Raw genomic sequence first — 115,343 nt, forward strand, 5'->3', positions numbered from 1 at the left:
GATGCAGATTTGGCAGGCATGGCGCTGCATCACTTTGTGTTATTAAAATCTTATCAAGACAATCAGCCTGTACTACGTTTATTAAATCCTACCGTTGAAGAGCAGCATTTTCACAGTAGCCATAGCGTGCTGCAATTGGTCGCTTATAACCGACCCTTTTTAGTCGATACCTTGACCATGTGCATTGAAGGCGAGGGCTTAGAGGTACGTCGAATTCACAATACCATTATCGATGTGGCGCGTGATGACGATGGTAAAGTGATTCAAATTAATGAGGTGCAAGACAGTGACAGTCGCTATTTTTCATTGGTGCATTGTGAGATAGAGCGCACTGATACCGAGACACTTGAAGCACTATCAGCAGTTATTAAGGCCAAGATTGCCACTTTAGATACCGTGGTTGGTGATTGGCAGGCCATGCAAGATAGACTAAATCAAATCCAACAAGATCTAGAGCATGTTAAAGTGCCAGAGGTCTATCACAGCAAGCAAGAAATTAGAGACTTTTTACAATGGATTGCTGCTGATAACTTTATTTTCTTAGGTTTTAGAGAGTATCGTATTGAAGGCGCTGCCCATCAGACAGAAACAGCTGCTGACCCAGACAACGCAAAAAATATCAATCTCATAGCGGTCGGTAATAGTGGTTTAGGACTGTTAAATGATGTCTCAGAAGACACGCCATCTAGAAGTTTTGCCCAATTGCCTGATCGATTAAAAGCGCTGATGACCATGCCACGCGTGGTGTTATTGTCAAAATCTAGTCAGCTGTCACCGATTCATCGTCCGGTATATATGGACTTTTTGGGTATTCATAAATATGATGCTGAAGGTCATTTGGTAGGTGAATATCGCTTTATTGGTCTGCTAACCTCACAAGCCTATCAATTAAGCGTGCAGCAAATTCCGTTATTACGTGAAAAAGCCAATAAGATAATGGAGCGCGCTGATTTTCCTAAAAATGGCTATAACTATCATAAATACATGCACATCATTAATAGCTTGCCGCGTGATGACTTATTCCAGGCCAGTATTGATGAGCTGTATCCCATTGTTTCTGGTATCGCTCAATTAAAAGATAAGACTAGACTGCGTCTGTTTAGCCGAGTCGATCATTACCAGCGTTTTGTTTCGTGCTTGGTATATATCCCGCGTGATAAGTTCAATACCAATACTCGTCTAAAAGTACAGCAAGCCTTGGTCAATGCCTTTAATGGCACCTCTTCAGGATTTACCACTGAGTTTAATGAGTCGTATCATGCCCGCGTACATGTGCATGTGCGTACTGAGCCAGGTCAAGTCAATAGCGTTGACTTAGCGCAATTAGAAGATGAGTTAAATGATCTGATGCAAGACTGGCGTGACCAGTATCAGCAAGTGATGTTAGAGGCGCTTGGCGAACAGCAAGCCAATCTATTATTAAAGCGATATTTGCAAGTGATTCCAGCCGCTTATCAAGAGCGCTTTGATGTGCGTACCGCTGTGGTCGATACCAAGCGCTTAGCTAGCCTGACTGATAGCCAGCCGATGATATGGAAGCTGTATCAATCAACCGGTGATGAAAGCAATCAGTTGCACTTAAAGTTATATGGTCAAAATGAGCCAACCATTTTATCCAAAATCCTGCCAATACTTGAAGATTTTGGTGTTTCTGTTATCTCGGCTCAGACCTATACCTTTGATGTGGCAGATCAGCCATTGTGGTTACAAGAGTATCAATTAACTCAGCGCCATACCAACCCAATCAATTTGTCGGTGGTGCGTGAGCAGTTTGAAGACAGCTTATCTCAAATCTGGGCAGGGCGTGTAGAAAGTGACTCGCTTAATGAGCTGGTATTAACCACGCGTCTTGAAACCTTCGAAGTAGTGATGCTGCGTGCATTGATGCGTTATATACTGCAAGCCAAAGCGCCATTTTCGAGTCAATATATTCAGCAAACCTTGGTCAAAAATAGTGATATTGCGGTAATGATTGCTGACTTGTTTGATGCGCGCATGAACCCAGAGCATGATTCGCAGCAACGCTCACAAAAAACCAAGGCCTGCCAAGATCAGTTAAAAGCAGCGCTAGTGAATGTCGAAAGCTTAGATGAAGATAGGATATTACGCTGGTATTTGGATGTTATTAATGCGCTGTTACGTACCAACTACTATCAACGTGATGATGAGGGTAATCGCAAAGATCGCTTGTCGTTTAAGTTTGCAGCCAGTGAAATTCCAAACTTACCTAAACCTAAGCCTATGTTTGAGATTTTTGTTTACTCACCGCGCGTTGAAGCGATTCACTTACGTGGCGGTAAAGTCGCGCGTGGCGGCTTACGCTGGTCAGATCGTATGGAAGATTTCCGTACCGAAGTGTTGGGTCTGGTAAAAGCACAGATGGTGAAGAACGCGGTTATTGTGCCGGTCGGTTCCAAAGGCGGTTTTATTGTTAAACAAAAAACCCCTGCTGATGGCCGAGAAGCGTTCCAAAAAGAAGGTATTGCCTGCTATCAAACCTTCTTACGCGGTATGCTCGATGTGACCGATAACTTGGTTGATGGTGAAGTAGTACACCCTAATAATACCGTACGTCATGATGAAGATGATCCGTATCTGGTTGTGGCTGCTGATAAGGGTACGGCCAGTTTCTCCGATATCGCCAATGGCGTAGCCGCTGAATATGGCTTCTGGCTTGATGATGCCTTTGCATCAGGTGGCTCAGTCGGTTATGACCACAAAGCCATGGGCATTACTGCTCGCGGTGCTTGGGAATCAGTGAAGCGGCATTTTAGAATGCTTGGCTTAGATATCCAAAATAAAGACGACTTTACCGTAGTTGGTATTGGCGATATGAGCGGTGATGTATTTGGTAATGGTATGCTGTTATCGAAGCATATCAAGCTGCAGGCAGCGTTCAACCATTTGCATATTTTCATTGATCCAAATCCTGATACTCAAGCCTCTTATGCAGAACGTGAGCGTCTGTTTAACCTGCCACGCTCAACTTGGGATGATTATGAAAAGTCATTAATTAGCCAAGGTGGCGGTGTGTTCTCACGCGCGGATAAGTCCATCACGATCACTGATGAGATGAAGCAGGCATTCGATATTGCTGAGGATAGCCTAACCCCAAATGAGCTAATCAGTCGACTACTCACTGCTCCGGTTGATCTTATCTGGAATGGCGGTATCGGTACGTATGTTAAAAGCGGTGATGAGAGCCATGCTGATGTGGGCGATCGTGCCAATGATGCGGTCCGTGTCAATGGTGAAGACATTCGCGCTAAAGTATTTGGCGAAGGCGGTAACCTAGGTTGTACCCAGCAAGGCCGTATTGAATACGCTTTATATGGCGGCCCTGAAAATGAGGGCGGTCATCTATATACCGATGCGATTGATAACTCAGGCGGCGTAAACTGCTCCGACCATGAAGTCAATATCAAGATCTTATTAGGTAAAGTCGTTGAGCAGGGTGATATGACCCTAAAACAGCGTAATGAGCTGTTAAAAAGTATGACCGACGAAGTTGCTGAGTTGGTATTACGTCAAAACTATCTGCAACCGCAAGCGCTTGAATTAAGCCATCTAGACGGTGCAGAGAACTTAACTGACCATAAACGCATTATCGACTACTTAGAAGCAGAAGGCCGCTTAGACAGAGCCATTGAGTTCTTACCTAGCGATGAAGTTATTGAGCAGCGCAGGCAGGCAGGATTGGGTATGACCCGTCCAGAGCTGGCTGTGATACTGGCTTACGGTAAGATGTGGGTGTATGAGCAGTTATTAGAGTCTGATTTGCCTGACGATCCTTATTTCGTCAATGAGCTACGCAAATACTTCCCAGATGCGCTGGTCAGTCAATTCTTTACAGAGATGACCCGTCATCGTCTGCATCGTGAGATTATCAGTACTTATCTGACCAACAGTGTGGTTAATCGCTTGGGCATCGAAGCTATTTTCCGCCTATTTGAAGAGACTAATCAGGACGTTGCTACTTTGATAAGAAGTTATGCGGTTGTTAGAGATTTGTTTGAAGTCAGTGATAATTGGCAGATTCTTGAATCTTTAGACAATCAGGTTGATGCCAATAGTCTGCTGCAGCTTGAAGTCAGAGTGCGTGCTGCGCTTGAGCAAGGTATTGTGTGGCTAGTCAACGCCTTTGGCTCTGATATGCAAGTAGCAGATACCATTGAACGCTTTAAGCAAGGCGTGGCAGAGTTGATAGCACCGCAAGGAATCATCGCCCGTCAATTTAAGGCGCATCTTGAGCAAGAAGTGACTCACTTTACTGAGTTAGGATTGTCAGCTGAACAGGCGCAAAGCTTTGCGATACTGCCTTATGCGATTGATGCCTTGGATACAGAGCTGTTGGCTGAGCAATATGATCGCCCCGTTGCTCAAATAGCGAGCTTATACTTTGAGGTGTATCAAAACCTAAATATTGACTGGTTTATGCATCATGTTGATCTGTTACCGCAGCAAAATCATTGGGACAGACGTGCTCGTTATGCCTTGTTAAATGAGCTGACACGCAGCCTACGTCAGATGATGAATAAGCTGTTATCACAATCTGATGCGGCGGCCAGTTTGAAACAGTGGCAGCAGACACATAAGCAAGCGACACAGTTAATGGCAGATCAAATGTCTGAATTAAAACCAGAGCAAGTAAGCTTATCTGTGCTGTCAGTGATGATTAGTGAGATGAACAAGCTAATTTCTGAATAATTGATTTCAGTTAAAGGATTTATAATGCAACGATTAAAACTTCAAGAAAAGTTTGCCGTTATTTTTACTTTTGGCGTATTGGGTATTCTTGGTGCTAGCTTGGTTTATAACGATAAAGACGTTAGCGATCAGGTTGAAAGCACGGCTAATGCTCTTGTGAGCGAACAGCATTCTAATCAAGTTGACCAAAGTGGTATAACGCCATTGAATCAAGCAAGTGGCAATCAAGTAACTGGCAATGGCAATCCAGTAAGTTCAAACCCATTGACTGATCGTCAAACAGCTGTGGTTAACAGTAGTCAGTAGAACCGCTTAATAGTTTAATTTAAAAAAGCCACGCTATATTTATAGCGTGGCTTTTTCGTTGCTGAGAATTTGTGCTAGTGTTTCAGATTGATTAGATAGTGAAGACAATCGCATACTTTGACTCCTCAATATCATATCGTTAATTTTATTCTTTAAGTGCTTAAACTTTAGCAGAACATCCCGGTCCACTGATTTTACTATAGCCGCCTGAGAGTTTATCCACTCTAATTTGAGTATGGATTCTGTCTTTTAGTGCCTGTACATGCGAGATGATACCGATTAATTTACCTTCTTGTTGTAAGTTAGTCAGGGTGCTAAGTGCCACATCCAGCGAGTCTTCATCCAGCGTACCAAAGCCTTCATCCAAGAACAATGAATCAACTCGAATGTTTTGGCTGGCCATATTTGATAAACCGAGTGCTAAAGCCAGACTAATCAAGAAGCCTTCACCGCCAGACAGGTTTTTGGTACTGCGTATCTGACCGCCTTGATAGTCATCAATCACATTGAGCTCAAGCGGATTTTCTTCATCACGAACCAGCACGTAACGGTCGCTCATTTTTTGTAGCTGTGTGTTGGCGTTACTGACCATAATCTCAAAGGTAAGACCCTGAGCAAACGTGCGGTATCTCTTACCATCACTTGAGCCGATAAGTGAGTGTAGCTCACGCCAGACTTTAAGCTTTTCTTTTTGTTTATCAATCTCATCAAGCTGAGACTGCTGTTGACCTTTACGGTCTTCATTGGCTTTCAGCTGTTGAGTGATAGCGCCAACTTGCTCAATGAGCGTATCGACCAAGCTTTGTTGCTGCTGTAGCTGCTGCTGTAAATCCTCTTTAGAATCCGTAGTCTGAGGATTATCGGTTTTCTGTTTTAGCAGTTGCTCATTCGTTTTTAATGTTGTTTGCGCATAGGTTAGCGCATTATTAATCTGCTGCTGCTTTTGATTAAGGGCATCACGCTCTTCTTTAGGGAGGCGAGCGGCCACAAACGACGCTTCAGAATCAAACTGAAGTGTGCCTAATTGCGAGATGAATGTGTGTTCTTGTTCAGCAAGATTGGTTTCTAATTCAGACAGCTGAGTTTGTATACGCTGAGCATCTGCCTCGACACTGTTTAATCGGTGCTGGCTGTTGCTATAATGCTCACGCAGTTGGCTAAGCTGACTTTTAGCAGTATCTAGCGCTGCGCGTAGTTTATTTTCTTCAATATTTACCTGCTTATCGCCAAACAAGTCACGGCGTTCGGTTTGCATTTGCGTCAGCTGATTAGACTGCTGTTTTATCTCCTCAGATAACGAGTGTAGAGAACTTTGTTCTTTTTCAATTAGGGACTCCGTATTCTCAATTTGAGTCTCTAAGGTTTGCACCTGTGCAGACAGCTTCTGTTGCAAAGAGATTTGCTCTAAGTACCTTTCATTCAGTGTCTTCATTGATTGACGCAACTCACGCAAAGGCTGTAAAGACTCTTGGCATTCTTCATCATCCAAATAACGCTGCTTATCAATACAGTGTATGAGTTGTTTGAGGGCCTGTTCACCGCCTGATATGTTCTGGGGTGAATTGTTATCTACTGGGCTGTCACCTACTGGATTGGGATCTACTGAGCTATCTGTATAGCGTTTGATTAACTGCTGAAGTTGCTCTAATCCCGAGCATAATGAGTCAAACCCTTGTGACATTGCGTTTTTAATCTGATCAATGCGTTGCTGATTCAGCTGTTGCTTGGCTTCAATATCTTTATTATCCATAACAAGCTGTTGATTGTTGTCTGCAATAGACTTTATGTCTTGCTTAATATCAGCTATTTGCTTAGTCAGCTCATCCTGCTGATCTAAGGATACATTAATGTGCTGCTTTTGTTGTTGCAGTGCTTGCTGGGTTTGATAAATAGTGTCAGCTACAGACTTGCAGATTGACAGCAACTCATCTAGTCGCTCATCAGCTGGCGTACTATTAATGAAGGTAATTAATTGATCTAAATCAGTCACCACACTTGCATTAGAAGTATTGTTAGATGCTGTATTAACAGCGCCATTAATCAGCTGTTGTACGCTAGTGGGTGCGCTACCTATTTGAGCGTTTAAGGACTCTGTATGCTCACGTATGTGAGTCAGTGCGCCATGAAGGCGCTGCACTGTTTGGGTTAATTGTGACTGGGTTTGGTTCAGTTTATATTCTGTGGTGTTGAACGAAAGCTTATCAGTATCTAGCTTACTTTTAGCTGTATTGATTTGCGTATCAATCTGATTAAGCGTTTCTTTTAATTGATTCAGCTTGGCATGCTGCTCGCTTGTATCCGACGGCTTGTGCCCAGCATTTGGATGCTCAGTAGAACCACAAAGCGGGCAGGGTTGATTCTGCTCCAATAGCTCAATGTAATCTTCAAGTTTAGCTTCAAGCTCTATAATTTTCTGCTGCTGTTCAATCTGATCCTGTTTGTCTTGTTTATTCCTAGCAAGTGCTTCAAGTTCTTTATTGGTACTAGCAATTACTTTTTTTAGGTTCTCGATATCTGTGGTGAGTTTAGTAGATGCAGACTTTTCAGAATCGATGTTAGTCGCTAATTCTTTGACGGTTTCAAGTTGCTGATGAATACTTGTTAGCTGTGAATTGGTTGCATCAATATGCTGTAGCTGCTCACGGAACTTAGCCAGGGGTTGACCTTGTAGTAAGGCATCTTGCTGTTGTTTTACTTCAGCCAGCTGAGCCAGTTTGCCATCGTATCGCTTTTGATTGGTTTGAAGCTTATCTTGAAGCTGTTTAAGCTGATTCGAGAGCTTAATATTATCTTGTTCTTTGAGTTGCTGCTGCTGATATTGTGCGTAGTTGTCTTTTATCTGTGCTTTGATACTCTGTCCGAGCGCGTCTAAGGTGCTTATATCAACATTAAGCTTTTGATGATGCTCGTTTTTATGTAGGTAGTTATTGATGTCATTGAGCTTTTGCTGCGTATCATTTTTATTAGATATGTATTTCTCTAACTGCTTATTATAGTCAGATAAGCTTTGTTGATGGGTTTGCTGTAAGTCTTGTTGCTGCTTGAGCGTGATCTGTTGCTGACTGATTTTATTATCAAGCTCGCGTGTTTGATCAATGACAGGCAAAGTATCGTTCAAGCTTTTTTCAGCCAGTTTTTCATTCTGCTGTGCTTGGGTTACTTGCTGCTGCTGCTCTGTCAGTTGTTGTTTTAAGGCAGGGATTTGCTGTGATTTATGCGTCTGCTCTTGAGCCAGCTTATGTTTTGATTCACGCAAACTACGCACTTGAGTATAAAGACTCTCAACTTCTAATGCTTTATTGGCATTATTAAGCCGTATAGCATCCTCAGTAAAAGCAGCTTTTGCTTCAATCGCTGATTTTTCATCCGTTTTAAGCTGAGCAATCTGCTGTGTCAGCTGTTCAATCTCATGAATCCATTTTAGTTGCTCATCTAGCTTGGCAACTGTTTTACGCTTATCAACCAATTGAGCGTTGTTGTCTTTAAGCTGCTGATTTAATTCAGTTTCAGTCTCTTTATCTAAAAGCTCTAATCCTTGTAGCTTGGCTTGCAGTGCGTCAAGCTTCGACTCTTCTTCTCGTCGTTTCTCATGCACTTGCTTAGAGATGGTCGCGTAGATATCAGTACCGGTAATTTTCTCTAAAATATCGGCACGTTCACCAGTGTCAGCCTTGAGAAACGCTGCAAAACTACCTTGTGCAAGCAGGATAGAGCGAGTGAACTGGTCAAAATCCATACGGATTAAATCGACAATTCTCGCTTTGGTTAATGTGGCTTTTTCCTCAAGAATGGTACCCGCCTTTTGACCATTATGATCGCTAGCAAGTGCAAGCTCGTGAGTTATCGGACCTAAATTACCATCTGGCTTGCCATAGGCACGGCGCTGTTGCCAGAAGCAACGATAGTGGACATCATTCACATCAATGACGACTTCAGCCGAACACTCGCCTGTTTGACGCGACATGACCTCGTTATAAGACCCAGTCATCTTGCCAAGACGCGGCGTTTCACCATACAAAGCCAAACAAATCGCATCCAAAATAGTGGTCTTTCCAGCCCCAGTGTGCCCGATAATGGCAAAGATACCCTCGTTGACATACGCCTCATCGGTAAAGTCGATGTGCCATTCGCCTCTAAGAGAGTTTAGGTTTTTTAGTCGTAATTCAATCAGTCGCATGGCTTAAGTCTTATTAAATTTATGATGAAATAGATAAAGTCTGAAGCTATTCCCACTTTACTACTTCAATCGGGGCTAAACCGTTCCTTCGAGGCAAGGTTAGTATAATTGATTCAACTAAGGCTATTCGTTATGAATACAGTCAAATTTCAGGGAAGTCATGCCAAGGAGTTTTACATAGTTCAATGCTAGCATCATTAAAATGATAGGCAAGTTCTTTGACCACTAGACGTGCATGATGGAAAAAATTAATAGCTTCTTTCAAATCCACATTATCTGAAAGTGCTTCATGAGTAAGTGTATTACGTATATCTGACATTGTTTCGTAAATCTCTATCCACTTTCGGATATCGGTTCAATATCAAATTTAGACCAAGATTTAATTCTATTACGTACACCCATTCTTTCATACTTGTTTTGTTCACGCTCAATAATCCCAGCAAGTAATTTATCAGAACCTCTTCTCAAAATATCATTGAGCGTAAATTTTTCCTCCATAAACTTGTCATGGTTTTTCTCTAGAATATCGCTATAAAGAAAGAACTCATATGCTTCAAGGAGGCAATAATTATATAATATTATTTGTGTACCAATAATATGTTCTATAGGCATAAAGTCTTTTTCATTTCCAAAAGGTACCCCACCGTTTTCTTTGAATTCGCAGGATTCGGGATTTCCTAATACTAAACCAATAGTTTTGCTCATTTCAATAGATAAAGAATGAATTAATGGGAGTAAGTTTTCATCTAAATCTGGTTTGTTACCTGCTGTAACTAAGCAAGGAGGTGTAGACCATGCTTGCTTATCCCAATTCATCATTTTTCTGCCAGCAATTGCCAAGTCTGAAGTTCTAACCGCTGAAACAGTAAACATATTCATTCGTTCAATAACTTCATTAAATAGCATACCTTTTTCCTTAAGGATGTTTTTGTAGTTCAACGTCTATGATAAGTTATACGCAACTATTTGATAGATATAAGTTTGGCGGGTAGGATAATTCTTGCAGTATCACATAAGAAATCATATATATTTCATAATTTATAACGCCCGTTTATCTTCATGATGAATATCATGGACAATTTGAGCATAGGCCTCGCGCAAGCTTGGACGCTGTGACTCAGCGACATCATTCGCTGCCAAACAGCGCTCAAAGACTTCCATCTCATCTAAGTCTTGCAGCGTTTCGTGCGCCACTTGTGATTTAAGGACTTTATCACGTACTTGGTTATTACGAATCTTGAGTACCTGTAAAGGAGTGTCGGCTACTACGCTATTAATTTGCTCGCGTAAATCGCTAACAATCTCATTGCCAGCATATTCCACTTCAATCCATATGGGCTTATCTGTAGGCAATGCAGTTAATGCATTTAAAATTTCTTGAAGCTCACCAGATATGTGCATCAAGTGTTGAAAACAAGGCACAGTGACAGAAACAACTTGCATTGAGTTATCAGAGTTTTTGTACAAGTTTTTTGTTGGCTGATTATCTTTATCGATATTAATTAAACTATCTTGTACGACATTATCATCGGTGCCATTGTCTTCAGCAATGTCAGAGGGTAGGCTATCGAATAAGTCGGGCGTAAATGGGGGATCGTCTTTGACAGTGTTGCTAACTACAGGCGTGACAGAAGTGCTAAGAGAGCCTTCAACACCTGAAAGTTCACTAGCTTCACTAAAGTCATCTAACTGCTCGCCAAATTGCACCAACAACACCTGCTTGGTCTGTTTTGCTTCACCAAAGCCCATTGCAATGGGTGAACCACTATAACGAATGGTGTCGGAGCCGCCGACTTTCTGCGGGACATGTAAGTGACCCAGTGCCACATAATCGAAACCGTCATCAAAGGTATCAGCAGAGATTTTGCCCAAATTACCGACATATAGGTCACGCACACCGTCATCTTCTGTCGTTGTGCCGCCAGCGGCGAATAAATGACCGGTCGCAATAATAGGAATATGACGCTGAGATTGAGCATTTAGCTCTGCCTGTTTGTCTTTGGCAATATCAGCCACTTGCGCATAGTGCTCACGGATACCTGCCAGTAAATTGGCGTCTTTATCTGCGCCTGATTCGCCCGCTTGCGTATTACGCACATCACGGTCACGTAGGTAGGGCACAGCGGCTATGATGCACTGAGGTTCGCCAGACTTGCTCTTTAATACCAGTACTTCATCAGCAATATCATCACAAGCAGTACCAATCACATGCACATTCAAAAACTTTAAGACATTGGCTGGCGCGTCCAAAAAGGTTGGGGAGTCATGGTTACCAGCGACTATCACAACGTGGTCGCAGTGTAGGCTGGAAATTAAACCCAAAAATTCGTAGTAGAGCGCTTGTGCTCTATTACTCGGCGTCATGGTGTCAAAGATATCACCAGCGACAATAAGTATATCGACTTGATACTGCTCAATGGTTTTGGTCAGCCATGCTAAAAACGCTTCAAATTCTTCGTAGCGTAATTGACCATATAGACGGCGACCCAGATGCCAGTCTGAGGTATGTAAAATGGTTAAGGGCTTGGCAGCGGCAGACAGTTCGGTAGACTTAGACATAGAGGTTATTACAACGCGTAAATAATTAAGAAAATGGCTTAATCAATAAGTGATTTAAAAGTAGCTTATCATTGAATGGGAGTTAATTAATCATACCATAAATGGCAATTTACCAGTCTCGCTTTTGGCTACTGACTCTTTATTAGGGCGCGCCCTAAATTAACGACCTGTGAAGACTTTATAATTCACTATATGTTCAGGCAGAATTTCCCAAGTAACGCCTTGTACTGCCCAATCATCTGGTAGATCTTCTATCGAAAAAATCTTAAGCCAAGTGGCTTCTTTACTTTTTTTGAGTAAGTTTGCATCTTTTTCCTGTGCTTCATACTGCTCGTAATACTCATACTCGGCATCGGTGTGTGAGAGGTGATGATTGTTTAGCACCGCATGCCAGCTATCAAAGTCACTGAGCAGCACTTTATCAGAGGAAATATCTAACTCAATCCTAACAGCTTTACATCCTCTCTGAACATGCCCGCCAGCTCTTAAATCAGGCTTCGCTCTGTGTTTGCCTTCCCAATATCGCCATACCCAAATAGGATACTCAACACCTTGCGGCGGTGAGACCTTGTTTGCCAACTGTTTTGCAATCCATCGATAAGCCTGTTTACGGTCCTTATCTACTTTATCAGGATCGGTTCTTAACGGCTGACCACTTAATAGAATGTCTAGCTCGTCGAGAGTTCTAATAGACCAAAGTTTCATTTTCAGCACTCATAATGGGATTGGTAATAAGTATTTTAGATATATTATTGATAAACAAAAGGTTGGATTTAGGTTTGCTTGGACGCTTAATATGCGCTTGATTATAAAGCGAAAGCACGCTAATAGCGCAGGCTGGTATGCTTTAGTGTATGATAGCAACTTATTAGATGGTTAAGCATCAAAAAAGTATTTGCAAACAAAAGGGTAGCTCGTGTTACAAACAACAAAGCAGTATGTACAATGGCAAGAAAATGGGATTGAGCAACAGGCACGCTGGTTATCTCAAAGTGGTTATGAAGTGCCTAAGCGTATCGTTATTATTGACGATACCACGACAGCCAATGAAGCCTATCGTCTAGCCAATGCGGGCACATCTATGTTATGGCGCGGTGATTTTCATAACGCTAAGCAATTATTGCAAGCCATAAAGCGCCGTATTGATAGAACCCAGCAGCGTCGTTTGAGCAAAGCCGCTAAATCAAATACTGATACGAATAACCAAGAAGAGTTCCCAGAGCTTTTTCATAAAAACCGATTGGCGCAAAGCCAACGCTCTAGAATACTAGGTCGACTGCTACTTCAGTTAGATGCAGGGTATGTTAGTCAATTACGCCGTGCACCTGATGTGAGCGCTGCTTGCACTGCTGCGTTTGGTGAAATGGATGAGCCTTGCGTATTGTCATTCCGTGATTTGCAAGGCGCAATCAGTGCCGCACAGTGGCGTAAAAAAGGCGTGCCGGTTAAAGCTTTGGGCTTATCTATTCATCCGCATTACGGCGTGTTTGCGCCGACGCGTCAGGAATATGTGCAGCTGCTGTTTGATGCACCGCTGCCAATTAATAAAAACGTGGCTTATGACATTGGAACGGGTACAGGGCTGCTGTCTATTGTGCTCGCTAAACGTGGGTTTAACCAAATAATTGCGACGGACTTAAATCCGCGCGCACTTGACTGTGCCAAAGACAATCTAAATCGTTTAGAGTTATCAAACGTCACCTTACAACAAACTGACTTGTTTCCAAATGACGCGCCGCTTGCTGATTTAATTGTCTGCAATCCTCCTTGGTTACCTGCAAAGCCGAGCTCGCCATTAGAGTATGCCGTATATGATGCCAATAGCACCATGCTACGTGGTTTCTTGAATGAGGCAAAACAGCATTTGGCTGAGGGCGGAGAGATTTGGCTGATTATGTCCGATTTAGCTGAGCATTTAAAGTTGCGTACTCGTGAGGAGTTACTTGGCTGGATAGATGAGGCAGGTCTAACCGTCAAATACCGTTTAGACACGGAGCCAACACATGGCAAAAGCCAAGATGCAACAGATCCGCTATTTATAGCACGTAGTTCTGAAATAACGTCGTTGTGGTGTTTGCAGTAATAGGTTTAACTAAGATATCTGTATTTTAAACTGCTTTATTAAGCTATTTCTTTATTAACTATTTAAGGTTCAAGCTACATCGGCTTTTCTTAATTTCTGCATAGTGATTCCATATAACTAGGTTATAGTTTTGGTTACTTAGCCAGTAACCGACGTAACACAACCTAGTTATGGTTGATAGGGAGACAGGATGTCACAATCAGAGCAGTCAGAATCTAATCAAAGTTTAGTTGTGGACAGTATAGATAATAATACTGACTTAAATGAGTATCCAACAGTAAAGTTAATAAAGACTTTTGCCTTGTATGGAGGCTTCGTTGGCGGTCTGATTATGTGGTTTGGTTTTACAGTTATTTCACCGTCGAATATACTAAATATGTTTGTCTTTATCATTCTAAATAGTATTGTAGCCGGTCTTATACCTTCTATCGTTACTGCATTTATCCTTAATAGATTAAGATTAATCTTAAATCAACCGATTAAGTGGTTTTATTTATTATCAGTTGGTGCAATAGTCACCGCTTTGTATGCGCATATTATTTTGAGCGTGCTAAGTATGTTTAGAGGCGGTAGTTTTAATTTATTGATTGATTATAGTCAAGATACGCTACTGCTTATCATGTTGGTATCTATCATAGGCGGCGTTAGTAGTTTAATTTTAGGCAGCTTAGTGTTACCTAAAAAGACCCTTTTAAATTGAATTTAAAAGGGTCTTTTTTTATTCTTAAAACTAAAGCTTTAAACCATGTTCAGTGCATGCGCTTGCTGATCAGTGTCGCTAATATGCTCACCATACCAGGCTAGAGTGTCATGTAGTTTAGCAACTTCACCGACGATTAATAGCGCTGGTGTTGGTAATGGATTGGCCTCATGCTTGGCAACGATATCGCTCAGTGTACCCGTCATGACTTGCTGAGTGGGTAGGCTGGCATGTGACACAATGGCAATCGGCGTATCTTTATCACGTCCTGCAGTCATAAGTCCTGTGGTCAGTCGCTCTAATGAGTGTAGCCCCATATAAAATACAATGGTTTCATTGGGATTGGTTAAGCTATCAAAGCCTTGATTGGGCTCGCCAGACTTTAAAAACCCTGTCACAAAGCGCACAGACTGGGCATGGTCCCTATGGGTAAGCGGAATGCCTGTATAGCAAGCGGCAGCATTAGCTGCGGTAATACCGGGCACGACTTGATAAGGGATATTGGCTGCGCGCATGGCCTGTATCTCTTCACCGCCACGACCAAAGACAAAGGGATCACCGCCTTTTAGTCGCACCACACGTTTGCCAGAGTTAGCAGCGTCAATCATCATTTGATTGATGTTTTGTTGAGCCACGGCATGATTGCTGCGTTTTTTACCGACAAATACTTTATCGGCATCACGGCGACACAAATCCAGCACTTCATCAGACACTAGCGCATCGTAATAAACGATGTCTGCTTGCTGCATTAATCGTAGCGCCTTAAAGGTAAGTAGTTCTGGATCACCAGGGCCTGCACCAACGATATATACTTCGCCCACAGGCTTAGTGCTAGTTTGCTCATCGTCATTGTGCTTGTTTGATAACTGCTGATGAGTTTGCTCTAGCTGTTGCTTTAATGCTTGCTCTGCATCTGAAATACGACCGGCAAACATAAGCTCGCTGACTTTACCTTCAAATGCTTTTTCCCAAAACTGACGACGACCGGTAAGTGTTGGAATCTTTGATTTAACGTCATCACGCATATCACCAGCCAATTTGGCTAGTTTACCGTAACCTTGTGGAATCAAGGTTTCTAAACGGGCACGGGTTAGACGGGCAAGCACGGGCGCCTTACCATTAGACGATATCCCAATCACGATTGGGCTTCTATCGACAATGGCCGGGAAGATAAAGTCACACAGTGGCGGCGTATCGACCACGTTAACTGGGATATTGAGTGCTTGGCAATCTGCATGCACTTGATGGTTTAAGGCTTCGTCATCTGTACCAGCAATGACAATACGCTTGCCAGCCAAATACTTTTTGTCATATGCAGCAGTAATTAGGCTGTGTTTGTCTTCACCGAGTAGCTCACGAATCTCATTGCTAATCTGTGGTGCCACGATGGTAATGTGCGCACCAGCGCGAGACAGCAAATCTGCTTTACGCTGAGCTACTTCACCGCCGCCAACAATTAATATCGGCTGGTCAGTAAATTTAAAAAATAGGGGAAAGGTATTCATAATCGGTATACTATTTATTATAAGTTGCCCTCATTATGGCGTATTAGCCGCCAACAAGCATGGAAGGATTTGATATTACTTAATTCAAGATTGTCATAACAGGTTGATAACTTGAGCGTATTAGATTGTTTATTGCTAACAAATTAGTATTAATAAAAAGAGTCAGTAGTATATCTATTGGTGAGCTGTTACGATATTGATAGCAGCTTTGTAAGATGTTAAATACATTGAATTGAATCTAGCCAAGATCAGATAAGGAGTGCTTTTGCGAAATATAACGACGATAAGCCTGACTTCTAAAGTTAGTACTAAGTCCATCGACAACTGCTTGCCAAGCAAACTATTAAACTGGACATTATTGTGTCTGGTTATACTGATACTTAGTATTAGCTATGCTCAAGCCAAGTCTGATTCTCAACAGTCACTTAATCTTCAGCAACAGGTGACTAATCAATCTAGCAATGAGAGCTTTAATTATTTTGATCTTATGGTTGAGCAAAGCCCACTTGATATCGAGCGATTGAATGAGAGTCAAAAGCAGCTGGCTGAAGCTATCTATCAACGCGCTTATGGCTTATATTCAGATGAGTATCATCAGCAAAGGATTGACCGGGTTCTAGACCTTATGAATGAAGAGCAGGAGCAGTTGGCAAAGTCTAAACAAAATCAGCCAAAGAATGATGAGTTACTGCAATGCCAATCGAAACTTAATCAATTGCAAAATTATAAAGGCTATATCAGGTTATTTGCTTATGGTCATGTGTATGAGTCTGACTTTGAAGATGCTCAGAATACCTTAAATATGCTCAATCATTTTTTTGTTGATGAGATTGCACAGGCGCGGGAAGAGGGCAATGACAATTTTGAAAGTCCTGAGTTACAGCATAAAGTAGAGCAACAAGGTTTAATCGATGCTTATGAAGATTTTTTAAATGACTCTGATTATGAAGAAGCTCGTAATTTGACAAGCTTTAATATGGATTCTATACCTGACTCAGCACCCAATGCCTATCCTTTTATGACAGTGTATTTTGTACTGTCTAATAACTTAATTTGTGAAAGATTGTTTTAAATTTAACACTGCCTGGCTGTTTTCATTCTGCTGAAAGTCTTTATTTATAAGGGGTTGCGCCATGATATATAAAAATTATATAATAGGTATATACAGTTTATATACCTGATTTTAAGCCTTTAAATGATGTGTTTAAAAGCTAATCTAGGCTTAAATTTATTATCGATAGCTTAAAGAGAGTCGTCCTATGGGAAAAGATAAATTATTTACCGCTAAGGTAGAAGAAAACCTGTTAAATTCATTTAAGCATGCCTGCGCCAATCAAGACACCACTGCCTCGCAAGCGGTCAGAGCCTTTATGCGTGAGTATACGCGTAAGCATGGTCAAGCTGACTTATTCGCACCGATGAAGCGTGGCAAACGTTAAGCGATGTTGCCAGTGGCTATTGACTGTGAAAATCTGGATTATCAAAGTAATTAGTAACCGCTTAAATAATAAGTAGCTGAACCACTGATTAGTATTGAATGCTAAACCTAAATACTACATCTTCAATAGCTAAAACTAAGTGAATAAAAAACACCGCTTAATAAAACATTAAGCGGTGTTTTTTTGGTCAATTAAGTGAGGCGATAAAAATGATGTTAGGTGTTTTATTGCCCACTTAAAGCGTCAATTACAGCTGAGTATGTAGACCACACTCACGGTTTTCTTCTACTTTGGTTGGGTCAAAGTAGTCAAACTCGTTTGGTAGATCGTTTTCTTCAAGGTAGGCGTCTAAATCTTTGTCAGTTTTGTAGAATAAAGGCGCAACTTTTAAAACACCATCTTTAGACTGACTTAGTACATCAAGACCTTGGCGGAATTCAGTTTGGTCTTTACGGATGGCATTAAACCAAACGTCAGGCTTTAACTCACTAAGAGCACGCTTAAATGGTTCAAGTTTTACTTGCTCAGTAAACTCAGCGTGTAGTGGGTTGTCTACGCTTGGGATACCATTGAAGGTTGCATCACGATGTGCGCTGGTTTGTTTTGGGATATAAGTCACTACGTTTAGGTTCAAGTCTTTGATTAGCTTGTTCGCAAACTTATAGGTAGCGTCTGTGTTGTAGCCTGAATCTACCCACAATACAGTGATGTCTGGCTTTTGCTTGGCAATTAGGTGCAAGATAGCTGACTCATATGGGCGAAAGTTAGTGGTGATGATTGGGTTTTCTGCTTTCGCTAATGCCCACTCAACGATTTGCTCAGGGGTTTTGCTTTCTAGTTCTTTGTTGGCTTGGTCGATATTGATGTCGATAGTCATAATAAGTCCTTAAAATAAAAAATATAAAGCTATTGTTTGGTTTGACATGTAGCGGGTTAAAACGAATCTTAAACGTTTTTAAGTTGAATGCTGCTGCCTATCTAAACAGCTGTCTATCTAAATATAGGCTATCTAAACATAGGTAGCTGTCTGGCGACACTGCCATCATAAGATGATGCTAATGCGCCAAAAGATACCTTGATATCTTCAGTTAAATCGCCTGCATTGATGACAAAAGTGTCCACACCAGCACGTTGCAAATAGACAATTTGGTCACGGCCGAAATGACCGGCAATACGCAGCTCACCTTTAAAGCCTTTATGGCGTAAATGACGGATTTGACTAAAGGTACGCCCATCAGCAAATTTTGGCTGATAGAACACAATAAGATCTAAAGCGTTCAGCAGGTTATGCTCTTTATCTTCTGTAGCAGCTAATAACGCATCAAGCTGTTCAGTAGAAATCTCAGTATCTGCCCATAGACCAACACGACTGACATGATTTGAAATCAAATCCAATGCTTCAGTCAGAAGGCCTTGTGGTGACAACACATCAGACATAGGCAAGATCACATCTAGACGCTCAGGCTTGTGTAATAACTCACCTAAGTGAATGGTTGTGGTTGCAATACCGTCTGGCAGTTCAGCGGTATACAGTGCCTGCCAGCTGTCTTCAGCGGTAATATCATTCGCTTTAGCATCTAAAATATTGTGGTTACCCATATACCGCCTCCTTAAATGGCTGAATGCCAACACGTTGTACAAAGTCAGCAAATGGTTCAGCGATATCACCCTCAACATGGCGTTGCTGGGTATACACGTCTAAAACTTTTTGCAAGGTTGATGCCACATCTTCTGTTGCAACAGAGCGACCTAAGATTTCACCCAGACGGGTATCTGATTTTGAGCTACCGCCTAAGCTGAACTGGTACCAGTGCTCACCTTTTTTATCAACGCCTAAGATACCAATATCAGCCACATGGTGATGCGCACAAGCGTTCACACAACCTGACATATTCAGTCTAATTTCGCCTAAATCATACAGATAATCTAAATCATCAAAGTGCTTTTCAATTTGCTCAGCGATGTTAAAGGTCGTGGCGTTCGCCAGTGAACATAAGTCAAAGCCTGGGCACACAATCATGTCCGTTAACGTACCAATGTTTGGGCGTGCCAAGTCAATTTCAGTTAACGCTTCCCATAACGCATACAGATCAGTCTGTTTTACATCGGCAAACACTAAGTTCTGTTGGTGCGTACCACGGATTTCACCAAAACTGTATTGATCAGCTAAATCTGCTAGGCGGTCTAATTGCTCATCAGTGACGTCACCAGCAGGGACATATTTGCCATCAACGAGGCCGGCTTTTAATGAGGCGATGACCGCACGGTAACCGGCCACTTTATGCGGTACAGTGTTGCGAGCATACCAATCGGCGAAAGCTTTGTTTTCAAACTGTTTTTTCAGTTGCGATTGGCTTTCTAATTCATCAACTTTTTCGTAATCAAACTCTGGGAAGTAGCTTTTTGCCGTCGCAAAGTTTTCTTCGGTTAGTGTTAAGTCACCGTCTTTGGTATAGGTTTCCCACTCTTTTTCGACCAGCTTTGTGAACTCTCTGGTGCCTAAGCTCTCAACAAGAATCTTAATGCGAGATCTATACTTTGATTTACTGTCACGGCGGCCATGAAGGTTATAAACACGCAAGATAGCGTCTAAATAACTTAATAAGTGCTCACGAGGTAAGAACTCACGAATGGTTTTACCGATAACTGGGATACGGCCTAGACCACCGCCCACGATAACTTCAAAGCCCACTTCGCCTTCGTCATTTTTGACAACATGAAGGCCGATATCGTGCACCTGAGTTGCCGCACGGTCTTCTGCAGTACCAATGACCGCAATTTTGAACTTACGCGGTAAGAAAGCAAACTCAGGGTGAAAGGTTGACCACTGACGAATAATCTCACAATAAGGGCGAGGGTCTTCGACTTCATTGGCATTAATGCCAGCATAGGGGTCAGTTGTGGTGTTACGAATACAGTTACCTGAGGTTTGAATGGCGTGCATCTGTACAGAGGCCAGCTCAGCTAAGATATCAGGCACTTCTTCAAGCTTAGGCCAGTTTAATTGTAGGTTAGTACGGGTAGTGAAGTGACCATAGCCTTTGTCGTATTTGCGCGTAATCTCTGCCAGTTTACGCACTTGGTAGCTTGCCATTAATCCATAAGGCACAGCGATACGTAACATAGGGGCATGGCGCTGGATATATAGGCCATTTTGCAAACGTAGAGGCAAATATTGCTCTTCAGGCAACTCTCCCGCTAGGTAACGGCGAGTCTGATCGCGAAATTGCTCAACTCGCTCATCAACCATGGCTTGGTCCGCATGAGTATATTTATACATAGTAAAGATGCCTTTTTAACAGTAAAGAATCATGTGGCTATACTACATAGGGTTATAGTTTTTTATAAATTCATATCTGACATATCTATATCCAAAGACAGCATAGAAAAGAATAAGCAAAGTTGGTTAGTCTAGTAACATCAATTTTTATAAATAGCCTAAGCAGTAAAATCTGCATAATCATTCAGCATAATCGTATTAAGTTATTTTGAATATTTTTGTCAAATTAGGCTAACTTTTGAGTTAAATCAACATATTGGATAACGTTATGACTTCACAGACATTCGTAAAACGCCTTGGTAAAACCAGCATTGTGCCACCACATGGCAGTGATGAATTAAAGCCTTTATTAGTAGAAGGTGACGCGCTAGAACAGGCTTTACAACACGCCAAAGACTTACCCCAAATTAAGCTTAGCTCACGTGAGCGTGGCGATTTAATTATGCTTGGTATTGGCGGATTTACGCCTCTTAATGGCTTTATGAATCAAGCAGATTGGCAAGGTGTTGTTGATGAAATGACGTTAAAGACAGGCGAGCATAATGGTTTGTTTTGGCCCATTCCAATCACGTTATCTACCAGCAAAGAGCAGGCAGACAGCTTAGCGCCAGGTGATGAGGTTGCGTTAGTCGCCGAAGATGGCGAGATTATGGGTGTTATCACGGTTGAAGAGACTTACACCATTGATAAAGATCATGAGTGCCAGCAAGTATTTACCACCACTGACCCTGCGCATCCAGGTGTCAAACAAGTGCAAGAGCAGGGCGAGGTAAATGTCGCAGGTTCTGTAAAAGTATTCAGCCAAGGTGAGTTCCCAACATTATATCCAGAGATTTATAAAACGCCTGCTGAAACTCGTGAGCTGTTCAAGCAAAAGAACTGGCAAACCGTTGCGGCCTTCCAAACGCGTAACCCAATGCACCGTTCGCATGAGTACTTAGCCAAGATTGCTATTGAGATCTGTGATGGGGTGATGATTCACTCACTACTGGGCGCGTTAAAGCCAGGTGATATCCCTGCAGAAGTACGTCAAGAAGCGATTAAGACGTTGATTGATAATTACTTCAAAAAAGATACCGTTATTCAAGCCGGTTATCCACTAGATATGCGTTATGCAGGCCCACGTGAAGCATTATTACATGCGCTATTCCGCCAAAATTATGGCTGCAGCCACTTAATCGTTGGTCGTGACCATGCAGGTGTTGGCGACTATTATGGTCCATTTGATGCACAGGCTATCTTTGACAGCATTGATAAAGATGCGATGCAAACCAAGCCGCTAAAAATTGATTGGACTTTCTGGTGTAATGCCTGTCAAGCAATGGCGTCTACCAAGACTTGTCCACATGATGCTGAGCACCATGTCAAAGTATCAGGCACTAAACTGCGTAAAGCGTTATCTGAAGACCAGCCGGTACCAGAGAACTTCAGTCGTCCTGAAGTATTACAGATCTTACGTGACTATTATGCTGGTATTGCTAAAGAAGACCGTGCTGAGATTAAACTAACCGGTGCTTCTGCTCAGTAGTTGGTAAATAGAGACGGTACTAAATAGCTGTTTATAACAACAGCTTGTAAACATAAAGGTCGGGCATCATTGCTCGGCCTTTTTTGTTGTTTTTTGAGTCATGTATTAGGTTTAGGTTTCTTATTTTTCGTTGATTTAGGTCTTTATTCAACATTTGAGCAGTTTTTTTGTAAAAAATATGGTGACATAAATACAATTGCTTTATAGTGTTACTTTAAATTTAACAAGCCATAATTTAACAATTGTTGTGTGGTTATAGCTATATAATCAATAAGTTACTGTTAATTTATAGAAGCTGTTATTCAAAATGTTGGTCAAACCATGACTAACGCTATTACAATCACTATTAAAACCAATGGCTATTAAAAGTTGTCTAACCCAATAAAACTGAAAGTGAGTCAAAATGAAAAATATTAGTCTGTTAACTCTGATTGGATTGAGTCTAACGGCCTGTGTCAGTGGCGGTTATTCCGTAGCGGATAGTAGCAATGCCAACATGCCAGCCAGTGTGCAGCCAGTGATGGAATTTCCGGTTGAGTCGGTAATGATTCAAGTGTTAGAAGATTATGAGGCAACCTTTGTCACTGAATATATGGGCGCACCCTTAGAGCTGACTCTTCAATCAAAAAAGCAAGGTCCGCAGTGGTTTGAAAATCATCAAGTGTTAAAGTCTGAGCTTATTACCGATATCAAAATGTATGGAACGCACGTTGAAACCACCAACATGCAAAGTTTCTATAGTTTAAACCCGCTAACTTTTTATGGTGATATTCAATTTGATGGCACCTATTCAACGGTTAAGCAGCTTGCCGCGATACCAAAGTATGCCAAAGTTGGTGACTCGCAAGCCTATATTCAGGAAACGACTTATAAAGACAGCAGTAAGTCGGAAAAAATGAGCAGCACCACAGTAGAATGGCGTTTAACACCAGCTTCTGATCTTACTGCTTGGTTATGTATGGTTAGTGAGTCGCAAGCCAAATCTGCAGAGTATGATCATACCGGTAGTGAGTGTTTTGAGATTACAGCAAGCGGTGAAATATTAAACGCTAAAATAGAAGCCTATTCTGGTGAAGAGGCTTATGGCGAACAGGCAACCATAGAATTGGTGACTCAATAAGGGTTAATTGGCGTTTTTTAAATGAAAACTGGCTGATCTGAGCTTATATATATTCTCAGCGTGCTTCCGTTAGTCGTTGTTCGGTTTATTGTTATTTGTTGATTAAATTCGTAGCCCCTTAAACTCCTTAAGGGGTTTTTTTATTCAAGAAGGGACAGCTTTTAACAATCTTCTACCAGTTCACAACAATAAAAAACGCATTATTGTTTATAATTTTTCGGTTAATCAAAATATGCAGAAGTGGAGTGGGGCATGAAGTGTCATGAGCTATGCTGAAAAAACCGTAGACAAAAACTTGGTAAACTAAGGAAGACAAATAGGAGTTTACCATGACAAAGAAAGCTAAAAGATACAGTGAAGAATTTAAAGCAGAAGCAGTTAAAGCAATAGAGAATAATGGTGGCAATGTTAGTGCTACAGCTAGGCGGTTAGGGCTGCCAATGCAGACACTGGCTAACTGGCAACGAAAAGCCAATCAAGGCATGCTCAAGGGTACTAAGCAATACGATCCAGAGCTTGTTTCAGCCCTTGAAGAAATGAAGCGTTTAAAGCGTGAACTAAAAATAGCACAAGAAGAACGAGAGATACTAAAAAAGGCCACGGCGTACTTTGCGAAACACGGTCAGTAAGGTACGCCTTTATTGACCATCACAAATATGAATTTAGCATTACCAGCATGTGTAAAACCCTTGATATTAAACCATCAAGCTACTATGACTGGACCAAGCGTAATATCAGTGCTCAGCAAATACATCGTAACCGCTGTGAGCTGCTTGTAAAAGCTGCGCATAGTGAGACTAAAGAGCGATATGGTTATCAGCGTCTGCATGCACATTTAAGTGAGCATGGACATGAGATTAGCAAGTACATGGTGCGTAGTATCAAGGAAGAACATGACATCAAATGTAGACGTCATAAACGCTTTAAAGTGACAACGGACTCAGACCATAACAAGCGAGTCTATCCTAATTTTCTTAAACAACAGTTTGGCGTTAACCGTCCTAATTGTGCTTGGGTCAGTGATATAACCTATATTTGGACAGATGAGGGCTGGCTTTATTTAGCAGGCGTCAAAGACTTATATACCAAAGAATTGGTTGGCTACGCTATCGATAAACGCATGAAAGCAGATTTAGTCTGTAGAGCCTTAAATAAAGCAATCAAGGATAAACGACCTAGCCAAGGGCTTATTGTACATTCAGATAGAGGCAGCCAGTATTGCAGCGAAGATTATCGCAAAATGATCAGTAAATACGGTTTTAAAGGATCTATGAGTGCGAAAGGTAACTGTTATGACAATGCGCCAATAGAGAGCTTCTGGGGCGTTTTAAAGAATGAGCTGATATATCATCATAATTACAAAACTCGATTTGAAGCAATCAACAGTATCATAAAATATATCGAGTTAGATTACAATCAAGTCAGGATTCAGCAGAGTTTAGGTATGAGATCGCCAAGACAAGTTTGGATGGATTTCTATCGTCAAGCTGCCTGATCAAAATCTCCCAAGTTTAGGTGTACGGATTTGACGGCAGGGGTCAAACAAGATACAGATTAATATCTCAAATCTTCAGTTTTTAAAACTTAATAACTAAACGCGCATCTTTTTAATAAGACATATCTTATTAGACATCCTTTTAATAAGGCATCACTGTTTGGCTAATGTCTGCATTTAATCAAATAATCTATTAATCAGTGCAGGCTGCTGTGATTTAGTTACCTCGACTATTTAGTTACCTCGATTTTTGCTGCTTTAACTAGGCTTGCTTCATGTTTTTTGATTTGCTGTTTATTCTCCACTTTGGACTGTGGCTATTAATCTCATTACGGGTGCTGTCACGCCATGATTTGACCTCGTCAGCTAGGCTGGCTTGGTTGGTTGTATTGTTTATTGTGCCTTATTTTGGTGTCGTCGTTTATTGGATGTTTGGCGAAGTACATCTGGGATTAAACTTTCAATATCGTCATGAGAAAATCAAACAGCGATTGCAAGACAGCTTTCCACAGGTATTAGGGCAGCAATCAACCTTACAACAAGTCGTTGCCCCTGAATATCAAACAGCCCTGTCCTATGCCTCTTCGGTAACCGGCTTTCAAACCACGCTCGGTAATAAAGCGCAGTTAATGGCTGATGCCAAACATACCCAGCAACAGATGATCGCCGACTTCGACGCGGCAACCGATCACATTCATGTCTTATATTATATTTGGTTAGAAGATGGCATGGGCACCGATGTGGCCAATGCGCTGATACGTGCCGCACAGCGTGGGGTGACATGCCGAGCGATGGTGGATGGACTGGGCTCAAGAAAGCTAATTAAATCAGATCTATGGCAAGCGATGCGCCAGGCAGGGGTTGAAGTCAGTGTGGCCTTGCCGATCGATAATATCATTAAAGTGCTGCTACTGAGCCGTTTGGATTTGCGCAATCACCGTAAAATCACCATTATCGATGGCAAAATAGGCTATGTTGGTAGTCGCAATAGCGCAGACCCTGAGTTTCGAGTAAAGCCTAAGTACGCGCCTTGGGTTGATATTATGCTAAGAGTGCAAGGACCTGTGGTTGCCCAAAATCAAATGCTGTTTGCCAGTGACTGGCTGATGCAAAACCCTGATACCAGACTCGATAGCTTTCCTTTTATCACTACGCAGCAACCAGATGGCTGTGCTGCTCAAGTGTTTGCTGATGGTCCCAGTCAAAGGCAAGGGACAACGCCGCAGTTTTTAAGTACACTAATGAGCCAGGCTAAGCACAGTCTTACCATCTCCACACCTTACTTTGTGCCGGACTTCACCTTGCTCAATATGCTGTGCTCGGTTGCATTACGTGGGGTTGATGTAAAGATAATATTCCCTAAGCACAATGACTCATTCATTGTGGCTGCGACCAGTCACAGCTATTACTGGCAAATGCTTCAAGCAGGTATTAAGATTTATGAATATCGATCAGGTCTGCTACATGCAAAGACCTTCACAGTGGATGGTCAAATCAGTTTGATTGGATCGACCAATTTGGACTTGCGCAGCTTTGATTTGAACTATGAAAACAATATGATCTTTTATGATACTACTCTCACCGAAAAGATTCGCAGACGTCAACAGCAATATATTGATGATTCAGATGAAGTGAGTTTGCATCAAGTAGAGGCTTGGCCCTTTTACTATCGTATTTGGACCAATGTGGTTGCGACCATGGGGCCTTTGTTATAATTGAATATAGATTTAATCTGATATCTCTAACTAATAAACTCTACTCAATCATCTAGTCTAATAAACGGTAGCATAACCACAACCACAATCCAATAACAGGCAATGCATGTCATGAATATTAAACACCCCAGTTCGGTACTAAAGCGACTGACTTTAATAGCAGTGATGCTGGTGTCAGCAGTGACAGTCATGCCAGCACTAGCCAATGCCGCTCAAGCAAATAATGAGACTTGTGATCAGATATCGGAGCTTGCGGGATTGGTGATGATGGCCCGCCAAGAAGGGTTGTCTGCTCAGGAGATGCTGCAAGTATCGAGCCGGGTATTGGAAGGGTATAGCGATGATTATCACCACTTAGTGGGCGTCATGGTCGGTGATGCGTTTCGAGTGCCACGTTATGTCGATGATCACAACAAACAAAGTGAAATAGCCGACTTTAGCCACCAGTATTACCAAAGCTGTCAGCAGGTATTTAGTAAACGCTAATGGTGCTTAATATTAGAATTGGTATTTATGCTGATTTCCTGTAATAGTAATAGCCGCGTTATAGCCTAATCAAAAAACACCACATTGTATTCATATCGTCTGTCAATATTCTTTGACAACACAGTTTTACTGTCTTAATTATCAAGAGAAACCCATCTAAACAGTCATACCTATCTAAGCTATCCTACTTATTAAATTAGCTATAAAAAAGCGCAACCATAGAACCTGTTAATATAGATTATGGCAAGTGGTTATTAAGGAAAACGGCTAACTACTGAGGATAGTAATCGCCTTTAATTGAGGTTGAGCCAGTACAAAAGCTGTTCAAAACAGTTGGGTTGTTACTGTCGATGCTTAACACACCTTCTTTAAATCTGAAAAATAATAATCCATTATCAGTAGACTTATTAGTTTCTGAGGCATTAGATTGCGCCGCAGATTTGTTATTTAGCAAGCTGCTAACCGGTATGGTGTAGATAAGACCGTGTAGAGCATCTTGACCCATTAACGTGGCTGTACCACGATATTCACAGGCTGGCTGCTGACCATTTGAGGCGTTTTTAGCGGTAGATAGACTGCTTAAGCTTAAACTGATTTTTTTACTGGGGGTGACCAAGCCCACTTTATTCACATGCACGTGCACTTGATTGGTATCTGATAGGCGTCGGCTGTAATGACCCGATATGTCTTTTTTAGCTTCAGATTTGGCTTGGTTCTTATGATTTCCATGATTCATGGTGCCTTGATGACCATGTATAGTGCCATGAGCGTGTTCTCCATGAAGCCTAGTGCTTAACTGCGTTGAATGATGCGAGTGGTTTCTCACCTCAGTCTGAGATTGCAGCTGACAGCCCGTCATTACGCTGGGCAATAAAGTAGCGATAAACAAGGATTTAACGGTCAGGGTTTTGATAGATGCGGTCATTGAAGTCATAGCTACTCTTTATTAAGACACTTATTGTTAAGACACAATATTTTTTAAAAAACCAGTGATTGAAAGCGCGTTATCTCGTTGTTATCTGACGATTAATAACCGAAATAAGCCAAACCTATCTAGTTGCTATCATAGCTCATTTTGGTTGATTTTTGTACTGCCTTATCGGTACTAAATCAGTACTAAACAACTAGGTTATTCTTTTTATTCACTAAGATAGCCTTAATCATCATTAAACTTACTAAGCAAGCCCTGTTAGGATGTGCGTTATTCTACCAACAGATATTTAGATTCAATGTTATCCAAATTACAGCAGATATTTATTCATTATCTCGCAATTAGTTAATACCTATTATTTTTTAACTTCATTTAATTACGTTCATTTATTTAAAATTAAGGATTCAATCTATGGCACGCTTATTTTCTATTAGCCAACGCCTAAACAGTCAGTCAGCAAATGCTGACACCACTAAAAGCAGCCGTCTTATCAAACTGGCCTCAGCGGCAACCATGACCACTTTAGCCTTATCACTTGCTGCTTGTGGCAACCAAGGTAATGATACTGAAGGCGCTGCTGGTTCAGATGCTGCCGGCTCTCAAGAGATTGAGCTATTAAATGTCTCTTATGATGTGGCTCGCGACTTCTACAAAGACTACAACCCAATGTTCATTGAACATTACAAATCAGAGCACCCAGGTACTAACATCAGTATCAAGCAGTCGCACGGCGGTTCAAGTAAGCAGGCACTATCAGTGGCCAATGGCTTACAAGCTGACGTTGCTACCATGAACCAAGGCTCTGATATTGAGTTATTAGAAGAAAAAGGCAAAGTTGATGCCAATTGGGAAGAAGCGTTTCCTGATTACTCAGTGCCATTTACCAGTACTATCGTATTTTTAGTGCGTAAAGACAACCCTAAAAATATTCAAGGTTGGGAAGACTTAACTCAACCAGGTCTTGAAATTGTTATGGCCAATCCAAAAGTGACCGGTAATGGTCGTTATGCCTTCTTAGGTGCTTATGGTTATGGTTTACATGCTTTCAATAAAGATGAAGATAAGACCAAAAGCTTCGTTCGCGACTTGCTAAAGAATGTTAAAGTTTACGAAAATGGCGGCCGTGCAGCGACTACTACATTCGTACAACGTAATATCGGTGATGTGTTAATCACCTTTGAAAATGAATCAAACCTGGCAGCCACTAAGTTTGGTAAAGGTCAAGTGGACATCGTATTCCCAGACTATTCTATTAAGTCTGAAAGCCCAGTTGCTGTTGTGAAGTCAGTGACTGACAAAAAAGGCACTACCGAAGCAGCTACTGAGTATCTTAAGTATCTATGGAGCGAGCCTGCGCAGCAGTTAGCAGCTGACCTTTACTTACGTCCAAGCGTACAGTCAGTGCTTGATGCCAATAGTGACAAACTACCGCCAATCGATACATTCCGTCCAAATGATGTGTTTGGTACTTGGGATGAGATCATGGGTACTTTCTTTAGTGAAGGCGGTGTGTTTGATGAGCTGGCTATTAACGAAGCCAACTAATTTCGTCTCCATAAATCACTATCAGTCATGGTTTAAGCATTATCTACGATAAACAAAAGCAGTTAAGTGTATTCACTTAGCTGCTTTTTTATTAACCTAATTTTCTCTCTGTTTTTTCTATTAACTAGCCTTTTGTATAACCAATCATTGTAATCAACAGCAATATATTCCTATTCATCATTATCATAGCGCCAATCATCACTAAATATAGCAGTCAATCGCTGTTAGCATAACCTAGCTAATATTTGCTAGTGAGTAGACGGCTAGATATTCCTTTTATTCACTAAGATAGCCTTAATCATCATTAAACTTAATAAGCAAGCCCTGTTAGCATGAGCAGCATTACCACACCTTAATCACCAGATTAATCTTATAAGAAGCAGTGAGAGTACCATGAAGCAGTCAGCGCCAGTTACCGCACATCCAGAACGCAAACGCTCTTGGTTAACAAGATTGCGTCAGCGTAATGTTTTGCCAGGATTTGGCCTATCGCTCGGTATCACAGTACTTAGCTTATCGTTACTGGTGATTTTACCGTTTGCAATGATGGCATACACCACTACCCAAATGGGTTGGAGTGGCTTTATACAAGCCATCACTCAGCAACAAGTACAAGCCGCTATTATTTTGTCATTAAAGATGTCGTTTTATGCGATGTTGACCAATATGGTGTTTGGCACCTTAGTGGCTTGGGTATTGGTTCGCTACGACTTCAGCGGCAAATCTATTATCAATGCCTTAGTGGATTTACCTTTTGCATTACCAACCGCGGTAACCGGTATCTCGCTGGCAACCTTATATGCGCCTAATGGATTAATCGGTCAGTTCTTTGACAAAATTGGTATTCAAGTAGCGTTCACGCCGATTGGTATTTGGTTGGCGTTAGTCGTGGTGAGCTTCCCGTTCATTGTACGTGCAGTGCAGCCAGTATTAGAAGAGCTGTCTGTTGAGTATGAAGAAGCGGCAGCTGTACTCGGTGCCAATCGATTGACTACCTTCCGTACGGTTATCTTACCTGAGCTTTTTCCTGCATTGTTAATGGGTGCTGGCATGATGTTCGCTCGTGCTACTGGTGAATACGGATCGGTTATCTTTATCGCGGGTAACATTCCGATGCAGTCTGAGATTTTACCGCTGATTATCATCAGTAAGCTTGAGCAGTATGACATTCAAGGTGCTTCGGCTGTGGCGTTATTCATGCTGATGATCTCGTTTGCCATTTTACTGGCCATTAACTTATTGCAGTGGCGTTTATCTCGCCGAGTTGGGGCTAAGTAGTTAGTCATTTTAATTACGGTTTTAAATTACGGTAATAAGTAGTACCTAAGCGGCATATAAGCAGCAGCATCAGAATTTAAAATTTAAAAATTAAGCAAACTAGGACAGTGATATGCAAGTATCTAACAGTTATGACTATCAATCCAATGCCGCTACCCGCGATGCGCCGTGGGTACGTGCCTTATTCATTGGTATTGCCTCACTGTTTATGTTTCTTATGCTGGTCATTCCGCTGTTTGCGGTATTCTACGAGGCATTTAAGGGCGGCTGGGAGCTGTATCTAGCGGCTTTAATTGAACCTGAAGCATTAGCTGCTATTAAGTTAACGTTGATTACTGCGGCTATCGTATTACCGATTAACATTGTAATGGGTGTGGCCATTGCTTGGTTGGTGACGCGTTATCAGTTTAAAGGTAAGCAATTAGTCACTACTTTATTGGACTTGCCGTTCTCAGTATCACCAGTAGTAGCTGGTTTGATGTTCGTGATGCTGTTTGGTCTCAACTCAACCATGGGCGGATGGCTTGAGTCGATGGGTTTCCAGGTGATTTACGCCGTACCTGGTATTGTATTGGCTACCTTGTTTGTGACCTTTCCGTTTATTGCCCGTGAACTGATTCCTTTGATGCAGTCACAAGGTGACAGTGAAGAGCAAGCAGCTTTAACTTTGGGTGCGTCAGGTTGGCAGGTGTTTTGGCATATTACGCTACCAAACATTAAGTGGGCGCTGTTATATGGCATCATCTTAACCAATGCGCGCGCCATGGGTGAGTTTGGCGCAGTAAGTGTGGTATCGGGTCATATCCGTGGCGAGACCAATACCATGCCGCTATTGGTTGAGATTGCTTACAATGAATATAACTTTACTGCGGCTTTTGCTTTATCAAGTTTGCTGGCAGCACTGGCACTGTTAACCTTATTGGTGCAGCAAGTGATGACCAAGCTACAAACACGCAAATATGCTAAGTCTGATCATAGAGAAGCGATTACGGCACCGGCTTTGGTAGTGACTCATACAGACAGCGCTGATCATAACGACGAGCATAGCGACAGCAGTGAAGATGTGAGTAACAGTAAAGCTACTGATAGTGCCAAACAAGCAGAATTGAAAAAAGCAGATATTAAGCCTTAGCGTAATAAAGAGTCCAATAGAGCTAACCTTGCGCCTTATGATTTTGGCAAGTGCAACGACATTAAATAAAATAAGAGTGATAACATGAGCATAGATATTCAAAACGTCCACAAAAGCTTTGGTAACTTTGTTGCGCTAAAAGACATTTCGTTGAGCGTGCCTACTGGTAAATTAACCACGTTACTCGGCCCATCAGGTTGTGGTAAAACCACATTACTGCGTATTATCGCCGGTCTTGAATATGCTGATAGTGGACGCATCTTATTTGATGGTCTAGATGTGACGGATACACCCGTTCAAAAGCGTCATATTGGCTTTATGTTCCAGCATTATGCGCTGTTCCGTCACAAGACCATCAGTGAGAATATTGCATTTGGTCTAAAGCTATTGCCAAAAGACAAACGCCCGTCAAATGAGGCGATTAAAAAGCGCGTGACACACTTACTGGAGTTGGTACAGTTGCCGACATTGGCCAATGCTTATCCGCATCAGTTATCTGGCGGTCAGCGTCAACGTATTGCATTAGCGCGTGCATTAGCGGTAGAACCTAAGCTGTTATTATTAGATGAGCCATTTGGTGCGTTAGATGCTAAGGTACGTAAAGAGCTGCGTACTTGGCTGAAGAACATTCATCATGAGCTAGGTGTGACCAGTATTATGGTTACCCATGACCAAGAAGAAGCTCGTGATGTATCTGATGAGATTGTGGTTATGAATCACGGTTCGGTTGAACAAATTGGTACCCCTGAAGCGTTAATCGCCAGTCCTGCCAATAAGTTTGTGGCTGACTTTTTGGACTTGGTTTAATAGCTAGATAGCTGTCTGTACAGTGATTTCATAATAAGCTTTTTTATATTAAACGATGAATAAATGACAATAAAAAAGAGCGGCAAATTTAATATTTGCCGCTCTTTTTACATCTACTGCTTTCTATAACTGTTTCTAGCTTAATTATTAACTCTTATCAGGCTATCTAAGTAGAATGACGGGCGCAGTGGTATTGGCTAATAGCTTAGTGGTCGTGCTACCCACAAAGAATTGACGCCATTTTGAATGACCATAAGCACCGATAACAAAGAAGCTGATGTCATGTTGGCGACGAAAGGCAGTTAACGCTGCGACCACGTCTTTATGACCGGCAGCCTTGCTTTCAATAATATGGGCGCTGACATTGAGACCGGCATCTTGCATTTGCTGCTGTGCTTTATACAACGCATTTTCATACTGACTGTCTTGATGATCAACCATGACGATATGACCTTGCAATGATTTTGCCATTTCGTTTTCACAGATAAGCTGTACTGCCTTTTTAGCCGTCGGGCTACCATCGAAGGCCAGCATGTATGAATCAGGAGTTTCAAACGCATCTGAGCACACCATGATTGGCCGATCGACAGCGCGTACTACGCTTTCAATCTGGCTACCAATATTGACTCGATCGTTCTGATGATCTTGACCGCGTCTACCTAGGATAATAACGCGGGTATCGTGAACAAAATGTTCAATAGCAGGCAATAGCTTACCACGGCGCAATAAGGTATGAACCTCAGGCACCTGTTGTGCGTTTTCATTGCTGCTGATTACAGCTAGGTTTTTCTCAATATGCTGCTTGGCGTCTTTAACCAAGGCTTCACCGTGTTGATTGGCAATACGTGAGGTTTGCTCGTCTAATTGAGCTAGCTCATTTAATAAGTGTTTACGGCTGTCCATACCAATGGCGCCACTTAAGTCATGGCGGTTTGACTTGGGAACATCAATGACATGCAATAGGGAGATGGGTAGATTTAACTGACTGCCATACCAAGTGGCATAATCGCATACTGACTCGGTGACATTTGACCCGTCAATACAAGCAAGAATGTGAGGGTTGCCCGATGCTGTTTTTCTAATGGCCATAATAGATTCCTATTGGTTGTATCAATATATTTTGTCATCTAAAGTATGGTAGCATACCCACTGTTTTAAACCTATCTTGGCTTGAGCTAAAGGCTGTTTTTGATGGGATTATGATTGACTTTATTGACTCACTTATTAACGTTAACAATCCATTGGTAATGCTATGCTAATTGCTGCTTTGATTTTTATTATCACCCTTGTTTTAGTCATTTGGCAGCCACGTAATCTGGGTATAGGTGTCAGCGCCACATTTGGTGCCATGTTAGCGTTATTGGCTGGCGTGATTCAGCTGAGTGATATTCCTGTTGTATGGGATATTGTATGGAACGCAACCTTTGCCTTTATTGCCATTATCATTATCAGCTTATTGTTAGATCAGGCCGGGTTCTTTGAATGGATTGCACTGCATGTGGCTCGCTTAGGCGGTGGCAACGCTAAGCTGCTATTTGTTCTAATTGTGTTGTTGGGAGCCGTTGTTGCCGCCTTGTTTGCAAATGATGGTGCTGCACTGATTCTAACGCCGATTGTCATTGCGATGCTATTAAAGATGCGGGTGTCTGCAGCGACCACTTTGGCCTTTATTATGGCGGCAGGTTTTATTGCAGATACAGCCAGTTTGCCGTTGGTGGTGTCCAACTTAGTTAACATTGTATCGGCTGATTTTTTTAACATCTCCTTTGATCGTTATGCCCAAGTTATGTTACCGGTGAACCTAGTGTCTGTTATTAGCTCACTGGTGGTACTGTATGTGTTTTATCGCCGTGATATTCCCAATAATTATGATGTGAAAAGCTTACCTACTCCCCATACCGCCATTAAAGATACGATGACCTTTTATATGGGCTGGCTAGTATTGGCTGCATTACTGGCCGGATTCTTTATATTAGAGCCGATGGGTATTCCTATTAGTGCTATTGCAGGGGTTGGTGCGGCAGTGTTGTTATTGACCGCATTGATCAATAAAAAGCTGTCTGTTAATCAAGTGATTAAGGATGCGCCTTGGCAAGTGGTGGTGTTTTCTTTGGGCATGTACTTAGTGGTTTATGGGCTTAAAAATGAGGGTTTAACCTTGTATTTGACCCAAGGCTTAACCTATTTAGCAGAGCAAGGTATTTGGGCTGCGACGATAGGTACAGGCTTTATGTCCGCTGGCTTGTCCTCTGTTATGAATAATATGCCGACTGTGTTGATACAATCATTGGCCATTGCTGACATCGACCAAGCAGGGCTTACTCAGACAGGCAGTCAGCAGGCAGAGTTGATTCAACAAGCCATGGTATATGCCAATGTGATCGGCTCTGATCTTGGTCCAAAAATTACGCCTATTGGCTCATTGGCCACTTTGTTATGGCTACATGTGTTGGCGACAAAAGACGTAGTTATCAGTTGGGGCTATTATTTCAAAGTGGGTGTGATATTGACTGTGCCGGTATTATTAGCCACGCTAACCGCTTTGGCGCTGTGGCTACCTATTGTAAGTTAATAGGTAAGTCGCTTAACAGATTAGTAACCATATAAATTAGTAACTTTATTTATTGCTGTATTTACCTAACAAGCCATCTGTTATTCGTAAAAAAGGATCTTCAACAATGACTCGAATCAAACAATATACTCGCAATCTATTAATCAGCTTGCCTGTTGCAATGACTGCTGTATTTTCTGCCACTGTCGCTAGTGCAGAATATGAAGCCGAGAAATTAGAAACTATCAAAGAGATGTATGAGATAGCAAAAACATCAGAGGTCGGCGGGGCAGAGGTATATGCTAACTATGCCAGCGATAGCTTAATGCAAGCGTTTGAGATGTTTAATGACTCTTTTAACGAAACCGGTCAATTGTGTAATGAAGGTATGGACACCATGTGGCTGTCACAGGATGCAGACTATAGTGTGCCCCTTGAGTTTGACTTAGAGGGCGAGCATATGGTCAAAGTAACCGTCGGCGACTTGGGTGTGGTCAATTACAAAATGGTCTGTAGCGAGCTTGGCTGTGCGATTGATGATGTCTTTACCCAGCAACAAGAAGGCGAGTCACTGACCTCGTTAAAGCGCTATTTGCTTAGAGCGTGTCGCTAGTTGCCTGCATTAAAACGTATTGGTGTATATCATAATACAGTCAGATATTCACGTATAGCCATATAACAGCATTCAATAATATCAGAGTAATTAACAAAATAGCCTAAGCAATTAAAACTAACTACAATTCAAATAATAAGAATCCTCATGACCCCTTTAAAAATACTTTATATTTGCACCCATAATCGCTGTCGCAGTGCTTTATCCGAGGCGATAACCAATCAGAACGGCATTCGTAATAACCAACAGCGTTTGATTGCAAAAAGTGCAGGCAGTGCGCCGGCAGGGCAGGTACACCCTTTAACCCTGAAGTATCTACAGCAGGCAGGATACAGCGTAGAAGGGCTCACCAGCAATTCATGGGAAGATAAGGAGTACCTAGCCGGTTTTGAACCTGATCTTTTAATTACGGTCTGTGATAATGCGGCTGGAGAGAGTTGTCCTGTGTGGTTAGGACAGTTACCTAACTTAACCAAGCTGCACTGGGGACTAAAAGACCCTTCCAAAGATACACAAGATGAGGTTCAAACACAGCAAAACTTTGAACACTGTATAGCTATTATTGAGCAGCGGGTTGAGCAGTTATTGCAAATAGCAGAAATGGATGAGCCAAATCGCCGGCAGGCATTGAAAGATTTAGTAAGTAATAATTAATAAAATAGCCTAAGCAAATAAGTTTATCCACTTTAGTCTTTTATCAACTTTTCAAATTATTAGTAAATACGAAGATATCTTATGACAACCAACAATATTGATCTATCCGACCTACCAAACATCGAACAACTACAGTTTAAAGTACCGTCTATCGAGGACTTTAAAGCGCCACATTCGACGCATGCCCCCAAGTTTGTGTTGTTATACGGGTCATTGCGTGAAGTGTCTTATAGCCGATTATTGGTAGAGGAGTGTGCGCGCATCTTGACTGCTATGGGTGCTGAAGTAAAAATCTTTAATCCAACAGGGCTGCCTTTGCCAGATAGTGAAGATGTGAGCCATCCAAAAGTTGCTGAGTTGCGCGATCTGGTGCAGTGGTGTGAGGGGATGGTCTGGTGCTCACCTGAGCGCCATGGCGCAATGACCGGTATTATGAAGTCGCAGATAGACTGGATACCTTTATCGGTTGGGGCAGTGCGTCCTACGCAGGGTAAGACGCTGGCAGTGATGCAAGTGAATGGCGGTTCACAATCGTTCAATACAGTTAATCAATTACGTATTTTAGGGCGTTGGATGCGTATGCTAACCATTCCTAATCAGTCTTCAGTGCCTAAAGCCTTCTTAGAATTCGAAGATTGGGTAGATGACCAAGGCAATACTGTAAAACGTATGAAGCCATCTGGGTTTTATCTACGTGTCGTTGATGTGCTCGAAGAGCTGGTTCGCTTTACCTTGCTAACCCGTGATAATGCAGAGTATTTGGTCGATAGATATTCAGAGCGGGTTGAGAGTGCTGAGGAGTTGATGAAACGGGTCAATCAAAGAGCGATGTAGAGTAGACCGCATCCGATTATAATTAATATCAATATATAGGTATAATAAATAGCCTAAGCAGTTAAAAGCAATACTCTGCTATCTAATCAGAATAATGATTAATTATAAATATATTGAATATCTAAAAGAAATCTTAGGCAAAATTTATGCCAATATTAACGGATTTTTATTGCTATGACCCTTACTATCACCAAATCTGCAGCCGCTGCGACCGCAATATCAACTACTATCTTAATGAGTGGTTGTTTGTCGGTTGCAACCTTAGGCCAAGCCAATAAGACTCGATATAAAGACACTTATACCACAGTCGATAGTGATATCATCCGTCAAATGGGTGTTTTGAAAGCGTCTCAAGCGCAGTCAAAAGCTGACAGCCTAGTGTTATTGGGTGATACATATGCTTACGTGTTACATAAAGGCTCTGAACAGCTTAAAATGACCGCTAAATTGGATGCCAATTACTTACAATTTGAGAATCCAATTTATGTTAATCGAGCGCTAAATCATGCGGTGCGTAGTTTTTTGCAGTTTAATTATCAAAAGCCCAGTGATAACTATAGCCAGCAAGAGGTTCAAGTTTTAGATCAGTTTTGTCAGCGCAAAGAGGCGGATGATAAGCAGGGTAGTGCGCAGGGTGCTAACCTTACAAAGCACTCCAATCAAGCTTATTTTCACTGCCAGATATATATCGATGGCACTATGTATCAAGCCCCCGAGAAGTTGTCGGCAAGCGTTAATTTAAAACAAGGTCAACCTATTGTGATTCGCCAAGTGGGCACTGAGCAATATAAAAGACGCGATAGCTTATTGGCTCTACCAATGACGGCTGTGGTTGATGTGGTGACGCTGCCTTTTCAAATGATAGGATTGGGTACAACCATGGCCGTGTTACAAGAGCCAACTGATTAACTGAAGGCTTAATAAGCTTTTATCAATAAATCATTGACCACTATAGCGAGAAACGGCTGATTAATGAGCATCAAAACCTCTAAAACTAAAACAATGCTTACCACAGCGCTGGTATGTGCGGCTTTGCAGCTTTCGGGCTGTGTGTCTGCTTTAGATTCAATGCGTACGGCTACTCAAAAAGCGGTTTCTCCAAAAGTCTCGCATAGTGAATCGGATGTGATTCGTCAAATTGGTTATCCCACTCATCAAGGTGCGCGCCAAAAGGGCATGGTGCTGTTAGCCGATCAGCACAGTTACTTAATCTCTACCGGCGATGTTTTGTTAGAACAATTAACCCAGCTCAATCCTGAGAGCTTAAACATACAACACCCGGTTCAAATTCAAGCTTATCCTGATAATACGGTCACTATAAGCTTAAATTTCAGCTATAACGTAGCCGGTCAAAGCCTGAATGCACCACAAAAACAGCTTATCGATAAACTTTGTCATACTGCAACAACGCCCTCTAATGACACATTAAATAATGTATCGGCTATTCACCAGTGTACGCTGCCATTAGAAGGCGGTATGTACCGTCCTGTTCAACCAAATACTAATGCAGCAACCCAATCTACTAGTGCAAACTTTTATCTGCAACAGGGATTACCTGCGCAAATAAACTATCTAAAAGCAAAACGTGCCAAGACTTCAGCTGAAATAGGGGTTATACCTGTTTCTGTCGTGGTTGATACGCTCACCATACCGCTACAGCTGTTGATTATTGGTAAGGCGTTTGATGGACTATAAGCTTATAGGTTTGTTAAACGCTGAGACAATAAAAAAGCCACTATCAAGTGGCTTTTTTTATATTAAATACTTTTATTTAGCTTTGTTTACTGATCAGCTTTTCAATTAATACTTATCACTATTAAAGCATAATCTGGGCGTTAACCGCCGAACCAATAAATTTTCGATTCTTATCAATATACAATCATGACAGGTATGAGTATTATCAATAGGTTAAGCTGTGCCTAACACTGACTCAACCAAGGATACCCAAACTTTAATGCCTATTTCTATCGCATCGTCATTGAAGTCATAAGCTGGGTTATGAAGTGGCTTCGATGGTTCGTTGCCATCAACGCCTAACCAAAAATAAGCGCCTTTTACCTGCTGGCTCATAAATGAAAAGTCTTCTGATGCCATAGAAGGCTCTACGCCTGTTTTCACATTGTCCGCGCCGACGACAGCAGTTGCTGCGTTTTTAATATCTAAATAAGCCTCACTGTTGTTGGTAGTAACTGGATAATGAATGTGATAGTCAATCTCTCCTGTGACACCATATAAAGGTGGTAGAGTAGTAACCATCTGAGCATATCTTGCATAGACTGACGGACATCTATATCAAAGCTGCGTACCGTACCTTTTAATACCGCATGATCTGGAATAACATTAGTTGTATCGCCGCTGTTCATCTGAGTGACACTGATTACACCAGATTGCAGAGGAGATATTCGGCGCGAGATAATTGACTGGATATTGGTTATCAGCGCGGCACCTGCTGCAATAGGATCTGCGCCTTGGTGTGGCATAGCAGCATGCGTGCCTTTACCAGTTAAGGTAATTTCAAAGGTATCAAAAGATGCCATCATAGGGCCATCATTAACAGCAACTTGACCTACGGGTAACCCTGGCCAGTTGTGCAAGCCATAGACAGCATCCATTGGAAATTTATCAAACAAGCCATCTTCTATCATTGCTTTGGCACCACCTAATACTTCTTCAGCTGGCTGAAAAATAAAATGAATAGTGCCATTAAAGTTTTTATTTTCACTAAGATATTTTGCCGTGCCTAATAAGATAGAGGTATGTCCATCGTGCCCACACGCATGCATACAGTTGTCATGTGTTGACTTATATTCAACATCGGTTTGCTCTGCAATCGGTAACGCATCAATATCGGCTCTAATGCCTATGGTTGGCCCCTCACCATTTTTTAATGTACCTACAACGCCGGTAACACCTAAACCTTGATGTACTTCAATGCCAAAGGCGGTTAATTTATCGACTATAAAGGATGAGGTTTTGAATTCTTTAAATCCCAACTCTGGCTCACTGTGTATCTGTTTTCGCCATTGTTTGGTTTCGTTTAATAACTGCGAGCTGATAGACACTGATAGTCTCCGTTAAATACGATATGATCAATAAGTAATAAACAATGGCTTACTTTAAGCAGCCTGCCAGCTAAAATCAAATAATGTGATTTACATTGGTAAAAATATTAGGCAATAAAAAAGGTAAGTCTATTATTCATAAACTTACCTTTTGTTTGTGCTGATTTTAAACGAATTAGTTCAAAATACCGTAAGCAATCAACGCATTGGCAACGCGGTTATAGCCAGCAATGTTGGCACCTGACATATAATCGATGCATTCATCACAGTTAAAGCCATATTCTTCTGCCGCTGCTGCTGCATCATCATGGATGTTTTTCATGATAACTTGCAGTTGTTGATCAACATCTTCAAAGCTACGATACTGACGTACTGAGTTTTGAGACATCTCTAAGCCAGATACCGCAACACCACCAGCATTAGCAGCTTTACCTGGTGCATAGTGCATCTTTTTCTCACGTACAAAGTCAATGGCTTCAGCATCTAGAGGCATATTAGCGCCTTCTACGATGTAGCGGATACCATGCTCAAACATGTTTCTAGCATCGGCTTCAGTCACTTCGTTTTGAGTGGCACATGGGATTGCGATATCACCATCAAACTCCCAAGGTTTTTTACCAGGTAACCATAAGCCACCAAATTCACGATGGTATTCAAATAGTGGGCGACGTGCCGCTTTTTGACGTTTTACCCAATCGATTTTTTCTTGAGTAAAGCCAAGCTCATCATATAAGGTACCTTTAGAGTCAGATAAAGTAATGACTTTTGCCCCTAAAGCCAATGCTTTTTCTGCAGCATGTACCGCAACGTTACCCGCACCTGATACTAGAACGGTTTTACCTTCCATTTTGTCATTGCGTGCATTGAGCATGTTCTGTAAGAAGTAGACCGCGCCATAGCCGGTTGCTTCAGAACGGCATAAGCTACCACCAAAACCAACGCCTTTACCGGTTAATACACCTGTATATTCATGGCTTAGGTTTTTGTACATGGCGAACATGTAGCTAACTTCGCGGCCGCTGACACCGATGTCACCAGCAGGGACGTCCATATCTTGGCCAATATAGTGGTATAGCTCGCGGATGAAAGCGTAACAGAAGCGACGGATTTCGTTGTCAGATTTGCCCTCTGGATTAAAGTCAGAGCCGCCTTTTGCACCGCCCATCGGTAAACCAGTTAATGCATTTTTGAAGATTTGTTCGAAGCCTAGGAACTTAAGAATAGATTCGTTGACAGTTGGATGGAAGCGAATGCCGCCTTTGTAAGGACCTATCGCATTGCTGAATTGGACTCGCCAGCCGCGGTTGATTTGGATATTGCCTTCATCATCTTCCCAATTGATTCGAAAGCTAATGATGCGATCTGGTTCAGTAAGACGTTCAAATACTTTATATTTTGCAAAGTTTGGATCACGATCATAAACAACCTGGATGGTACTTGCGACTTCTTTCACCGCTTGAATAAACTCAGGTTGATGTGGATAGCGTTCTTCAATGATATCGATGACGTTTTGCATACTCATAGGCCCTGTCCTTTTTCAAATCAAGTTGGATTTATGTTACCGCGAGTGAAAAAATTACCGCAAATCAGTAATAAATTCAACATTTTTTTATGTTAGATGCTCATTATATTACTAAAATCTATTTGTTCAGGACCATTTACAAACCATTTTTAATTGGCTCAGGCGTTTAAATCATTAGGCTGTAGCTAATAAAAATAAAGCAAACAGTAATAACGCTTAGTACATTCCCTGGCCATCATCTGAATTCAATCTTAGGAAATACAAGCCAGAGGTGATGGTTACGATACCCATAACCCAAAATGTACTGCTAAATGCAGCCGTGGTTTCAAAATGCAGACGATCACTAAAAATAGCCAATACAGCAGCACCAAAAGCAATGCCAAAGCTCATTGCTAATTGTTGGTTAACCGCCATTAAGCTATTACCACTACTGGTCTGAGTGCCCTTTAAATCACCAATGGTAATGGTGTTCATCGCGCTAAATTGTAGCGAATTACAACAGCCCATCACAAACAATATCGGTGCTATCCAGTACCAGGGCATACTGGCATCAAAATAACCAATACTGATGATTAGTAAGCCTAAAATAGTGGTGTTGGCAACCAGAACTTTACGATAAGAGAAGGTACGAATAATCTTACTCACCCATGGCTTAATAGTCATCGAGCCTGCAGCAATGGGCATTAACAACCAGCCTGCCTGCGATGGGGTATATTCAAAGGCTACCTGTAATAAAATAGGCAGCAAGTAGGGTACGGCACTGATACCCAGTCGCGTAAATAAGTTACCACTGATGCCGACTCGGAAGGTACGTACCGAGAATAAAGACAATGGAAATAACGGTGCTTTAGAGCGTTTGGCGTGTCCGACATAAGCTAGTAATAAGCCAATACCCACTGCAATTAAAACGCTGCCTAGCAGGGTGTCATTAGGGCGTGATACCATCTCTACCGCTAAGGTTAATAACGCTGCAGCGAACGCAAACAACCCAAAGCCTAACCAATCAAATCGGGCAACCAGTTCTTTTAGCTCAGGCACATACTTTAACGCCACTAAAAAACCAATGATACCCATAGGAATATTCATTAAGAAAATCCAGTGCCAGCTGACATACTGCACCAAGTATCCGCCCAATAACGGTCCAATTAAAGGCGCAATTAGTGCTGGGATAACCGCGTAATTCATTACCGTTAATAGCTTATTGCGAGGATAGGACTTAAATAAAATCAAGCGCGCCACAGGGGTCATCATCGCACCGCCAACACCTTGGAATACGCGTGATATAACAAGCATATTCAAGTCAGACGACATGGCACAAAATAATGAGCCTAAAGTAAACACCACAATAGAGGATAAAAACACCTTGCGTGTGCCGTATTTATCGGCTAAGAACCCACTGACCGGAATAAAGATAGCCAAAGTTAAGGCGTAACTAATAACCGCCCATTGCATCTTAAGAGGAGACTCGCCCAAGGCGATTGCCATTTGCGGCAACGCGGTATTGAGAATGGTGCCATCCAAAATTTGCATAAATAACGCAACAGCCATCACATAGGGCAAAAACTTTAGCTGCGTTTCTGTCAGCTTGATGTTTGATTCAGCTGTGCTTGAGCTATTATCTGAGGAGGTAGGTGTTTTAGTCATTACTTATTTCTCATATCTTAAGCAGGGATACGTTCGCCGTGGAATACTTGATAATTGGCAATGATAAGTGAATAAAACGGGCATTCTAACATGAATGCCCTAATCATCTATTTCAAGCTGATTTAATAGACACCGCGGCCATCTTCGGTGTTCAAATGTAGGAAATGAAGCCCGGATAGTATGGTAAAGATGCCTAATACATAATAGGTCGCATGAAACGAGGTGACCGTATCAAAATGTAATCGATCGGTAAAGATAGCCAGGATACTGGCGCCGATTGCAATACCAAAGCTAATGGCCAATTGTTGATTAACTGCCATCAAGCTATTACCGCTACTGGTCAATGAGCCTTTAAGGTCAGCTACAGTAATGGTATTTAACGCACTAAACTGCAATGAGTTACAAGCGCCCATAACCACTAATAAAGGGACAAGCCAAACCCATGACATACTGGCGTCAAACTGCGCTAATACGATAATAAGTAGCCCTACAAAAAAGGTATTTACCAATAACACTTTTTGGTAACTAAACTTACGAATGATAGGACTGACCAAAGGTTTGATGCCTATTGCACCCACCGCAATAGGCGTTAATAGCCAGCCAGCTTGTGAGGGGGTATATTTAAACTCAACTTGTAGGATTAATGGTAACAAATAGGGAATGGCGCTAATACCAATACGGGTAAACAAGTTGCCAATGATACCCACCTTAAAGGTGCGTACTGAAAATAATGAAATAGGGAAAATGGCATGATCACAGCGGCGTGCGTGGTAAATATAACCAGCCAGTAGTATCAGTGAGAATACTATCAAACCAAGACCTGTTGTGCCTTGTCCAGACTTTGATAGCATTTCAACCGCTAGTGTTAACATTGCTGCAGCGACTGCAAATAATATAAAGCCTCGCCAATCAAGCTTGCCAGCATCTTCTTTTAAATCAGGAATGAGGTTAACGGTCAATATCAGACCCAATACGCCCATAGGCACGTTAATTAAAAAGATCCAATGCCAACTGGCGTACTGCACTAAGTAGCCACCGATCAAAGGACCTACCAAAGGGGCGACCAGTGCAGGGATTAATGCGTAGTTCATGACGGTTAATAACTGGCTACGTGGATAAGACTTGACTAACACTAAGCGTGCCACAGGGGTCATCATTGCGCCGCCAACACCCTGAATCAGACGAAATCCAACCAAATAAGTTAAGTTTGGTGCCAATGCACATAGTAGGGAGCCCAGACAGAAGATAACAATGGCAAATAAGAACACTTTTTTGGTGCCATACTTATCCGCTAGGTACCCACTGACTGGTATAAAGATAGCCAAAGTTAGAGCGTAACTGATAATGGCCCATTGCATTTTTAGTGGTGAGGCGTCTAAGGCTTTGGCCATCTCTGGTAAAGCAGTGTTTAGGATGCTGGCGTCTAGGATTTGCATAAATAGTGCAATCGCGAGGACAGTAGGTAGATATTTTAATTGTTTGGCACTAAGTTTTACTTTTGGCGCATCTTGTTCAGCCGCTTCATCTTCTGCGGCAGGGGTTTTAGTATTTGACATGGTTGTATCCCCAACAAGTATCAGTAGGTTAAGTGATGAAATCGTTATATTGAATACAAAACCATACACATACCTATTGCATTAAGCAGGAGTTGTATTAAGCATGAGATGTTAAGTAGTGTGCGTTTAGTTTATATTCAATATGTAGTCATAATAATGAGAATATCTTAACACGCAGACCAAAGCACTTTTTTAGTAAAAGTGTAGGTTTAATGGTGAGTTTGGTAGCTAGCTTTGATGTTTAAGAGACTGATGCTTAAGAGTAGGGTTAGAATAAATAGGGTATTAAATGGTTGATTAAAACAATGACTAAGATAACGATACTGAGTTTTATATCATCATCCTTTAACATGTCATGTATAGTAATGATGCATAAGGTTTATAAGTAAGCTAATACCTTATTACTCTTATTTTATTAATACTAAAAGGAACAGACAGATTATGAGTAACGATATCAATAACAATAACAGTTACACCCCACCAAAAGTTTGGCAGCCAGTAGAAGGTAATGGCGGTAAGTTCGCCAACACCAACAGACCAACTGCAGGTGCCCGCCAACAGCAAACCTTGCCTGTCGGTGATAAGCCACTACAGTTATATTCGCTAAACACGCCAAATGGCATCAAGGTGAATATACTGTTAGAAGAGTTGGCGGAATTAGGCATTGAGCAGGCCGCTTATGATGCTTATAAAATAGACATCATGGAAGGCGATCAATTCGGCTCTGACTTTGTTGATATTAACCCTAACTCAAAGATTCCAGCATTGGTTGATTATAGTGATAAGCAAAATCCAGTGAAGTTATTTGAGTCAGGCGCCATTTTGACCTATCTGGCGCAAAAGTTTGATAAATTCATACCTAAGCCTAGCGACAATTCAAAGGACAGCCAAAAATATGCAGATTATTTAAGCTGGAGTATGTGGCAAATGGCGAGCGCCCCTTATGTAGGTGGCGGCTTTGGTCACTTCTTTAACTATGCCCCATATCCAATGCAATATCCAATTGATAGATTCACTATGGAAACCAAGCGTCAATTGGATGTTTTAGACCAACATTTAGCCGACAATGAATATATGCTTGGCGATGGTAATGACAACTATAGTATTGTCGATATGTTGATTTGGCCATGGTACGGCCGCTTGGCTTTGGATCAGTCGTATGAGCGAGCAGGGGAGTTCTTACAAGTTGATCAGTATAGCAACCTACAACGCTGGGCCAAGCAAATTGCGAAGCGTCCTGCAGTACAACGTGCGGTTGAACTAGAGTTAACACCGCTTAGTTAATGGTTATTCAGAGCTATAATTGAAGAGATAAATAGCGTTAGATTAAGGGTAGGTGGATGTTTTTAAACATATTTTAAAATAATCCACCTATTTAAAAATGTTGTGTTATACTAGCGCCTTGCTGATTGATAACATCGCCCGCAATTGTCGTCTGGAGAAGACACCTATTAAAATTGTTGCCGATGATTTTGTTATTAGCCTTATGAATGACCTATTGTCATGCTTAGCTAATATACTCACGGTAACAACCACCAAAATACGTCGTTAACTTGTACATTGGATGTACTAATTAATGGACGCTTATCTGTGTTGTGCCTAAAACCTAAACCGATCACTCCCGCCATCAGCAATGGCAACCTTTTCGTGACGGTAAAAAATGGACACACATTTATGTCAAATTTAGACAACCTTCTTAACAACGCCCTTACCGATACAGCTGATGCTGAAAACGCACAAGGCGTTATCCAATCTGATGACGATTTAAGCTTTGTAGACCTAGAGTTAGCGCCAGAGTTAATCGACGCGCTTACCGCTAGTGGCTATACCATGCCTACCCCAATTCAAGCGCAAGCTATCCCACCTGCTATGGCCGGTCGTGACTTATTACTGTCTGCCCAAACTGGTAGTGGTAAAACAGCTGCTTTCGTATTACCAATGCTTGACAAAATCATCCGTGATAAAGCAACCAATAAAGTTGTGCACACCGTGATTCTAACGCCAACCCGTGAACTTGCAAACCAAGTAAGCGATAGCGTACGTCAGTATAGCTCAAAAACTCGCAATATCTTTAGCGTACCTTTAGTCGGCGGCGCGCCTTACGGCGGTCAGATTCGTGCACTAAATAAAGGTGTTCAAGTTATCATTGCAACCCCAGGTCGTTTCATCGATCATATGAATTCAGGTCGTATCGACTTGTCAGAATTAGACATTCTAATTCTTGATGAAGCCGATCGCATGCTTGACATGGGCTTTGCTGAAGACATCGAAAAAGTAATGAAAGCGGCGCCAAAAACTCGTCAAACCATTATGTGTTCTGCAACGTGGGATGGTCCTGTCGGCAAGATTGCTGCCAGCTTCACCAACAACCCAGAACGTATCGATATCAAAGCTGAAACCAAGCACATTGACGAAACTGTTTACTATGCAGATGACTTTAATCATAAAAACCGTCTGCTAGATACGCTATTAACTCAAAAAGATGTGAATCAAGCGATTATCTTTGCTGCTACAAAGCGTAGCTGTGAGACATTGGCTAAGAGCCTAAAAGAGCAAGGCCATAAAGCCAGCTTCTTACATGGTGACTTACCACAAGCCAAGCGTAGTCGTATCATTAATGATGTGAAATCTGGCAAAATCACTATCCTAGTTGCAACTGACGTTGCTGCTCGCGGTATTGATGTGAGCGGTATTACTCACGTATTCAACTATGACTTACCACGTCAAACAGAAGATTACGTGCATCGCATCGGTCGTAGTGGTCGTGCCGGCCGTACTGGTATCGCTATTAATATCTGTAGCATCGATGACCGTCCACAACTTGAAGCCATCAACCGTTATTTAAAACGTACCATGTCAGTTGAAGAAATCGAAGGCATGGAGCCTAAGAAAAACACCAAAGACATGAAAGTCGGTAGTGGTGCTGGTCGTGGACGTGGCGGTAATCGTCGTGGCGGCGGTCCAGGTGCAGGCAACCGTCGTGGTGGCAATGGTGGCGGAGGCTATCGTGGCAAATCAGCTGATAACGCTGGTGGTGAAAGACGTGGCAATGGTGCCGGTCGCCCAAGTGGCAAGCCTACCGGCCGTCGCTTTGGTAAACCTGCTGGCTCAAGCGCTGGTGCTGGTAAGCCAGGTGGACAACGCCGCAGTGCAGCTTCTCGTTCAGGCGAAGGCCGTCCAGCCCGTCGCAGCAACAATGGCTAGTTAATTGGTTAACACTGATTAACCGGTTATAAAAAAGACCAACTTTAACGAGTTGGTCTTTTTTTATGCCCAAACGTTATTCATTGCAGCTGCTGTTTAAATGGCAGCTCATTACCCTTATATAAGACGTTAAGACTTAGAGCTTAATACATTACATTGAATATAACGATTAACTTATTGCAGCATCTTTAACACAGGATTTTATTATGAAAATTACTTATTGGTCGGACTATGCATGCCCGTATTGCTACATTGGTGAAGTAAGACTGGATAAAGCCATCGCTCAGTTACAGTCGCAAAATGAACTCACTGACAATGTAGATATAGAGCTCAAAGCATTTCAATTAGATCCTAATGCACCACTAACGGCTACTGGTTCAACCCTTGAACGCTTGGCACAAAAGTATGGTATCAGCGCTGAGCAAGCTCGCCAGCAGATTGCAAATATTTCTCAGACTGCAAGAGAGGAGGGGTTAGACTTCGATTACACCGATACCTTGTTTACCAATACCATGGATGCACACAGACTGACTAAATACGTGCAACAAAACCAACCTGAATTTGCCGACAGCTTTAAAAAGGCGGTATATAAAGCTTATTTTATCGATAAGAAAGAGTTGGCCAATCGTCAGGTATTAGCCTCAATTGCCAGTGATATTGGTTTAAACGTTGATGTGAATGCACTGCTTGATAGTGATGAGTATAAAGAAGAGGTAGCTGTTGACCAGCAACAGGCAATGCAATTAGGGGTGCGCGGTGTACCTTATTTTGTAATTAATGATAAATATGCGATTCCAGGCGCGATGGCACAAGCTGATTTTGAGAATGCATTAAGACAGATTTATCAAGAATCGTTAGATAGTTAATTGGTAATTAATACATACACTAATTTCACAATAATTATTCATTATGGAAAGCTATGATACCTCTATTCAAAAACAAAAGTAACAAACAGCCCTCATGGTTTGACAGTGGTAATGCTTATATTCAAAATAGACTTCTAGAAACCAGACCTCACTATTTGACTGCACCTGCTGCAATTGAAGTTTGCAATATAGCAGCAGAATTCAATTTTTATATTAAACACTATGAAGCAGGCATCCTACATGAAATAAATGGGAAAAAGTGCTATGAGCCTCGTGATGGTTGGGTTAACAGTTATGCTGACATTGGTAAAGTTGAATCATTTGAAGATGCGAAAAGAAACAATCAAATTGCTTTTAACTTGATAAAAGAGGATATTGCTAATGGGCATACTGCTTTTAGTGTAAAGTTAAATGAGTTCTAGGGACTAAGAGGGTGAACTTGATTTGCAGTATTTAATAACTGATGATAAATATGCGACTCTTAGTATCCTGTCGCAAGCAGATTTTTAAAATGCGCTAAGACAGATTTATCAAGAGTCTTTAGATAGTGACCTTGAGAGTAATGCTACTAGTTGTGATATTAATGGTGAATAGACAGCTTGCTTAAGAAAATTTAAGATAAAAAAAGACCAGCTCTTATGAACTGGTCTTTCTTACTTATTAAAACTGCTTTGGTGTTGGAGTTGAGCCTCTAACTGTGTCCGATTTGGTAATTGATTAATAACGCTTTCAACGGTTCCTTTTTGTAAAACTAATTCTCGGAAAGTATTTCCATTATCCTCACTATAGAATAATCTCTCAGACTCTCCACTATAAGCTAAACTTAGTTGCACCCCGCCATATCCATCAAATCCCGTATAAGCCATACCAATTTCTGCTGTTTCAATATCACAAACATTAGGAATCTCGCCATAACTTAGTTTTTTGATATCTACTGGAATTGACCCTAATTCATCAGACGTTTTTCCGGCAGGGTAGTATGGCTTAAGAAATGACTTTTTCAGGTGGGAGAAAATAACATCTAGCGTATAGTTATAGGTTAACTTTTTAGGTAAAACCTCATCACCGATGATAAACATCATAGTGCCATAGTAAAATTGATAACTGTCCGAATCACCTTTACAAAGCACTTCCCACATGATACCAAACTTTTTCTCATCATCAATTACCAACATTTTTCACCTCAATACTTTAACTGGGTTTATAACAGCAGTTGATCAATGATGTAACTGCGTCTAAGTGAATATCATTAAACCATCTAAGCAGTCCACTTAGATTGCCTATCAATAACTATAAAAATTAGTTTAATCACGACTAAGCCATATAGCAGTAGGTACAGACCAAACCAAAGAATATAGTGACAATTTTTAGCAATAAAAACAGTTGAGTAACTGATATTGAGGAAGGGCGCGGTTTCCATCAAGCCTAGTAGCAGTGATGATAATATGAGCCAACAAAGAAAAAGGGTGTACTGAACACCCTCCCATGAAGACTTGATAAGAGCGGTAACACAAAATGTAATCAATAACATAAAGCTGCTAATGATTATAAAAATAGAATCAGAGCCACCAGTGCCTTGCAGATGTGATATTTGATACAAATCACCTTCTACTATATAAGATGAAATAGCTAATCCGCCACCAGAATCAATAGTGAAGCTGGTTATAAATAACAGCAACGCTAATAGAACCAACCCCAATCTTAATAGCATAAAATAGATGACTCGAGATGAGATGAAACGAAAGGCGGCTACTTATGGTTTAACACTGCGGATAACCGACGCCGACCTCAACCATCTCAATACGTGAGCCATCAACGTTACCATCTTGAGGATTGTAAGCATGCACAGCAAGTCCGCCCATAGCGGTCTCTTTGTACTTGTCCATCATGTCTTCGCCTGTGGCTTTCATGGTCGCGATTGCTTTATCTAGTGACACATGATGTTCGCCATCACCGCGCGCAGCAAGTCGTGCTGCGTTAATGGCTTTGACCGCTGCCATAGCGTTACGCTCAATACAAGGCACTTGCACTAGCCCGCCGATTGGGTCACAGGTTAAACCTAAGTTATGCTCAATGCCAATTTCAGCAGCATTGGTCGACTGCTCAGGTGTTAATCCTAATATTTCTGCAAGACCTGATGCAGCCATAGCGCATGCAGAGCCGACCTCACCCTGACAACCCACTTCAGCACCCGAGATAGAAGCGTTTTCTTTGATAATCGTACCGATAGCGGCTGCTGCTAATAAGAACTTACGAGCACCCTCCTGGCTATAACCTGGTATAAAATCACGATAATAATGCATCACTGCAGGGATAATACCAGCGGCACCATTGGTAGGGGCTGTTACCACACGACCGCCATTGGCATTTTCTTCATTAACCGCTAGCGCATATAAATCAACCCAGTCCATCGCCATCAGTTTATCTGAATCATTGCGAATGTCTTTTTGTTCTTCAAGTAGCTCTTGATGTAGCTTTTTAGCACGGCGTCGTACCTTTAATCCACCTGGCAGGATGCCTTCACCGTTACAGCCATTGCGTACACACTCTTGCATGACATTCCACACCGCATCTAAGTGCTGATTGATGGTTGCTTCATCGCGAATCGCTAGTTCATTGGCCATCATCACTTCGCTGATGCTTAAGTTATTTGCTTCACATTGCTCTAATAACTGGCGACCGGTTCTAAATGGGTAGGGAACACGGCTATCGCTAGTAATAGCAACACTGTCTGCTGAAGTGTCTGATTCTAATTTTTTACCCACGCTGTCAGCAGATGATTCTGATGCTGAATTATCAGCGGTTTTCGCGTATTCATCTTCAGTAGCAACAAAGCCGCCACCGATTGAGTAGTATATACGGCTGATTTTTTCACCGTCTTGCGTAAAGGCGGTAAAGCTTAGTCCATTGGGGTGATGGGGTAGGTTGTTTTGAGGATGCCAGACGATATCGGTATCGTAGTCAAAACGTATCGGATAACTGTGATTCAGATCTAAAATCTTGTTGTCTAGAACAGGGGATAAATACTCTGAAACTTTGGTTGTGTCAATTTTGTCCGCTTTAAATCCGAGCAAACCTAAAATACAAGCCGTATCTGTTGCGTGGCCTTTACCGGTTGATGCCAAAGAGCCAAACAGGCCTACTTGGATGCGTGTAATTTCTTCAAGGGCATATTGTTTAGTTACTTCATCCAAGAACATACCAGCGGCAACCATAGGCCCCATTGTATGTGAGCTTGATGGACCAATTCCGATTTTAAACATGTCGAATAAGCTGATCATTGTCGTTATATACCTTACTTTATTTTTATTATGAATTTATCTATACAAATATAGTGACCAATTATAACTAAATGTTTGTCATAATAATAAGGATTTTAAGTAACACTTGTTTTTAATTTTTTGATTACTGCATTTTAGCGGGTAAAACACATCTATTCGCAAATCAATTAGAGATTATGTGCATTAAAATACATACATCAAAGTTTGTGTACAAGCATAAAAACTAACGATTCGTATTGTCATAGCCTTTCAATACCAAACTGGAATAAGCTAATGCTTTTTTGGAATGACGATTTTACTTGAAACAAACAGCCGCAATCCCATCAATGAGCATTAGTTATTGATGAACTGTTGTTTATTTTTATAATAAGACCCTTTTTTTAAATCATATCTAACTTAGAGGAAAACTCATGGCCTTTCATGCGTTCAGAAATGTTACGACCATCGCTGCTACAGCTATCCTGTTAGCTGCTTGTAATCAATCACCTTCAGAGGGTTCAGAATCTGCAAGTAGCACAGACAGTGCGGCATCTGAGTCTGACCTACTAACCCGTATCAATAACGGCGGCACCATCAATGTAGGTACGGAAGGCACATACCCTCCTTATACCTATCACGATGAGCAAGATAAGTTAACTGGCTATGATGTCGAAGTGACACGTGCTGTGGCCGATAAGTTAGGCGTTACTGTTGAATTTAAAGAAACACAGTGGGATGCCATGCTTGCCGGCCTAGATGCAGGGCGTTTTGATATGGTTGCTAACCAAGTGTCATTAACGACGCCTGAGCGTAGAGCGAAGTATGATGTTGCTGAGCCTTACAACTGGTCAGGTGCTGCAGTACTTGCGCCAAAGTCTGACAGTCGTTATAACTCTTGGGAATCATTAAAAGGTCTTAAGTCTGCACAGTCATTAAGCAGTAACTACGGTGAAATGGCTCAAAAATATGAAGCAGAAGTGGTGCCTGTTGATGGTATGGCTCAAGCGATTGAACTGGTTAAGCAAGGCCGTGCAGATGTAACCCTAAACGACCATTTGGCTATCCTAGATTATTTAAATAAATTCCCAAACAGTGATTTAGAAGTGAAGCTAGTTGCACCTTCTGAAGAAAAACGTGGCGCTGGTTTGGTACTTATCAAAGGTAATGATGAAGTACTGGCTAAGATTAATGAAGCCATGAATGAGCTACACGAAGATGGTACCTTAGTTGAGCTAAGTGAGCAGTTCTTCGGTGCGGACATTACCAAACGATGATGTCATCCTTATTAGATATGATTAGAAATCTGCTTTCGATTCTGCCTTTTATGTCAGAGGCGAGAGCAGATATTGTCATTCAGTCGTTTTGGCCGATGCTTAAAGCAGGGTTGATGTATTCAATCCCGTTAGCATTGGCATCCTTTGCGATAGGTATGATGATAGCGCTCGTTGTGGCGCTGATTCGTATCGTGCCACGTACTGGTATTATTCATAAGATATTTTACCGTTTAGCACGGGCTTATGTGTCTGCCATACGTGGTACGCCTATGCTGGTACAGCTGTTTATTATTTTTTATGGCCTGCCAAGTATCGGGGTCAAGCTTGATCCTTTCCCAGCTGCCATCATTGCTTTCTCATTAAATATCGGTGCTTATGCATCTGAGACAGTACGTGCTTCTATTTTGTCTATTCCTAAGGGTCAGTGGGAAGCAGGGTCGACCGTTGGTCTAAGCTACTTGCAGACGTTTCGCCATGTGATTTTGCCACAAGCACTGCGTGTATCGGTACCGCCGTTATCAAATACCTTTATCAGCTTAGTTAAAGACACCTCGTTAGCGTCTCTTATCTTGGTAACTGAGATGTTTAAGCAAGCACAGATAATTACTGCTCGTAACTACGAGTTTATGCTGGTTTATACTGAGGCAGCGCTTATCTATTGGGTCATTTGTTTGATATTAAGCACGTTGCAAGGCCGACTAGAAACCCGATTGGATCGTTATGTTGCTAAATAGAGAAGTATTAATCAATCGCTCTGTGATTAATTATAACTAACGATTGCAAGTACTCGCAGGACACAGGATATCTGAATGATAAAAATAACCAACATCCATAAAGCCTTTGGTGACAATGAGGTACTTAAGGGTATTGATCTTGAGATTGAAAAGGGCAGTGTGGTTGTCATACTTGGCCCATCAGGGTCGGGTAAAACGACCTTCTTACGTTGCTTGAATGCATTAGAAGTGCCTGAGCAAGGTGAGATTGAGTTTACTGACGGTAGCCTAAAAGTAAACTTCGGTGATAAGCCGTCTAAACAAAAAATGCGTGCCCTACAAAAGAAATCTGGCATGGTATTTCAGTCTTACAACTTGTTTCCGCATAAGACCGCAGTAGAGAACCTAATGTTGGGTCCTGTTATAGCGCAAGGCAAAAACAAAGCGGCTGCTCGTGAAAAGGCATTACAATTACTTGATAAAGTAGGTCTGTCTGATAAAGTCGATTTGTATCCATTTCAGTTATCAGGCGGTCAACAGCAGCGTGTTGGTATTGCCCGTGCGCTTACCATTGAGCCAGACTTATTGTTGTTTGATGAGCCGACATCAGCACTTGATCCAGAACTGGTTAATGAAGTTTTAAAAACTATGCAGCAACTCGCGTCTGAAGGTTGGACCATGGTTGTGGTTACTCACGAGATTAATTTTGCGAGAAACGTAGCAGATGTGGTGATGTTAATGGAGGAAGGTCATGTGGTCGAAGTAGGACCGCCAGAGCAGTTATTTGAGCACTCTGAGCATCCTCGTACGCAAGCATTTTTGCAACGCATTAAGAGCTGATTGCTTTTCTTAAGTTTGAAATGTGAAAGGGAGAGTAACGATATGTCGTTACTCTCCCTTTTATGCGTTTAACTAGTACAAGATTTACTAAACTTGCATCAAAAAATTTGCCAGTAAACGTTTAGAACCTTCAGTGGCAAATGACTCTGGGTGAAACTGTACACCTTGAATGGGATAATCTTTGTGGCGCACACCCATAATCTCATCTCCGGCTTTAGCACGGTCCTCTAGGCTTAGCTCAGCATGGTCTTCGTTCTCAACCACAGCAGTGACGGTTAAGCACTCAGGCAGAGTATCAGACTTCACCATGAGCGAGTGATAACGCATGATTTCGATATCTTGCGGTAACCCTTGATAGACGCCTTGCTCATCGTGACGAATGGGTGAGGTCTTGCCATGCATCGGCACGCCAGCGCGAACCACATCACCACCAAACACATGGGCGATACCTTGCATGCCCAAGCATACACCCAATAAAGGAGTAGTCGGACCAAGCTCACGAATCACATCACTACATACCCCAAAATAAGCAGGATCATCAGGTGAGCCCGGGCCCGGTGAAATGATAATACGGTCGTAATTGGCTTGCTTAATATCGTCTAGGGTAATTTCATTATTACGCTTTACGGTCACGCTATTATGCGTCTCACCGTCATTGAGTGTCGTTTGTAGTATTTCGCCCACGTATTGATATAAGTTAAAGGTGAATGAGTCGTAGTTGTCTATGATTAGTACGTTCATTTTCGTTTTCCACAAAATATTTTGATTAATTTTTAAAAGATTTTCTCAACTGTACTTCAGATTCTGTCATTTTATATCTCTTACCTTTTGAATGAACTTTAATTACACTCAAATCTAAGTTCAACTCACAATCCTTGTCATTGTGAAAAATGAAATTATCTCCACTCTCCATATAAGATTCGCTAAATATAGGTTGATTATCTATAACTTTACCTGATTTAAATAATACATTGTTCGCTCTCTCATAGCTTTTAGATTTATTAAAAAGTGATTTTATATATGCCTCATTTACTTCATGGTTAAAATAAACTGTACTAAAGCAATTAATAAACTGTAATATATTTAGTTGTTCGATATCTTTTAAGTTACTTATGGGAACTACTTTTTGCTGTCGATGTCCAATCTTGTATATACCCTCATCATATAAAATCAAAGTAATTCGACTGTTCAAAGGTATGAATATTTGTAATCCTACAAAGCCATAACCTGTATTTGATGGAAGATGATTACGCTCTTCTAAAAACTGATTATAGCGAACCACTGGATAATCAGACGTAATAAAGGGTTTAGGGGTTTCATTAATTAATAATTTATAGCTTAAGTCTTTTATATCACCTGCTATTCTAGAAACATTGTTTATATTCATCTTAAGTATATCTTCTGATGACATTAACGTTAACTGTTCTACCAAATCACCATTTTCAATTTCATCAGATGAAAACTTCATTAATTCATTATTAATCTGTTGAATTTGCTTTAATCTAGTAGGTGTACGCATATCCGTTAAAACCGCAAATTCTAACAAGTCAAAATGCTCCTGACTATTACATCTAGGTAGAGAGTTATTAACTAGTATCCCACTTATCAACCTTGATAATCTACCTTCGATACCAGCTAGGTTGTCTTCTATCACACCATCTCTTCCATAAAAGAAATTTTTAGAAGCTTGAGTTTTAAGTTTAGCTTTAGGTATAAAACATTCATTCTCTAAATTGAATAAACCAATCTGTTTTCTATTATTCTCAAAGGAGAAGTTTCTTAAATAAAATTTAGGTACGTAATGCTGATTTTTCTTATCTGTATTCATAATATCTGTCCAGTTTACAGTGGCTATCATACGTAGTCAGCAATACAAGTGATACTTACTTTTCCCGAGGGACGAGGGGCGACTGAGCTATTAAAGAGCGCCTACCTCTGACCCGCATATTTCTCCCTCTCTAACAATCCAGATGCTAAGGCTATTATTTTTGTATTGATTAACCCAAAGTTTATTCGTTGATAAAGCTGTCTAGTACTACCTTCATGGCGGATAGTTTGCGCTGAATCTCTAAATATTCATCTTCAGGGTTTGAGTCATAGACATTGCCGCCACAAGTCTGTGCGTAGGCGGATTCGCCATTGATAAATAGGCTGCGAATGGGAATGGCAAAAATGCAGTCGCCATTGAAGTTAAATGAGCCCAATGCACCGCCGTATGCACCGCGACCATCTGGCTCAAGCTCATTGATAATTTTAATCGCTTCAATCTTAGGCGCACCTGATAACGTGCCAGCAGGGAAGTTACTGGCCAAAGCACTGAACATATCTTCGTTTGGATGCAATATACCGACAATTTCAGAAGAAATATGCTGCACATGCGAATAGCGCTTGATATCCATTAAGCTACGCACTTTCACTGTACCAAAACGGGCGACACGGCCGATATCATTACGATGTAAATCAACCAACATATTGTGTTCTGCAATCTCTTTAGCATCGTTTAATAATGCGCGGGCTAACTGACGATCTTCGGTCTCATCTTTACCACGTTTTGCGGTACCTGCCAGCGGATATGTCTCCATCTCGCCTTGACGCAAGCGGAATAATAACTCAGGTGAGGCGCCAATAATGCGCTGTTCACCAAACTTCATATAGTACATGTGCGGTGATGGGTTCACTTGACGCAGTTTTTCATAAATAGGCATGTGGTCGCCGGTGATTTTGTAATTGGATTTAAAACCAACCTCACATTGGAAAATGCGCCCAGAGATAATATCGTCTTTCACACGCATGACAGTCTTGGCATGCTCCTCACGGCTCATACCATCGCCTAAAAACTCAACATTGGGCGCTTTATACTCAGGTGTCGCTGCTTGTAGCAAAGATTTGACCAGTTCAATGCGGTTTTGTTGTTGCTCAGTGGGGTAGTAGAAATAGAAGATTTCGCCAGTCATTTTATCTAAGGTCAGACCATCTAAATATACACCAAACTTGAAGGCCTCAAAATAATCGCTGGCTTTGGCATTTAAACTGGGTTCAAAAAAGTTGATACTGTCATAACCAAGGTAGCCGACCAATCCACCGGTTTGATCACGGGCAATCACATGTTGTGGTGTGATTTTTCTTAATAGTTGATAAGGGTTATCGGTATTATAGTCGTTAATTTCGCCACTCACGTTATTTGTAACACGAAGCGTGTAGCGATCGGGTGCGGATACAGTCATCGCTGGCGCAAAGCCGATAGCGTGATGGCGTGACATATGACCTTCAGCGCCAAGAGATTCTAATAAATAGCAGGTCTCAAACTCCGCTTCGATACGCTTAAACAATTCGAAAAAATCGATATCTTGAGTCAGTTTAATACGAATTGGTTTACTGGGGATATCAATCAAATCAGGCACTGCTGTCTGATTGTTGTTTAAGGTGTTATTGATTGACGTATTGTTTTGAGAATCATTATTTGATTGGTTGCTGTCTGTACTCATAAGCTTAGATCCGAGTCTGATAAGTTTAAATTTTGATAAATGTTTTATTGGTGTATTTTTAAATATATTGGCTGTGGCTTATTAAGACTCACGCTGAGTGGTCAGTAGAGCACTGATGGCAGTGATATTTTGTTGCTGCTGCATGGCTTTAGCGCCTCTCGACACCGTGGCAATACCAACTCCGAGCTCTTGTGATATCGCTCTTTGTGTGGTGCCTTGATCGAGTAAATCAAAAATGCGGATACGATTGGCGATATCTTGACGCTCTTTATCCGTCAGTAGGGCTCCCAGCACAGCATCAATTTGCTTCGGGTCGCTCAGCTGTGCCAAATGAGTCATTAAGTTATAATAGGTTTGATCGGTGTGATTCATATCTGGCTCATGCTATCAAAGTGTTAAGTGGTTCAAAGTTGAACAAGGTGTGTATAATTTCTTGTTTCAGTATTCTAGTACAATAGAACGAGTATGTAAACCTTTCAGCTGAGACTTTTTATAAACTGCGATTGTTGAACAAAATGTAATTTAGCACTAATGATTTAAGAGAGGTTAATTACAATCAAGCGAGGGAAGAAAAGTTAAATAATATAGAGAAGATAGTGAGCAAATAAAAAGGAGCTTAATCGATAAGCTCCTTTTTATTTGCTTTTAATGACGTGTATTTCAATACATTTTAGTGGTTGTGTCCACTGTCACTGTATTAAGGTTAGAAATGACCAAATGGCGTGAGTGCATCTTGTTTATTTAAAAAGACATCATGCTCAGGTTGAGGCTCCTCAGGGGCTGCGTCGTCGACAATCTCAGGCAGCTTAGTCTTTTTACTGTCATCTTTTAGCACATAAGCCCAAGCCTGTTTGCGACCAGACGCATCATACTCCCAATACACACCTTGAACTTCAGGCTCGAAACCAGGTAATGAATTCACGCCTTCTTCTAAGGCCAAGAAATAGTCAAGGACAGCGCCGCCCCAAATTTCGCCAGGTACGATACAAAACACCCCTGGCGGATAAGGTAGGGCGCCTTCCATAGCGATACGACCTTCAATATGAGATAAAGGTACCAATTCAATATCGTTACGAACAAAGGCATTGTGCGCATCAAAGGCACGCATTGCAAACTTAGGTCGGTGCTCACGCTTGAACATTTGCTGCTGCAATAAGTTTAGTTTATATTTGGCATAAAAGTCATGCAGCTTTTGGCACAGCTCATTAATACCCAATTTGCGATACTGAGGATACGAGCGCGCCAATGATGGTAATACCTCGCTAACAGGGCTATTCGATTTAATATGAGCTTCAAAGCGCACAATACGCGCTACCAAATGCTGGAACTTAGCTAAGGTCTCAGCAGGTGTTAATAAGAACAAGATTGAGTTTAAATCTGCCTTTTCAGGTATCACCGAGCTTTCACGCAAATAGTGAGCGAGAAGCGGGGCAGGCACACCGGTTTCTTCATACTCTCCTGTGTCCATATTGATACCAGGCGTGGTCAATAATAGCTTACACGGATCGATAAAGTATTGCTTATCAGCATACTCTGTAAAGTCGTGCCAGCGTTCGCCCGCTTTAAACTCAAAGAAGCGAATATCATTGGCAATTTGCTCCGTATCGTAATCTTGCCAAGGCTTACCATCAATGGTTGGCGGTACAAAAGGTTTGATTAAGGTACAGGTATCAAGCAGCATCTTACGCGCTTCAATGCCGCCAACCACGCATTCATGCCACATGCGTTGACCTGCTTTGCCCTTGTGCATCTGAGCGTTGACATCCAATGACGCAAATAGAGGGTAGAAAGGACTAGTTGATACATGCATCATAAATGCATTGTTAAAGCGCTTGTGGTTCACATAACGCGATTGACCACTAATGTGATTGTCTTTTTTATGGATTTGTGACGCTTGTGAGAAACCAGACTGCTGTTTATGTACAGATTGGGTAACAATAATACCTGGATCATCTGGTGTTAAATCTAACAGCAGCGGTGAACAATCACGCATCATAGGGATAAATTGCTCATAACCGACCCAAGCGCTGTCAAACAAAATATAATCACATAAATGACCAATCTTATCGATTACTTGGCGGGCGTTATAAATGGTACCGTCATACGTACCTAGCTGAATAACAGCGAGGCGGAAAGGTCGCTTTTCATCGGCGCGCTCTGGGGCAACCTCACGGATACGCTCACGAATCTCATCTTCATTAAAGCAATGAGCTGCAATACCGCCAATTAAGCCATAAGCGTTGCGGTCAGTCTCTAAATACACTGCCGTTCCGCCGCTCATAGATAGAGCGCCTTGATAGACTGACTTATGGTTATTGCGATCAAATAATACTAAGTCGTTATGGGCAACCAGCGCACCAATAGCTATCTTGTTCGATGATGATGTGCCATTTAAAACAAAATACGTTTTGTCAGCATTAAACACTTTGGCCGCATGCGCTTGCGCCTGATAAGCTGGTCCTTCGTGTATTAATAAATCACCTAGGCCAACATCAGCGTTACACGAATCTGAGCGGAATAAGTTCTCACCAAAGTACATAAAGAAGCGACGCCCTGATGGATGGCGACGGAAAAACTGCCCGCCTTGGTGACCTGGGCAATCAAATGCGGCATTACCATAATCGGTATATTCACGCAGTGCTTGGAAGAAAGGAGGGTCTAAGGTGTCGATATAATGTGCAGCAGCGGCATTGACTAGCTGGCCGTTATAGTGTTTTTGATCATCGGCAAGCTCAAGCACCCCATACACATGAGGTAACCATTCGTCAGGCACACTGTCACCGTATTTAATGGCCACAAAAATGGGAATCGAAAATCCCAAATCTTCAATCTCAGCATGAGCGAAAGGCAGGTCAGCCATCGTAACCACAATGGCTGCGATATTGGTAAAGTCAGTTGCGTTGATATCTGAGAACCGGTAATTGCAGTTTAGTGCATATTCAATACCTTCACTGACGGCTACCTTCATAATTTGTTCTTTAGTGGTGTTCATAGATATTCAATCCAAGTTGTTCAAAGTATTAATAAAGTACACTAATTATTCAAAGTTTTTTTTTGTTCTCAGTTGAGTTTTTAGGTGCTTATGAGTCTTTAGGTGCTTTAGTTATCGAGTATTCCACGCTTGTTATATGACGCATCATAGCATTCGCGTGCTGCTGTATGATGCCATAGCCTGGCCATTTAGTAAAAACAAATGTTGATTATTTAATAAACCATATTTTGAGTAAAATAAATATCAGTTTAATGGTCTAAAAAGTTGGCTGCAGCAAGGGTTTAGCGTCTTTATACTGACGCATTTTTATTGTTGATGTAGAACTAACATAATCTAATAGAATTCTGACCTAACAGTAATATGGCGTATTGCTTTATCAAGCTGCAAGTTTAATCCGTCAATTACTGTTAGCCTAGTTTTGCTATAATCTAACTATTTTTTAGTCCATAGCTTGCCTGCAGGTTAAGCCTATCATGCTGGAGTCAGCAGATGTTAAATGAGTCATCCTTTACAGGCATTGAAAGCCTACCACTTGCATTTGGTGTCATTATGGCCATCATTGGCCTGGTATTTTATACCCAAGGATTACCAGGGAAATTTTGGCGGCGTTTTTATGCGGTACTGCCCGGCATTGTACTGTGCTGTTTTGTGCCAGCGATTTTAAACAGTTTGGGCGTATTTGCTGATGGCATAGGCTCACAAATATACGGGTTTACCGCCACTTATTTATTACCTGCCAGCTTACTGTTAATGACCCTATCAATGGATGTACCCAAAATATTGGGTTTGGGATGGAAGGCAGTGGCCATGTTCTTTGCTGCCAGTGTTGCGATTGTCATCAGTGGCCCAATAAGTTTGGGTATCGCTAAATGGGTATCGCCAGGCATGTTTGTCGATGACACCTTATGGCGTGGATTTTCTGCAGTGGCGGGTAGCTGGATTGGCGGAGCAGCCAACCAAGCAGCGATGAAAGAGTTGTTTGGCGTCAGCGATGATTTATTTGGCATGATGATTTTGGTAGATACGACCAACGCCTCACTATGGCTACTAGCCATACTACTGATGGCCAAACACAGCGCAAAAATTGATAAATGGCTAAAAGCAGATAACAATAGCATCGAAAAAGTAGTGGCTGCGGTTGAAAACTATGAGCGTGATAATGCGCGACCAGGTAGCCTTAATGATTTGATGGTTATGTTTGGTTTATGCTTTGCGATGGTCGGTGTGGCGCACTTTGTGGGCGGGCAAATAGCCAATTATTTCGCTCCTTATAGCTGGGCCGTTCAATATAGCTTTGCCAGCTCGTTTTTTTGGATGGTGGTGATTATCACCTTAATTGGCGTAGGCTTTTCTTTTACCAAAATACGCCGTTTGGACCATATCGGTGCCTCTAAAATTGGTACGGTGTTTATCTTTGTATTGATTGCTGCCATCGGGATGCAAATTAATCTAAATGGTTTGGTATCACAGTGGCGCTTATTGTTGATTGGCTTATTATGGATGTCGATCCATGTGGCAATTATCTTTATGGTCGCGCGGTTGATACGGGCACCATTTTTCTTCCTAGCGGTAGGATCTAACGCCAATACCGGCGGCGCATCGTCAGCCCCAATTGTGGCTACCGCCTTTCATCCGTCATTGGCACCGGTCGGTGTGTTTTTAGGTATTCTAGGTTATGCCGTTGGTACAGTTGGCGGTTATGTTAGCACCCAACTTATGCGCTTAGTAGTGGGTGGGTAAGCATTAAATAAGTCAGCTCAAATAGCGTTTAAACAAAAGGATGTGTCTCTTATGTTCGGTATCATCAAAGATTGGCGTGAACAGTGGATTGTTGACCATAGCCCCTATACGGATGAACAGTGGCGACGCATCGCGGCCAAAATAGACATCCTTGATCGACTTAACGACCAAGAGCTAACCAGACTGATTCATTTAGCGATATTGTTTTTGCATGATAAGTCTATCAATGGGGTACAGGGCTTTGAAGTGACTGATGCTATGAAGCAGTCGATTGCATTACAAGCCTGCCTGCCCATTTTAAATCTAGGATTAGACTGGTATAAAGGCTGGAGTTCGGTATTAATTTATCCAAGCAGTTATATCAGTGAGACCACAGCCACAGATGAGGTTGGCGTGGTCCATACTGGTTATCAACACCGCAGCGGTGAAGCGTGGCTGCATGGGCCGGTTATTTTATCTTGGGATGATGTCAAAGATGCGGGGAGGCGTGATGGCCATAATGTGGTGATTCATGAGTTTGTACATAAGCTAGACATGTTAAATGGGCGTGCTAATGGCTTTCCTCCGATACAGTCGGCTGTTGATCGTGAGCGATGGACGAAGATAATGGAGCAAGGCTTTGCTGAATTTCAATATAGTGCCAAGGCGGGTATTGATGATTATGGCGCAACCAGTCCTGCTGAATTTTTTGCGGTATTAAGCGAAGTGTTTTTTGAAAGGCCTCAGGATTTAATTGATGCGTATCCTGATATCTATCAGCTGATGGTTGAGTTTTTTCAGCAACAGCCATTGTCCTAATGGTCACATCTGCTGATATAGCTTGTATGATTTAGCTAGTGGGATTTAACTAGTTACAGTTACAACAGTCACTCTCGATAAGCTCGGCTACTCTCGATAAGGCCGGCCATTATAAAGCACGGTATCGGCAATTTTCTGCGCATAGCTTTCAACACTGACACTCAAGCCCGATTGCATTGAGCTTTGTTTATCCTTATTTTTCGCTGTTAAACCAGACGCTTGTGGCGTCTCAAAACTATCCCATTGCTTATAAATTGGATCAAGCCCGTATTCACATACTTGCGGCATCTCTACCCAGTAAGCATCAGGATGGTGCTCGGTGAGATAGTGCTGCAAAAAGCGGCGGGTATGCTTAGCAATTTTAGTGCCCGTATCATGCTCATCAAAGGCCAGCTTATATTGCTCTTCATCCTCTAAGGTCTGCTCAGTAAATTCAACCGACACATCATGCCATTGATTATAAATCATAGCGTGTAGCGACAAGCCTCGCTGTGTTAACGCATCTATTACCAACAACGTCTGATCAATGCTTTCTGGCTGCCCAGATGTGACCACAATCACCGGATGCCCTTGTGAGGCCATATAATCTATAGTCAGTACAGACTCATTCAAAGGCGACATAATTCCGCCTTCAATCTCTAACAGCACCAGTTCATGTTGCAGCTGCAATTGCTTGGTAGCAACGGCCAATCTTCTTGGATGGATACTGACATCTTGCAAATTTGACGCTAAATATGGAGAAGCAGGGAAGGGGAACACAAAAGGGCAGCTTTCAGATACCTTATCGACCAGTTGCAATGGCATTTGCATCATTCTTCGGTGTACTCTGATATCAGTTGCCACATCTTCATCACAGCCGGTTTGCACCAGCTTTTGAGTAATGACATTAACCCCATGCTCGAACAGCATTTTACCAAGATAGCCTGTTGCATAGGTTTTACCAATATGGGGACCGGCGCCAGTAATAAAAAATACGCTCATATTTTATTCTGCTTTATATAATATATTAGTGATTAGCTTTGGAGTTCAAACAGCCTATCTAGAAATTTATTTTTATTAACTGAGCCATCTTTATTAAGACAGGATTTGTCCACGAAAAGATAATGTGTCCAATTTGGATCTGGCGATAAGCGGTTAAGCTCGCTGACAATTTCGACTTCATTCATATTAGTAAAGTCTTTATTAATCAGTGCGTTGGCAAGTTCTATTATTAGCTCATTTCTTATATATTCTTCTGAATTTAAGTAAGCAAAGACTTTGTCAAAAAATTTATCATAATTAATAGACCCATTATCGTTTAAATAGTCGTCACTCCAAAATATATACTCGCTCCATTTTGGGTCTGGTAATAAAGTATCTAACTCATTACATATTGCAACTTCTCTAACTTCAGACGCCTTTCCACTTAATAATTCGTCAAGCAATTTAACAGCCTTTGGGTTGACCATACTATTATAACTCATGGTTTATTCCTGTGTTTTTATAGTCAATTCTTAGCTCTATAAGGTTAAACTGTATCTTAATATCTTACCTGCAAAGTTATAAATATCTATTAAGACTAATGCTATCAGTTCTGATGCTAACTAACTGTGAATACTTTAGGATAAGCCGTTACCATACAAACCATTTCTTTATAAACAATTTAATTAACCAAGTTACTCACTAGCTCAATAAAAAGCGAACCCCAGCATTGGCATGTATATGAGCTGTATCAAATACAGGTATGTGGCTATCATTACTATTAATCAATAAACCTATTTCGGTGCATCCTAGAATAACTCCCTGAGCTCCTTGCTCCGATAAACTTCTTATGACTTGTATAAAGGCTGTTTTAGACTTTGCATTAATAACGCCTTGGCAAAGCTCATCGTAAATAATGCTATGTACAACATTCTGCTGTGTATCATCTGGCACGATGACATCAATACCGGCTTCTATAAAACGGCTTTTATAAAAGTGAGTGGCATTATCTGACGCATCACCCATAGTGAATTTGGTACCTAACAGCGCTATTTTGTTCAATCCTTTGGCTTGTATAGCACTAACAGTAGCGTCAGCGATGTGAATCAAAGGTAGACCACTGGCTTTAATGACATTGTCTGCTAACTTATGCATCGTATTAGTGGCAATTAATAAACCTTCAGCGCCTGCAAGTTTTAAGCGCTTAGCACTGTCTTCCATAACTTGTGCCATTGCCTCCCAATCACCTTGAGCTTGTAATGCCTCTATATGAGCAAAATCCAGGCTATGCATTAAAATATCTGCTGAATGTTGACCACCTAAAGATTCGCGAACACCTTCATTAATAAGCTTGTAGTAAGTTAACGTACTCTCCCAGCTCATACCACCGATGATAGCCAGTGTTCTTTGTTGCTTCATAATAACCCTTATTGGTAATTTTTATTTTTTAGGACTGCACTATAGCTTAAGTAAACAGCTTACATAACTAGCCAGCGAATACGCATTCTTTTGCTCAGATTCACATTGTTCAGCATCAACGTTAAGCTGTGAATTAAAACTAGGCAAATTAACCCAATGCGTATCAGGGTACTCACGTTTTAGATACTTTTGTAGATAATCCTTAGTACTATCAGTAATCTGCGCATCAGGCTCATAGTCTGAGACTAAACGCTTTTCAGGTTGCCATTCATTATAAATAATCGCATGCAGCGGTAATTGTCGCTGCTTTAGTGCCTCTATACTTAACAAGGTGTGATTAATACTTCCCAAGCGTCCTGATGTGACCAAGATAACCGGATAACCTTGGCTGGCGACATAATCTATGGTTAGTAATGAATCATTGAGAGGAACCATAAGCCCGCCAGCACCTTCAAGTAACACGATTTCATATTGGGCTGATAAACGCTTAGTGGCTTGAGTAATCACATCTGAATCAATCTTCACACCTTCTATCAGTGATGACAAATGCGGTGATGCGGGCTTGCTAAACACATATGGGCAGGTGAGGCCTTGCTTATCGACTGTTTGTATTGGTATACCCATCATATCTCGATGACAATTAATATCCTCACTAATACCTTCACAACCGGTTTGAACCAGTTTTTGAGTCATTACTGTGCTTTCATTTGACTGGCTATGTTGTAACAATGTTCGAGCTAAGGCGCCGGTCGCATAGGTCTTGCCAATATCGGTATCGATGCCGCTGATAAAATACACACTCATTTTAAATAATCCGTTAATACCTGTTTTAAGCGATCACATAGCAGCAAAAGCTCCTCATCGGTCATGATGATTGGCGGCATGATATATACCAGCTTCCCAAAAGGTCTAATCCAAACCTTGTGTTTTAACAGTAACTCTTGAAAGCGCGGCATATCAACCGCTTGCTGAAGTTCAATAACGCCAATAGCACCTATCACACGCACATCAACGACTGACTTAAGCTCTGATAATGGCTGTAAATACTGCTGTAATTGTGACTCAATATGGCGCGCACGTTTGGGATAATCACCGTCAATAATTAACTCAACTGAGGCCAAAGCGACAGAACAGGCTAGGGGGTTACCCATAAAAGTTGGGCCATGCATCAGCGCCGCATAGTCACTATTGGCAATACTCTCAGCCACATAGCGTTGACATAAAGTCGCTGCGAAAGTCATATAACCACCGGTTATTGCTTTGCCAACGGTCATAATATCAGGTGATGTTTGCGCGTGTTCACAAGCAAACATTTTCCCAGTGCGTCCAAAGCCTGTGGCTATCTCATCAGCAATGAGTAATATGTCATATTGATCACACAGCTTTCGTAGTAGCGTTAAATACTCAGGATTGTAAATACGCATCCCGCCAGCACCTTGAACCACAGGTTCTATTATAAAAGCGGCCATATGATACTGATTTTGTTCAAAAAATTGGGTTAATTGCTGCTTAATATCAGTGCTTAACGGCGTATTAAAGCCATTTTTAGGCTTGTCAGTGAACAATTGTACTGGTAATTGCTTGCCATAGATACTGTGCATGCCAGTGACCGGATCACAGATACTCATCGCATGCCAGGTATCACCATAATAACCAGAACGAGTGGTTGCAATTTGATTGCGCTGAGGCTTATTTTGGGATAATTGATACTGTAAGGCCATTTTTAGAGCAACTTCAACCGCAATACTGCCGCTGTCTGCATAAAATATCGCATCTAAGCCATTAGGGACGATTGACAGTAGTTTTTTGCCCAAATCGATGGCAGGTTGATGGGTTAAGCCGCCAAACATGACATGTGCCATATTAGACAGCTGATTGGTGATAGCTGCATTTAGTTTGGGATGGTTGTAGCCGTGAGTGGCTGCCCACCAAGATGACATGCCATCGATGAGAGCATCGCCAGAGGCAGTATATAAATAGACGCCATCAGCTTTGTCGATCACTAAGTTAGGATATGCTGGCGGTAAAGTTGCATATGGATGCCATAAATGGTTTTGATCAAAGTTATCGAAGCTATTGTAGTTAATGTCGTTATCTGGGTTCATATTATTATTTAATAGGTTGTTTGAGTTTTAGTTTGAATGATTCATTGACTGACTGACTGTTTAAGTTGTTAGGCTGCAAAATATTTTTGTCGTTTAATTTTAACTAGCAATGAAAGCCAACATCATGATGACAGTCATTATAAACTAAGCGCTCATTAATAAAGTCAGTTTATCATTGTGATTCAATAGTAATAGGTTTTGTCGTTAAATATAAGCTTAATCAATTTAGCCAAAACCGGTTGGTTCGTTTTCGCATAATGTATATTATGTTAAATAAGGTCTAATATATAACTCTTAAGCAAATTGATTTGTAGTAACTGCACGTATTCCTATCCCCTATGGATATTAGCGATATATCTCGCTAGTGATTTATAAAGAGCATTAAAATATAATTTAAATGCTGCCCAATGTTATGATCGAGTTAGCACCCATAACCATAGTAAGTAGCGATGAATTTTATGGTGTTATGAGGATAATGCCGCACACATGGGTATAATATCAGTACATTTAATAGCGACCTGCCTAAAAAAGTCAGCCACTATAACAATCAAACAATGCAGAATAAACATTGAATTTATCTACCAAAACAAGAACCGCCCACCTTATCATTGCTTTAGGCGTATTTGGTTTGCTGTATTCTTTAACCAATAGCTACGCAGATGCGTTATGGCAGCAGCAGCCAAAAAAAGTGATTAATTTAGCCCTATCTATAGATAGCCATATACCGTTTATCAGCGCTATGATTGTCCCATATAGCTGGTCGATTCTATTATTTTGCACGGGCTTTTTTTTAGTCAACACACAACATCAGCTGTCTATGCTAACTCGTAGGCTTGTGTTATCTACCCTATTTGCCTGTTTTGTATTCTACCTCTTTCCTGCGCGCTTCTCATTTAATCGTCCTGAAACAATAGGCTGGCTAGGTTATGGGTATGATTTTTTAGCAATCACTGATAAGCCCTATAATCAATTTCCCTCGTTGCATGTGGCTTATGCACTACTGATTGGCGGCAGTTTGTACCCTATCGTTAAACGAACAACCACAAAAATTCTGCTACTGCTTATTTGCGGGCTGATTATCATATCTACTGTGTTTACCTATCAGCATCATCTGCTAGATGTATTGGGCGGTTTTGTTTTAGCGGCTCTGGTCTGGCAATTGGCAGGCAGGATGCGAAGCCATCTCGTTTTGAAATATATAACGGTTGCCATTAGTGGCTTTTTGATCATAGCGATTACTGCATACTTGTTAGCATATGACTCGTCTAACTTTTGGATAAATTTGGCGCTTATTGTTGCTGTCTATTGGCTTATAAGTTTTCTAACCTTAGCATGGGCGTATCAATATCCGAGTATATCTCGCAATAGACTATGGTTTACCAAAACATTATCGGGGCAACATCGTTTTTGGGTTTGGCTGGCATTTTCTCCGCTAATCTCAACCTACTATTTAATGTGGCGACTGCGCTTTTTATTATCAAAGTCTGCCACATCATCTCTAAACCAAATTCCTTTATATTGGATAACCCATACTAAGTCAGAGTCATTTAAACCAACCAAGTTATCTCAGACATATACAGTAGCGACAGCTAGGTTGCCATGCTCAGTGACAATTGAACCGAATAAACCAGTGAAAACACTAATTGTGATAGATTTAGCTGCTGAGATATCAAGTCATTATGGTTATTTAGAAAAAGACCAATTAGAGCAAGACCAAACATCGCACACTTATATCTACTTCCCTATACTGGATTTGCAGCCCCTATCAGATATTGCACTCACAGAATTTATATCATTATTTGAGAAAATAGATGCTTGTATTGAGCAAAACATCAATAACAACACCCCTACTATCATACATTTTCATTGCGTGATGGGTATGTCGCGCAGTGTTGCAATACAAATCTTATATCTACTATATTGTGGTCAGCTTACTGTCGATAACTATAAACAATGGTTGGATGAGTACTATCCAAATGCACATGTTAATGAGACTTATTTGTCATACGATTTAATACAAAAAATTAGCAACTACTCTTCGAACCATTCAACGATGAATTAAATAAGACGGGTATTTAAAACCATCTTCTAGCAGTTATTGCTCTCATGTTCTGGACTCCTGCTCACTTATTTATTGCAGCTATACTGACGATCAATGCTGGCTTACTAGTGGTCCTATCTGTACTATTTAATAATAAGTTTGCTTCCCAAAAGCTATTTATCCAGCTTTTGACGCATGGCCCAATTTAAAACAGGACTGGGCAGTTTATTCAAAGCATGTGTTAAAAAGCGCATTTTTTTAGGAAATATAGCCAATTCATCATTGCTACTAATAGCCTGCATAATATGAGCGACAGCGTCATGCTCTTCCATAATAAACGGCTTGTGACTGGCATCGCCGTAATTTAAATCACGTAATGTTTGTGTATTTACATACCCCATTGCCATACAATTAACCTGTATACCAAATGGCGCTAGAGCTAAGCGATATGCTGATGCTGTCGCTATCATTGCGCGTTTACACTTAGCATATAAGCTGGCATAAGGGTAATTCACCACACCTGCCATCGATGACAGACAAATCAAAGCTGGCTGAATAACCTGTTGGCTACAGTCATTTTTTGCAGGCTCGGTCGTACTTTTTGCCATCAACTGCCGACTTGCCCAATCAAATACGGCATGAAATGCTTGCAGATTAATAGCAAGCATCCTTGCACTATCAACCTTATCTAATTGATGAACTCGCTCATTGAGATACCAGCCTGCACAGTAAATAAGCCGAGTAAATGCCAAATCTTCAAGCTGAGATAACAGCGCGATACGACTACCAATATCGGTAATATCACATTGATAAATATGCAAATCTGGATGGGCGGTGCGTAATGCCTCAATTTTCTCTAAATTACTACCAACCACCACCACTTGCCAGCCTAACTTTTGATGCTCTTTTGCCAATGCGAGTCCGACGCCACTGGTGCCCCCTATAATAACTATTATGGGCTTGGTTTTTGATTGCAAAAGGCTTAAGTTAAGAGACATAGTCATATGGTTTTGATCTTTATATCTAAAGGTTTAATATCCAAGGATTAGCAATCGCTATTCAAATAATCTAATGTACGCTGATAGCCATAGTCCCACTGTGTCTGCATTTGCTGTTTGAAGATATCAAAAGGAGCATGGACTAAATCAAGATTAAACTGTTTAAGGTTAATTTTTTTAGCCACATGCTGACCTGCCAAGACGCTGCCATTATCTGCAAATGGTAGCCAGTGAATCTGGTTGGTCAAAGATTTATTAACTTGTTGATATTCATTGACAGATTGCAGCCTCTCGTTTGCATCAAAACCAAAAATCCGTTTAATCGCTGGCACGGCAAGATAGGAGTCATACGGTTGCTTAGTTTCTGCAAACACGGTATGCCCCAATTGACAAGCCAGTTCTATCGGGGTTAAATCAATGACACCGCCCAAACACCATCCAACATTGTCAACATGTATCGGCGTTAGATAATACATGTCCGCCATTGAAGCACGTACTGCTTGGGCAATTTGCCAACCGCTATTCTGATTGCCGTTATTACTATTGTCTCCTCTACCACCTACTACTTTAATGGTAGGCTTTAGACGCTCTGGCGTATAATGATATGTTGGACATTCAAGCGTGGAGAGGTTTATTGATTTATTACAGACAAGCTTTTTAGGTGCGAATAAAACCTCTTGCAGCTTAGCAGACGTGTTGTTATTTATATCAGACGATGGATACAAACGACTGGCAATAATAGCAATGTCAGGTGCGCTTGATGATTTTATTAATTGTGATGACTGATATTTAGGTTTTAATGCCAGTAAATCATCTAACCAATACCTTTCATTAGCAATCTCAAACATGGCTAATTGTTGCAGTTCAATCAGTAACGCCTGATAGCTACTTATTAGATTATGCTTATTCTTTAATGATTTTGACGATTTGGAAGATGCACGCCAACGTTTTATGGCATGGTATGCATACTTAGACAGCCCTTGTCCTGATAAAGCTTTTCTCAATAAGCTCCCTTTAAGCGCTCTTGCTTGAAAAGCACTCACGGCATCATATACTTCACGTCTTTGTATGAGCGCATGTAAGTCTTTTGGGTCTGGCGCAATATCAACCAGTAAAGAGGCAAAGCTGCCCCCGCAGGTCGCCAAAATGACATCAGGCGCTATACCCTTGTCATGCAGGCAAGCATAGCTCCCTAAGTAATAGCCAAAACGAGACCCTCCGCCCGAGAATACTTGTACTCGGTCGTAGGGTTGCTCGTTTGGCTTGTCATTGAGCTCTGTCATAAAATTAAATGACCGCTTAATTTGACGATACTTTTTTAGCTAATGAGACGGTGAAAATACCAAAGCGGTCTATACGCATGGCGACTTTTTCGAAGCCTGCTTGGTTCACCAATTGATCCATCTCCGCTTGTGAGCGACAACGCATGACCCAATCAGACCCTCGGTGATTATTTAAGGTTTTACTTATAAACTCCTGCTCTGGATGCCAAGGCTGATTGGTATAAAGAAAATAACCGCCCTCATTTAGACTATCATAGATGCCGTTAATAGCGGTTTGCACAAGTTCGTTATCAGAGAACAGCTCAAAAACCCCTGATGCAATAGCAATATCAAAGCCGTTGGCTGGTTGTTCGGTTGCTTTTTTGTTGCTGGTATAACTGCTTGCATCAAAGGCATCTTTTTGTACCACAGTCACACGACTATCAAACTCAAACTGTGCTGCTTTTTGTTCCATGACGGTGACATTGTGGGTATCATAATCTCGAAGTTCTACTTGCAGATTATTAAACTCACTAAGCAAGTCAAACACGTAATAACCATTACCACTGGCGATATCAAATAGATTGATTAGTGAGTTATTTTTTGACTGCTCTTGTGAATCAGTTGCATTTTGAATGTCGTTTATCGCGATTCGTGCCAGCTCTAACAAATGCTCACGGCGAATACGAATACCCTGCCAGCCAATATTATTGAGATAAAATTTATCAATGGCTTTGCCCACAGCGTTAGCGCCCTTTGGCTCATTGGCATACACTTTATCGAGGGAACTACCAGAGTCAAAGCCATGTTCAAGACCTGTGGCGACTGCATCACTGATATGACCAAACTTTTGCATTACCAAGCGTGTTAAAGCAAAGCTTGGATTAAAGGGTTTGATGGCAAGGCGGTCTACCCTATCTCTACTGGCGCTGTCTTTATGAGCTTCGGTTAAGTCAACTTTAGCCACAGGCTTGGCAAATAACTCATCAGAGAATGCGAGACAGTCATCAATAATATCGGCTTTATTTGTTTCATGGAATATTGCATGAAAGCTGTCAGGATATAGTTGCCAGCGTTTTATAGGTGAGCATAGACGCTCATAAAACTGACGCTCCGCTTGCTTATCAACCACATAATCCTTGCCTGCACACAACACAAACGTTGGTACAGTAATAGCATCAGCATCATCAAGCAAACGCTGACCTGTGGCATGTGTATCAATCAATAAATCACTCGAAATAGACCCAGAGATAAGCGGATCATCATTGTATGCTTGCTGCGCTTCTTTATCATGGGTGAGCACTTGCGCTTTGACATAACTTGATACACGGCTCATAAAACCGAGTTTTCGGGCGACTTTAAGCGCAGGTATTGCAAATGGAATATACAAGCGTATGCTAATTGCTGGCGTGCCAAGTATCATCCCTCGAATGGTCGGCGCATAGTCATGCACCCAAGCTGCGGCTAATACCGCACCGATACTGCTAGCGACAATCAATGTATCTTCGATGGGTATGCCCGTTTTGCCAATAACCATACGCACGAAATCATCCAAATCACGCTCAAGTTGAGTAACGCTCTCTGCATGGTCTTTGATACCTCCTGAACGACCATTACCTCGCGCATCCCAAGCGAATACTTGGTAACCTGCCTCGGCATAACGAGTACCTAGCTCATCTAGACGTCCGGAATGTTCATGACCACGATGCAATAAGATAACTTGCCGCTCAGCTTGCAGGCTTTGTTCTGATGTTTTCTTATCAATATTTGCAGTGTCATTTAATGGCTGTGCTAACCAATAACGATAATAAATTGCTGTGCCGTCATAGGCGTTATAGGCGCCCTGCCCTATCGTGATGTCTTTATTTGAATAACCGTCTTGTGATGGGTCATTTTCCAATGAATGGGTATCTAGCATAAGTGACGTGTCCTTACTGGCATTAATAGGATTATTTATAAGTGTGATGGCTGTGAAATTTTTATTCTCAAGAGGAGCATTTAAATTTTTTATAGTTAACGAATCAATAGTGTTATGTTCTGACAGCTCTGACTTTAGACAGGGAGCAGGATGCATGGCAATAAATCCAGCCTTTGCCATTGCCCCTATTCTATTCAAGCAGGTCTTTAACAGTAACAGTTGGCTTATCATTAATAGCGACCCAGTATACCGATAGACAGGCACACCTAGCCCTGACAACAAGCCAATAACACCTAATAATAAGGCTCTATCACTCTTACCTAAAGGCCCATGATTGGTACGTGTACCTATCGAACAGATTGAAATGAGAGTGCAATGAGTCAGACGAGGATAATTGAGATGAGTTTACATGTGGTCGCAAGCTATTGATTAATAAACTATCAGAGATAATATCGCCTGATTCGTTTAACACAGCGCCAAGTTTCGATGCTTGCCCATGCTCTCTTGCCATCATCCCGTCTATGGCATTAAACGCCATACGAATAAATAATGACAGTGGCAATATAAACCATTTATTTGTGTCGTTTTGAGCATGAGCGATGACGTAGGCCGTGCCTGCACTTAGGATAATTGCACTGACGGTCACTTGATTTGCCGTGACGCCCTTTTTAACCAAATTATCGCTAATAGGTCGCAAGGTGTTTTGAAATTGTGTTTTAAGTTGATAAACAGACATGAGAGGTTAACTTTGACAGATAAGAAAATGATAAATAGATTGTTATTTATCTAAACACAGTTTGTCATTAGCGTCTACTTATTTAGAATGGATTTGTTAATTTTGCATAAGTGATCAAAACGCCCGTTTTTTCATGATCATAAACCACTACGCTATTATTCAACGCCCATTATTCCCATTTACTCATCCATAGGTCTGTAAAAAACACTAAACCCTATCTTTTGTTTAAAGCGCTTCCTGCGTAAACAACTCCGTTAATAACCCTGGTTATTCTTCAAACCCTTTAATGATCACTCTAATCTCAAAACTTAAGCAAGCCTTAAGTTTGCTTTGATTAAATAACCTTATCAACTGGCTAACAGCCATTACTTACTGCCTTCAATAAGTCAGTAAATTTAGAATAAGGAACAATTAATCATGAATCATTATAGCGAATCGAATAACCCTCACACCTCATATTCAGCGCCAATCCAAGACAAACACACTATTAAAGTATGGGACATCTGTGTCCGCTTTACCCATTGGGTCATTGCTGCTGGCATTTTGGCAAACCTTGCCTTTACCGATGATGGCAGCGAGCTTCACGAATACGTGGGCTATGTCGTTGTGGGATTGGTAGTACTGCGTCTTATTTGGGGTTTTATCGGCACTCGCTATGCTAGATTTAGTAACTTCTTCCCGACCCCTGCCCGATTAAAATCACACCTGAAAGCCTTAAGCCATCACCAAATACCGCAAAACAATGTCAATAATGTCGGCCATAATCCGCTGGCTGCATTAATGATGTTTGCTTTATGGGCCGTCATCATTGGTCTGGGTATAACCGGCTACGCCATGGAAGCGCACATTATTGCTGACGAAGATACGCTTGAGGACATTCATGAGGTATTTGCCAGCAGCTTATATTTACTCGTGCCTTTGCATGTGCTGTCTGCAATTTTAATGAGCCGTTTGCAAAAACAAAACTTAATTAAATCAATGATTACCGGCAATAAACAAGTGGTTGTTAGTGACTTAAACACCAAATAAATCAAAGCTAATTATCTAAATTTTTGCCCCTTAAGAATGCTTTAAGGTTCACAACGTATGCTTATCTTAGTTAAGTAAAACTAAAAGTATTAAATATATCAAAACTATTAAAAACTTATGAGAAAAGAATTATGAGTAAAATTACCAGTCAATCCGTCACCAAGCCTATTATATTTAGCATTGGTATTGCCTCATTAGTATTTTTTGGCGGTGCTGTCGGCCTCACTTTGCAATCAGCAGAAACAGCATTAGAGCAAAACGCATCTGCTCAAACAACCCTCGCCAATCTAACATCTAATGATATGGCTTTAGGCCTGGATGCAGATCAATCAACAGATCAATCAATTGCTGCAATGGCTGATCTTAGCAGCCAGCGTTTGATTGCGATTAGCTCAGAACAAGCGCTGACTATAGCAAAACCTCAACATACTGATGCCTCATTAATAGGCACCCCCGAACTGGTCAACTATAACGGCAATGCTGCCTACGAAGTTAAATGGACAGACGGCGTCACCTATGTCGATGCGGCTCTAGGCACCATCATCAACCCTGTCAATCAAACTGTCTTGGTCAGTGGCTCTCAATATGAGGAAGGCTACGAAAATGGCTATGAGGAAGATGACGACGAGTATGATGATGACGATGATGAAGATGAACATCATGAAAGCTATGAGCGTCATGAACATAGCGAACGTTTGATGGTCGCCAATTATGAGAAACACGATGACGATGAGGACGAATACGATGACTAACCCAACTCAACTTTCTAAAACGACTGCTGCACAACCTTCTAGCGCAAACAAAACCAAGACTAAAGCTAAGAAAAAGCCAGAATCTTTTATGCTATTGAAAAGCAGCATCATGATTTTCTCAATTGCAGGCACAATGGGCGGTTGGCTGATATTTGTTAATCAAGAGTCACCTTCGCAGCCGATGGCAACTGAATCGACTGTTACTGAGTTGTCGACTATACCTGAAGTTACCCTTGTAGATATTAACGAGCTGCGACAAGTCAACCAAGCCATGCCCCAACCTAGCGCACAAAGAGCCGTCGTTACCCGAACCAGCTCTTCTCAGTAGCTGTTTATGAAAAGAAAATAGAAGAAAAGAAGACAAGCAATGCAACACTCAAACAATGACATCCAAACGGAAACTTATGACATTCACTCAATAAGTTTTTTCGCAATGGGCTGTCACAATCAAGTTCACCTTGAGCTTAGCCGGATTAAGTCACTTGTGAGTGCTGAGGTTATGCATGAGCATTTGGCGCAGTTAGAACAGCGAATCTTATCAAAACTTGCACACTGGGAAGGTATTTTCAGCCGTTTTGATGGGCATAGCGAGCTGATGCAGCTTAATAAGCGATCAGGAGAATGGGTGGCAGTGAGTCAAGCATTGTATGAGGTAATACAGCAAGCGTTTGTTTTTTATCAGCAAACTCAAGGTCTGGTCACGCCGACAGTTTTACAGTCTATGCAGCAGATAGGTTATCAATCTTCGTTTGAAACGTTAAAAAAATGCGAATTGAATTTTAGTTGCAATAGATCAGACGAGCTAAATCACCAACAAAACTTAATATGCTCATCTGCCGATAATACCACACCTAATCGTTCCAAAAACAGTCAAACGCCGACTAGGCCGCTGCCGCTAGAACGACAAATTCGCTTAAGACACAAAGTATCTACCGATGATGGTTATCCTACAATCTATGAAGTGTATTTGGCGGACGGTGTTGGTATTGATTTAAATGGCTACGTGAAAGGTTGGGCGGCGAACAAATTAGCAAAGCAAATCAGTACTGATAATAGACGGCCTCTACCCTGCCTGGTTAATTTAGGCGGTGATATTGCGGTAGGTACTGTTGATAATGGTACTGTTGATGATATTGATAAAGTGAATTGGACGGTGGCTATCGCTTCGCCAAATCTGACTGATTCAGCTAAGCCAAACAGTGAGTTATCAAGATTAAAAGATGATGTCGCTATTTTTGACATCTCAACCGGTGGTGTGGCGACGTCAGGACAGGACTATCGGCGCTGGTGGCATAAAGGCAAACCTCAGCATCATATTATCAACCCTTATGATAACCAGTCTGCTGTCAGTGACGTGTTAACCGTAACCGTTATTGCAGAAGATGCCTTGATTGCTGAAGTATGCGCTAAATACTGCCTAATAATGGGTCAACACAGCGCTTTAGAGTGGCTGCAAGATAATGATATCGCCGGTTTAATCATAAATACCCAACACCAGGTAATGACCTCGCCCGCCATGAACAACTATTTATAGCTTATTGCCATGTTTATAGTTAAGTCGAATTTACAGTTAATTATCAAAGTGCACTCAAAAGTTAGTGCTAAAGGTTTTATATATGTCACACACTGATTTAACCATGACTCAGGACACGCCTATTTTTATTAGATTACTCAAGTTAGCTGGGTGTGTTTTTATTATCGTATTGGGTATCAGCTTAGGTATTGCGTTATTAATGGGCTTTAAAGCTCAAATGTTGGACTCTATCACCACAATGATGACGATGACAGACAAGCATTATTGGTATTTATCGCGAGCAAGCGGGGTTATTGGCTACGCATTGTTTTGGCTATCGGTATTATTTGGTCTGCTATTAAGTACTCGTTTAGGCAAACAAATTAAATTTTCTCGAGTATTCGCTTTGCATAAATTTCTTAGCTTAACTGCCATTGGGTTTACCTTATTTCATGCAGGGATTTTGCTGTTAGACCGTTTTTTGAATATTGAATTATGGCAATTACTGACTCCCTTTGGTTTTAGCAGCAACCGTATTGGCACGGCTATGGGGCAGATTGGTTTTTATTTATTACTCATATGTGCCATTAGTTTTTATATTAAGCAATATATTGGGCAGAGTGCGTGGCGCTGGATTCACTTTTCTACTTTCTTAGCCTATATGTGTGTCAGTATTCACTTATTTATGGTCGGCTCAGATACAAGAGCACTGCCTCTCATGATATTCTATGCGGTCACTCAATCTATCGTGTTTATATTAATTAGCTATCGTCTGATTCTGATGAATTTCAACAAAGCTTAAATCGTTCTAACCTTGTGTACCTTATCCATAAGAATGTGTCATGAGAATGTTGAACACTGTTTAGATAACAGGTCGAAAAGGTCTATAATGATCCATATTGTAGCGAGTCATTTATTTTAGCGAGTCCTTGTTTATGCCACGTATATTATTAGTTGAAGATGATAACGCTATTGCTGAAGGCATCGTGCTTGCGCTTAAAAGCCATGGCATGGTTGTCGATTGGTTTACCGATGCCGTCCAGGGTGAATATGCCTTACAAGAGAATATGTTTGATGCGGTGCTGCTCGACTTAACCCTACCGAAGGGCGATGGTATCGATGTGTTAAAGAGCTGGCGGGCAAAAGGCTTTGACACGCCTGTACTCATTATTACCGCAAGAGATGCGATTGCCAATCGGGTTGCAGGCTTAAATTCTGGTGCCGATGATTATTTGGTTAAGCCCTTTGCTATTGAAGAGGTGGTCGCTCGCCTACAAGCTTTGATTAGAAGAAGCCAAGGGCGCAGTAAAAACATATTAAGCTATGGTAATGTGACCTATGAACCGAATTCTCAACAGGTCACTTATTTGGGGCAATTATTAGAGCTGACCAGCAAAGAGACCATTATATTGGAACACATGCTGACCCATCCCAATCAGATTCACAGCCGTGCTAGCTTAGAAGATAAAATATATGGTTGGCAACAAGACATTGATAGCAATGCGATAGAGGTTCATATCCATCATTTACGCAAAAAGCTAGGCGATGACTTAATCCTCACCAAGCGTGGTGTGGGCTATTATTTAAACCCCAAACGTCAGTAAAGCCCATCAGTATATCTAGAATCTTCAATCACCAACTCCCCTATTCCTATGATGTCTAAACCACTATGAAAAGTATTCAAAAAAGACTATTAACGTATTTACTGATTGGTCTACCGACGTTATGGATAATGACATCAAGCGTGACAACGTGGAAGCTTTGGCATGAAATAGATGAGATGAATGATACACAAATCATCCAGATGGCACGCTATTTGATAGAAACGGCAAGAGATGATGATCTAGAGGGCGACTATGAGCTTAAACGCTATGAGCTAAAACAATCTGAACTTGAGCAAACAGAATTAAGCAATGAAAATAACGCGGATGAAATCTTTAAAGCGTCTGAAAGTCATCATGATGACGATGAGCACGAATACGATAAGCACGAAGAAGAAGATAAAGATGAGCACGAAGACGATGATGATGACGAGTATGAAGAAGAGGATCATCATGATTCAGCGTTTGCAAAGATATACACCCTAAACAGCAAGCCGTTACCCATTGAAATTGAAGGTAATCTTGGCGATGCTAAAGAAGAATACTTAGGATTTGCGATTTGGGATAAGACAGGTCGTCTGCTGATGGCGGATCATAACGGCCAGTCGTTTGATTTTTTGCCGGATCAACATGGCTTTTTGGAAGATCATCAAAGTACCTATCAGCGCTTAAACCCTTTTAGCAAACGTTGGCGACTGTTTTATGTGCATGATGAATATGCCAATGACAATGCAGGCAGGGTCATTGCGGTAGGCCAAAATCTCGAATCACGCCGCGAGACCATTACAAATGCGATAACCGTACAGCTACTGCCAATGTTTTTTGGGCTGTTTGCGTTTATCGGTTTGGTTGTTTGGGCGGTGCGTCAAGGCTTTGCGCCATTAACCCAAATCAGTAGTGAGCTGAGTCAACGTGATTTATCCGACAACACCCCTATTAAAGCGGATGTACCCAAAGAGGTACAAGCTTTAGTCAATTCATTAAACGCCTTGTTCGTCAAAGTGTCGCAAGCTTTAGAGCGTGAACAACGCTTTACGGCGGACGCCTCGCATGAGCTACGCAGTCCATTGACAGCATTAAAGCTGCAAGCGGACTTACTCAAGCAGCAATTATTGCATTATTCAGATGGGTCAGATGCGTCAAATGAAACCCAGCTTTATGACCATGCTCAAAAAATTAGCGACGGCATTGATCGTGCCAATCACTTGGTTGATCAACTGCTTATTTTGGCAAAGCTTGCGCCGCAGCAGCAACTGCCAGAAGATCAGCTTGAACTTGCCGATTGGATTGCATTAACCGATGATGTGCTTAGTGAGGTTAATCGTCAAGCACGTGAAAAATACATTCAACTAAAACGGTCAGTGACTGTTGAAGCAGAACAAGTCTTACCGCTTCATATTAACCTAACCTTAATGAAAATATTACTACGCAACGTGCTAGACAATGCCATTCGCTATTCGCCTGAAAATAGCACGGTTGAGATTGTATTAGCTGCCGACAGTATTGTTGTTAAAGATAACGGCAAAGGCGTTAATCAAGAGCATCTAAACCGACTCAGTGAGCGCTTTTATCGTCCTGCGGGTCAAAAGCAAAAAGGTAGCGGGCTTGGGCTGTCTATCGTGCATCAAATAGCGCAATTGCATCAGTTGAACGTTAATTTTGCCAACCGCCCTGCCCCTGACTCAGGATTAATTGTCACTATCAGCAAGTCATCTTCTTAAGCTTTTTTTCAACCATCTTCCTAATCGTCTTATAGTCTCAGTTTGTATTCTGTAAAGGTCTATTAAGTGCTATTAATAGACCTTTATGCGTCTGATTTATTTGCATTTTTTCTTAAATTAATTTTCTTAAGGTTGGCATAAGGTTAGCCCTCTATACTCTGCTATACCGTAAGAATAATTAATATAGCCAACCAACTTTAAAGCCTTGCCGTATTAGTTGCCATGCTAAATACACTTAACCTGCTCGCTAAAGTTAACTGGCTATTATTAGGAGACACAGAAGATGCAATCGAATATGGATACAACAAGCCATTATGATGCTTTAGACACCACTTATCATATTAAAGCGATCAACCCCTCTTTTGCCTCTGATAATAATAAGACAAAAGCTATACCATCAGATTTATACATTACTGCCAGCACAGCCCAGTATTTTGCGCATCAACATGACGCATCGCAAACGTTCATCAAACAAGTGTATGAAACAGTACACAACGCTAAATTAAACTACTTTATGCCGTTATTATTTGCAGGCACCAACACTAACCTAATGTCAAAAACAGCTGCGCACATAGCGCCAAAAGTGGCTATAGGCTTAAAGCCTTTATATACAGAAAAGGTGTTTTTGGAGCAATACTTAGCATCGCCTATTGAAACGGTTATCAGTGAGTTGGTCGGTTACGATGTACAGCGCACGCGTATTTGTGAGATTGGTAACTTAGCGTCACAAAGTGCGGGTAATGCTCGGTTGATGATTGCATTTTTGGTGTTTTATCTATCAACACCGACCCAAAATGGGACTATGCAAACGACTAAAGCAGATTGGGCTGTCTGTACCGGCACAACTGCGGTTCAACATATCTTAAACCACATAGGGATTCGTAGTCATGTGATTGCTAAAGCAACGAGTGACGCTTTGGCTGACCCCAATCAGGTCTCGGCATGGGGACGTTATTATCAACATAATCCGCTGGTGCTTGCCATTAATGTGGCCGATGCAAGAACGGTGTGCTCTCCTTATTTTGAGTACACAGAATACAACAAACGCAATTTAGCGCCAGCCTCACAACTAATTCAAGCCTCTCAAACCATTCAAATAAACCAAGCCTCGCAGCCAGCAATTATAAAAATGCGAAGCACACATGCTGCGCACAGAGAGTCTTTGCCTATCACCCATTCAGCCTAAACTCGGTCAGCCCAAATTCAGGCAGCCTAACTATAGGGGTGGGTGTTAGCCGCTAGATTTATCACATATTAACTGTAAGAGACTCCAATGACACCAATCTATAACGCCATTAGTCAGCATGCGATGCAGACACCAAACCAGATAGCCATTACTGAAATATCTCAAGCGATGGCTAACGATGGTTCTGATCATCAGATCAATCAGCAAGGCCTCAATAAGCAAAGTACTAAGCAGCAAGTCATCGAGCAATGCATTAAGCAGTTAACTTATGCCGAGCTACAAACACATCTTACTAATCTAAGCGACCTTCTTCATCCGTATCAAGGTCGTCGTGTGGCTATTTATGCGGTCAATAACATAGATTGGGTGCTGCTTGATTTGGCATTTAGTCATGTTGGCGCGGTGGTCATTCCTATTCCGCTGTTTTTTAGTGCGTCGCAAATTGAGCATTTGTTGCAAGATGCTCAAATTGAGCTTATCTATATTGGTATCGGCTTATCACTGCCGCAGCTATCGGACTCTGAGGCAATAACCAAAACAACAACTCCTGGTATTGAGACCATTACCAGCCAACATAATGGGTTAACTGAGACACCTGTAATAAATGGCACCTTTTATCAAACTAAATATTCGGTCAATACAGCATCAAATCAAACTTCTGATGCCTCAACTGATACCTTAAAAGACAGGCCTTTTTGCAAGGTAACTTATACCTCAGGTAGTACAGGCATGCCCAAAGGGGTTTGCTTAGGCGATGAGACATTAATGCGTATTGTTACCTCGTTATCAGACGCCTTATCAGATACATTAACCGACACTACCCAAGACGTTATCCAATCAAAAGTAGGCCAATCTAAGGCAGGCCACTTGAGTGTGCTGCCTTTTGCCACTTTATTAGAAAACGTGGCAGGCATGTATGTCAGCTTATATATGGGCCGCACTTTGGTTATCGGTGATGTGAGTCAGTTTGGCTTACTGTCTAATCAAGCCTTTGATGCTGATAAGTTGCTACACACTCTACAAATGCACCGTATCGCCAGCGTTATTTTACTGCCGCAAATGTTGAAAGCCATTTGTGAATGTGACAGCACATATGATTTATCAGCGCTCAAATTTATGGCAGTTGGCGGCGGCAAGGTCTCTCCAACCTTGTTGAAAGAGGCAACAGCATTGGGTTTGCCTGTCTATGAGGGTTATGGGCTATCAGAGTGTGGCTCTGTCGTCAGTCTCAATACACCCAAAGCACATCGAGCAGGCAGCGTGGGAAAACCCATGCCGCATGCGGCTGTCAGCATTGCGCCTACTGGCGAGGTTATGGTAGCCGGAAATGCCATGCACGGTTACTTAAATCAGGACAGCAGTGTATCGAAAACTGATTTAAACCAACCGCTAATAGCAACAGGTGATATCGGACACTTAGATGAGGATGGCTACCTATATATTACAGGACGCCGCAAAAACGTACTGATTAGCAGCTTTGGTCGCAACATATCTCCAGAATGGGTAGAGGCGCAACTGTTGACCCAACCCATCATTTATCAAGCGGCAGTGCTCGGTGATGGCGAGCCTGCTTTATCTGCCGTCATTGTGGTTAATCTTGAATGGGCATCTATAGGCCAAGCTGGTGTTAATCAAGCAAGTACAGATCGAGCAAATACAGAACTAGAACAGTTGATTGCTGAGGCTATCGAGCATGTCAATCAAACACTGCCAGATTATGCTCAAGTAAAGCATTGGCATATTACCGATGATGCCTTTAGCGTTGATAACGGACTACTGACGGATAATGGCAAATTGCGTCGATTACATATCCTACAGACCTACGCAGCAACGCTTGGAATAAGACACTTGGCATAAGACGCTTGGGTTAAACCGTTAACTGTTCGCTTTTAATAATATTGTTTTTATTTACTTATTTTATTCATCTAGTAGAGGGTATTAAATCTTATGCAAACCAACATCGCATCCCCTATTCAAGATTGTGTGGCTCAAGACAAATCAGACGTATTAGCCGCTTTAGAAAATCAAGGCTGGATACTAATACGTGGCCATGATTATACTGTGGAGCACTTTAGTGCCTTGATGACCAGCCTATGCCAAACGCTGACCTATGATCCTGCACGCGAAAACATCAACAAAGAAACTCAAAAAGTAGATGCTGGCACGCACCCTGTCGGACTGCATATTGAAAATGGCAATACCCCACTGCCGCCTGATGTGGTTGCTTTTTTTAGTGAGCTAAGTGCCAGTAAAGGCTCGCAAACCACGCTGTGTGATGGGCATGCTGTCTATCAAGCACTGCCTGAAACATTAAAACAGTTATTTTCCAATCCGATCAGTATCAGTCGCTATTTACCAAAAACCATTTGGCAAAATTATGTAGCGACCGCAATGGGTAAACCAGATATCGCAAATCAGCTTACTTTTGATGACTTAAAAAACTTCATCGCCCAAACCAATAGTGAGTCGTTAACACACGACGCTGAACCTCAAGCTGACGGCGGCATCCGTTATACCTTACAAGTGCCTGCTATACGCCAAGATAATTTAAGCCATCTGCCCGCTTTTGCTAATACGCTACTAGGTCCCTCTTTTAATTACGAAAAGCCAGAGTTTACATTGGCAAATGCAGACAAAGTAGATGCGGAATTAATGCAGCAACTAACCCAAATTTGTGAAGCGCATACGCAAGAAATTGCATGGCAAGATGGTGATGTGCTGGTGTTAGACAATAAGCGAGTCATGCATGGTCGTCGTGAAATTAAAGTACCTCTTAATGAGCGTAAGCTGTATATTGGTATGGGACTGGGTGTGAATAAATAAAAATGAATGAAGACCTATAACACGAATAACATTATAAAAATTTATAAATAAGAGATTAACATGACAACACCCAACCCAAAAGCCAACGCCTACACCGTACTTATTGGAGCAACTGGCGGTATCGGTCAAGAGATAGCCAAGCAATTATGCGCAAATAATCGTCCTGTGGTTCTGGTAGGCCGTAATACCCAAAAACTAACGCAGCTGCATCATGAGCTAGCACAAAACTACCCTAACCTTTCGATACAGGCTTGTGCTTGTGACTTAAGTATTCCTTCTTCGCAAGATGAATTGATCGAAAACTTAAAGCAGCTTATTCAGCCAGCGACTAATGATAGTGTTAACTATATTGATGCGGTCATTTTCAATGCAGGCATTAATGACTTTGCTTTGCTGACAGATCAAAGCGATGACCTGCTTGAGCAAATGATGCTGGTGAATGTCGCTTATCCAATGCAACTGATTAAGCGCTTGTTACCTGTATTAATTGCGCAAAACAAACCGAGTCAAATCATTAACATTGGCTCAACCTTTGGCAGTATCGGCTATCCTGGCTTTAGTGCTTATAGTGCCAGTAAATTTGCTTTACGCGGTGCGACTCAAGCTTTGCAGCGAGAATATAGCGATACTACAGTTCGCTTTCGCTACTTTGCGCCCAGAGCCACTAAAACCACGATGAATAATGATGCTGTGGTCGCAATGAACAATGAGTTGAAAGTGAATATGGACTCACCGGAACTGGTTGCTAAGGCATTGGTTGAGTTTTTAAGCAACAAACAAGTTAATCAGCACCTTGGCTTTCCAGAACGGTTTTTTGCTTGGCTAAACCGTGTGTTCCCAAGTATTGTCGGAAATGCAATTATTAAGGATTTACCGACTATTAAGCGTTATGCTCAGAAGTAGATATAAGTTTTGGGCCTAATAGCTATTTCAATATGAATATTACATGTAGGACCGTTAGTATGATATTTTTAGACAAGAAATCTATAAATACCAAAAGAAACAAAAAATAGTATGAAATACTGACAGGTCCTTAAAAGGAGTTAATCATGCCAACCGCAGACTTCCAAATTAATTTTCTGAGAAATATACAGTGGCTGTTAGAATCTAGCGCTTATACCTCAACGTACAAGTTTGCCTTATTAGTTGCAATATCTAATCTATCCATTGAATCAGGCATTAATAATGACAGCACCTGCTCTATCTCTTACTATCAACTTGCTGAACAATTCATACAACTATACTGGTCTCAAGCACTGCCATTCTCAGACTTAGATAGCAACTCCACCTTAAGACAAAGTAATACGCCGGGACAAATTAAAGTCATTACCAGCATTCTAAACTTGCAAGCTGAAGCGAAAACAACTAGCTTGAATAACGCTCGCACTTTTAATATAAAAAAATGGCAATCTACACTTAAAGAAATTGCTCGTACTATTAAAAATAATCCTGCTAAATATCTGCAAAGTGCTGAAAATAAAATAAACCGAGAGTTCTTGTACGTATATGACAGTAAAGCACAAGAAATAACCTTAAAACCAGGGGTTGCCTACTGTTTTGCAAGATTTAGTAAAATCATTCAAAAGCTATGCCAACAGTATTGGGCAGATTTTGTCCGGAAAAACCGTCACAACCAAGCCTATTTCAGTGATGATTTAGATTTACAACAATTTTTATTCAATCAACCGAGACAAAACCTAAGCGTCTTAGTGCCTTTGTTAAAAGACATCCAAGATGGAGAGTGTTTTTATTGTGGTGGTCATTTAAAAGGGACGCCCGAAGTTGATCATTTTATTCCATGGTCAAAATACCAAATAGATACCACACATAACTTTGTGCTTGCTGATCACAAGTGCAATAACAGTAAACGTGACTATTTGGCGGAAGAAAGATTTTATGAACAATGGTTAATTAGAAACCAGGATTATGGAAAACTGATAGAGGATGAAACATCCACTATGGGTTTTATTAGCAATCAAACTCGATCAGAAACTATTAGTCAATGGGCTTATCAGGTTGCAGTTGAGCATAACGATCTAGTCTGGATACCAAACTCTACTACTAGACTACGGTATATCAATCCATCTCTTCTGCCTCGTCTAGGGGTCTAAGAAAAATGCCCAACCTGGCAAGGTCGGGGTTATGGAGGGCAGTTTAATTAATATCAAACCGATAACGCTGCTTGTCATATTTAGCAGCATAGCCAACAGCCGTTGTAGAATACTTTTTGCCCGAGCTATCGACGTAGCTAATCTCTAGCGAGTCTTCAGTATCCTGATATTGGATGGTATAGATATAGGACTGTTCGGGTTCAAGCTTGCCAATGACATCGTGACTGCCTGCATTTAGATAATGCACAGTAATATCAAAGACTGTATCTGATTTATGGTTACTAATCTTAAAGGTGCCTTCAGGTTGCTGCTGGGATGAGCAAGACATTAGCCATAGACTAGCAGCCACTAATAGAGCCACTTTATTGAATTGAGCAAATCCGACGACTCTCATAGTGACTATCTTAAAACCAACCTTCTTCTAACTGATCTTCGGTGTTACTTAAGTCAAACCCTGTGACCAGATCATAAAACGTCCCGGGATCTTCAATACCGTCTAATAGCTCGCGTTTATGCAATGCCACAAACATCGCTAATGAATAAGCGGGACAATGAATATTCTTTTTTGGGTTAAACGATACGTCTGTAAAGGCTTGGTATTGAAGTACTTCCTCGTGCAGCTGTGGGTGCTGCTTTAGCGCATTGACATACAGCCAATCATAAAATACCGTCAGCGGCTCAAGACCCCATAGCATGCCAAAATAATCATAACCGGTAATATCACCAGAGCTGATTAAACGCTCATCTTTTTTGGCTTGTCTTGGTGCAGCGTCTAGCAAATCAATAAAGGGACCGCCTTTTTCAAATACTTTGCTGGCTTGATAGGCGTTTTCGACACTGTACTGCCTGCCCTGCTCTATCCCTTCACTGTTGTTATTCGCATCTCTGTCAGATTCAAAACCATGGGTCAGCTTTAGAGTGTTAGGATTAAGGTGAAAACTTAGCTTATTACCGGATTTACTGGTTAAATCCAGCACTTTTTTAAAGCCGTATTTCTTTTTGATGACTTGATGCAGATCATTGATGGTTTTTTTCTTCTGGCGGGTCGCAAATCCCACATGGCGCTCGATTCTAACCATATCGGTTTTGACAAGATTGTCACTGCCGACTCTAGGCATAAAGACAGGTTTGTATTCGATAGGTGTGGGCGTTTGAGATAAAGGGTGTTGCATAGTGTTAGGCCTTAAATAGTGCTGAGTCTTAAATATACTTTAAAGTTTGATATTTTATTTAGCAGGTTAAATGAATAGATGTCAGTTTAACGCACTATCTGGCTTTGGTGTTATAAAAGCATGGATTTATGGGTTAAAAGGTTTGATTTGAACCAAGTAGCATTCATTTCGCCAACCATTTGGCTAGCCATGTCGCTAAAACCACCAAACATAAAAAAACAGCAACCCATCTGATTTAAGATAGATTGCTGCTTTATTTAAAAGACCTTAGTCTATTATTGGTTTAAGATTTAGAAGAAACCCATTGCCTTGGTGCTGTAAGACACCAACATGTTTTTGGTTTGCTGATAGTGATCAAGCATCATCAGATGGTTTTCACGGCCGATGCCTGATTTCTTATAGCCACCGAATGCAGCGTGTGATGGATAGATGTGATAACAGTTGGTCCAAACTCGACCGGCTTGGATACCACGGCCAAAGCGGTATGCTTTGTGCACATTACGGGTCCAGATACCTGCGCCTAAGCCATACAAAGTGTCATTGGCCAAACGCATCGCTTCTTCATCATCTTTAAAGGTAGTCACTGCCAATACTGGGCCAAAGATTTCCTCTTGGAATACCCGCATATCGTTGGTGCCTTCAAAGATGGTTGGCTGTACATAATAACCATTGGCTAACACACCGTCATAATTGGCTTTTTCACCGCCAACTAGGACTTTAGCCCCTTCTTTTTTACCAATATCTAGATAGCTGACAATTTTATCCAGCTGCTCGTTACTGGCTTGAGCACCTACCATGGTATCTGTATCTAGTGGGTTGCCAACTTTAATGGCTTTAACCCGCTCGATACAGCGCTTGATAAACTCTTCATAAATGCTTTCATGCACTAATGCACGCGATGGACAGGTACATACCTCGCCTTGGTTTAAGGCGAACATTACCAGACCTTCAACCGCTTTATCCAAAAAGTCATCATCTTCATCCATCACATCAGCGAAGAAAATGTTCGGGCTTTTACCGCCCAGCTCTAGGGTAACTGGGATAATGTTTTCACTGGCGTATTCCATAATCAGACGACCGGTTGTGGTCTCACCAGTAAAGGCTACTTTATTAATACGAGGGTTTGAAGCCAGTGGTTTACCTGCTTCTACACCAAAACCATTAACAATATTTAGCACACCTTTTGGTAGCAAGTCTGCCAAACCAATGGTATCGATTAGATACATAATAGAGGCAGGCGTTTGCTCTGCTGGCTTGAGTACAATACAGTTACCCGTGGCTAATGCAGGGGCAATTTTCCAAATGGCCATTAGAATTGGGAAGTTCCAAGGGATAATCTGACCGACGACACCAAGAGGTTCGTGGAAGTGATAGGCTACGGTATCGTCATCAATTTGACTGATGCCGCCTTCTTGTGCACGGATGGCGCTGGCGAAGTAACGCAGTTGATCAATGGCTAATGGAATGTCTGCTGCTAAGGTTTCTCTAACTGGCTTACCGTTTTCATAGCATTCGGCAACCGCAATTTTCTCAAGGTTTTGCTCCATTTTATCGGCAATCTTGAGTAACAGATTGGCGCGCTCAGTGACACTGGTTTTACCCCAGGCATCTTTAGCCGCATGCGCAGCATCTAGCGCTTTTTCAATATCTGCTTCTTTAGAACGGGCAACTTTACAAATTACCTTGCCGTCAATAGGACTGGTGTCTTCAAAATACTCACCATCAATGGGGGCAACCCACTCACCGCCGATAAAGTTATCATATTTCTCACGGAACTGAACCAAGCTATTATCGGTATTTGGGGTCTGGTACAACATACAACACTCCTTGTTATTACTATTATCATTATGATGATTGCTATTAAGCCGCCGCCCTGCTTTTAATACTATTTATTAATTCGATGAGCTGGCAAGCATAAGCCGCAATATTCCTTTGCGTGCTTAGCTATCCTATAGGTTTATTAGCGTTAGAAAAAGTTCCTTATTTTATGCTATCAACTCCTAAGTGATAACTTATTGTTATATGACTCTAAATTATAAGTTATGCTAATCTTAAATAGGCAATGCTAACAATGAAATTTAACTTAACCATTGTTAAAAATTTCTTTCTAAATAAATCCTTCCAAACAACTTAAGATCAGCGCCATACCTTGTATAACCAAAATCTCGAAGGCTTATAACTATTATCAATTCGTTTTTATAGCAGCCGTGCTAGTATATTTAGGTTTACCAAGACAAAAGTTTAACTTTCTTACTGGGTCGGTTGACTGGGACTGACAAGCTCGGGGTTATTATGAGTGACGCATCAAAAAATTCACAAAAGTTCAGCTGGCGCATATTTGGTCCAGGTATTTTATTAGCAACCGGTGCCGTAGGCGGATCGCATTTGATTTCCTCTACCCAAGCGGGTGCGCTTTATGGCTGGCAGCTGGCGATTATTATCGTCTTGGCCAACTTCTTTAAGTATCCTTTCTTTAAGTTTAGCACCGACTATGTCTATGATACTGGCGAATCATTGATTGCCGGTTATGCCCGCAAGTCTGGATTATACCTTTGGGTTTATACCATTCTGTTATTAGCCTCTGCGGTTATCAGTGTTGGCGCCTTGTCTTTATTAACCTCGGTTATTTTAAGCTTTATGCTCCCAGAGCAATTAACCCCCGCTTCGACTGTTTTGTCAGCTTTAGTGCTGGGTAGCAGCTGGATATTGCTTATTTTAGGTCACTATAAACTTTTAGACAGATTGAACAAGTGGATTATGGCGACCTTGATTATCACCACTATTTTGGCGGTGTTGGTCGCAGCCGGTAAGCCTACCGCCATCATTGAGGGTTATGTGCCGACCTCGCCTTGGAATATGGCATCACTGGCCTTTATCGTGGCATTGATGGGCTGGATGCCAGCGCCACTCGAGTTTGCTGCTATGACCTCTATGTGGACCAAAGAAAAGGTTAAAACCGATCACACCACTCACAGACAGGGCCTGATCGACTTTAATGCCGGTTATATCTCCAGCGCCATCTTGGCATTGTTTTTCTTAGCGCTTGGGGTGTTTGTACAGTACGGCTCAGGCGTTCCGGTTGAGATGCAAGGCGGCGCTTATATTACCCAATTATTTAATATGTACACTGCCACCATCGGTGATTGGTCAAGACTGTTGGTTGCGTTTGTCGCCTTCATGGTGATGTACGGCACCACCATTGCTTGTATCGATGGCTATGGCCGCTCATTGGCTGAAAGCACGCGTCTGATTAAAGGCCAAGCTGATATTAATAACACCCAAATCCTATTTTGGACCACTTACACCGTCATCGGCAGCTTTATCATTATCACCTTCTTTAAAGGTCAGTTGGGCGCGATGCTTAAGTTTGCCATGATTTCAGCCTTTTTATTGGCGCCAGTATTTGGCTGGCTGAACTATTCATTGGTCAAAAGTCAGCAGCGACTCTCTGGCGCCATGACGGTCTACAGCGTGACTGGGCTATTATTTTTGGCGGCAGTGGCGTTGTTATTTCTAATGCAACTGACCGGTATTTTGAGCTAATTCGATCAAACATCAAAAACCAAAACAAACAACACCCTTAAAACCTTTTAGCAAAAGGACACTCAACATGAGCAAGACAACAGCAGCATATGACGACCAGTCGTCAACACATCCAGGCCAAAGTAAATCCCTTAAATGGAAAGTATTTGGCCCAGGTATCCTGTTAGCCACTGCTGCTATTGGTGGCTCACATCTGATTTCATCGACTCAGGCTGGTGCCCTATACGGTTGGCAGTTGGCGATTATGATTATCTTAGCCAACTTTTTTAAATATCCATTTTTTAAGTTTGGCACCGATTACGTTTATGAAAGTCATGAGTCTTTGGTAGCAGGCTATGCCAAAAGATCACCGATTTACTTATGGGCATTTTTTATACTCTCACTGGCCGCTTCGGTGATTAGTACCGGTGCAGTATCTTTATTAGCCGCGGTTATTTTAGGCTTTATGCTGCCTGAAAGTTGGGCATTAGAAACTACCACGCTAGCGCTAATAGTGATGGGTGTGTCTTGGCTGTTTTTGATATTGGGCCATTATAAGCTGTTAGATAGGGTCACCAAGTGGATCATGGTGTCGTTAACACTGGCAACGTTAGCGGCGGTGATTATCGCTGCTGGCAAGCCGACAGTGATGACTCCTGACTTTGTACCGATGTCGCCTTGGAATATGGCAACCTTAGGATTTATCGTGGCATTGATGGGCTGGATGCCAGCACCACTTGAATTCTCAGCGATTAACTCTATGTGGGTATCGGCCAAGATTAAAAATGATCACACCACTCATAAGCAAGGCCTGATTGACTTTAACGTTGGCTTTATTTCAACCTCTATTTTGGCGCTGTTATTTTTGGCGTTGGGGGTATTTGTTCAATATGGCTCAGGGGTTGAGATTCAGACCCAAGGCGGCGCTTATGTTGGGCAGTTGATTAACATGTATACCGCTACCATTGGTGAGTGGTCTAGACTACTGGTTGCGTTCATTGCATTTATGGTGATGTTCGGTACCACCATCACCTGTGGTGACGGCTATGGTCGTGTTAACGCTGAGTGTTGGCGCCTGATTCGTAATGACAACCAAGTTAATGGCAAGCAGATTGCGTTTTGGACCACTTATACCATCATTGGCGGTTATATCATCATTACTTACTTTAGTGGCCAATTGGGTGCGATGCTTAAGTTTGCCATGATTACTGCCTTTGTTTCAGCACCTATCTTTGGTTGGTTGAACTACACCTTAATCAAGCATCAAAAGAAACTGTCAGCAGGCATGACCCTATATACCATTGCCGGCTTACTATTCCTAGGCGGCATTGCGCTATTGTTTATGGCTCAGTTGCTGGGCCTATTAGACTAATTGTCGCCATTAAAACAATTATAACCATTAAATTAAGACTGAGTTTCGACATAATAGGTAGCGTTTAACCGCCATCTATTTGTTGAGACTCAGTTTTTTTCTATTGTACTCTTCCATCATTTCAGTATATATTGCTATTAAGGATGCTTGGAGCATTAAGCCGTTATGGTATAGGGAGATGTGCCATGAGTTATGGAAGACAAACACAACGAGACGTTAATAACCTGTTCAAGTTGCAGCGCCGATTACAGCGCTCTATCGCCCCTGTGATTCTAGCTGGGGCTGTCACTATACCGCTGCTGCTCAGCGGCTGTGAATACTTTGCCCCTGACCCCATGATGCAGACCATCCCTACCAATGCTGACCGCTGGCAAGACAAGCTGTCTGACACCCTGGATAACCTAGATGAAGAAGATCGGCAGCTACTGAGCCGCTATATGCTGCGCATGCGCTCGAGTGAGGCTTATGAAAAAGGCGCAATACCGCGTATTACAGTGGGTAAAGCCATTGAGCATCAGCGCAAATATGAAGTATTGCACCCAGACAATCCAACAGGTCGAAGAAACAGTACCGCGCAAAAGTCAGTGCATGATATTCAGCAATTGACCTATCCGTTGTTACTGTTACCAGTGCAAGCCAGTGAACAAGACAGCTTAAACCAAGTTGAGCTATCGTTTGTGCTAAGCAACCAAGGCATCACACCGGTGACCAGTTTTAAAGGCACAATTTTGATGCGTTATCCAACTTTCAAAAAGGCCAAGCCGGTCGCGATAAAACTAACCCAGTTTGATCCACCGATCGCCAATGACAGTTCAAGAAAGCTTGTTGCCGGTGTCAATATCGCTGATACAAATGTGATGAAAGCAATTCATAATCCGCAGGATATTGAGCTGATTATTAGCGAAGGGGTGATAACCCTTGAAGATGGCACACAAGTGGTTTTTGAATAGATCTGTAATTAGGTCTGTGTCTAGCTGCTCACTTAGGTATTTGCTGCTATCCTTTACACACCATCGAAACTGACGTTAAATGGTCATAGTAAATATTACTGCTAAACAATAGCTACTAAATAATAGACGGTATTCTGCTGCATGCAATTAAAACGACTTAAAGCCTTTCACGCCATTGCCCGCCTCAAAAGCTTTAGTGAGGCGGCGTATGAAACGCAGCTATCACAGCCAACCTTGAGCCGTTTGCTTAAGCAGCTTGAAGATGAGTTGGGTGTTGAACTGATTGATCGTTATAACCGACCATTGCAGCTCACCGAAGCCGGTGCCTTTTTTTTCGATAAGATTACTCACATCCTGCAAGAGCTAGACAGCAGTATCAGCCTTACTCAAAAGATAGCCAATCCGCCAGATACGCTGAATATTGGATTTGTGCCCTCGGTACTTTATGGTCTATTGCCGACTATTATCTCAAGGCTAAAACAGCGCATGCCGCAGCTTGATGTGCATCTAAAAGACATCAGCTCTTTTAAACAAGTGGGTGCGCTAAAATCTGGCGAGATTGATGTCGGATTTGGTCGCTTTGCGCATGATGATGCTCAAATCCATCAGCTGCTACTGCGTCATGAGCGCTATGTCGCCGCCCTACCCAACACCCATCAATTGGTCAACAGCGATGATATTCATCTGTCTCAGCTGCAAGACAGCCGCGTTATCTTATATCATCAAACACACCTTCCGGTACCAAAGCTATTTAGCCGCGCATCCAGTCAAGTAAGCCATGAAACACAAACCACTGATGCTTCTCAAATCAGTGAGCCACTGCTGCATTTATTTGCCAAACGCTCTGCTTTGCCGCATCAAACCACTGAGGTCAGTGATATTCAATTAGCACTGGGCTTGGTTGCCGCAGGTGAAGGCGTCACCCTTGTCCCTGATAGCTTAAAGTCAGTACGCGCTGGGCAAATCAGTTATTGCAGCTTAGTGCATGAAGATGCCACCTCGCCGATATATATCTGCACCTTAAAATCCCCCACCCATCCTGCCTTTGCAGCCTTGCTGGATGTTATCTATGACATCTATGAGCAGCGCGGCATTACCTATCGACGCTTAAGTTAAAATATTTGTAACAGTTTGTTAAAATAAAACCGCTATTATCCTCTTCTATATTGCAGTTAATGAATACATCTGGCAGTAAAGCATCAATAAATAAATAAAACTATTCAGTTATCGAATACTGTCATTTTATCTTAATTTAAACTGTTTATAATCTAATCATAGCTGCTGTGTGCTGCTCTTCCCTATTTGCTAATTTAGCGCTACTCTAATGCGCAACACACAAGATGATTGTTGTTATATAACCCCCTAACTAACACCTTTTCAACTTCCATCTCACCCCAACCGATTCAAGGAATGAAGATGACTACTCTTTCTGCTGGCAAGCGTTTCCGTGATGCCATTACCGAACAAACCTCAAATAACAAACCACTTCAAATTGTCGGCACCATCAATGCCTATACTGCCATGATGGCAAAACAAGTGGGTCATAAAGCTATTTATCTATCAGGCGGCGGCGTGGCCAACGCTTCTTACGGCTTACCTGACTTAGGTATGACCAGCCTTGATAACGTACTAGAAGACGCTAGCCGTATTACCAATGCGGTTGATACGCCTTTATTGGTTGATATCGATACCGGTTGGGGCGGCGCATTTAACATCGCTCAAACCATCAAAAAGATGGAAAAAGCAGGTGTTGCTGCAATTCATATCGAAGACCAAGTGGCTCAAAAACGTTGTGGCCATCGCCCAAACAAAGAAATCGTATCTACTGCCGAAATGGTTGATCGTCTAAAAGCGGCTCTTGATGCCAAAGAAGATCCAGACTTCGTGGTTATGGCACGTACCGATGCGTTATCGGTTGAAGGTCTAGAAGCCGCTGTAGAGCGTGCTGTTGCTTTCCAAGAAGCAGGTGCTGATATGATCTTCGCTGAAGCTTTGACCGATATTCAAATGTATCGCAAATTCACCGATGTGCTAGATATCCCAGTATTGGCCAATATGACCGAGTTTGGTCAGACTGACCTATACACCACTGAGCAGTTATTTGAAGTGGGTGTTGAAATGGTGCTATACCCACTATCAGCCTTCCGTGCGATGAACAAGGCAGCACTAAACGTTTATCAGCATCTATTGGATGATGGCACTCAAGAAGCGGTAGTTGATACCATGCAGACGCGTATGGAGCTGTATGATTTCTTAAACTACCATCAGTTTGAACAAAAGTTAGACGAGTTATTTGCTCAGAAAAAATAAACTTGGTGCTTAAATAAGTCCACTTTGTTTTAAACAATAAATCTAAATCAGTTAATAAAAAGGAATTTAATTATGGCAGCAGGCAAACAACTTTCAGGCGCAGGCTTACGTGGTCAAATCGCAGGTAAAACTTCATTATCAACGGTCGGTAAATCAGGTTCTGGCTTAACCTACCGTGGTTATGATGTGAAAGACTTAGCAGAGAACTGCATCTTTGAAGAAGTGGCCTACTTATTGCTATACGGTGAGTTGCCAACGCAAGCCCAGCTTGATGAGTATCTAGCCACGCTAAAGCAGCTGCGTGACCTACCTCAGCCTCTAAAAGATGTGCTAGAGCGTATTCCACAAGATGCGCACCCAATGGATGTACTGCGCACCGGTTGTTCAATGCTAGGTAACTTAGAGCCTGAAGACAGCTTCGAGCAGCAATTGGATAAAACCAACCGCATGCTATCGGCGTTCCCAGCGATTATCAACTACTGGTACCGCTTTAGCCATGAAGGCGTGAAGATTGATTGTGTCACTGATGCAAAAACCATTGGCGGTCACTTCCTATACCTACTAAAAGGTGAGAAGCCAAGCGAGCTACATGAGCATGTGATGAACGTTTCACTAATCTTGTATGCTGAGCACGAATTCAATGCTTCTACCTTTACCGCTCGTGTGTGTGCGTCAACCTTATCAGATATCTTCTCATGTATCACTGGCGCTATCGGCTCGTTACGTGGCCCATTACATGGCGGCGCTAATGAAGCAGCTATGGAGCTTATCGAAGGCTTTGAATCTCCAGAAGATGCAGAGCAAGGCTTACTGCGCATGTTAGACAACAAAGATAAGATTATGGGCTTTGGTCACGCGATTTACAGCGAATCTGATCCTCGTAACGTCATCATCAAACAGTGGGCTGAAAAACTAGCCGCTGATGTGGGTGATGAGGTGTTATACCCAGTATCAGTACGTTGTGAAGAAGTGATGTGGCGTGAGAAGAAATTATTCTGTAACGCTGACTTCTTCCATGCTTCGACTTATAACTTTATGGGTATCCCAACTAAGTTATTCACGCCTATCTTCGTATGCTCGCGTCTAACCGGTTGGGCTGCGCACGTATTTGAACAACGTGCTGACAACCGTATTATTCGCCCAAGTGCTGAATACATCGGTGAAGAGCCAAGAGATGTACCACCAATCAGCGAGCGTGGTTAATAAGTTGATGCGTCTATAGGCTGAGCCTATGACGTTTAATAAGCTTGAAATGAGCTTGGTTTGAATCGCTTATAAACTGAGACTGATAACGCCCTTAATATCTGGCACTTGCCTAGTGAGTTGTATGACAATTTATAGCGTTAAACAGATATTAAGGGTTTGTTGTTCATCCAGTGAGTTAAACCGAGCATACATACATTCAACCAACAAGCATGAACCAAACTAGGTGCAAACTGAATAACTGATCTTAAAAAAGACAAATATTATGAATAAATCACTAATTGCCAGCGTTTTAATGTGCTTAAGCTTTCAATGCGTGGCAGCTAATAGTGATGATGGCCATGTCAAAGAGAAGCAAGCCATTACCAAACAATCGGTAGCGAGTGTCAGCGAGGTTTGCCAAAGTGATGAGCAGTCCTCTTTAAAGCCAGGGTTTTATATTGTCGATAACCGCATGTATGACGTGCTCGACAGTGCTGCGGCTAATGCAGCATCAGATAAAGACAAGTCATTTTTGCCAATAAGCATTGTGCACAGCACCCGCATAAAACCTTATATCAAAGACACTGAGTACCATTTAACGCTGCAAACAACGGCCAAAGGCGCTCGTAAACTAAAAGCCTTTAGTGCTAATAATGTCGGTAACTATATTGCGCTTATTGTTGATGATGAGGTGTTGTTTTCGGCTACCATAATGGCCCTACTCTCTGATTCATTTTATGTCACTGGCATTAGCAGCCATCAAGAAGCATTAGAAATTCAGACAAAAATAAACTGCGCCTTACGTTAATTGTGCTCATTTAAACCGAACGACCTTATACATTATTAAATTTATTTACGAATAGGGAAAGCATGCCATGAGCGAAGCTAAACCATCTTTAACCCAATCGAATCCGATGCCGATGAATGAGCAATACAAAAAGCCATTACCCGGTAGCGATTTGCATTATTTTGATGTTGAACAAGCGGTCAACGATATTGAGCCAGGCGCTTATGCCAAGCTGCCATTTAGCTCAAAAGTACTGTGTGAAAACCTAGTACGTCGCTGTCCTCCTGAAGATTTAAAAGAAGCGTTATCACAACATATTTATCGTAAACAAGACGTTGATTTTCCTTGGTATCCTGCGCGCGTTGTGTGTCATGATATCTTGGGTCAAACAGCCTTTGTTGACTTAGCTGGTCTACGCGATGCCATTGCTGCTGAAGGCGGTGATCCTGCAAAAGTTAACCCTATTGTGCCAACTCAATTAATTGTGGATCACTCATTAGCGGTTGAGCATGCAGGCTTTGAAGAAAATGCGTTTGAGAAAAACCGTGAAGTTGAAGAACGTCGTAACGAAGACCGTTTCCACTTTATCAACTGGTGTCAGTATGCCTTTGATAACGTAAACGTGGTGCCGCCTGGTAACGGCATTATGCACCAAATTAACCTAGAGAAAATGTCGCCAGTCGTCCAAATCGTGGCCGACCAAGATGGTGATGCGGTTACTTTCCCTGACACCCTAGTCGGTACCGACAGTCACACGCCTATGGTCGATGCACTGGGTGTTATCTCAATCGGTGTTGGCGGTCTAGAAGCTGAAAGCGTTATGCTAGGCAACCCATCGTATATGCGCCTGCCAAATATTGTCGGTGTTGAATTAACTGGCAAACTACAAGAAGGCATCACAGGTACTGACTTAGTATTGGCGATGACTGAATTCTTGCGTGAAGAAGGTGTGGTTTCGGCTTATCTTGAATTCTTCGGTGATGGTGCACGTCAATTAACGGTTGGTGATAGAGCCTCTATCTCAAATATGACCCCTGAATACGGCGCAACTGCTGCCATGTTCTACATTGATGAGCAAACCATTGATTACTTACGTCTAACCGGTCGTAGTGAGCAACAAATCAAAGTAGTTGAAACCTATGCCAAACAAGCAGGTATCTGGGCTGATGGCATGGTCGATGCCGAATATGACCGCGTACTAAAATTTGATTTATCAAAAGTGGTACGTAACATTGCTGGTCCATCACGTCCACATGCGCGTGTATCAACCACTGACTTGGTTAAAGCCGGTATTGCTCATGCTGACAACCAGCCACTTTCAGAGCAAGATGACAGCCAAATGCCTGATGGCGCAGTAATTATTGCTGCAATCACCAGTTGTACCAACACCTCAAACCCACGCAACATGGTTGCAGCCGGTATCGTTGCCCGTAATGCGGTCGAAAAAGGTCTGGTACGTAAACCTTGGGTGAAGTCATCACTAGCACCTGGTTCTAAAACCGTTAAATTATATTTAGAAGAAGCAGGACTATTGCCTGAGTTACAAAAACTTGGCTTTGATGTGGTCGCCTTCGCTTGTACTACTTGTAACGGTATGAGTGGTGCATTAGATCCAGAAATTCAGCAAGAAATCATCGACCGTGACTTGTTCTCAACTGCTGTATTGTCGGGTAACCGTAACTTTGACGGTCGTATTCACCCGTATGCGAAGCAAGCATTCCTAGCCTCTCCTCCTTTGGTTGTAGCTTATGCGATTGCTGGTAATATCCGCTTTGATATTGAAAAAGATTCATTGGGTAAAGATAAAGACGGCAATGATGTGTACCTAAAAGACATCTGGTTTGACGATACTGAAGTCGATGCCATTGTTAAATCTGCGGTGAAGCCTGAGCAATTCAATCAGGTCTATATCCCCATGTTTGATGAAGCCAAAGCCGATGCTGCGCGCAATGAAGCCTCTGTAACAAACCCTCAGTATGACTGGCGTGAGATGAGTACCTATATTCGCCGCCCACCATATTGGGAAGGTGCAATGGCCGAAGCCAATAAGCTAAAAGGCATGCGTCCATTAGCAGTATTGGGTGATAACATCACTACCGACCATTTATCGCCATCGAATGCAATCTTAGCAGACAGTGCTGCTGGTGAGTACTTGGCGAAAATGGGTCTGCCAGAAGAAGACTTCAACTCTTATGCCACTCACCGCGGTGATCACTTAACTGCCCAACGTGCGACCTTCGCTAACCCGAAATTGTTAAACGAAATGGTACGTGACGACAAGGGTGAGGTTATCCAGGGCTCGCTGGCACGTGTTGAGCCTGAAGGTGAAGTGATGCGTATGTGGGAAGCGATTGAGACCTACATGACTCGTAAGCAGCCACTGATTATTATTGCCGGTGATGGCTATGGTCAAGGCTCTAGCCGTGACTGGGCAGCAAAAGGTGTTCGCTTAGCTGGTGTTGAAGTCGTCGTTGCTGAAGACTTCGAACGTATTCACCGTCAAAACTTAGTCGGTATGGGTGCCCTACCGCTTCAATTTGAAGAAGGTACAACCCGCAAAACGCTAAAAATCGATGGTACTGAAGTGTTCGACATCGAAGGTGAAGTATCTGCCGGCGGCGAGATGACCCTAGTCATTCATCGTAAAGATGGAAGCGTAGACAAAGCACCGGTTAAATGCCGCTTAGATACCGCTGACGAGGTGAAGATGTATCATTCAGGTGGTATGCTACAGCGTTTTGCCAAGGAGTTTTTAGAAGGTCCGGCCTAATTAATCAAATTAACTGAATTAACTAAAACTAAATAGTTAGTTTAATTTAGTGTTTAGTTTTTTGAATCAATTCAACAGCTTTAAATTCAGTCTAACCGCATACTGATTATAGCGTAAACAAGCCCTCTTATTGATAAATAGGAGGGCTTTTTTGATGCCAAATAATTCGTTTTATCTATACAAAAGTAAGTATTTATTAAAAATAGTTAAAATAAATTTTGTTATTACTCACATATTGCTTTATATTGAGTTGTAATATTTAGGTAACTATAGTTTACATAATGTAAACCAGTATTATCATAGTTTATAAATATGTAACATTAGTTAAAATTATTTTATTAGGATTATTATGTTCAAACTTATATATAAACAATGGATTGTTATTATATCTTTATTACTAGGCACTCGTCTTGCTCAAGCAGCAGAACAATCAGGTCTAGAGGCATTTAGTAGTGGCGCTGATACGTTCATGGCTGAAAAATTAGGTTGGTTCGTTGAGCTTATCTTTTATTCTGTTCCAATTGGCGGTGCGTCTTTCCCATTAATCGCAGGTTGGTTATTAATCGCTGCTGTTGTATTCACTCTTTATTTCGGTTTCATTCAGTTTCGTCATGTGGGTCTGGCCATCGACATCGTTCGTGGTAAGTTTACAAACCCGCATAAGAAAACAGAAGGCGAAGTTACCCATTTCCAAGCATTGGTTACAGCTCTATCAGGGACGGTAGGTCTTGGTAACATCGCTGGTGTGGGTGCGGCTCTTGCTATCGGTGGTCCAGGCGCGACTTTCTGGATGATCTTGATTGGTCTATTAGGCATGGCGTCTAAATTTGTAGAATGTACGCTAGGTGTTAAATACCGTACTATCCTACCATCAGGTGCTGTATCAGGTGGTCCAATGTACTACTTAAGCCGTGGTATGGCTGAACGTGGCATGGGCGGTTTTGGTAAGTTTCTAGCTGTTGGCTTTGCATTAATGTGTATCTTAGGTAGCTTGGGCGGCGGTAACATGTTCCAGGGCAACCAAGCATTCGCAGCATTAAGCTCAACGTTTGATATCCCAGCTGAATTTGGTATCTTCTTTGGTATCGGTCTTGCGATTCTAGTTGGTATGGTAATTATTGGTGGCATGCCGCGTATTGCGACAGTGACTGAAAAAGTAGTGCCATTCATGGCCGCTTTATATATTGGTATGAGCTTAATTGTTATCATCGCTAATTTCAGCCAAGTTGGCGCAGCCTTCCAAGCAATCTTTGTCGGTGCCTTCACTGGTGCTGGTGTTGCCGGTGGTTTCATTGGTGCATTGATTCAAGGTTTAAAACGTGCAACATTCTCTAACGAAGCCGGTATTGGTTCAGCGGCTATTGCTCACTCGGCCGTAAAAACTGAAGAACCTGCTACTGAAGGTTTAGTTGCTTTACTTGAGCCATTCATTGATACCGTTGTTATCTGTACGATGACTGCTCTAGTTATTACCCTTTCAGGTGTTAATGATCTAGCAAACATTCAATCACAAGCATTAACTGGTGTTGATCTGACGCGTGCAGCCTTCATGGAAACAGCGCCTTTCTTCCAGTACTTACTAGCGATTGCTGTTGTGTTGTTTGCATTCTCAACGATGATTTCATGGTCTTACTATGGTCTTAAAGCTTGGACTTACCTATTTGGTGAAAGTAAAGCAGTAGAAATGATCTTCAAATTGATCTTCTGTATCTTCGTTGTTATTGGTGCAACTATTCAGTTTGGTTTCGTTATCGATTTCTCAGATGCGGCTATCTTCGCAATGTCTATCTTCAACGTTATCGGTCTATACTTCTTGATGCCTATTGTTAAGAAAGAAGTTGTATCATTCATCGCACGTGTTAAAAGTGGTGAAGTTAAAAAGTACAAATAAGCCTATTTAGTATCTAATACTACGCTTATAACAAAGCCCCCTAAGTCTGACTTAGGGGGCTTTTTTGATGCTATTCAATACTGCTTAAATTACTTAAATTGATTCAAATACTTTGATGATTACTACTCACCTACTCTTTTAGTTACTTCATAGATAAAGAGATAAGTTATTTAATCTGAGCCGAATTAATGATTGATAATATTTGCTGCTCATCACGTTTTAAATCGTCAGTTAAGCCACTAAATATAGCCACACCCTCTTTAACAAGAATGGCGCCTTGGAACATATACATGTATTCATCAGCACCATGAGCTTGGTTCGGATTCATGGTTTTATCGGTTATTTTGAAATAATAGCCATTGTTGTTGGCAAGCTTTTGAATACGAATTGGATTTTCAACAGCCTGACTTTGAAACCTTTGGCTATTTTCTTCTACCAACTGACGTATGGCAGGCAAGGTTGTCAGTCTATTGTCAGTTGATTTGGTAAATGCCAAGCTCATCATCACTTTAGGGGCATGCGTAACTGAGTTATTGGTCAATTCGATATGGGTTGCTGGGCCTTTTTTAACCGCACTTTGGACTGTCCAGTTAGTTGGTAAATTAACAGTCAGTGTTTTACCACTGGTCAGTTTAATGGTTGTCAGCGTACCCGATTGATTGTTTAACGTATTGTTAGCTGCTGTATGCACTTGCTGGTTACTGGTTGACGCGTTGTTGGCTGAGGTTGTCGATTGACACCCTGCGACAGCTAATCCGACAGCAACCATACTAAGCGGTAAAATTCGAGATAACATCATGTTTAAATCCTTTTTAAATGAATGATTTGTGGTTAAAATATTAAAGTGCTATTAACTTCAGCATATTATCATGTTGATTCACGCCAGTATCAATTTAAATCTTCGATAACGCATTGAGCTTTAATGCTTTATCCCCTATCATCGTAATGATGGTTTTAACTAACTTTATTAATACTTATCTGATTAATACTTGGCGTGCTTAAAGGCACTCACACCTAAACTACACCTAACGCCATTACACTTTTAACGGACTAAAGGAACCCATAATGAGCCAAGACCAGTCTTCAACCGCCTCCAACTCTGCTTCCAAAAATTTTGTACCTCAAATTGCAGTCTCTGCCACTTATATGCGCGGCGGCACGTCTAAAGGGGTATTTTTTAATCTAAATGACTTACCTGAGCGTTGTCAGCAGCCTGGTCAAGCGCGTGATAATTTCTTATTACGGGTTATTGGCAGTCCTGATCCTTACGGTAAGCAAATTGACGGTTTAGGCAATGGCTCATCAAGTACCTCTAAGACCGTAATTCTTTCTAAGTCTGATCAAGACGGACACGACGTCAACTACCTATTTGGTCAAGTTAACATCAGCAAGCCGATGATTGACTGGGCTGGTAACTGTGGCAACCTAACCGCTGCTGTGGGTGCTTGTGCTATTAATATGGGCTTAGTGGATGCCGATAAGGTAGCCAAAAGTATCGAGTCTGGTATTTGTGAAGTTAATATCTGGCAGCAAAATATCAGTAAAACCATCGTTGCTCATGTGCCTGTCTATCAAGATGAGCAAGGCAATGTACAGGTTCAAGAGACCGGTGACTTTGAGCTTGATGGGGTTACCTTCCCTGCCGCTGAGGTTAAAATTGAATTTATTGATCCGGTAGATGCCTCAAGCGCCATGTTCCCAACCGGTAACTTGGTTGATGAGTTTGACGTGACAGGATGTGGTTTAGATAAAGACAGCGTTCAAGCGACATTTATCAATGCTGGTATTCCAACCATCTTTATCAATGCTGAAGATTTGGGCTTCACCGGAACCGAGCTACAGCCTGATGTAAATAGCAACCCTGAGCTGCAAGCCAAACTTGAAACCATTCGTGCCAAAGGCGGTGTCGCAATGGGACTGTTCAAAGAGGTGAGTGAAGCTGAAAAGAGCCAGCACATTCCAAAGATTGCATGGGTTGCCCCTGCGCAAAGCTACACCGCATCAAGCGGTAAAGCTGTTAATGAGCAAGACATTGACCTGGTAGTGCGTGCCATGAGTATGGGTCAGCTACACCATGCCATGATGGGTACCGCGGCGGTGGCCATTGCCGCGGCAGCAACCACGCAAGGTACGCTTGTAAATAAGGCAGCTGGCGGTGGCAGCTTATCAGAAGTTCGTTTTGGTCATCCGTCAGGTACGCTACTTGTGGGCGGTAAGACAGAACAAGTTGATGGTCGCTGGCAGGCCAAAAAAGTATCAATGAGCCGCTCTGCTCGCCGTATTATGGTCGGTCAAGTGTTTGTGCCAGCAGATAGCTTTTAATACACAAGTTTAGCTGCATAACTCATTATTTAAGTGATTATTTAAATAACTTTCAAGCCACTATCATTTAACCCGTCAATCGCTATAGCTTGGACTGATTTTAAGTGTAGTGGTTTGTTTTCAGTGAATTGGCTTAATTGAATGAGATAAGTTACACTGACTATAGTGTTGAAGATATTGAATCCGATTTAAACAGATCGACTAGATCAATACTCTCAGCATAAACTTTTAAATAATAGGAATAAATATAATGAATATGAAAGACATGCTAGGCGCAGTAAAAGGCGACAATGCAGAGGGCAACAGCACCCTATCAGGACTTATGGACATCGCAAAAGACATCAATAAAGAAGATCTTGAGCGTTATAAAAATATGTCAAAAGCTGAGCTATTAGAAGAGCTTAAAAACTCTGAGCATAGTGAAAAAGTTGTGGCATTAATTAAAGGTTTGATTGCTAACAAATCGTAGCAAGCGAATCGCCATTAATAAAAAAGAGCATAGGTTAATCAACTTATGCTCTTTTTTATTAAAATGTATTATGAGTGAAAGCACCCCTAGAACAAATATGAACATGTTCTTCTAATTGATGATAAGAGTAAGTTACTTACTAAACTTTTTTGTTTGCATCTAAATGCCACTTAAAATATTTTTCAGTTCCTTCTTTCCAATAGCTACACTTATTACCACTTATCGTTTGCATATAATCAAACATTGGCTTAGTGACATCATTATTTAAAATAGTGACAATACCGTTATCTACACTTATAAATCCATGCTCGTAAAGATCATCGCATCCGAACTTGCACATTGGTGCAACAATATTCTCTATATCAAGCCTCTCTTCGATACTACATTCAGAACGTTTTTTAATATGAGCTGCCACCATAAATCTAGTAAGATATTCACGCTGGCATATACAGCAGGTAAAAGTTGGATGTTGATTAAACAAAACCCTACGCAAAACACCTTGCTCAACTCTTCTCTTAGATAATGATTCTTTATCTAGCTCGTTGCTAGTATCCAAAAGATACGCAAGATTGTCTAATATACCTGAGTCCACTTCTGGATAATAAACGCTACTTATTAAATCCAACTCATCAAGAACTTTAAATCTAGTCTCTTCTGAACACTTAGTAATCCTTGTAAAACCCTGAGGAAAGTTATTTTCGCTATACCCCACAAGCCTATTCAAGTCTTCTTTGGGCAAATTAATACTCTTTATTTCTGCGAGGAAGTACATATACTCCCAAGTCTGGTTTTTATCATCTACTCCCCATAACTCCAACGCTAAATCCTTGTTTTGAAACTTATATGTAGTAACTGCACTAAGCTCATATGCACCTTTCCTATAAAACAAAATCACATCACCAGACTTAATACTTTCCCATTTCTTAACATTAATATTGTTTTTACCCGGCGTTAGACCTCTAAGTTTTGCAAAACCATCAGGATATATCCTTTTAAGGGCATCATAATCTTTTGTTTCAATTATATTCTTATACTGCTCAATAGATATTTCTTTTACTATAGTGTCGTTAGAGTCTTTAAGAATCGTGTTTGCACTGGCTGGCTGTAGAAATATATTAGTTATGACATCTCTCAAAAAACATGGTGTTTTTTATAAATCTATTGGTCTTTATTATGATAGCACCATAACTTTATTGAATTTAAATAATATGGAAGGCGCTGTGAAAGTCAAAAATGAAAGGGCAATATTAGAACTAAGCTCACCGTTATCGGCTGCCTTTGATTGATTTTAGTTACCAAATTTTAAGAAACACTATAAAGCCTTTATAATAAGCGCATAATTGAAACTACATAGCGTTTTTATATTATGGCCAATCCTCCAAAGCGTGTTCCTCTAAACTTAAAGCCACCCTCTAAGCCTAAGGATCGTGGCCGTCTGTTGTGGTATATCTTAAAGCGCCTGGCGGTGTTTGCGAAGCCTTATCGTACCTTATTCATATTAACGCTGATATTGACGGTACTGGGTTCGTTTACCGCTCAGGTCAACGCTTTTGTGCTGCAATATACGATTGACTCGTTGACCGGTATTACCGATTTGCCTGACCCTTGGATTGAGGGTATAAAACTTCTGACCCTGATTAGCTCTGTGTTACTGGCAAAAGAAATACTCAACGTGTTTATCACCTTTGGTCAGCGCTACTTTGGTGAGCGTATTCGAATTAACCTGTCGCGTGATTTGTCACAAAAGGTAGTTGAGCGGATATTGACCTACAAGATGGCGTTTTATACCAGTGATGAAAACGCCAGTGGTAAGCTGCAGACCCGAATTGACTTGGGTGTGGGTAGCTTAACCCAGTTGGTACAAAACTTCTTCATCGATATGCTGCCGCTGTTTGCCAGTGCCATTGTGTCGCTGATTATTATGTTTAATGCCAACTTTTGGGTGGGTATGGTTGGTCTGATTATTGTGCCGATTTACTTTTTTGTCAGCCAAAGACAGGCCAATAGATTGCAAGGCTTTCGCCGTCAGATGCGCCAATACCGTGAGACTAAAAGCGGTTTGGTTATCTCGATTATTGAGTCGATTACGGTTATTAAATCCTTTGTGCGTGAGCCAATTGAATCGGACAAGCACTGGGAAATCCAGAAGGACATGACTACTAACCAGCTGCGTATTCGCAGTATTGCGTTTATGTACAACGCTGGCAAGAGCTTTATTGAGCAGATTGGCGTGGTGGTGATTATCGTTTTAACCGCCTACTTTGTGCTCAATGATCAAATGACCATTGGTGCGATTATGTTTCATGTGCTGCTGTTCCAAAACGTGGCGGCGCCGATTCGCGAGCTGCACCGTATTTATGACCAGATTAATAATGCCCTAACCTACGCAGAAGGCTTCTTCGATATTTTAGATGACGACGATGCCATTGAAAGCGAAGGCAAGATTGAATGTACTGACTTAAAAGGTCATATCGAGCTTAAGGATGTTAACTTCTCTTACCCCAATGGTAAGCAGGCCTTGCAGGATGTGAGCTTTGAGATTCATCCCAATCGCATTACTGCATTAGTGGGATTAAGTGGTGCGGGTAAAAGTACCATTATTAATCTGCTGGTGAAGTTTTATGATCCAAGTAGCGGTAGTATTTGTCTTGATGGCCGTGATTTGAATGAGTACAGTACCCAAAGTTTGCGTGAACAAATTGGTCTGGTACTGCAAAAAAACCATATTTTCTCAGGTACCATTGCAGACAATATCCGCTATGGTGATATGAATGCCACCCAAGAAGAAATCATTGATGCTGCCAAAAAAGCATCTATTCACGATCAAATTGTCGGTATGCCAGAGGGTTATGATAGTGAGGCAAAAATGCTATCGGGTGGTCAACAGCAGCGTATTGCACTGGCACGTATGTTCCTAAAAGATCCACCGATTGTGTTCTTGGATGAGCCGACTGCCAGTTTGGATGCAATTGCAACCCAGCAGATTAAGCAGAGCTTAGACTTGATTAAAAAGGATCGTACGGTCATTATCGTCTCGCATAATATCTCACAAATTATTGATGCCGATGACTTGGTGGTGATTGAAGATGGTCGTGTGATGGAGACAGGTACACATGAGGAGCTGTATGCTCAAAAGGGTAAATACTTTGAGATATTCAATGCCATGTCAGACAGCTTAAACTTAGAGAAGATCAGTCATACCTTACATCCTGATCAATAACGTTCGTCGACCGCTGATTGAAGACGGCATTTGATTGAAGAAGGCATGGATATGCTGTTGTCATAAGCTAAAGCCCAATGTCGTTAAAAATTAGGGTCAACCAAACTTAGCCCCTATACTTAGCCCCATGATTAAAGCTTAATACATAAACTTAATTCAGAACCTAATAATAAGCCGCACAAATATGAACGTTAACTTTACCATTAAGCCCTTCGACGAACTAAGCCCTGTGGATGTGTATTACATTTTGCATGCCCGATCGCAAGTGTTCGTCGTAGAGCAGGCTTGTGTGTTTCAAGACATTGATGAGTTAGACTTTGATAGCCAACACTTGGTGATTCATAAGAGTAAATCTTTGGTTGGCTATTGTCGTATTTTGCCGCCAGATGTCATAGCCAATGACAAATCCCATCCTCATATCGGTCGTGTTCTGGTATTACCGGAACATAGGGGCAAAGGGTTGGCGAGGCAAATGATGACACGCGCTATTAAATACTGTCACGCCACTTATGGTAAGCGCCCAATCCAGATATCTGCGCAGACTTATTTATTCGATTTTTATCGATCATTAGGCTTTGAAGCCATCAGCGAGCCCTACTTAGAAGATGGGCTTGAGCATATAGATATGCTGCTGCCTAAGCCTAAATCTAAACTGCCTTCGGTTAAAATGTCAGCCAATCTTAGCGCCAAAAATATCTTGATTAACGTGCTGCTGTTATTGCTGGCGCTGATGATTATTGGCGTATTGTATTTATTGATATAAAATCAGCTCTAATGCCTAATATTTATTAACCTATTTAACCAAATATATTATCGAATATTGTTAATCAATCGGTTAATCTAGAAGCCAAATTAGCTCTAACCTATTCTTATAATTCTCTGATAAAGACAGACCACCATTAAGCGACAAGGATTCACATGCTATCAAAACAAGATCAATTAACCGAACTGGTACGTATGTTGGAATCAAAGGATCACGTGTTTGCAACCGATCCTTTACTGATTACCGAGCGCTTACAAGATGAGCAAGCGACTCCTATTCAAAAGCTACATCGCCGTGCGGAGCGCATTGATAGCAATGGGTCGTTAGCCTCAACCTTGTCGAAAATTGATGGCCGTATCAAAGGCATTATCTTAGTAATGAGCGTCTTGTGGTGCGTGTCTGGGTTTGTTGGCTTATTTGCATTACTGCAAGCCAATGTGGTCAACTTTTTTTATGTACTAGTATGTTTACTAGGCTTTCATACCTTAATGCTGGTCGGCTGGCTGGTGTTAACCATTATTAATAGAGGCAGTCAATCGCCAAGCATTATTACCAGCTTTATTAGCCCCAAAGCTCTGATTCGTGGTAAAGATGATGTGACTCAAGCAGCGGTCGAGCTGTATGACATGCAGCTGCGTCATACCGGCATGCGCTGGTATTTGGGCAAGTTTACCCATCAACTATGGCTAGCAACATTAACCGGTATGTTGTTTGCCATTATATTTTTACTGATTGTGCGTCAATATAGCTTTAGTTGGGAATCTACCCTACTGTCAGATAACGCATTGATGGCATTGACTCATTGGCTGGGCTGGTTGCCTAGTATGGTCGGCTTTAGTGTGCCTGACGCTGATGCGGTTATCCAAAGTCGACTGGTGACTGAAGCTATGCCATTGTCGATTGCCAGACAGTGGGCCAGCTTATTGATTGGCAGTTTATTGATGTATGGCATGCTACCACGAGCGATTGCATGGGCATTTTGTGCCTTAATGTTTAACCGTAAGAAGATGACGTTAGACATTAAGCAGCCGTATTATCAAAAGATATTGAGCTTTTGGCAGCGCAAAGTGGTTGATGAAAATGACTTTGTTGAAAAAGTACAACCTGTTGCCCCTGTTGCTGAAGTCACCCAAGGTCAAAAGCTAGTCGCATTATTAGAATATCCGTATAACGACAAACTTTGGTATCAAGCAGCAGGCCCTGAGTTTACAGATTCACAGGTGGTGGATTTTGGCATTGTTGATGACCGTGATGACTTTGATAAGTTATACGCTTACTTAGATGAGCATAAGGTACAAGTATTGCTAGGTATCCATGCGCAGGCTCTACCCGATCGTGGCACCATGCGCAAATTACAGAAGATTGCGACCCATGCTCAGCAAGGCTTGATTGTTCAGTTATTAAAGCCACAGTCTGATGAGGTTTCTGAACAAAATACCCAAAGCGAGACTGTTCGTCTTGAGCAGTGGCAAGCGGCATTGGCGGAATATCAGATTGGTCTGGTTTCTTAGCAAAGTCACAAACAGCTTTTTTCTATTTTATCGTTTTTTGAATTTATTAATTTTGAGTAATTTATGAGCACCGATAACAAATCACCCAATCCACAACGCCCTGCTGGTGGCTTATTTAGTGATAAAGCCTTTACTGCTGAGCCTGACGCAAACCGTTCTAGCGAGGTAAATAACTCTGAAACATCTCAAGCACCTCAAGGTTTACAGCATCAGGCAGCTAGCGACAGTCAACATATTCAGCACGCTGACGCTAAAAATATGGGGTCTCAACAGTCGGATGCTCAACAGCTAGATAATCAGGATTCAAGAGCATCAAATACTCAGCCTACTGAGAGTAATAACGGCTCTAAAAGCATGAGTGACTATCTACACAGTATCCCTAAAACAACCATCGCTAGTGGGGATCCGCTAAAACTGGCTGTGGTTGGTCATACCAATACTGGTAAAACATCGATATTACGAACACTACTGCGTGATATGTACTTTGGGGAAGTTAAAAACGAAGCGGCCACTACCCGCCATGTTGAGCGTGCGGTGATTAGTGATAGCCAGACAGATGAAGCCTTAGTCGCTTTATTTGATACCCCAGGACTGGAAGATGCATCGGGCTTGATGGACTGGCTAGAAGACAATACTGCCAGTCGCCGAGATGGTATTGAGCGCCTACAGCAGTTTTTGGCCAGTGATCTTGCCAAAAGTGAAGCTCAAGGTGGGACTAGCAATCACCTTGATGACTACTCACAAGAAGCCAAGGTGATTCGTCAATTACTGGCTAGTGACATGGCAATCTATGTCATTGATGCACGTGAGCCGGTGCTTGGTAAATATAAAGATGAGTTAGCTATCTTATCGTGGTCGGCTATTCCAGTAATGCCAGTATTTAACTTCACTGACAGCCAAGATGCCAATATTGAAGCGTGGCAAACCATGCTGGCACGCCGCAATCTGCATATCTCTACCCGCTTTGACTCGGTTGCCTTTGAGTTCGAAGATGAGATGACGCTTTGGCAGAATCTAGCCACCATGATGACTCATTCTGAAATCTTAGATCAGCTGGTTGCCCGTCGCCGTGAAGATTGGGCGCAATTATATGAGCAGGCCATGATTATCATCTCTCATTTCTTACTTGATGTGGCCGGTTACGTGCGCGAGATTGATGATGAAGATGATCCTTTGCCAGTGCTGAATGAGATGCAAGAAGCAGTACGTCAAAGTGAACGCTCAATGCAAAGCAAGCTGATGAACTTATACAAGTTCTATGACAACACAGCGGTTGTAACGCCACTGCAATTAAATGAATACCAACAAGACCCTTTTGATCCAGAATTATTAAAAAGCTATGGACTACGCACCACATCGGGTGCCGCAGCAGGGGCTTTATTGGGCTTAGGTATTGATGCTGCCGCGTTGGGCACTACCTTAGGCTTAGGCGCAGCCATTGGGGGTATTGCCGGCGGTATCCTATCGAACACCAGCAGTATTGCAGACAAGATAACCGGCGTGAAGCGTCTGTATATCGACCCAGCCACTGTTACCCTATTGGCCACTCGCTCGCTAGACTTACTCGCCTCTTTGCGTCATCGCGGTCACGCTGCAAAACCAGATACGCCAATTGCTGAGCTGCAACAAACAGCCACCCCGCCTTGGGATCCTAACAAGCTGCCTAGTGAACTTAAAAAAGCACGTGGTAAGCCACAATGGAGCAGCTTAACCAGTGGCAAAAGTGAGTTGGCGTTTGAACTGCGCGCGGATGCTGCATGGTCATTATCTGACAAGCTAAAACATTCTAGACAGTCGGATTAGATTAAATTATCCTAAACTAACTAAGCTGCTGCAGTTGCGATAGACCTCGTACATCGCTTTGCTGCAGATACAGTGCATATAAAGGATAGTGGTTAAAGTAGTGCTCAATATCAGCGACCAGCTTTTGTTGTCTGGCGGCTCGCTGCTGCCAAAACGAGTCTTGCTGCTCAAGTTGTATCAATTGATTGACGACTAACGCAGCGGGCGCCAACTGTGCTTGCTTTAATTGCTCCACGGCACGGCGCGTCTCTTCTATCGGTAAGTTATCAGCAGTCAGCACCAATATCAGCGCGGTTTTATGCTTATCATGCAGCAACTCTCCTGCCTGACGAAACAGCGCTTTGCGTTTATTTAGCACTTCTACCGCCTGCTGCCATCTATCCACTGGCTTCGCATCGGCAAAGGGATTGTTAAAGCCACGTTTGGGCTGATGAAGCTCATTATCATGGTGTTGATGATTGTCATTGTGTTTGTGCGAGTGCCCAGCCACATGGTCTGCTGCGCTTTTTAATTTGGCTTGCCGTCTTTGCTGCGACAATAACCCATCTGTCCAGGCTGCCATCATCTCTGGCAGTGTTAGCAGCCGTAGCGTATGGCCGGTTGGAGCGGTATCAAAGATAATATGATCATAATGATTTTGCTCTACGGCATCGACCAAATGACGACAGATGGCCTCGAGCATGGCTGCTTCTTGCGCTCCGGGTGCACTTTTAGACAGTT

96 protein-coding genes (2 of these 96 running past the window's edge) are annotated in these 115,343 nt (G+C 41.8%); 58 read left to right on the forward strand and 38 right to left on the reverse strand.

All coding sequences use genetic code 11. The annotated features are described in order from the left end of the window. Nucleotides 1-4,707, forward strand: the 3' portion of a protein-coding gene (locus A6J60_RS00815) for an NAD-glutamate dehydrogenase (RefSeq protein ID WP_096064309.1). 174 nt of this gene lie to the left of the window's left edge; the window shows 4,707 of its 4,881 coding nt (coding positions 175-4,881); its start codon lies beyond the left edge, outside the window; it ends in the stop codon at nucleotides 4,705-4,707. A gap of 24 nt (nucleotides 4,708-4,731) precedes the next feature. Further along, nucleotides 4,732-5,013 (forward strand): hypothetical protein, encoded by a 282-nt coding sequence (locus A6J60_RS00820; protein ID WP_096064310.1) that lies wholly within the window; start codon nucleotides 4,732-4,734, stop codon nucleotides 5,011-5,013. Nucleotides 5,014-5,173: 160 nt separating this feature from the next. Here the strand turns inward: A6J60_RS00820 and A6J60_RS00825 are convergent, their stop codons facing one another. The 5 genes from A6J60_RS00825 to A6J60_RS00840 form a co-directional block, all read right to left on the reverse strand. Next, nucleotides 5,174-9,190: an AAA family ATPase gene (locus tag A6J60_RS00825; RefSeq protein ID WP_096064311.1), complete on the reverse strand. Its 4,017-nt coding sequence runs from the start codon at nucleotides 9,188-9,190 to the stop codon at nucleotides 5,174-5,176. A 142-nt stretch (nucleotides 9,191-9,332) separates the two neighbouring features. After that, nucleotides 9,333-9,509 (reverse strand): hypothetical protein, encoded by a 177-nt coding sequence (locus A6J60_RS13345; RefSeq protein WP_193777994.1) that lies wholly within the window; start codon nucleotides 9,507-9,509, stop codon nucleotides 9,333-9,335. A 14-nt stretch (nucleotides 9,510-9,523) separates the two neighbouring features. Next, the gene (locus tag A6J60_RS00830) at nucleotides 9,524-10,096 is read right to left on the reverse strand and encodes a hypothetical protein (RefSeq protein WP_096064312.1); all 573 of its coding nucleotides are present in this window, start codon (nucleotides 10,094-10,096) and stop codon (nucleotides 9,524-9,526) included. A gap of 132 nt (nucleotides 10,097-10,228) precedes the next feature. Continuing rightward, entirely contained in the window at nucleotides 10,229-11,749 is a 1,521-nt protein-coding gene (locus tag A6J60_RS00835) for an exonuclease SbcCD subunit D C-terminal domain-containing protein (protein WP_096064313.1), read from the reverse strand. A gap of 159 nt (nucleotides 11,750-11,908) precedes the next feature. After that, nucleotides 11,909-12,454 (reverse strand): DUF3841 domain-containing protein, encoded by a 546-nt coding sequence (locus tag A6J60_RS00840; protein ID WP_096064314.1) that lies wholly within the window; start codon nucleotides 12,452-12,454, stop codon nucleotides 11,909-11,911. Between the two features lie 211 nt (nucleotides 12,455-12,665). On the opposite strand from A6J60_RS00840, the gene A6J60_RS00845 reads away from it, so the two are divergent. Continuing rightward, nucleotides 12,666-13,832, forward strand: a complete 1,167-nt coding sequence (locus A6J60_RS00845) for a methyltransferase (RefSeq protein ID WP_096064315.1) — start codon at nucleotides 12,666-12,668, stop codon at nucleotides 13,830-13,832. Between the two features lie 190 nt (nucleotides 13,833-14,022). Further along, on the forward strand, nucleotides 14,023-14,532 hold the full coding sequence (locus A6J60_RS00850; protein ID WP_096064316.1) for a hypothetical protein: 510 nt from the start codon (nucleotides 14,023-14,025) through the stop codon (nucleotides 14,530-14,532). 38 nt (nucleotides 14,533-14,570) lie between these two features. Here A6J60_RS00850 and cysG read toward each other — a convergent pair whose 3' ends face one another. Further along, entirely contained in the window at nucleotides 14,571-16,037 is a 1,467-nt protein-coding gene (gene cysG / locus A6J60_RS00855; RefSeq protein ID WP_096064317.1) for a siroheme synthase CysG, read from the reverse strand. 265 nt (nucleotides 16,038-16,302) lie between these two features. On the opposite strand from cysG, the gene A6J60_RS00860 reads away from it, so the two are divergent. Continuing rightward, the gene (locus A6J60_RS00860; protein ID WP_096064318.1) at nucleotides 16,303-17,109 is read left to right on the forward strand and encodes a hypothetical protein; all 807 of its coding nucleotides are present in this window, start codon (nucleotides 16,303-16,305) and stop codon (nucleotides 17,107-17,109) included. A 187-nt stretch (nucleotides 17,110-17,296) separates the two neighbouring features. Then, the gene (locus A6J60_RS00865; RefSeq protein WP_096064319.1) at nucleotides 17,297-17,476 is read left to right on the forward strand and encodes a hypothetical protein; all 180 of its coding nucleotides are present in this window, start codon (nucleotides 17,297-17,299) and stop codon (nucleotides 17,474-17,476) included. Nucleotides 17,477-17,723: 247 nt separating this feature from the next. Here A6J60_RS00865 and A6J60_RS00870 read toward each other — a convergent pair whose 3' ends face one another. The 3 genes from A6J60_RS00870 to A6J60_RS00880 form a co-directional block, all read right to left on the reverse strand. Beyond that, on the reverse strand, nucleotides 17,724-18,353 hold the full coding sequence (locus A6J60_RS00870) for a phosphoadenosine phosphosulfate reductase family protein (RefSeq protein WP_096064320.1): 630 nt from the start codon (nucleotides 18,351-18,353) through the stop codon (nucleotides 17,724-17,726). A 128-nt stretch (nucleotides 18,354-18,481) separates the two neighbouring features. Continuing rightward, nucleotides 18,482-19,075, reverse strand: a complete 594-nt coding sequence (locus A6J60_RS00875; RefSeq protein WP_096064321.1) for a DUF934 domain-containing protein — start codon at nucleotides 19,073-19,075, stop codon at nucleotides 18,482-18,484. Next, nucleotides 19,068-20,756, reverse strand: a complete 1,689-nt coding sequence (locus A6J60_RS00880; RefSeq protein ID WP_096064322.1) for a nitrite/sulfite reductase — start codon at nucleotides 20,754-20,756, stop codon at nucleotides 19,068-19,070. Before A6J60_RS00880 ends, A6J60_RS00875 begins: the two co-directional genes overlap by 8 nt. Nucleotides 20,757-21,024: 268 nt before the next feature. Here A6J60_RS00880 and sat point away from each other — a divergent pair, with 268 nt between their 5' ends. From sat to A6J60_RS00905, 5 genes are all read left to right on the forward strand, one after another. After that, nucleotides 21,025-22,284: a sulfate adenylyltransferase gene (sat, locus tag A6J60_RS00885; RefSeq protein WP_096064323.1), complete on the forward strand. Its 1,260-nt coding sequence runs from the start codon at nucleotides 21,025-21,027 to the stop codon at nucleotides 22,282-22,284. A 403-nt stretch (nucleotides 22,285-22,687) separates the two neighbouring features. Further along, the gene (locus A6J60_RS00890; RefSeq protein WP_096064324.1) at nucleotides 22,688-23,404 is read left to right on the forward strand and encodes a hypothetical protein; all 717 of its coding nucleotides are present in this window, start codon (nucleotides 22,688-22,690) and stop codon (nucleotides 23,402-23,404) included. A 329-nt stretch (nucleotides 23,405-23,733) separates the two neighbouring features. Next, a protein-coding gene (locus tag A6J60_RS00895) for an IS3 family transposase (RefSeq protein WP_096064200.1) occupies nucleotides 23,734-24,899 on the forward strand; the annotation gives its coding sequence in 2 pieces (ribosomal slippage) (nucleotides 23,734-23,992 and nucleotides 23,992-24,899; 1,167 coding nt in all). A 275-nt stretch (nucleotides 24,900-25,174) separates the two neighbouring features. Further along, a complete protein-coding gene (gene cls / locus A6J60_RS00900; RefSeq protein WP_096064325.1) occupies nucleotides 25,175-26,614 on the forward strand; it encodes a cardiolipin synthase in 1,440 nt (479 codons plus the stop codon). Nucleotides 26,615-26,725: 111 nt separating this feature from the next. Continuing rightward, a complete protein-coding gene (locus tag A6J60_RS00905; RefSeq protein WP_096064326.1) occupies nucleotides 26,726-27,100 on the forward strand; it encodes a hypothetical protein in 375 nt (124 codons plus the stop codon). Nucleotides 27,101-27,371: 271 nt separating this feature from the next. Here the strand turns inward: A6J60_RS00905 and A6J60_RS00910 are convergent, their stop codons facing one another. Further along, on the reverse strand, nucleotides 27,372-28,034 hold the full coding sequence (locus A6J60_RS00910) for a hypothetical protein (protein ID WP_096064327.1): 663 nt from the start codon (nucleotides 28,032-28,034) through the stop codon (nucleotides 27,372-27,374). Between the two features lie 510 nt (nucleotides 28,035-28,544). Here A6J60_RS00910 and A6J60_RS00915 point away from each other — a divergent pair. The 4 genes from A6J60_RS00915 to A6J60_RS00930 all read left to right on the forward strand — a co-directional run bounded on the left by A6J60_RS00915 (nucleotide 28,545) and on the right by A6J60_RS00930 (nucleotide 32,793). Further along, nucleotides 28,545-29,576 (forward strand): sulfate ABC transporter substrate-binding protein, encoded by a 1,032-nt coding sequence (locus tag A6J60_RS00915; protein WP_096066401.1) that lies wholly within the window; start codon nucleotides 28,545-28,547, stop codon nucleotides 29,574-29,576. A gap of 393 nt (nucleotides 29,577-29,969) precedes the next feature. After that, nucleotides 29,970-30,854, forward strand: a complete 885-nt coding sequence (gene cysT / locus A6J60_RS00920) for a sulfate ABC transporter permease subunit CysT (RefSeq protein ID WP_227526014.1) — start codon at nucleotides 29,970-29,972, stop codon at nucleotides 30,852-30,854. A gap of 112 nt (nucleotides 30,855-30,966) precedes the next feature. Then, nucleotides 30,967-31,986: a sulfate ABC transporter permease subunit CysW gene (gene cysW, locus A6J60_RS00925; protein ID WP_227526015.1), complete on the forward strand. Its 1,020-nt coding sequence runs from the start codon at nucleotides 30,967-30,969 to the stop codon at nucleotides 31,984-31,986. An 84-nt stretch (nucleotides 31,987-32,070) separates the two neighbouring features. After that, nucleotides 32,071-32,793 carry a sulfate/molybdate ABC transporter ATP-binding protein gene (locus tag A6J60_RS00930; RefSeq protein ID WP_096064328.1) on the forward strand — a complete coding sequence of 241 codons (723 nt, stop codon included), beginning with the start codon at nucleotides 32,071-32,073 and terminating at the stop codon, nucleotides 32,791-32,793. A 162-nt stretch (nucleotides 32,794-32,955) separates the two neighbouring features. Here the strand turns inward: A6J60_RS00930 and A6J60_RS00935 are convergent, their stop codons facing one another. After that, nucleotides 32,956-33,882: a universal stress protein gene (locus A6J60_RS00935; protein WP_096064329.1), complete on the reverse strand. Its 927-nt coding sequence runs from the start codon at nucleotides 33,880-33,882 to the stop codon at nucleotides 32,956-32,958. 163 nt (nucleotides 33,883-34,045) lie between these two features. On the opposite strand from A6J60_RS00935, the gene A6J60_RS00940 reads away from it, so the two are divergent. The 6 genes from A6J60_RS00940 to A6J60_RS00965 all read left to right on the forward strand — a co-directional run bounded on the left by A6J60_RS00940 (nucleotide 34,046) and on the right by A6J60_RS00965 (nucleotide 39,140). Next, the gene (locus tag A6J60_RS00940) at nucleotides 34,046-35,365 is read left to right on the forward strand and encodes an arsenic transporter (RefSeq protein WP_096064330.1); all 1,320 of its coding nucleotides are present in this window, start codon (nucleotides 34,046-34,048) and stop codon (nucleotides 35,363-35,365) included. Between the two features lie 106 nt (nucleotides 35,366-35,471). Next, entirely contained in the window at nucleotides 35,472-35,957 is a 486-nt protein-coding gene (locus tag A6J60_RS00945; protein ID WP_096064331.1) for a hypothetical protein, read from the forward strand. Between the two features lie 147 nt (nucleotides 35,958-36,104). Then, on the forward strand, nucleotides 36,105-36,611 hold the full coding sequence (locus A6J60_RS00950; RefSeq protein ID WP_096064332.1) for an arsenate reductase ArsC: 507 nt from the start codon (nucleotides 36,105-36,107) through the stop codon (nucleotides 36,609-36,611). A gap of 81 nt (nucleotides 36,612-36,692) precedes the next feature. Then, the gene (gene arsH, locus A6J60_RS00955) at nucleotides 36,693-37,445 is read left to right on the forward strand and encodes an arsenical resistance protein ArsH (protein ID WP_193777995.1); all 753 of its coding nucleotides are present in this window, start codon (nucleotides 36,693-36,695) and stop codon (nucleotides 37,443-37,445) included. 174 nt (nucleotides 37,446-37,619) lie between these two features. Then, the gene (locus A6J60_RS00960; RefSeq protein WP_096064333.1) at nucleotides 37,620-38,354 is read left to right on the forward strand and encodes a hypothetical protein; all 735 of its coding nucleotides are present in this window, start codon (nucleotides 37,620-37,622) and stop codon (nucleotides 38,352-38,354) included. 63 nt (nucleotides 38,355-38,417) lie between these two features. Further along, nucleotides 38,418-39,140: a hypothetical protein gene (locus A6J60_RS00965; RefSeq protein WP_096064334.1), complete on the forward strand. Its 723-nt coding sequence runs from the start codon at nucleotides 38,418-38,420 to the stop codon at nucleotides 39,138-39,140. 213 nt (nucleotides 39,141-39,353) lie between these two features. Here A6J60_RS00965 and A6J60_RS13605 read toward each other — a convergent pair whose 3' ends face one another. The 5 genes from A6J60_RS13605 to A6J60_RS00985 all read right to left on the reverse strand — a co-directional run bounded on the left by A6J60_RS13605 (nucleotide 39,354) and on the right by A6J60_RS00985 (nucleotide 45,229). Then, nucleotides 39,354-39,701 carry a M20/M25/M40 family metallo-hydrolase gene (locus tag A6J60_RS13605; RefSeq protein ID WP_264755558.1) on the reverse strand — a complete coding sequence of 116 codons (348 nt, stop codon included), beginning with the start codon at nucleotides 39,699-39,701 and terminating at the stop codon, nucleotides 39,354-39,356. Further along, nucleotides 39,605-40,507, reverse strand: a complete 903-nt coding sequence (locus tag A6J60_RS00970) for an amidohydrolase (protein ID WP_264755559.1) — start codon at nucleotides 40,505-40,507, stop codon at nucleotides 39,605-39,607. Before A6J60_RS00970 ends, A6J60_RS13605 begins: the two co-directional genes overlap by 97 nt. 175 nt (nucleotides 40,508-40,682) lie before the next feature. Then, a complete protein-coding gene (gene gdhA, locus A6J60_RS00975; RefSeq protein WP_096064335.1) occupies nucleotides 40,683-42,029 on the reverse strand; it encodes an NADP-specific glutamate dehydrogenase in 1,347 nt (448 codons plus the stop codon). A 216-nt stretch (nucleotides 42,030-42,245) separates the two neighbouring features. Then, on the reverse strand, nucleotides 42,246-43,673 hold the full coding sequence (locus tag A6J60_RS00980; RefSeq protein ID WP_096064336.1) for a DHA2 family efflux MFS transporter permease subunit: 1,428 nt from the start codon (nucleotides 43,671-43,673) through the stop codon (nucleotides 42,246-42,248). A gap of 122 nt (nucleotides 43,674-43,795) precedes the next feature. Continuing rightward, complete coding sequence (locus A6J60_RS00985; protein WP_096064337.1) at nucleotides 43,796-45,229, reverse strand: DHA2 family efflux MFS transporter permease subunit; 1,434 nt, start codon at nucleotides 45,227-45,229, stop codon at nucleotides 43,796-43,798. Nucleotides 45,230-45,670: 441 nt separating this feature from the next. Here A6J60_RS00985 and yghU point away from each other — a divergent pair, with 441 nt between their 5' ends. The 4 genes from yghU to A6J60_RS01005 all read left to right on the forward strand — a co-directional run bounded on the left by yghU (nucleotide 45,671) and on the right by A6J60_RS01005 (nucleotide 49,721). Then, the gene (gene yghU / locus A6J60_RS00990) at nucleotides 45,671-46,513 is read left to right on the forward strand and encodes a glutathione-dependent disulfide-bond oxidoreductase (protein ID WP_096064338.1); all 843 of its coding nucleotides are present in this window, start codon (nucleotides 45,671-45,673) and stop codon (nucleotides 46,511-46,513) included. 390 nt (nucleotides 46,514-46,903) lie between these two features. Next, nucleotides 46,904-48,433 carry a DEAD/DEAH box helicase gene (locus A6J60_RS00995; RefSeq protein WP_096064339.1) on the forward strand — a complete coding sequence of 510 codons (1,530 nt, stop codon included), beginning with the start codon at nucleotides 46,904-46,906 and terminating at the stop codon, nucleotides 48,431-48,433. A gap of 206 nt (nucleotides 48,434-48,639) precedes the next feature. Beyond that, nucleotides 48,640-49,299 carry a DsbA family protein gene (locus A6J60_RS01000; protein WP_096064340.1) on the forward strand — a complete coding sequence of 220 codons (660 nt, stop codon included), beginning with the start codon at nucleotides 48,640-48,642 and terminating at the stop codon, nucleotides 49,297-49,299. 53 nt (nucleotides 49,300-49,352) lie between these two features. After that, complete coding sequence (locus tag A6J60_RS01005; protein WP_096064341.1) at nucleotides 49,353-49,721, forward strand: hypothetical protein; 369 nt, start codon at nucleotides 49,353-49,355, stop codon at nucleotides 49,719-49,721. Nucleotides 49,722-49,952: 231 nt separating this feature from the next. Here A6J60_RS01005 and A6J60_RS01010 read toward each other — a convergent pair whose 3' ends face one another. Then, nucleotides 49,953-50,474: a hypothetical protein gene (locus tag A6J60_RS01010; RefSeq protein WP_096064342.1), complete on the reverse strand. Its 522-nt coding sequence runs from the start codon at nucleotides 50,472-50,474 to the stop codon at nucleotides 49,953-49,955. A gap of 585 nt (nucleotides 50,475-51,059) precedes the next feature. Further along, nucleotides 51,060-52,580 carry an L-serine ammonia-lyase gene (locus A6J60_RS01020; protein ID WP_096064344.1) on the reverse strand — a complete coding sequence of 507 codons (1,521 nt, stop codon included), beginning with the start codon at nucleotides 52,578-52,580 and terminating at the stop codon, nucleotides 51,060-51,062. A 410-nt stretch (nucleotides 52,581-52,990) separates the two neighbouring features. Between A6J60_RS01020 and A6J60_RS01025 the strand changes: the two genes are divergently transcribed. The 3 genes from A6J60_RS01025 to A6J60_RS01035 all read left to right on the forward strand — a co-directional run bounded on the left by A6J60_RS01025 (nucleotide 52,991) and on the right by A6J60_RS01035 (nucleotide 55,386). Continuing rightward, on the forward strand, nucleotides 52,991-53,833 hold the full coding sequence (locus A6J60_RS01025; protein ID WP_096064345.1) for an amino acid ABC transporter substrate-binding protein: 843 nt from the start codon (nucleotides 52,991-52,993) through the stop codon (nucleotides 53,831-53,833). 50 nt (nucleotides 53,834-53,883) lie between these two features. Then, complete coding sequence (locus A6J60_RS01030; RefSeq protein ID WP_264755560.1) at nucleotides 53,884-54,567, forward strand: amino acid ABC transporter permease; 684 nt, start codon at nucleotides 53,884-53,886, stop codon at nucleotides 54,565-54,567. Nucleotides 54,568-54,642: 75 nt separating this feature from the next. Beyond that, nucleotides 54,643-55,386, forward strand: coding sequence for an amino acid ABC transporter ATP-binding protein (locus tag A6J60_RS01035; RefSeq protein WP_096064347.1), 744 nt, complete (start codon nucleotides 54,643-54,645; stop codon nucleotides 55,384-55,386). Between the two features lie 87 nt (nucleotides 55,387-55,473). Here the strand turns inward: A6J60_RS01035 and A6J60_RS01040 are convergent, their stop codons facing one another. From A6J60_RS01040 to A6J60_RS01060, 5 genes are all read right to left on the reverse strand, one after another. Then, nucleotides 55,474-56,127, reverse strand: coding sequence for an anthranilate synthase component II (locus A6J60_RS01040; protein ID WP_096064348.1), 654 nt, complete (start codon nucleotides 56,125-56,127; stop codon nucleotides 55,474-55,476). A gap of 25 nt (nucleotides 56,128-56,152) precedes the next feature. Then, nucleotides 56,153-57,214: a DUF4238 domain-containing protein gene (locus A6J60_RS01045; RefSeq protein ID WP_193777996.1), complete on the reverse strand. Its 1,062-nt coding sequence runs from the start codon at nucleotides 57,212-57,214 to the stop codon at nucleotides 56,153-56,155. 181 nt (nucleotides 57,215-57,395) lie between these two features. Then, complete coding sequence (locus A6J60_RS01050; RefSeq protein ID WP_227526016.1) at nucleotides 57,396-58,871, reverse strand: anthranilate synthase component I family protein; 1,476 nt, start codon at nucleotides 58,869-58,871, stop codon at nucleotides 57,396-57,398. Nucleotides 58,872-58,952: 81 nt separating this feature from the next. Continuing rightward, complete coding sequence (locus A6J60_RS01055) at nucleotides 58,953-59,243, reverse strand: Trp family transcriptional regulator (protein WP_096064350.1); 291 nt, start codon at nucleotides 59,241-59,243, stop codon at nucleotides 58,953-58,955. A 331-nt stretch (nucleotides 59,244-59,574) separates the two neighbouring features. Further along, nucleotides 59,575-61,863, reverse strand: a complete 2,289-nt coding sequence (locus A6J60_RS01060) for an ornithine decarboxylase (RefSeq protein WP_319830049.1) — start codon at nucleotides 61,861-61,863, stop codon at nucleotides 59,575-59,577. Between the two features lie 489 nt (nucleotides 61,864-62,352). On the opposite strand from A6J60_RS01060, the gene A6J60_RS01065 reads away from it, so the two are divergent. Together A6J60_RS01065 and A6J60_RS01070 are read left to right on the forward strand one after the other, a co-directional pair. Then, nucleotides 62,353-63,603, forward strand: a complete 1,251-nt coding sequence (locus A6J60_RS01065) for a DUF819 domain-containing protein (RefSeq protein ID WP_096064351.1) — start codon at nucleotides 62,353-62,355, stop codon at nucleotides 63,601-63,603. Between the two features lie 51 nt (nucleotides 63,604-63,654). Next, nucleotides 63,655-64,401 carry a zinc-dependent peptidase gene (locus tag A6J60_RS01070; protein WP_096064352.1) on the forward strand — a complete coding sequence of 249 codons (747 nt, stop codon included), beginning with the start codon at nucleotides 63,655-63,657 and terminating at the stop codon, nucleotides 64,399-64,401. Between the two features lie 87 nt (nucleotides 64,402-64,488). On the opposite strand, the gene bioD (A6J60_RS01075) is transcribed toward A6J60_RS01070, so the two are convergent. The 5 genes from bioD (A6J60_RS01075) to bioA all read right to left on the reverse strand — a co-directional run bounded on the left by bioD (A6J60_RS01075) (nucleotide 64,489) and on the right by bioA (nucleotide 68,885). Further along, nucleotides 64,489-65,382 (reverse strand): dethiobiotin synthase, encoded by an 894-nt coding sequence (bioD, locus tag A6J60_RS01075; RefSeq protein ID WP_096064353.1) that lies wholly within the window; start codon nucleotides 65,380-65,382, stop codon nucleotides 64,489-64,491. 32 nt (nucleotides 65,383-65,414) lie between these two features. Beyond that, a complete protein-coding gene (locus A6J60_RS01080; RefSeq protein WP_096064354.1) occupies nucleotides 65,415-65,864 on the reverse strand; it encodes a hypothetical protein in 450 nt (149 codons plus the stop codon). Between the two features lie 199 nt (nucleotides 65,865-66,063). Beyond that, the gene (locus tag A6J60_RS01085) at nucleotides 66,064-66,780 is read right to left on the reverse strand and encodes an aspartate/glutamate racemase family protein (RefSeq protein ID WP_096064355.1); all 717 of its coding nucleotides are present in this window, start codon (nucleotides 66,778-66,780) and stop codon (nucleotides 66,064-66,066) included. Between the two features lie 39 nt (nucleotides 66,781-66,819). Further along, a complete protein-coding gene (gene bioD, locus A6J60_RS01090) occupies nucleotides 66,820-67,584 on the reverse strand; it encodes a dethiobiotin synthase (RefSeq protein ID WP_096064356.1) in 765 nt (254 codons plus the stop codon). Next, nucleotides 67,581-68,885 (reverse strand): adenosylmethionine--8-amino-7-oxononanoate transaminase, encoded by a 1,305-nt coding sequence (gene bioA, locus A6J60_RS01095; RefSeq protein ID WP_193777997.1) that lies wholly within the window; start codon nucleotides 68,883-68,885, stop codon nucleotides 67,581-67,583. Before bioA ends, bioD (A6J60_RS01090) begins: the two co-directional genes overlap by 4 nt. A 688-nt stretch (nucleotides 68,886-69,573) precedes the next feature. On the opposite strand from bioA, the gene A6J60_RS01100 reads away from it, so the two are divergent. Continuing rightward, nucleotides 69,574-70,947 (forward strand): phosphatase PAP2 family protein, encoded by a 1,374-nt coding sequence (locus A6J60_RS01100; protein WP_127891422.1) that lies wholly within the window; start codon nucleotides 69,574-69,576, stop codon nucleotides 70,945-70,947. A 152-nt stretch (nucleotides 70,948-71,099) separates the two neighbouring features. Here A6J60_RS01100 and A6J60_RS01105 read toward each other — a convergent pair whose 3' ends face one another. From A6J60_RS01105 to A6J60_RS01120, 4 genes are all read right to left on the reverse strand, one after another. Further along, nucleotides 71,100-71,930, reverse strand: coding sequence for an SDR family NAD(P)-dependent oxidoreductase (locus tag A6J60_RS01105; protein ID WP_096064358.1), 831 nt, complete (start codon nucleotides 71,928-71,930; stop codon nucleotides 71,100-71,102). A 41-nt stretch (nucleotides 71,931-71,971) separates the two neighbouring features. After that, the gene (locus tag A6J60_RS01110; RefSeq protein ID WP_102993943.1) at nucleotides 71,972-73,207 is read right to left on the reverse strand and encodes a patatin-like phospholipase family protein; all 1,236 of its coding nucleotides are present in this window, start codon (nucleotides 73,205-73,207) and stop codon (nucleotides 71,972-71,974) included. Between the two features lie 16 nt (nucleotides 73,208-73,223). After that, nucleotides 73,224-75,104 carry a bifunctional alpha/beta hydrolase/class I SAM-dependent methyltransferase gene (locus tag A6J60_RS01115; protein ID WP_193777998.1) on the reverse strand — a complete coding sequence of 627 codons (1,881 nt, stop codon included), beginning with the start codon at nucleotides 75,102-75,104 and terminating at the stop codon, nucleotides 73,224-73,226. Between the two features lie 316 nt (nucleotides 75,105-75,420). Beyond that, a complete protein-coding gene (locus A6J60_RS01120; protein ID WP_096064361.1) occupies nucleotides 75,421-75,840 on the reverse strand; it encodes a CDP-alcohol phosphatidyltransferase family protein in 420 nt (139 codons plus the stop codon). Between the two features lie 417 nt (nucleotides 75,841-76,257). Here A6J60_RS01120 and A6J60_RS01125 point away from each other — a divergent pair, with 417 nt between their 5' ends. The 12 genes from A6J60_RS01125 to A6J60_RS01180 all read left to right on the forward strand — a co-directional run bounded on the left by A6J60_RS01125 (nucleotide 76,258) and on the right by A6J60_RS01180 (nucleotide 88,576). Continuing rightward, on the forward strand, nucleotides 76,258-76,869 hold the full coding sequence (locus A6J60_RS01125; RefSeq protein WP_096064362.1) for a cytochrome b/b6 domain-containing protein: 612 nt from the start codon (nucleotides 76,258-76,260) through the stop codon (nucleotides 76,867-76,869). Nucleotides 76,870-77,000: 131 nt separating this feature from the next. Continuing rightward, on the forward strand, nucleotides 77,001-77,621 hold the full coding sequence (locus tag A6J60_RS01130) for a PepSY domain-containing protein (RefSeq protein WP_096064363.1): 621 nt from the start codon (nucleotides 77,001-77,003) through the stop codon (nucleotides 77,619-77,621). Then, nucleotides 77,614-77,949, forward strand: a complete 336-nt coding sequence (locus A6J60_RS01135) for a hypothetical protein (protein ID WP_193777999.1) — start codon at nucleotides 77,614-77,616, stop codon at nucleotides 77,947-77,949. The genes A6J60_RS01130 and A6J60_RS01135 overlap by 8 nt, the downstream gene beginning before the upstream one ends. 39 nt (nucleotides 77,950-77,988) lie before the next feature. Next, nucleotides 77,989-79,155 (forward strand): FAD:protein FMN transferase, encoded by a 1,167-nt coding sequence (locus A6J60_RS01140; protein WP_096064364.1) that lies wholly within the window; start codon nucleotides 77,989-77,991, stop codon nucleotides 79,153-79,155. Nucleotides 79,156-79,237: 82 nt separating this feature from the next. After that, a complete protein-coding gene (locus tag A6J60_RS01145) occupies nucleotides 79,238-79,936 on the forward strand; it encodes a ferric reductase-like protein (protein ID WP_227526017.1) in 699 nt (232 codons plus the stop codon). 133 nt (nucleotides 79,937-80,069) lie between these two features. After that, nucleotides 80,070-80,738 (forward strand): response regulator, encoded by a 669-nt coding sequence (locus A6J60_RS01150; RefSeq protein WP_096064365.1) that lies wholly within the window; start codon nucleotides 80,070-80,072, stop codon nucleotides 80,736-80,738. A 65-nt stretch (nucleotides 80,739-80,803) separates the two neighbouring features. After that, entirely contained in the window at nucleotides 80,804-82,456 is a 1,653-nt protein-coding gene (locus A6J60_RS01155; RefSeq protein WP_096064366.1) for an ATP-binding protein, read from the forward strand. Between the two features lie 283 nt (nucleotides 82,457-82,739). Further along, nucleotides 82,740-83,642: a thermostable hemolysin gene (locus tag A6J60_RS01160; RefSeq protein WP_193778000.1), complete on the forward strand. Its 903-nt coding sequence runs from the start codon at nucleotides 82,740-82,742 to the stop codon at nucleotides 83,640-83,642. A gap of 87 nt (nucleotides 83,643-83,729) precedes the next feature. Next, complete coding sequence (locus tag A6J60_RS01165; RefSeq protein WP_096064367.1) at nucleotides 83,730-85,499, forward strand: AMP-binding protein; 1,770 nt, start codon at nucleotides 83,730-83,732, stop codon at nucleotides 85,497-85,499. A gap of 90 nt (nucleotides 85,500-85,589) precedes the next feature. Beyond that, entirely contained in the window at nucleotides 85,590-86,465 is an 876-nt protein-coding gene (locus tag A6J60_RS01170) for a TauD/TfdA family dioxygenase (RefSeq protein WP_096064368.1), read from the forward strand. 60 nt (nucleotides 86,466-86,525) lie between these two features. Further along, entirely contained in the window at nucleotides 86,526-87,368 is an 843-nt protein-coding gene (locus tag A6J60_RS01175) for an SDR family oxidoreductase (RefSeq protein WP_096064369.1), read from the forward strand. A gap of 146 nt (nucleotides 87,369-87,514) precedes the next feature. Further along, the gene (locus A6J60_RS01180; protein WP_096064370.1) at nucleotides 87,515-88,576 is read left to right on the forward strand and encodes an HNH endonuclease; all 1,062 of its coding nucleotides are present in this window, start codon (nucleotides 87,515-87,517) and stop codon (nucleotides 88,574-88,576) included. A gap of 43 nt (nucleotides 88,577-88,619) precedes the next feature. Here the strand turns inward: A6J60_RS01180 and A6J60_RS01185 are convergent, their stop codons facing one another. The 3 genes from A6J60_RS01185 to A6J60_RS01195 all read right to left on the reverse strand — a co-directional run bounded on the left by A6J60_RS01185 (nucleotide 88,620) and on the right by A6J60_RS01195 (nucleotide 91,565). After that, nucleotides 88,620-88,970 (reverse strand): hypothetical protein, encoded by a 351-nt coding sequence (locus A6J60_RS01185; protein ID WP_096064371.1) that lies wholly within the window; start codon nucleotides 88,968-88,970, stop codon nucleotides 88,620-88,622. Nucleotides 88,971-88,980: 10 nt separating this feature from the next. Beyond that, the gene (locus A6J60_RS01190) at nucleotides 88,981-89,748 is read right to left on the reverse strand and encodes a DUF6977 family protein (protein WP_096064372.1); all 768 of its coding nucleotides are present in this window, start codon (nucleotides 89,746-89,748) and stop codon (nucleotides 88,981-88,983) included. 290 nt (nucleotides 89,749-90,038) lie between these two features. Further along, nucleotides 90,039-91,565 carry an aldehyde dehydrogenase family protein gene (locus tag A6J60_RS01195; protein ID WP_096064373.1) on the reverse strand — a complete coding sequence of 509 codons (1,527 nt, stop codon included), beginning with the start codon at nucleotides 91,563-91,565 and terminating at the stop codon, nucleotides 90,039-90,041. Nucleotides 91,566-92,040: 475 nt separating this feature from the next. On the opposite strand from A6J60_RS01195, the gene A6J60_RS01200 reads away from it, so the two are divergent. The 9 genes from A6J60_RS01200 to A6J60_RS01240 all read left to right on the forward strand — a co-directional run bounded on the left by A6J60_RS01200 (nucleotide 92,041) and on the right by A6J60_RS01240 (nucleotide 104,535). Next, the gene (locus A6J60_RS01200; protein ID WP_096064374.1) at nucleotides 92,041-93,291 is read left to right on the forward strand and encodes an NRAMP family divalent metal transporter; all 1,251 of its coding nucleotides are present in this window, start codon (nucleotides 92,041-92,043) and stop codon (nucleotides 93,289-93,291) included. A gap of 67 nt (nucleotides 93,292-93,358) precedes the next feature. Then, entirely contained in the window at nucleotides 93,359-94,642 is a 1,284-nt protein-coding gene (locus A6J60_RS01205; protein WP_227526018.1) for an NRAMP family divalent metal transporter, read from the forward strand. Between the two features lie 185 nt (nucleotides 94,643-94,827). Then, nucleotides 94,828-95,592, forward strand: a complete 765-nt coding sequence (locus A6J60_RS01210) for a hypothetical protein (protein WP_227526019.1) — start codon at nucleotides 94,828-94,830, stop codon at nucleotides 95,590-95,592. A gap of 141 nt (nucleotides 95,593-95,733) precedes the next feature. Then, nucleotides 95,734-96,708 (forward strand): LysR family transcriptional regulator, encoded by a 975-nt coding sequence (locus A6J60_RS01215; RefSeq protein WP_096064375.1) that lies wholly within the window; start codon nucleotides 95,734-95,736, stop codon nucleotides 96,706-96,708. A 300-nt stretch (nucleotides 96,709-97,008) separates the two neighbouring features. Further along, a complete protein-coding gene (prpB, locus tag A6J60_RS01220) occupies nucleotides 97,009-97,902 on the forward strand; it encodes a methylisocitrate lyase (RefSeq protein WP_096064376.1) in 894 nt (297 codons plus the stop codon). 72 nt (nucleotides 97,903-97,974) lie between these two features. After that, nucleotides 97,975-99,105, forward strand: a complete 1,131-nt coding sequence (gene prpC, locus A6J60_RS01225; protein ID WP_096064377.1) for a 2-methylcitrate synthase — start codon at nucleotides 97,975-97,977, stop codon at nucleotides 99,103-99,105. A 265-nt stretch (nucleotides 99,106-99,370) separates the two neighbouring features. Further along, a complete protein-coding gene (locus A6J60_RS01230; RefSeq protein ID WP_096064378.1) occupies nucleotides 99,371-99,895 on the forward strand; it encodes a SecDF P1 head subdomain-containing protein in 525 nt (174 codons plus the stop codon). Between the two features lie 112 nt (nucleotides 99,896-100,007). After that, nucleotides 100,008-102,644, forward strand: a complete 2,637-nt coding sequence (acnD, locus tag A6J60_RS01235; protein ID WP_193778071.1) for a Fe/S-dependent 2-methylisocitrate dehydratase AcnD — start codon at nucleotides 100,008-100,010, stop codon at nucleotides 102,642-102,644. A gap of 349 nt (nucleotides 102,645-102,993) precedes the next feature. After that, nucleotides 102,994-104,535 carry an alanine/glycine:cation symporter family protein gene (locus A6J60_RS01240; RefSeq protein ID WP_096064379.1) on the forward strand — a complete coding sequence of 514 codons (1,542 nt, stop codon included), beginning with the start codon at nucleotides 102,994-102,996 and terminating at the stop codon, nucleotides 104,533-104,535. Between the two features lie 166 nt (nucleotides 104,536-104,701). On the opposite strand, the gene A6J60_RS01245 is transcribed toward A6J60_RS01240, so the two are convergent. Then, nucleotides 104,702-105,334 carry a hypothetical protein gene (locus A6J60_RS01245; RefSeq protein ID WP_096064380.1) on the reverse strand — a complete coding sequence of 211 codons (633 nt, stop codon included), beginning with the start codon at nucleotides 105,332-105,334 and terminating at the stop codon, nucleotides 104,702-104,704. 266 nt (nucleotides 105,335-105,600) lie between these two features. Between A6J60_RS01245 and prpF the strand changes: the two genes are divergently transcribed. Beyond that, nucleotides 105,601-106,857, forward strand: coding sequence for a 2-methylaconitate cis-trans isomerase PrpF (prpF, locus tag A6J60_RS01250; RefSeq protein ID WP_096064381.1), 1,257 nt, complete (start codon nucleotides 105,601-105,603; stop codon nucleotides 106,855-106,857). A 250-nt stretch (nucleotides 106,858-107,107) separates the two neighbouring features. Then, nucleotides 107,108-107,326 (forward strand): hypothetical protein, encoded by a 219-nt coding sequence (locus A6J60_RS01255; RefSeq protein ID WP_096064382.1) that lies wholly within the window; start codon nucleotides 107,108-107,110, stop codon nucleotides 107,324-107,326. Between the two features lie 139 nt (nucleotides 107,327-107,465). Here A6J60_RS01255 and A6J60_RS01260 read toward each other — a convergent pair whose 3' ends face one another. Next, the gene (locus A6J60_RS01260) at nucleotides 107,466-108,461 is read right to left on the reverse strand and encodes an HNH endonuclease (RefSeq protein WP_096064383.1); all 996 of its coding nucleotides are present in this window, start codon (nucleotides 108,459-108,461) and stop codon (nucleotides 107,466-107,468) included. A 231-nt stretch (nucleotides 108,462-108,692) separates the two neighbouring features. Between A6J60_RS01260 and A6J60_RS01265 the strand changes: the two genes are divergently transcribed. The 4 genes from A6J60_RS01265 to A6J60_RS01280 all read left to right on the forward strand — a co-directional run bounded on the left by A6J60_RS01265 (nucleotide 108,693) and on the right by A6J60_RS01280 (nucleotide 114,623). After that, nucleotides 108,693-110,546 (forward strand): ABC transporter ATP-binding protein, encoded by a 1,854-nt coding sequence (locus A6J60_RS01265; RefSeq protein ID WP_096064384.1) that lies wholly within the window; start codon nucleotides 108,693-108,695, stop codon nucleotides 110,544-110,546. Between the two features lie 184 nt (nucleotides 110,547-110,730). Beyond that, nucleotides 110,731-111,309: a GNAT family N-acetyltransferase gene (locus A6J60_RS01270; RefSeq protein ID WP_096064385.1), complete on the forward strand. Its 579-nt coding sequence runs from the start codon at nucleotides 110,731-110,733 to the stop codon at nucleotides 111,307-111,309. A gap of 155 nt (nucleotides 111,310-111,464) precedes the next feature. Then, nucleotides 111,465-112,820: a DUF2868 domain-containing protein gene (locus A6J60_RS01275; RefSeq protein ID WP_096064386.1), complete on the forward strand. Its 1,356-nt coding sequence runs from the start codon at nucleotides 111,465-111,467 to the stop codon at nucleotides 112,818-112,820. Between the two features lie 63 nt (nucleotides 112,821-112,883). Beyond that, nucleotides 112,884-114,623, forward strand: a complete 1,740-nt coding sequence (locus A6J60_RS01280) for a DUF3482 domain-containing protein (protein ID WP_096064387.1) — start codon at nucleotides 112,884-112,886, stop codon at nucleotides 114,621-114,623. A 16-nt stretch (nucleotides 114,624-114,639) separates the two neighbouring features. Here the strand turns inward: A6J60_RS01280 and A6J60_RS01285 are convergent, their stop codons facing one another. Beyond that, nucleotides 114,640-115,343, reverse strand: partial view of an ArsA family ATPase gene (locus tag A6J60_RS01285; protein ID WP_096064388.1) — the 3' portion only. 340 nt of this gene lie beyond the right edge of the window; 704 of the gene's 1,044 nt are visible here — the last part of the coding sequence; its start codon lies off the right edge, out of view; its stop codon occupies nucleotides 114,640-114,642.

It is taken from the genome of Psychrobacter sp. FDAARGOS_221, from assembly GCF_002313155.2.
In the GTDB taxonomy this organism is placed as follows: domain Bacteria; phylum Pseudomonadota; class Gammaproteobacteria; order Pseudomonadales; family Moraxellaceae; genus Psychrobacter.

What these genes read in the sequence shown, in the direction of transcription:
- A6J60_RS00820 (WP_096064310.1), top strand. Translation starts at nt 4,732, where the DNA reads ATGCAACGATTAAAACTTCAAGAAAAGTTTGCCGTTATTTTTACTTTT.
- A6J60_RS00825 (WP_096064311.1), bottom strand. Translation starts at nt 9,190, where the DNA reads ATGCGACTGATTGAATTACGACTAAAAAACCTAAACTCTCTTAGAGGC.
- A6J60_RS13345 (WP_193777994.1), bottom strand. Translation starts at nt 9,509, where the DNA reads ATGTCAGATATACGTAATACACTTACTCATGAAGCACTTTCAGATAAT.
- A6J60_RS00830 (WP_096064312.1), bottom strand. Translation starts at nt 10,096, where the DNA reads ATGCTATTTAATGAAGTTATTGAACGAATGAATATGTTTACTGTTTCA.
- A6J60_RS00835 (WP_096064313.1), bottom strand. Translation starts at nt 11,749, where the DNA reads ATGTCTAAGTCTACCGAACTGTCTGCCGCTGCCAAGCCCTTAACCATT.
- A6J60_RS00840 (WP_096064314.1), bottom strand. Translation starts at nt 12,454, where the DNA reads ATGAAACTTTGGTCTATTAGAACTCTCGACGAGCTAGACATTCTATTA.
- A6J60_RS00850 (WP_096064316.1), top strand. Translation starts at nt 14,023, where the DNA reads ATGTCACAATCAGAGCAGTCAGAATCTAATCAAAGTTTAGTTGTGGAC.
- cysG (WP_096064317.1), bottom strand. Translation starts at nt 16,037, where the DNA reads ATGAATACCTTTCCCCTATTTTTTAAATTTACTGACCAGCCGATATTA.
- A6J60_RS00865 (WP_096064319.1), top strand. Translation starts at nt 17,297, where the DNA reads ATGGGAAAAGATAAATTATTTACCGCTAAGGTAGAAGAAAACCTGTTA.
- A6J60_RS00870 (WP_096064320.1), bottom strand. Translation starts at nt 18,353, where the DNA reads ATGACTATCGACATCAATATCGACCAAGCCAACAAAGAACTAGAAAGC.
- A6J60_RS00875 (WP_096064321.1), bottom strand. Translation starts at nt 19,075, where the DNA reads ATGGGTAACCACAATATTTTAGATGCTAAAGCGAATGATATTACCGCT.
- A6J60_RS00880 (WP_096064322.1), bottom strand. Translation starts at nt 20,756, where the DNA reads ATGTATAAATATACTCATGCGGACCAAGCCATGGTTGATGAGCGAGTT.
- sat (WP_096064323.1), top strand. Translation starts at nt 21,025, where the DNA reads ATGACTTCACAGACATTCGTAAAACGCCTTGGTAAAACCAGCATTGTG.
- A6J60_RS00890 (WP_096064324.1), top strand. Translation starts at nt 22,688, where the DNA reads ATGAAAAATATTAGTCTGTTAACTCTGATTGGATTGAGTCTAACGGCC.
- cls (WP_096064325.1), top strand. Translation starts at nt 25,175, where the DNA reads ATGTTTTTTGATTTGCTGTTTATTCTCCACTTTGGACTGTGGCTATTA.
- A6J60_RS00905 (WP_096064326.1), top strand. Translation starts at nt 26,726, where the DNA reads ATGAATATTAAACACCCCAGTTCGGTACTAAAGCGACTGACTTTAATA.
- A6J60_RS00910 (WP_096064327.1), bottom strand. Translation starts at nt 28,034, where the DNA reads ATGACTTCAATGACCGCATCTATCAAAACCCTGACCGTTAAATCCTTG.
- A6J60_RS00915 (WP_096066401.1), top strand. Translation starts at nt 28,545, where the DNA reads ATGACCACTTTAGCCTTATCACTTGCTGCTTGTGGCAACCAAGGTAAT.
- cysT (WP_227526014.1), top strand. Translation starts at nt 29,970, where the DNA reads ATGAAGCAGTCAGCGCCAGTTACCGCACATCCAGAACGCAAACGCTCT.
- cysW (WP_227526015.1), top strand. Translation starts at nt 30,967, where the DNA reads ATGCAAGTATCTAACAGTTATGACTATCAATCCAATGCCGCTACCCGC.
- A6J60_RS00930 (WP_096064328.1), top strand. Translation starts at nt 32,071, where the DNA reads ATGAGCATAGATATTCAAAACGTCCACAAAAGCTTTGGTAACTTTGTT.
- A6J60_RS00935 (WP_096064329.1), bottom strand. Translation starts at nt 33,882, where the DNA reads ATGGCCATTAGAAAAACAGCATCGGGCAACCCTCACATTCTTGCTTGT.
- A6J60_RS00940 (WP_096064330.1), top strand. Translation starts at nt 34,046, where the DNA reads ATGCTAATTGCTGCTTTGATTTTTATTATCACCCTTGTTTTAGTCATT.
- A6J60_RS00945 (WP_096064331.1), top strand. Translation starts at nt 35,472, where the DNA reads ATGACTCGAATCAAACAATATACTCGCAATCTATTAATCAGCTTGCCT.
- A6J60_RS00950 (WP_096064332.1), top strand. Translation starts at nt 36,105, where the DNA reads ATGACCCCTTTAAAAATACTTTATATTTGCACCCATAATCGCTGTCGC.
- arsH (WP_193777995.1), top strand. Translation starts at nt 36,693, where the DNA reads ATGACAACCAACAATATTGATCTATCCGACCTACCAAACATCGAACAA.
- A6J60_RS00960 (WP_096064333.1), top strand. Translation starts at nt 37,620, where the DNA reads ATGACCCTTACTATCACCAAATCTGCAGCCGCTGCGACCGCAATATCA.
- A6J60_RS00965 (WP_096064334.1), top strand. Translation starts at nt 38,418, where the DNA reads ATGAGCATCAAAACCTCTAAAACTAAAACAATGCTTACCACAGCGCTG.
- A6J60_RS13605 (WP_264755558.1), bottom strand. Translation starts at nt 39,701, where the DNA reads ATGGTTACTACTCTACCACCTTTATATGGTGTCACAGGAGAGATTGAC.
- gdhA (WP_096064335.1), bottom strand. Translation starts at nt 42,029, where the DNA reads ATGAGTATGCAAAACGTCATCGATATCATTGAAGAACGCTATCCACAT.
- A6J60_RS00980 (WP_096064336.1), bottom strand. Translation starts at nt 43,673, where the DNA reads ATGACTAAAACACCTACCTCCTCAGATAATAGCTCAAGCACAGCTGAA.
- A6J60_RS00985 (WP_096064337.1), bottom strand. Translation starts at nt 45,229, where the DNA reads ATGTCAAATACTAAAACCCCTGCCGCAGAAGATGAAGCGGCTGAACAA.
- yghU (WP_096064338.1), top strand. Translation starts at nt 45,671, where the DNA reads ATGAGTAACGATATCAATAACAATAACAGTTACACCCCACCAAAAGTT.
- A6J60_RS00995 (WP_096064339.1), top strand. Translation starts at nt 46,904, where the DNA reads ATGTCAAATTTAGACAACCTTCTTAACAACGCCCTTACCGATACAGCT.
- A6J60_RS01000 (WP_096064340.1), top strand. Translation starts at nt 48,640, where the DNA reads ATGAAAATTACTTATTGGTCGGACTATGCATGCCCGTATTGCTACATT.
- A6J60_RS01005 (WP_096064341.1), top strand. Translation starts at nt 49,353, where the DNA reads ATGATACCTCTATTCAAAAACAAAAGTAACAAACAGCCCTCATGGTTT.
- A6J60_RS01010 (WP_096064342.1), bottom strand. Translation starts at nt 50,474, where the DNA reads ATGTTGGTAATTGATGATGAGAAAAAGTTTGGTATCATGTGGGAAGTG.
- A6J60_RS01020 (WP_096064344.1), bottom strand. Translation starts at nt 52,580, where the DNA reads ATGATCAGCTTATTCGACATGTTTAAAATCGGAATTGGTCCATCAAGC.
- A6J60_RS01025 (WP_096064345.1), top strand. Translation starts at nt 52,991, where the DNA reads ATGGCCTTTCATGCGTTCAGAAATGTTACGACCATCGCTGCTACAGCT.
- A6J60_RS01030 (WP_264755560.1), top strand. Translation starts at nt 53,884, where the DNA reads ATGTCAGAGGCGAGAGCAGATATTGTCATTCAGTCGTTTTGGCCGATG.
- A6J60_RS01035 (WP_096064347.1), top strand. Translation starts at nt 54,643, where the DNA reads ATGATAAAAATAACCAACATCCATAAAGCCTTTGGTGACAATGAGGTA.
- A6J60_RS01040 (WP_096064348.1), bottom strand. Translation starts at nt 56,127, where the DNA reads ATGAACGTACTAATCATAGACAACTACGACTCATTCACCTTTAACTTA.
- A6J60_RS01045 (WP_193777996.1), bottom strand. Translation starts at nt 57,214, where the DNA reads ATGAATACAGATAAGAAAAATCAGCATTACGTACCTAAATTTTATTTA.
- A6J60_RS01050 (WP_227526016.1), bottom strand. Translation starts at nt 58,871, where the DNA reads ATGAGTACAGACAGCAACCAATCAAATAATGATTCTCAAAACAATACG.
- A6J60_RS01055 (WP_096064350.1), bottom strand. Translation starts at nt 59,243, where the DNA reads ATGAATCACACCGATCAAACCTATTATAACTTAATGACTCATTTGGCA.
- A6J60_RS01060 (WP_319830049.1), bottom strand. Translation starts at nt 61,863, where the DNA reads ATGAACACCACTAAAGAACAAATTATGAAGGTAGCCGTCAGTGAAGGT.
- A6J60_RS01065 (WP_096064351.1), top strand. Translation starts at nt 62,353, where the DNA reads ATGTTAAATGAGTCATCCTTTACAGGCATTGAAAGCCTACCACTTGCA.
- A6J60_RS01070 (WP_096064352.1), top strand. Translation starts at nt 63,655, where the DNA reads ATGTTCGGTATCATCAAAGATTGGCGTGAACAGTGGATTGTTGACCAT.
- bioD (WP_096064353.1), bottom strand. Translation starts at nt 65,382, where the DNA reads ATGAGCGTATTTTTTATTACTGGCGCCGGTCCCCATATTGGTAAAACC.
- A6J60_RS01080 (WP_096064354.1), bottom strand. Translation starts at nt 65,864, where the DNA reads ATGAGTTATAATAGTATGGTCAACCCAAAGGCTGTTAAATTGCTTGAC.
- A6J60_RS01085 (WP_096064355.1), bottom strand. Translation starts at nt 66,780, where the DNA reads ATGAAGCAACAAAGAACACTGGCTATCATCGGTGGTATGAGCTGGGAG.
- bioD (WP_096064356.1), bottom strand. Translation starts at nt 67,584, where the DNA reads ATGAGTGTGTATTTTATCAGCGGCATCGATACCGATATTGGCAAGACC.
- bioA (WP_193777997.1), bottom strand. Translation starts at nt 68,885, where the DNA reads ATGAACCCAGATAACGACATTAACTACAATAGCTTCGATAACTTTGAT.
- A6J60_RS01105 (WP_096064358.1), bottom strand. Translation starts at nt 71,930, where the DNA reads ATGACTATGTCTCTTAACTTAAGCCTTTTGCAATCAAAAACCAAGCCC.
- A6J60_RS01110 (WP_102993943.1), bottom strand. Translation starts at nt 73,207, where the DNA reads ATGACAGAGCTCAATGACAAGCCAAACGAGCAACCCTACGACCGAGTA.
- A6J60_RS01115 (WP_193777998.1), bottom strand. Translation starts at nt 75,104, where the DNA reads ATGCTAGATACCCATTCATTGGAAAATGACCCATCACAAGACGGTTAT.
- A6J60_RS01120 (WP_096064361.1), bottom strand. Translation starts at nt 75,840, where the DNA reads ATGTCTGTTTATCAACTTAAAACACAATTTCAAAACACCTTGCGACCT.
- A6J60_RS01125 (WP_096064362.1), top strand. Translation starts at nt 76,258, where the DNA reads ATGAATCATTATAGCGAATCGAATAACCCTCACACCTCATATTCAGCG.
- A6J60_RS01130 (WP_096064363.1), top strand. Translation starts at nt 77,001, where the DNA reads ATGAGTAAAATTACCAGTCAATCCGTCACCAAGCCTATTATATTTAGC.
- A6J60_RS01135 (WP_193777999.1), top strand. Translation starts at nt 77,614, where the DNA reads ATGACTAACCCAACTCAACTTTCTAAAACGACTGCTGCACAACCTTCT.
- A6J60_RS01140 (WP_096064364.1), top strand. Translation starts at nt 77,989, where the DNA reads ATGCAACACTCAAACAATGACATCCAAACGGAAACTTATGACATTCAC.
- A6J60_RS01145 (WP_227526017.1), top strand. Translation starts at nt 79,238, where the DNA reads ATGTCACACACTGATTTAACCATGACTCAGGACACGCCTATTTTTATT.
- A6J60_RS01150 (WP_096064365.1), top strand. Translation starts at nt 80,070, where the DNA reads ATGCCACGTATATTATTAGTTGAAGATGATAACGCTATTGCTGAAGGC.
- A6J60_RS01155 (WP_096064366.1), top strand. Translation starts at nt 80,804, where the DNA reads ATGAAAAGTATTCAAAAAAGACTATTAACGTATTTACTGATTGGTCTA.
- A6J60_RS01160 (WP_193778000.1), top strand. Translation starts at nt 82,740, where the DNA reads ATGCAATCGAATATGGATACAACAAGCCATTATGATGCTTTAGACACC.
- A6J60_RS01165 (WP_096064367.1), top strand. Translation starts at nt 83,730, where the DNA reads ATGACACCAATCTATAACGCCATTAGTCAGCATGCGATGCAGACACCA.
- A6J60_RS01170 (WP_096064368.1), top strand. Translation starts at nt 85,590, where the DNA reads ATGCAAACCAACATCGCATCCCCTATTCAAGATTGTGTGGCTCAAGAC.
- A6J60_RS01175 (WP_096064369.1), top strand. Translation starts at nt 86,526, where the DNA reads ATGACAACACCCAACCCAAAAGCCAACGCCTACACCGTACTTATTGGA.
- A6J60_RS01180 (WP_096064370.1), top strand. Translation starts at nt 87,515, where the DNA reads ATGCCAACCGCAGACTTCCAAATTAATTTTCTGAGAAATATACAGTGG.
- A6J60_RS01185 (WP_096064371.1), bottom strand. Translation starts at nt 88,970, where the DNA reads ATGAGAGTCGTCGGATTTGCTCAATTCAATAAAGTGGCTCTATTAGTG.
- A6J60_RS01190 (WP_096064372.1), bottom strand. Translation starts at nt 89,748, where the DNA reads ATGCAACACCCTTTATCTCAAACGCCCACACCTATCGAATACAAACCT.
- A6J60_RS01195 (WP_096064373.1), bottom strand. Translation starts at nt 91,565, where the DNA reads ATGTTGTACCAGACCCCAAATACCGATAATAGCTTGGTTCAGTTCCGT.
- A6J60_RS01200 (WP_096064374.1), top strand. Translation starts at nt 92,041, where the DNA reads ATGAGTGACGCATCAAAAAATTCACAAAAGTTCAGCTGGCGCATATTT.
- A6J60_RS01205 (WP_227526018.1), top strand. Translation starts at nt 93,359, where the DNA reads ATGAGCAAGACAACAGCAGCATATGACGACCAGTCGTCAACACATCCA.
- A6J60_RS01210 (WP_227526019.1), top strand. Translation starts at nt 94,828, where the DNA reads ATGAGTTATGGAAGACAAACACAACGAGACGTTAATAACCTGTTCAAG.
- A6J60_RS01215 (WP_096064375.1), top strand. Translation starts at nt 95,734, where the DNA reads ATGCAATTAAAACGACTTAAAGCCTTTCACGCCATTGCCCGCCTCAAA.
- prpB (WP_096064376.1), top strand. Translation starts at nt 97,009, where the DNA reads ATGACTACTCTTTCTGCTGGCAAGCGTTTCCGTGATGCCATTACCGAA.
- prpC (WP_096064377.1), top strand. Translation starts at nt 97,975, where the DNA reads ATGGCAGCAGGCAAACAACTTTCAGGCGCAGGCTTACGTGGTCAAATC.
- A6J60_RS01230 (WP_096064378.1), top strand. Translation starts at nt 99,371, where the DNA reads ATGAATAAATCACTAATTGCCAGCGTTTTAATGTGCTTAAGCTTTCAA.
- acnD (WP_193778071.1), top strand. Translation starts at nt 100,008, where the DNA reads ATGAATGAGCAATACAAAAAGCCATTACCCGGTAGCGATTTGCATTAT.
- A6J60_RS01240 (WP_096064379.1), top strand. Translation starts at nt 102,994, where the DNA reads ATGTTCAAACTTATATATAAACAATGGATTGTTATTATATCTTTATTA.
- A6J60_RS01245 (WP_096064380.1), bottom strand. Translation starts at nt 105,334, where the DNA reads ATGATGTTATCTCGAATTTTACCGCTTAGTATGGTTGCTGTCGGATTA.
- prpF (WP_096064381.1), top strand. Translation starts at nt 105,601, where the DNA reads ATGAGCCAAGACCAGTCTTCAACCGCCTCCAACTCTGCTTCCAAAAAT.
- A6J60_RS01255 (WP_096064382.1), top strand. Translation starts at nt 107,108, where the DNA reads ATGAATATGAAAGACATGCTAGGCGCAGTAAAAGGCGACAATGCAGAG.
- A6J60_RS01265 (WP_096064384.1), top strand. Translation starts at nt 108,693, where the DNA reads ATGGCCAATCCTCCAAAGCGTGTTCCTCTAAACTTAAAGCCACCCTCT.
- A6J60_RS01270 (WP_096064385.1), top strand. Translation starts at nt 110,731, where the DNA reads ATGAACGTTAACTTTACCATTAAGCCCTTCGACGAACTAAGCCCTGTG.
- A6J60_RS01275 (WP_096064386.1), top strand. Translation starts at nt 111,465, where the DNA reads ATGCTATCAAAACAAGATCAATTAACCGAACTGGTACGTATGTTGGAA.
- A6J60_RS01280 (WP_096064387.1), top strand. Translation starts at nt 112,884, where the DNA reads ATGAGCACCGATAACAAATCACCCAATCCACAACGCCCTGCTGGTGGC.